Origin of the sequence: Streptococcus plurextorum DSM 22810, from assembly GCF_000423745.1 — a bacterium.
In the GTDB taxonomy this organism is placed as follows: Bacteria; Bacillota; Bacilli; order Lactobacillales; family Streptococcaceae; genus Streptococcus; species Streptococcus plurextorum.
Genome location: NZ_AUIO01000007.1, coordinates 1 through 99,159, shown reverse-complemented (window position 1 = coordinate 99,159; position 99,159 = coordinate 1). Strand labels below are relative to the sequence as shown.

Here is a 99,159-nt window from a genome sequence, read left to right as displayed (position 1 = left end):
CTTTGCCAAGAGTTTAAGTGGCAGTGTGGATGAGGTGGGGGCTTCTATGAATCGCTTGTCCAGCAATACAGATAGGTTTATCGATGATATTATTCGAGATGGCTCTCATTTTGATGATTTCGGTAACTTAAAACCTAATGTTCGTTATCAAACAGGTGAATACGAATACGTCTATCGAACTGATGATGTAGGACGACTAGCGGAATGGGACGCCCCAGAGCTTCAGCGAACAAACAGAGAAAATCGTTTACCACACGACGCAAACACTCCAGGTAAATTGAAGGGAGACCATGCTGGACATTTGGCTGGAGACCGTTTTGGTGGTTCGCCTGAAATTGACAACCTTGTTTCTCAGTTAAGCGAAGTGAATTTAAGTGATTACAAGAAACTAGAAAACCAGTGGGCAAAAGCCCTCGAAGAGGGGAAAAAAGTTTCAGTAAATGTAAAAGTTAACTATGTGGGTGACAGTTTGAGACCAAGTAGTTTTGAGGTTTTTTATAAAATTAACGGAGAGCAAATTTTTAGAAGTATACCAAATAATTAGAGGTTAGTTATGATATTTGAAGATAAATTTTCCAAAAAACAAGAAGATATGATTTTATTGGCACTAGAGTATTTTAGTAGAGTAAAAGTAAAAACGGATTATATATATATATATGCCTCTTATGAAACAATGTATTCTTTTGATGTATTTTGTAAAGTTTCCACAGGAAAGATAGAAAAATTACATGAACTATCAGTGGTAAATTTATCAGAAGAACAATTAGACAATTTAATCTTTTCAGTATTAAAGATTGGCAACCAAGATTTACAAGAAATTCATAAAATTTGTATCGAGTATAATCGTCCCATGCCAACCCAAATCAAACTTATTTATGATAATGTGAATAAGAAGGTTCATGCAGATTACTCTTATGACCTATTTTATTCAAATTCTGATACTTTAACTTCATTTGATATTTTTAATCAATGGTATGAAGAAGTCAAAGCCGAGATTGAGAATAGATAAGTCTAAGTATGTCGGTCAGTTTGGGGATAATGTTTTAAAAGAATTACCAGAATATCAAAAACAGTTTACTCATTTTGTTCAGAATAGTATTGATGAAGCAACTATTAATGCACCAATTGAGAGTTTCTTTGGGCACTTTAAGACGGAGTGCTATGATTTGAAGAAGTATAAGACTTTGAGGAGTTGGTATCAGACATTGATGCTTACATCCATTTTTACAATCACCAACGTTTTCAAGAACGCAACAACGGCCTTGCCCCTCTTGAAATGAGGAACAAGGCCGTTGCCTAATCTTTTATTATTTCATTGTCCACTTGACAGGGAGCAGTTCGGTTTTCTACTGGTGGGGAAGCAAATGGTTTTAATCCCTTTTATTTGCTTTATAATAATGAAAAATGCAGTTAAATCAATACTTTTGGTTTAAATGAGTTTTGTGTATTATTCCCACTCAACGACTAAATAGGCCTTTAGAATCGTTGAAATAACAGTGTTTTTAGCTATTTTGATTTAATTTGGCGACAATTTTGGCGACTTTTTCGATATTACTTGGTTACCATTAAATTGTACCATTGTTTTGTCTGCATGTTTGATTGAAATTAAACCAACCATTTCATCAGCAAGTTCCTTGTCAACGCCTGACCATAAATGAGCGTAGTGCTTTAGAGTGATTTCCGGTGAAGAATGTCCCAAACGTTTAGAGACTATTAGAACAGAAGCGTTCAATTCGTTGATAAGGTAGGAAGCGTGAGAATGCCTAAGTTCCTTGGCTTGTATTTCTGGAACTTTTGCTAATATTGCATATCTCTTAATAATCCTTGATATAGTTGATTTAAGCATAGGATTTCCGTCATAACTTAAAACAAAATTTACTCTTCCTAAACTAGCTTGCCTATTTTTCCATTCTTTGAGAATAGAGATTGTATCATCATCTAACGAGATTGTCCGTAAACCTGAATCTGTCTTAGTATGATTTTGGCGAATCCAGTTCGTTTTACTCTTCATAATCAACATATGATTGACTGTGAGCTGTTTTTTCTCAAAGTCAATGTTATTCCACCATAAAGCTGTACCTTCGTTTACACGCAATCCTGTACAAAAATAGAGCCATAATAAAACGAAGCATAGATGTTCATAGAAATCATCAATATAGATATGACTGATAACTTCTTCAAAATCTCGTTTTGTCCAATATTGTGAATGAGTCCGACCTTTTGGAATTGCTTTGACTTTCATTGAAACATTAGTATCAAGAAATTGCATGCTCACAGCGAAGTCTAATGTTTTACGAAACATTCCAAAAGTTAAACTAGCATATGCTTGTGAATAGTTCCCACCATTTTTTGAGAGTAGCCAAGTTCTAAAATTTTGTACATCTCGAATTGAAATATCCTTTAATTTCTTTCTGCCAAACCTTTTTATGACTAGGTTGATTGCAGGTTGACGTGTGGAATATGTGTGCTCGCTTACTTCAGATTGATAAAATGGTAAGTAGGTAGTATTCATAAATTGCTCATAGGTCATATCATAATTTGAATAACCATTAGATTGTAAGTAGTCGTTTTTGACCCTAATAGCTTCTGTGTATGCTTCTTTAGCAGTAGTAAATTTCTTACCATTTGCATTTTTACGAGCTTTCTTTTTGATACGTTTACCTGTAATATTATCAGTTCCTAAACTCACTTCATAATAGTATTGTCCTTTCTCGTCCATATAGACATCTTGAAAATTCGTTTTTGCCATAAGTTACCTCTTTCTACTCTAGTAACTTAAAGCCAAGAACTTTTTCAACAGCACTAACTGGAACTGTACCCAGCCGTTTATTGCTATAAAGTGTATAACCTTGTTTTACCAAATTATTCTTAGTTTGTCTAATGATTTGTTGAGCAGTGGCTTTTGGAAAACCAAGTTCAACTAAATATGTGTAATCAATTGTTTTAGTGTTCATCTTGCTATCCTCTTGAGATTTATTATAAAATATGAGACAATAGCAACAACAGAAGTAGTTGTTGACTATTTTTGTTGAGTGTTTGGGTTATCGTTGTTAGTTTGGTCGCTGGCATTGATAACCTTTTTTTGCGTGTTCCATTGCATATTTCGAATTGTAGTCTTCACGAGAATATCAATGGCTTCGTTAATTGAATACAATTTTTTTTGTGAAAAATCGTAAGATGCAAAAGGCGGTAACATCCAAGGAATTTTATCCTCATCTAATTTATGTTTAGTTTGTTTCTCTGGAACGGATAATGCAACTTTGTCTCCTAACTCAAGCAAATAATCAATGCGACGAATAAACTGTCCTAAATCTTCTCCAACATTATCTTTTGCAACCTCAAAGAAGTCTATTGGCTTTTTAGTGCTTGTGATGATGATAACCTTAGATGATCCGATTTTGTTATGATACCTTGCCGAAATAGGACTAATCATGTAGGGGTCTAAGAGTTTGAGCCAATCTGAAACAGTCAATGAACTACCTCTTAAATCATCGAGTAATAGAATTTCCTGACCATTTACTTCATCCAGAGCATTAGTAGAAGCAGTTACGCAAAAATCCCAAGTTTGCCCGAATTTCAATGCAACCTTTTGCAATAACGCAATAAATTTCTTACTTAGTCTAGTTTTACCAGCACCGCTTTCGGCTTGAATAAAGATAATTGTCTTTTTGAATTTTCCTGCTTCCATTTCTGCGATTGTTTGATAACTCCTACGTTCTCCTGCGGTATCTAAAGCCTCGTTGATTTTCCGCTTGTGTTGACCATATATAGCATAGTAACTATCTGTAAGCATAATATTGCTTTTTGTCACTTCGCCAGCTAGTATCTTATCAATAAGCCAATCAATGCTGAGGTCAGTTTCTTTAGCTTTTTTGGTTGCTCTGCCTTTAATCCAAGTCTCCATACTACGATGATAGATACTGACATAATCTTCTCCTAGAACGGTTACAACCTCTTCAGGTTGATACTGGTGCTTGTTTTCATCCTTTGCATGCACAAGATAGGCTAGACAGTTCGGATAACCATACCGACCAGATTTTAATCTTTCAAGGTATTGTGGCTCAATACCAACTGCAAATGCAATCTTATTTAATGAAGCTCCTTTTTCAAATTTTAGAAGAGCATGTACATGTTCTTCTTTATTTTTGACTTCATTTTTCAATTCATTAGGATTCCAAATGGTTACTGTGTCTTTATTATGCAGGATGATATACGCTTCTTTTGCAATGATATCATTTTCACGTAGCTTTTTAATAATCAATTCAAGTAGAGGGCGACAATTCCCCTCTTTAGCTTGTTGAAGTGGTTCTTTGTAGTCAGGGGATAACCAATATTCCTCCTCAAGTTGTTGTACAAGCATAATTGCTGTAAGATTAGCATCTTTTTTTACCATAATAAATATACTCCATTTTTAATTATTCGTTTAACTATCCCCTAGATAGAACAAGGACTTGAAATTTGAAAAATTTCCTCAAACCCTTGTCCTGTCTAGTGCTTTTGATAAGCGCGCCACTCGACCAGCCCAGTGCCGCGCAGGCGTTAGGAATAGTTAGAAATAGATTTGCTTCATCTCTTCAAGATGACCGACCTTATGACTCGTCGGCTTCGTCAATAAATCATTTCATGACTGACAGATTTCTCTAGTCAGTACATTCAATGATTTACTAGAATTCCTCAAACCATGGTGTTTCATAGAAATGCGGGCTGTTTTCCCATTTACGACCAGAGCCGACAATACGAGCCAGTCCTTGTCCTTTACCGTAACTTCGCTTAGGCATATCCGCAAAACCGCTCATGAGGTATTTGCGTTCATCAGCTGAATCAGCTGCTCCACCAAGCATTATTACAGCGTCTGAACAGTTAACACGAGCTAGTGAAGGAAGAAAACCCTCTTTCGTTGCAAATTGACTTATAGCTATGATATGAATACCAGCAGAAGCACCAGTGGCTGATAATCGGTTAATTGCAGTAGTCCACCGAGCGGTAACTTTCAGACTCTTATCGACTTTATCCATCGATTCTAAAGAAGCGTTAAGATTTCCTAGTTCATCAAAGAACAGTCCAATATCGGGCATATTATCAATTTCAGAATATTTGTCTTTACCTGCTTTATTGATTTCTGCTAGTCGGTCATCCATAACGGTACACCAATATTCGGCACGTTTAACAATATCGATAGGTTCTGATTGACCATTAAATTCCTTGACGTAACGGTCATATTTTGCTGAATTATATTCTACAATCCAACCTTGTAATAACATTAAACGAGCCATATAACGACCAGCAAGTACAGATTTCCCTGCTCGAGTACGAGCAATGACACTCAAATGTGGTACAATATCCGAATGCCATATTAGGTCTTTTGATAGCTTTATTGCATGTTTATCGTCGTTTACAAATGGCTGTAATGAATATGCATTGTCTTCTACAATCAAGCGCTGTGAAGTAAGTGTATCTTCAAAATAGAAGATGATAAAACTGTCGCCTGCTGTGAGTTCTGAAGTGATAACTGCAAATCTCTGATACTTTCCTGCTAAAATTCCAGATACACGCTGTTCAAATTTTTCACGGTCAGCACGTTCCCAGTTTGCAATATTTTCAATAGCAATATATCCCTCATTCAAATCATCGTTAATCCACACATGTAGTTCTGGCATTTCATCGCCATAGCGTGTTGAGTTTGAAAGATTTAGGACATCTGTTATTTGTTTGTCATTGAATAAGCGCTTCAATTTTAGGGATAATCTATTGGCTTGGTTAGACATGACTGGTATCGAAATAGTTGATATCTCTTCACGTTTTGACCAGAGATATATTAGTAGAATTAAATTTAACAAATCTACTAATGCAAAGAATTGTAGCGGTCTTATTAGATAAGGTACTAAAAACACGACATTGTAGTATATTAAGAATAACAATCCAGTAACTCCCATTGTAACCACAAAGGCTATCAGAGAAAGTTGATAGCCTTGTAGCTTGCAATTAGGGGTAGGTTTGATTCTTCGGTATTTACGCTTAAACATTGTTACGTTGTAAAATTGATACTGATTCAGCAGCAAACCAAACTGTTTTATCCATCAATCCGCCACGAACATTTTTGAAAATTAATGGAGTACCAAACTTAGCCTCAACTTTAGTCGGCGCTGTAACTGTATATTCCAAATCATTTTTGGTGTCAATGATAGAATATCGGTACTTTCCGTTGTGTTCTGCTGGTGCAGTAATTGCGAGAACCTGTAAATTAGGAATATATTCTACTGTGTATTCCGCACCAGATTTCTCACTAATCTTGATAGTCTTCTCGGTTTTTTGTAAAGTAACTTCTTGTAAATTTTTTGTAAATGATTGATATGTAATTTTAGCCATTGTATGTTCTCCTTTATCAAAGTAAGTAGTCAATAAAATCAATCAGCACTTGATACAGTAGAGCTATATCTACTGATTCTTTCAATTGCTTATGAAATGGTAAATTTGAAAGCAATGTTTGCTTTTGCAAATATAAATCAGGCGGTTTTTCAAGTAAAATCTCCATAGACATAATGGTTTTTGTTTCATATCGCTTATCATAAAAATCTAAATTCTTCTCAAGCAAATACTGTTTTAACCACTCATTTATCAGTTTCAAATTATCAGTCATATGTGGACCTCCTTTCGCTATTTTATGAATACATTATAACGAACTAAAACGAACATGTAAAAAAGTTAAAACGATTGAAAAAGCTGTAAAATCAAGGTATAATTTGATTATAAACGAACACTTTTGCCTAAAACGAACAACGAGGAGAAATGAATTTGAGAAAACTTAAAAATCCTATGCTCAAATCATTATATGAGACATATGGAATAGATTACGAAAGATTAGAGCAATCCGTTGATGCAAAAAATCGGATTCGAACAAAAGCAAATCGTACTTTAAAAAAAGAATTTGGTAGTAGAAATTGGAATTCATTGACTTTCAATGAGAAAAATTATTTTATTCTACATCTTATGAAAGATTACATGATGAACGAGATTGCAGAAGTTATTTATCCATGTAATTCATCTAAAGTTAAGGGGATAAGAATTGCAATTGAAAAATTAATAAAGGAGCAATATGTTTCAGTCAATGAATCGATAAAAAAAGCCAATGTGAATATTGAAAATTTATATACTAAAGATGATACTGGTCACAATAAATATGGAGATTTACAGGATAAACTATTAGAACTTTATAAATCAGGTGAAGGTACTGGTGATTCTAAATCTACTGTTAATGATATACGATTTAGCATTTTGGAAACAAAAATTAATGTGTTGCTAGAGGTAATTCAAGAAAAGCTTGGGGTTCAAATAGATACAGAAGCAATTGAAGATTGCTGTAAATATTTAATAAAAAATGACTTGAATAATGATGACATTATCCAGTTAGATATTGATGAGCAATCTTCTGTACCTGTAGAGGTTCAAGAAAAGATTATTGAAGCTAATCAAAGGTATTTTGCTTATATGTTGCAAAAAGAAAATCTAGAATTTTATAAAGATAAGGAGCAAATTTGACAAATTAAAAACGATTCTTACTTTTATTAGTAGGAATCGTTTTTATATCTCTGTAATAAATTCTATTATATCATTCGGTTTACATTCTAAAATGATACACAGTTTTTCTAATGTTAGTAATGTAATATTCTTGTTTTTCTTTAAGCTATCAAGTGTTTTATTATCTATACCTGATTTTAAGAGTCGGTACTGTGAAATATTTTTTTCTTTCATTGTTTGCCACAATGGTTCAAAACTTATAATTGTAATCAACTCCTTTCAATTACAATTATAAAAAGAAGATGTACAATTTAATATTGTGATTATATCCGCAATATGTTAAAATATAGTTGGAAAGTAATATTTCCAATAATAACCTTTAGGAGTCTCATAATGGATAAAAGAAACTTTCTTGTTCTCACTTTCGGAACATTACTTGCTAGCACAATTCTAACTGCTTGTTCTTCCAATCAATCGACCCAAAATAAACTTCAAAATTTAGAAGATGTTACAACAGTAGCTTTTATGCAACTAGCAAATGAATCTAAAGAACATATTTGGTATAATATCGATGACTCAAATGATGATGGTCAAATTTCTAAGGATGATAGTATTGATGCGATTTATATTACTAAAAATGGAAAAATAAATACATATTTTATTCGAGAATTAACATTATCTGATGTTAAGGACAAAAATACTGAGGAAGTAAAAAAGTTAGCAATAGAGCAAGATAAAGCTTATTTCGAAGTAAATAAAGAAGATGCAATACCAAGTTCAGGGGATAAGGAAGCTGAGAAAGCAGAATATTATAATCAACTAATTGCAAGTTGGGAGAGAACAATAGAGCAAATAAAAGCGTACCCGGAAGAATTTAGTGACCCGGATTTGGAATTAAGCCTAGCTTCTGATGAACTTACTAAATTAAAAGAGGAGAAAGATAGAACCTTAAAATCATTGGCAGAACTGAAAAAATTAACCTATGCCGACTTTTCAGCACAACATTTAAACAAACCAGCAAAAGCTACTGTTAAAACAGATTCTACAGGAAATACAGTTGTTGGTGAAGCACCTGAGTTTTGGTTTTATAGGATAAACCAAATGAACGGAGAAGTAGAAGTAGTAAATTACAATTACTATTGTACAACAACAATTTCAGGATTAGTATATAATACCTATTATGTGGGATATGTTAATCCGGATGAAGGTGTAAATAATGATTCGTTTCTAATAACAGCAGTACCTAATGAGTCTGTGCTAATTGCATTTGATAAATTGGATACTAAAAATGTTACAGAAGAGTGAAGCAAATAAGATAAAAGGAAAAAATGATATGAAATTAATAAAAAGTACATTGGAAAGTCTTATTAGTTGGTTTAAGCATTTAACAAAAAAACAACAGTTATTGACAGTTGGAATTATTGTTGTCATTGCTATTTTCTCTGGTAGAGGTCTACTAAAAAATGACCTAGATGGCAAATACTTCGGCGAGGCAGACGGTGTTTCGGTAACAGTTGTCATACATGGTAAAACTGGTGATTTAATATTGAAAAAAGGTGAGGTACAGAAACAAGCTAGATTAACGAATATCGATGTTAGTTCTCAAACATTAATACTAGAAGATTCAGAAAACAACCGAACAAAAGAAATGATATTTCAGAAAGAAGGAGATTCTTTAAGAATTCCTGAACTTAATGATGAGTTGATATTACTTAAATATTAAGTTTTATCAGTAAATAGCTAGCAAAAAAGAAGCCCTAATTTTTACTTAGGACTTCTTTTTTTGGAGACACTTTGGAGACAATCCAAGTGTATTTATCTCATTTTAACACTTCTTATAATAGGCAAAATGCTGTTAAATCAAGGATTCTTAGCCAAAGTTACTCTTATACATTATTCCCACTCCACTGTCGCTGGTGGTTTGCTGGTGATATCGTAGACGATGCGGTTGACGTGAGCCACTTCGTTGACAATGCGGGTTGAGATTTTCTTGAGAACATCCCATGGGAGTTGGGCAAAATCGGCCGTCATGCCATCGATAGATGTGATTGCTCGAATCGCGATAGTGTAGTCGTAAGTACGACCGTCACCCATGACACCTACAGAGCGAACGCCAGTATTAACTGTGAAATATTGCCAAACATCACGATCAAGACCCGCTTTAGCAATCTCCTCGCGGAGAATCGCATCGGATTCACGAACCGTTTCTAGTTTTTCTTCTGTGATTTCCCCCATGACGCGGATAGCAAGTCCTGGACCTGGGAAAGGCTGGCGCCACACGACTTCATCAGGCATGCCTAGAGCGGTACCAAGTGCACGAACTTCATCCTTAAACAAGGTGTTGAGTGGTTCGATGAGCTCAAACTGCATATCTTCAGGTAGGCCGCCAACATTATGGTGTGATTTAATGGTTTCAGCGGTTTCTGTCCCAGATTCGATAATGTCTGTATAGAGGGTTCCTTGCGCTAGGAAATCAACACCTTTGAGTTTGCTCGCCTCATCATCAAAGACATAAACAAACTCATTACCGATAATTTTGCGTTTTTTCTCAGGATCATCGACACCTGCAAGCAGGTCAAGGAAACGCTTGGCAGCATCCACTCGGATAATGTTAAGTCCAAATTTACCACCAAGCATCTCCATCACTTGATCACCTTCATTTTTACGAAGAAGGCCATGATCGACAAAGATACAGGTCAACTGGTCACCTATGGCTTTTTGTAAAAGGACACCAACAACTGATGAATCAACCCCACCAGACAAGCCAAGAAGCACCTTACGATCTCCAACTGTTTCACGAATCTTCTTGATTTCCATGTCAATGAAGTTGTCCATAGACCAATCTTGACGTGCACCGCAGATGTTTACAGCAAAGTTTTTCAAGATGTCATTACCGTAGACAGAGTGGCGTACTTCTGGGTGGAACTGGATACCATAGAAGTTTTTCTCCGTATTTTCCATGGCAGCATAAGGGCAATCAACCGAGTCACCGACCAAATGGAAACCTTGAGGGATTTCAGTAACGGCATCCCCATGACTCATGAGAACCAGTTGCTCTTCAGGTGTTCCTGCAAAAAGTTTTGATTCTGCTCGTAGGCGTAGGGTAGATTGGCCATATTCACGGTTACCAGCTTCCCCAGCTGGAACCACTTTACCACCAAGTTTGTGGGTAATTAGCTGCATGCCGTAGCAAATCCCTAAAATGGGAATGCCTAATTCAAAAATGGCCTCGTCAATGCCAAAAGCGTTGTCAGCATAAACAGAGTTTGGTCCTCCTGATAGGACAATTCCAATAGGATTGATGGCACGGAGCTCATCAGCTGTGATTTTGTGGCTTTTCAGTTCTGAAAAAACACCGAACTCACGAATACGGCGAGCAATCAGCTGATTGTACTGGCTACCGTAATCAAGAACGATGATTTTTTGAACATCTGTCAAGGTTTCAGTCATGTTTTCCCTTTCTATTTGTGGCCCTTATAATGAACCCATTCTTATATATTTTAGCATAAATACCATTTTTTTGCTGATTTTTCCCTTAAAATCTGGTAAACTGATGCTATGATTACGATTACATCTTATCAGTCTAAGTATGAGAAGTCTTGGGTTTATTGCAAGGCTTTGGCTTATCTTTTTTCAGAGTTTTTTGATGATATCAGTCCTAATAAAGACGATTTATCCGATTGGTATGCTGATAGTATAGAGCTTATTGCCCTTAGAGGAGACATGGTGGTTGGCCTTTTAGATATTGGCATTTATTCCTTAGAAAATAGCAGAGCTTACCCCTATTATCCATGTGATAAGGTAGCATACTTTAGCAATCTCGCAGTTCATCCGGATTTCCAAGGCCAAGGTATCGCAGAAAAGCTTTTTAGAGAAGCAGAGAAACTCTTAAAGGAGAAAGAAGTAGAAGCGCTAGCTATTTTCACAAGAGGAGATGACAAAGCAAATCATCTCTATCAAAAATGGGGAGCAGAACTAATCTGCAAGGATTGGCTAGTTGTTGGAAGACCTAAAGCCCTTCAGCAAGACTTTCACTTCAAGGTACTTTTGGACGAAAAACGCCTAACATTTGAGACAAACGACGGGGAGCTTCCTTATTACCTAAGAGAAGGCCATTATATCGTGGCTAAAGAAGAAGATTTAGCACTTTTTGATGAGGACCAAATCTTTGAAGAACGCACTTATCTGAAACGCTATAAGTAGCTAAATCATTTACTACTTAAGAGTCCGATAGGTCGTCCATTTTGTTAAGTGAACAATTAGAAAGAAATTATTATGCAACCAGCTTACCTTCAAATTCGTGATACCATTAAAGAAGATATCGATGACGGCATTTGGGCTATCGGAGATCGTCTGCCCAGCGAACGAGACTTAGCAGATCAATTTAAGGTCAGCCGTATGACCCTACGCCAGGCTGTGACCTTGTTAGTAGAAGAGGGGATCTTAGAGCGGCGCATCGGAAGTGGGACTTATGTGGCGAGTCGGCGAGTCCAGGAAAAAATGCGTGGCACGACCTCCTTTACTGAAATCATTCAATCACAGGGGAAAAAACCATCGACCAAGGTCATCTCCTACCAACGTAAAATGGCTAGTCAAACTGAAATCGAACGCCTTTGTTTACATAAAAATGATTATGTCATCAAAATGGAACGTATTCGATATGCCGATAAACTTCCTGTGGTCTTTGAGGAAACCTACATCCCAGAAAAGTTAATCAAATCCTTTCAACAAAAGGACATCACGGAGCACTTTTTTAAAACATTGATTGAAAATGGTTACGAAATCGGTAAAAGTCAGCAAACTATTTATGCTAAAAATGCCAGTGAACGCGTGGCTACTTACCTTGGTATTCCTAAAAATCATGCTATTCTTGCCTTAACTCAAGTTTCATATTTTACCGACGGAAGACCGTTTGAATATGTCAAAAGTCAGTATGTCGGGGATCGTTTTGAATTTTACCTAGAAAATAATTAAATCTCGGCTTTTTGATTACATAAATATTATTATGCAACCAAAAAGGCTTTTTTCTTTCAACAAAGGATTGCAGAGCTAGCAGATAAAATGCCTATTTTTTCTATTAAATTCCTTGGATTTATGCTAAAATAAAGGTTATGGAAATTGAAAAAACCAACCGTATGAATGCGCTCTTTGAGTTCTATGCTGCGCTGTTAACCGATAAGCAGATGAACTACATTGAACTTTATTATGCTGATGATTATAGTCTAGCAGAGATTGCAGAGGAATTTGGCGTTAGTCGACAGGCTGTTTATGATAATATCAAGCGTACAGAAAAGGTCTTGGAGAGCTATGAAATGAAGCTACACATGTACTCTGACTATATCGTTCGGAGCCAGATTTTTGATGAAATGGCTGAAAAGTATGCTGATGACAGCTTTATCCAAGAAAGATTAGCCATTTTATCTAGCATCGATAACCGTGACTAATACCATTGATTTGAAAGGACATTATTATGGCATTTGAAAGCTTAACCCAACGCTTGCAGGGCGTTTTTAAAAACTTGCGTCGCAAAGGAAAATTATCTGAAAAAGAAGTCCAGGAAGTCACCAAAGAAATCCGTCTTGCACTTTTAGAAGCGGACGTTGCTCTTCCTGTTGTCAAAACCTTTATTAAACGTGTTCGTGATCGTGCTGTTGGCCATGAAATCATCGAAACCCTCGATGCCTCACAGCAAATCATCAAGATTGTCAACGAAGAACTGACAACCATTCTTGGAGCCGAAACTGCTGAGATTATCAAATCTCCTAAAATTCCTACAATCATCATGATGGTAGGTCTTCAAGGTGCTGGTAAAACCACTTTCGCAGGTAAATTAGCCAATAAACTCATAAAGGAAGAAAAAGCAAGACCGCTTATGATTGCGGCAGACATTTACCGTCCTGCGGCCATTGATCAGCTGAAAACTCTCGGTCAGCAAATTGGTGTACCTGTCTTTGATATGGGAACTGGGACGCCGGCTGTAGACATTGTTCGTCAAGGTCTAGAAATCGCTCGCGCTAATCATCACGATTATGTCTTAATTGATACTGCCGGTCGTCTGCAAATTGACGAAACACTCATGAAAGAACTTCGTGATGTCAAAGAGCTGGCGCAACCAAATGAAATTCTCTTAGTTGTTGATGCCATGATTGGTCAAGAAGCGGCTAACGTGGCTCGTGAGTTTAACCAGCAACTGGAAGTAACTGGTGTCATCCTAACGAAAATTGACGGTGATACACGTGGCGGTGCGGCACTCTCTATCCGAGAAATTACTGGTAAGCCAATAAAATTCACTGGTACAGGTGAAAAAATCACTGATATTGAGACTTTCCATCCTAACCGCATGGCTAGCCGTATTCTTGGTATGGGAGATCTGCTGACTCTGATTGAAAAAGCGTCTCAGGAATACGACATGCAAAAATCAGCTGAATTAGCTGAAAAAATGCGTGAAAACACCTTTGATTTCAACGATTTCATTAACCAACTGGATCAAGTGCAAAGCATGGGGCCTATGGAAGACCTTCTCAAGATGCTACCTGGCATGTCTGGAAATCCAGCGCTAGCAAATCTTAAGGTTGATGAAAAAGAAATCGCCAGAAAACGAGCTATTGTCTCATCAATGACGCCAGCTGAACGTGAAAATCCAGACCTTTTGACACCAAACCGTCGCAGACGCATCGCTGCTGGATCTGGTAATAGCTTTGTCGATGTCAATAAGTTTATCAAAGACTTTAATCAAGCTAAAACCATGATGCAGGGAGTCATGTCTGGAGACATGAATGCTATGATGAAACAAATGGGCATCAATCCTAATAACCTTCCCAAAAACATGCCTGCTGGAATGCCTGATTTAGGTGGTATGGACATGTCAGCCCTTGAAGGCATGATGGGAGGATCTGGTATGCCAGACATGTCAGAAATGTTTGGTGGCGGACTAAAAGGAAAACTGGGTTCCTTTGCCATGAAACAGGCTATGAAACGTCAAGCCAATAAAATCAAAAAAGCTAAAAAGAAAAGAAAATAACCTCAAATAACCAAAAGCAAGTCTGATTTTGAGACTTGCTTTTATCATATTATCATCAACAATTTTATAGAATAAGAACTTTGAGCATCCTTATTTGACGTTTGATTGAATAAAGTGCATTTTTAGTAATTTCTTCCTATAAATTTTTTTGGTTATTGCACCTATAAACCCACCGACATTTTTCCGAAAAACTATAATTTTCTTGAAAAATGTTAATTGATATGCTATACTCCTATTATAGAAAAATTGGGAGAATTTCATGAAACGTGAACTTTTACTGGAAAAAATAGAAGAATACAAATCCATCATGCCTTGGTTTGTGCTAGATTATTACCAATCCAAACTATCTGTGCCTTATAGTTTTGCGACTTTGTACGAATACCTCAAAGAATATAAACGCTTTTTTGATTGGCTTATTGAATCGGATATCGCAAAGGTTTCCCAAATATCTGATATTGAGCTGACAGTTTTAGAGCATTTGACTAAAAAAGATATGGAAGCCTTTGTTCGCTATCTTCGTGAGCGCCCTCTCTTGAATGCTAATACGACACAGTACGGCATTTCTCAAACCACCCTAAACCGTACCTTATCCGCACTGTCTAGTCTCTATAAGTATCTTACTGAAGAGGTTGAAAATGAGCAGGGTGAACCTTATTTTTACCGAAATGTTATGAAAAAAATCGCCACCAAGAAAAAACGAGAAACCCTAGCAGCTCGGGCTGAGAACATCAAACAAAAACTGTTCTTAGGAGATGAAACCACTGCATTTTTAGAGTATGTTAATTGTGAATACGAGAACAAACTCTCTAACCGAGCAAAATCCTCTTTTCAGAAAAATAAAGAACGTGATTTGGCGATTTTGTCACTCCTACTTGCTTCGGGTGTTCGTCTATCTGAAGCGGTCAATCTGGACTTAAAGGATATTAACCTAAAGACGATGGTGATTGAAGTAACGCGTAAAGGAGGTAAGCGTGATTCTGTCAATGTCGCAGGCTTTGCTAAACCTTATCTTGAGAATTACTACAATATCCGCCAAAACCGCTACAAACCAGAGAAAAACAATACAGCCTTCTTTTTAACAGAATATAGAGGTCTTGCCAATCGTATCGATGCTTCATCTATTGAAAAAATGGTGGCAAAGTATTCTGCAGACTTTAAAGTTCGTGTAACCCCTCATAAACTCCGTCACACACTAGCTACCAGGTTATACGATGCCACGAAATCACAGGTACTGGTCAGCCATCAACTTGGGCATGCTAACACACAAGTTACAGACCTTTATACCCATATCGTTAACGACGAACAAAAAAATGCTTTAGATAAACTTTAGAAACATAACTATAATTATGTAACAAAATTGAGTTCTTAACCATATAAAAAGAAGACCAAAAGGTCTTCTTTTTTAGTTAACGTCAATGGTAACAGATACATTTTGAACAGGTACATCGTAGAAAGGATCTTCACGACGTCCTAAGAAATCACGAGCCTGTTTAGGGAATGAAGCGTAGCTAAGAACATCTTCTTCACTCTTAGCATATTCAGCGATTTCTTCACGTAAAGTTGGCATTTGTGGTTCAATCAAATCCGCTGGACGAACAGTGATTACTTCCTCGTTACCAATAATTTTTTCTTTAATACCTTCCGCAAGTGGAGCTGGTGATTGACCGTAAAGACCACGGACGTAGTCCTTAATTTCGTTTGGAACAACCTTGTAGCGCTCACCCGAAATAACATTCATCAATGCTTGTGTCCCCACCATCTGAGATAATGGTGTTACCAATGGCGGGTAGCCAAGATCTGCACGCACACGAGGGACTTCTGAGAGGACCTCTTCATACTTATCAGCCAGGCCTTGTTCGCTCAACTGGCTAAGAAGGTTTGAAAGCATTCCACCAGGTACTTGGTAAATGAGTGTTTTTGGCTCGACATCCTTAACTTTAGGGTTTAGGATTCCTTCTTTGCGGTAATGATCACGAACTTTGTTGAAGTGTTCTGCTATTTCTTCAACTTTTTTCAAATCAACACCTGTTTCAAAGCCAAGTTCCTCAAGAGCGATAACCATTGCTTCTGTTGCTGGTTGACTAGTGCCTCCTGCAAAAGAAGATACAGCGGTATCAATAATATCTGCTCCAGCCTCAGCTACTTTAAGGTAAGTCATTTCTGAGATACCTGATGTTGCATGGGTATGAACCTCAAGTGGCAGATTGACAGCTTCTTTGATACGCTTAACCAAATCATAACCTGTTTGAGGGGTTAATACACCTGCCATATCTTTAATACAGATAGAATCAGCTCCAATTTCAGCGTAGCGTTTTGTCAAGTCAACAAAGTAATCTACGGTGTGAACAGGACTTGTTGTATAAGAAATAGCAACTTGAGCATGGCCACCAGCATCTTTAGTAGCTTTTACGGCTGTTTGAAGGTTACGAGGATCATTCAGCGCATCAAAAATACGGACAATATCAATTCCGTTTTCAACGGATTTTTGAATAAAGCTGGTTACCACATCATCAGCATAATTACGATAACCAAGTAAATTTTGCCCTCGAAGGAGCATTTGAAGTTTTGTATTCTTAACTGCTTTGCGGATGGTCCGAAGGCGTTCCCATGGATCTTCATTAAGGAAGCGAAGACAAGAGTCAAAGGTTGCTCCGCCCCACATCTCTAAGGCATAGTACCCCGCTTGATCCAATTGTTCAAGGACCGGCAACATTTCTTCTGTCGTCATGCGAGTCGCAATTTGACTTTGTTGACCGTCGCGCAAAACCGTTTCGGTAATACGGATTTTTGTCATGGATTTCTCTCTTTCCATTAATTTTTTAATAGACTTGCGATAGCTTCTCTTATCTGGCTAAGGTTATGTTTTTGACTTCTACTACATTCCTTAGCATTCGAAGCACAAATATAACAACTACGCGCAGGTAAACCTAACTCAGTGCGACTGATGGGCACAATCTTGTCATCTATTAGACGAACAACATCTAAATCCATCAAGCGTCCCGCTGCTGTTTCTTCTTCTATCGCTATTAACATTGTTTTCAAGTCTAGGGGGTCTAGTTGGGTTACTAGATAATATTCCCCACCTGTTTTAAGTTCGAGTTTCCTGCTGAAAAGAATATTTTCCTTTAGGGAACTCTCAATTTTATAGATGATTTGGTCAAAGACAGCCTCTAACATCTTAGATGTTTTAATCGGCCCTGGTATGTTCATAGTTGCTGAAAGAAGGGAGGCGCCAGCATACTGTCTTAACAGTGACTGCTGACGCAGATTGCGGCCTTCTCTAGCTTCTAACATATCTTCTAAAGTGACTTTAGGACCATCAAAAATCGTGTTAGACATTGCGTACCACGTCAATCAGTGTGCCATCTCGGTACTCAATCAAAGCAACTACCTTATCACCATATTGGATTGGTTCTGGATTACCAACAATAGCATAAGCTTTTTCTTGCAATTCTTTGATGGTATATTGTGGTACTTTAAGATCTTTAAAGTGTTCCACAAGGTCTGGACGGTTAGGATTGATAGCAATACCAATTTCTGTAACCACTACGTCAACAGATGTTCCTGGTGTGATTACCGTGTTCACAGATTCTACGAAGGTAGGAATGCGTCCACGAACCAATGGTGAGATAACCATAGACATTTTAGCAGCAAATGCTGTGTCACAGTGTCCTCCAGAAGCACCACGGATAACCCCGTCAGACCCGGTCATTACATTGACGTTAAAGTTAGTATCCACTTCCAAAGCAGACAAAATGCAGGTATCTAACATATTGATTGCTGAGCCTTTGCTGAGTGGGGAAGCATACATATTGGCATCTATTTCAAGGTGTTTCCCTGCATTACGGTCAAGTGACAGAGCAGATGGGTGGTCAAAGTCTTGAACATCAATGATACGATCAACCAAGCCCTCTTCCAAAAGCTCAACCATAGCATTTGTGATACCACCTAGAGCAAAGCTAGCAGTAATACCATCTTTAAGCATAGCTTCGCGCATGAAGCGTGTCACTGCCAGTGAAGCTCCTCCTGTACCAGTCTGGAATGAGAAGCCTTCTTTATAGTAAGGTGAGTTTGTGATAACTTTAGCTGCATATTCAGCAATAAGAAGCTCTTTTGGATTTTTTGTAAAACGCGTTGCGCCTTTAGCGATACCTTTTGGATCACCAATCGCTTCTACTTCAACGACATAGTCTACATCCGTCTGTGGAATGGAAATTGGTGAGTTTGGATATGGTACTAGTGTGTCTGTAATGATAACAACTTGGTCTGCATATTTAGCATCAACCATAGCATAACCAAGAGAGCCACAAGTTGCTTTACCTTTTACTCCGTTAGCATTTCCATAGGCATCCGAAGAAGGTGCACCAAGGAAGGCAACATCAATGTGAATGTCTCCCTTAGCAATCGCACGTGCACGTCCACCATGTGAACGGATAACAACTGGATTTTCCATGATACCAGATGAAATGGCAGCACCGACCTTATCACGAAGACCTGACGAGGTGATGTTGGTAACGACACCATTTTTGATGTGCTCAATTAGAGGTGCGTGAACATTGGCAATAGAACTTGGTGCGATAGAGAGATTTTTAATGCCCATCTTAGCAATCTCTTCCAAAACCATATTCATCACGAAGTCACCTTCACGGAAATGGTGGTGGAAGGAAATCGTCATTCCATCTTTCAGACCGGTTTTCTCGATAGCTTCACGAATTGAGCCCAATAATTTTTCATCACGTGGTTTAACAGGTTTAATGCGGCGAGTCGACTCGTCATAAGGTTTGACATTTGTCAATTCACTTTCGAATACGCCATATTTTTCTGCATATTCAGTTGGAATCTCGCGACCTAAAGAATTTTTAACCATATTAAATCTCCTCCTCTGAAAGCACACCTGCTGCTTTAGCAAGCATAATCACACGTTCTGCACGTTCAACGATTGGCTTATCAACCATTTTACCGTTAAGGGAAATAACGCCTGAACCTTTGCTTTCTGCTTCACGAATGGCCCAGATAACTTGTTTGGCATGATCGATTTCTTTTTCAGTTGGTGTATAAATCTCATTAACCAATGGAATTTGCCGTGGGTTAATAACAGATTTACCATCAAAGCCAAGTTGTTTGATGTGATTAACCTCTGCTTGGAAGCCTTCAGTATTGTTCACATCTGAATAAACCGTATCAATTGCTGCAATGCCGGCAGCACGAGCCGCATGGAGAATCATGCTACGTGCAAAGAACAATTCTTGACCATCAGGATAACGGCGTGTCTTCATATTTGTGACATAGTCCTCCGCACCAAGTGCAATACCAATAAGACGGTCAGAAGCTTTTGCGATTGCTGGTGCATTAAGGACACCTTCTGCTGATTCGATGGCAGCCATCATACGAGTGCGACCAACTGGAATGCCATACTCACGTTCAACACGTTCAATTTCAGCTTCAACATCAATAATATCTTGAGCAGTTTCTGTCTTTGGTAAGCGAACCACATTAACACCTGCTGTGACAACTGCTTCAATATCTAGCGCACCACAAGTGTCCAAGCCATTGATACGCACAACCGTTTCAACATTGCTATAATCGAATGTTTTTAGGGCAAAATGAACCAAAGCGCGAGAAGTATCTTTTTCCTTCAAAGAAACAGAATCTTCAAGGTCAAACATGATGGAATCTGCTCCGTAAAGTGGGGCATCACGTAACATACCTGCATTAGCACCAGGTACAAACATCATTGTTCTTCTTAAACGTTCCATGCGTCAATCTCCTTCCAGTTCATGCTTTCAACGCCGGCAGCACGGTGCACAGCTGCAAGAGTACGAGCCTGAATCGTACAGTCTAATGCTCCCTTATCAACTGCAGTCACTTCTGCTGCTTCCACACCGAGATTTTGAAGGGTGCTTGTAATCACTTTACGAATTTGATTGCCGAATTGTTTTTCAACATTACTCTCAAGAGAAATCGTAATCCCTTGAGCAGCTGGAGCAACTGTTACTTGGATATCACTTGATTCAAGCGATCCTGCAACAGCAGTTTGTTTAATGTCCATATTTCACCTCTTATTGATAATGATAAATGGCGGCGCGAGCGAGCGGACAGCTCGCAGGGTCGCACGTGTTAAACAGATTTATTTTTTTACTGGGAACAGTTTAAGCAGAACCGCTGCTGAAACATATAAGATTCCCAAGACAAGAAAGACACCAGCCATCCCTAAAACCATCAGTTCAAGAGATTGGTATAAGTGTTCCATATTGAAATTCATTTTTACTATTCCTCCAATTAGCTAAAGAATGCAAGGAGCAAGCCACCAGCAATAACAGAGGCGATTTGTCCAGAAACATTGGCACCGACAGAGTACATCAAGATAAAGTTTTGAGGGTCTTCATCTGTTGCCATTTTTTGGATAACACGACTTGACATTGGGAAAGCAGAGATACCTGCCGCACCAATCATAGGGTTAATTTTGTTGCCTTCTTTACGGAAGATGTTCAACAATTTAGCAAACATAACACCACCGATTGAGTCCATGATGAAGGCCAAAAGACCAAAGAGGATAATCATTAGTGTTTGAACATTCAAGAATTGGTCTGCTTGCATTTTAACTGAAATGGTCAAACCAAGAAGAATAGAAACGATGTTAACCAATTCATTTTGTGCTGTTTGTGACAAACGATCAAGTACACCACACTCACGAAGAAGGTTACCAAACATTAAGAAACCAACCAATGGAAGTGAAATTGGTGAAATAAATCCAGCTACCAAAGTGATAACAATCGGGAAGAGAATTTTTGTCAGTTGAGAAACGTTTTCTGACTTATAAGTCATACGAATACGACGCTCTTTTTTAGTGGTTACCATTTTAATCGCAAATGGTTGGATAATAGGAACCAAGGCCATATATGAGTATGCCGCAACAGTGATTGGTCCTAAGAGCCCTGGCGCCAACTGGTTAGCAACGAAGATTGATGTCGGACCATCAGCTGCACCAATGATACCAATTGAAGCAGCTTCTTTGATGTCAAAGCCAGCAAGAACTGCAACAACTACAACAAAGAAGATACCAAATTGGGCTGCTGCACCAAATAGCATCATGAATGGGTTTTGGAGAAGTGGTCCAAAATCAATCATTGCTCCGATACCGATGAAGATGAGGAGTGGGAAGAGTTCGGTTCCAATACCGAATTTGAACAATTCTTCAAAAACCCCTGTTTGTTCGATGCCGTTTACGGTTTGATTCAATACCCCAGTAGATGGAAAGTTAACAAGGATTGTCCCTAGTCCCATTGGAACAAGGAGAGTTGGTTCGTATTCTTTTTTAATTCCCAAATACATCAACAGTGCACCAATAAGCATCATGATGATTTGTGGGAAAGTAATGGATGTAATTCCTTCGATTAAGATATGCACGCTATTACTTCTTTCTATTTTTAATGATTTTGCTAAGCCTATGTGATCGGTTTAATTAGCCAATAGTAATCAAACCGTCACCTGGGTTAACTGTTTGACCTTGTGATACATGGATTCCTGTTACAGTACCAGCTGATGTTGCAACGATTTCGTTTTCCATTTTCATAGCTTCAAGAATCATCAGTGGTTGGTTTTCAGTCACAGTATCACCTACATTAACCAAGATACGAAGAATGGTTCCTGGCATTGGAGCTGGCATTGCATCTGCTCCTGCTTGTGATGAAGCTGCCGCAACTGGGGCTGGAGCCGCTTCTGCAACAGGTGCAGCTACTGGAGCTGGAGCAGGGGCTGCTGCTACTGGGGCAACCGCAGGAGCAGGTACGCCTCCGATTTCTTCCATCTCAACAAGGTACTCTTTACCGTCGATTGCAATTTTGAATTTACGTAACATGTCATGTTCTCCTTAAATAAAATTATTTTTTAGTATGTATAGATTTGACAGCAAACTGACTGTCTGGATAATCGCCTGCGGCGATGCTGGATGCGATTATTGAAACCTTTAAGGCCTCAGGATTTCGCTGCAACACTCTCTTAACAACAAATTGACTTTCTGGCTTATCTCCTGCCGCAATCGCCGTAGCAATAAGACTAACAAGACTATAGTCTTCTTGATTTGCCGGGATATAAGCAGGGACAGGTTTCCAATCATCGAGGTCTTTTTTTACCTCAGAAACTATTGAAACAGTCTCCTTGTCTTGAGATTTTCCAAATAGGCGTTGAAAGAATCCCATAATGCCTCCTTCCTTTTTTAGAAATAATAGAAATGTGATAACCATAACAAGTGCTATCGACTCTACTTTCTAAAACTATTATATAACATCCTCCTTGAATCTTGTTGGATTTTTTGTGTTTTTTTAGAACGCTTTCATTTTTTATTTTATAAATTTTATCAGCTATATATAGAAGAAAAAATCTATTTTTGATTTGCTTGTCAAGAAATTTGCTTATCTTAGTGTTTTTTTTGTGTTTTTTTCTGAAAAAGGGCTTTTCATTACAAACGCTTTCAATTATACTTATCTCATAAGGTCTAAATAACCTTCATATTTTATTCAAGTTCAATAGACCATATTGAATAAAAAAATAAAGAGGAGAATAACTTATGTTATTGACTGTTCTAGCATACGCTATGATCGTCGTCTTCATGTACGTCGTGATGACGAAAAAGATGTCACCGTTCACGTCACTCGTGTTGGTGCCACTTGTGTTCGCCGCTGTGATCCTGATCACAGGTACAGCAGATTTGACTTCAGATGCTAAATTCGTTGCCTTCGTCGGTGAAGAAGGAAGCCTTAATAATCTAACTGCTATCGGCGATATGGTTCTTTACGGGGTTAACACTACCGCTAAGACTGGTATCATGTTGCTCTTTGCGATTCTCTACTTCTCAACAATGCTTGATGCAGGTCTTTTTGACCCAATCACTGAGAAAATGATTCGTTTCGCAAAAGGCGATCCAATGAAAGTGCTTGTTGCGACTGCTGTTGTAGCTGCTGCTGTTTCACTTAACGGTGACGGAACGACTACTACACTTATCGTTGTATCAGCTTTCTTACCAATCTATAAGAAACTTAACATGAAGATCATGAACCTTGGTGTCTTGATTATCCTTCAAAACACAATCATGAACCTTCTTCCTTGGGGTGGACCAACAGCGCGTGCTATGTCAGTATTGAACGTTGGTGCTGAAATCCTTGGTTACCTTGCTCCTGGTATGGTTCTTTCCCTTCTTTATGTGACTTTCTGGGTTGCTCCTAGCATGGGACGTAAAGAGCGTGCTCGCCTTGGTGTTGTTGAATTTACAGAAGCTGAACTTAAAGAATTGACTGATATCACTGATCCAGATACATTGGCAATTCGCCGTCCTAAGAACTTCTGGTTCAACGCTATCTTGACAATCGTCCTTATCGGTTGGTTGGTTGCTGGTTCATTCATCGAGTCAATCGAATTAGCTCCACTTCTTCTCTTTGCAGTTGGTACAGTTATCGCTCTTATGGTTAACTACCCAGTGATCAAAGATCAATCTAAACGTATCGGTGACAACGCTGGTGATGCTGTTCAAGTAGTTATCTTGGTATTTGCTGCTGGTATCTTTATGGGACTTTTCCAAGGTTCAGGTATGGCTACAGCACTTGCTAATAGCTTTGCAACCATCATTCCTAAACAATTGGCAGGTTTCTGGGGTCTCATTATCGCTTTGATTTCTGCTCCAGGTACATTCTTCATCTCAAATGATGGATTCTACTACGGTATCCTTCCAGTTATGGCTGAAGCTGGTGCTTCATACGGATTCTCTCCTGAATCAATGGCTCTTGCTTCACTTATGGGACAAGCATTCCACTTGCTCAGCCCACTGGTTGCCTTTATCTACCTTCTTCTTCGTTTGACAGGTCTTGATATGGGTGAATGGCAACGTGAATCTGCTAAGTACGCAACTGTTATCTTCATCATCTTTGTAGTAACAATCATTGCGACAGGTCACATGCCACTCTACATTCCGCAATAAAATCGCAAACTTGAATAAAAAATAAAATATGAAGTTACCCTTGGATTTCGCTCCAAGGGTTTTAATATGTGTTTCCATATCGAGTCATTGATGGCTTACTCCTTTGTGGAGAACAGTGCTCATAACTTCTGTTTTAGGTCAGAAAATGAGAATACATTGTTCTCTTAAAAGCCCATCATGCATTCTCTTCATAGATGAAGTTGGTTTTAATGACTAAAAGAGATAGGCATTTTCTAAAAAATTAGGTATAATAATAATGACTCTTTAGAAAGAAGTAAAGTTATGAATAGCATTATCGAGGCTGTTAAGGCCAATCTTGACCTTTCATTAAATATTCCATTAAAACAGGCCTTTTATGAAGCCTTACGAAAAACCATTATTTTAGGGCAAATCCCTGCTGGTAGTCGCATCAATGAAAAAGAATTTTCAACAGCGCTTAATATTAGTCGCACCCCTATTCGTCATGCTATCAGCGTCCTAATCGAAGAAAAACTGGTGGAACATATTCCTAAAAAAGGAATTATCGCGCGTGGTATCAGTGTCAAAGACGCGGTTGAAATCTTTGATATCCGTAAAGCCCTTGATACTCTAGCGACAACTAAGGCCATGTATAAAATGACAGAGGCAGACTTTGACGAAATGAAGGCATTATTGACCTATTGTGAATCAATGATTAACGATGACAATAATCTCGATAAAATCATTGCTAACTTTAATCAGTTCAATAATCTCATCTATGAAAAGAGCCAGATGCTTCGCCTACGCGAGATTGTCACCGAATTGCAAACCTATCTGGTCTATTTCCGAGAAATTTCGATATCCTCGCTGGAACGCCGAACCAGAGCGCTTGAGGAGCATTGGATTATTTATCGTGGCATGAAAAATCAAGATGTTGACCAGGTTACCCTGATCACTCACGAACACCTCAATCGCTCCTTAGAGTTTATTCTCAAGGAAATGGAAGATGCGACACATGGTTGAGACAGCGTTACGCCACTTTAGTCAAAGGGCCACCAAAGCCCTCTTTTATGAAGTCTCTTTAAGCCCAAAACCTGGTCTTGTTGACCGCTGGAACGATGGGTCTCATCATGACATGACCTTTACAACTTTTATTGACAGTAGTTTAGCGCTAGCCCCCTTCTTTCACTCCTACCTCCGAATAGGCTTTGAACATGCCGATGAGGCACCTGAGCACATCTTTAATCGCTTACGTGCTTTGGGAATTGAAGCTGAGAAAGCTATGTTTGCTGCCACTTCTGGTATAAATACCCATAAAGGAATCAATTTCTCGTTTGCGGTGCTTCTTGGAGCTACTGGAGTCCATCTTAAACACCATCCCAAGCTTTTAAAACATCCAGATAACTTTTCTCATCTAGATAGCTGGGCTATTTGCCAACTGGCGATTCCCATGTGCCAACATTTGATTCAGTCAGACCTGCATCAGCTAGACACTAAAAAAGAGTTAACTTATGGCGAAAAGCTCTATTTAGAGCATGGTATCAAAGGACCTCGTGGCGAAGCTAGCCTTGGTTTTCCCAGTCTAACAGATAAAGCTCTACCATTTTTCCGTCAACAGCTTAAAAATGGTGATAAAGAGCTTGCCCAACTTCAGCTTCTTGTCTACTTAATGACATTTGTGGAAGATGGCAATCTTATCCATCGTGGAGGGATTGAAGCGTGGCAAAAAGTGATGTCAGACAGTCAACAACTTCACCATAAAGAACTGTCCAAAAAAGACTTAATCGATGAATTAACCCTTTACAATCAAGAGTTAGTAGACGCTCACCTTAGTCCTGGAGGGACAGCGGATTTACTTGCCTTAGCATTGTTTTTTGCCTTCTTAGAAGGACTACTTTAAACAGCTCTGATTCATTTCAGAGCTGTTTTATCTATAACAATTGCAGAATCAATTTGACCAATAACGGCATGATAATGACCGTATAGAGAGTGCGACTAATTTGAATACTAGCAATTTTTGCTAAATCACCTCCCAAATCCCCTGCTAGTAGTGAGATATCGGTTGCTCCTGCCGGTGAGGAAGCAAATAAAGCTGACTGCAAATCGAAGACCTTTCTCTTGTACATGACATAGCCAAAAAGAATATTGATAATCAGATAACTACTGAGTAGCAAGATAATAGGAAAAATGAGATGCAGCATTCGCAACAGACTCTCCTGCGTAAAGCTGGTCCCTATAATGGAACCAGCAAAAACTTGTGCCGTAAAACGAATGGATTTAGAAAGCTGAGAAGTCTTACAAGTTATTTTTAATAGGGATGAAAAAATGAGGGAGAATATCAAAGTTCCAACCGGAACTCCCAGCCAGTAACCGATGCTGCCACCAATAGCAGAGACGAGGAGAACCACTATATTATTAAAGCCTTGCGATTGTCGCGATAAGGTAGAGCTGCTAGTTGTAGATGGAGTAGAAACAGTATCATCCTTTGATGGTCCTGCTTGCCCCAAACCTGTCACCCAAAAATTGACCCAGATAGGAAGCAGAATCAAAATACCTATTAAACGAGCCGATTGAAGGGTTGCTACCACATCTGCTTGCGCTCCCATATCAATCGCCATCAATGAAACATCCATAATCCCACCAGGGAGACAACTTAGAAGAGCTGTCACAGGATCCATATGAAAAACATAGATGAATATAAGTCCCAAAACAAGCATGTTTAAGGTAAATAATGCCATGAGACCCACGATTGATTTTCCAATCTTAGGCAGATTAAGGAGATCATCTTTACTGATGGTTTGACCAATGTAGCTCCCACTAACCATTTGAGCAAACAGTTTCATCAAGTTACTGCTTTCCATCTTTCCTGTCGTCATGGAGACAATAGCTACAGTTACCATACTTCCAATCATAAAGGGTGCAGGAACCTTCATCTGCCGCGCCAACAATCCCCCTAAAGTCCCAATTCCAATTGTTAGGATAAGGAACAACATGTTATCCCCTTTCAAAGTGTATTTGATACTATTATATCATATATTTTTTAATCTTGATTTAATGACGAGATATCTAAAAAGACTGGGAAGCTTCGCTATGCTATTTTATAATGATTGTCTGTCTTTACGCTGAAATAATGTTATAATACGTATTAGAATATCTCACTATGTCTTCATCCAAGAAATTAACTGGACACATTATGTAACTAGTAGAGCCATCTCGATATCAGATAGTTATTATTTGAAAATCTGGAAATAACTACATGATTAATACGCTTCAAACCGTTCATTGTATTCATTAACTAGAAAGGTCAATTATGTCTCACTATATCGTTTCCAAAGTTTTTAATGCTGATAAAGCTACTATCGCTAAGGTTGATGCCTTGTTATCTGAAGAAGGTATTCGGCGTGATGCTAATCTCGATTATACCTGTGCAATCTATGATGACCAAGGGCAAGTGATTGCTACGGGATCTACTTTTGGGAATACGCTGCGCTGCCTAGCGGTATCAAGCAAGTATCAGGGGGAAGGCTTGATGAATATGATAGTCAGTCATCTGATTGACTATCAGGCTGATCAAGGGCATTTTCACCTCTTTTTATACACTAAAACCTGCACAGCCCCATTCTTTGCTGATTTGGGATTTAAAGAAATCGTCCGCATAGAAAATCTTGTTAGCTTTATGGAAAATAAAGCCTCAGGTTTCCAACATTATCTCAATCACCTTGAAAGACCTGCTCAAAACCCTCCAAGAGTTGCTGCAATTGTGGTCAATGCTAACCCTTTTACTCTTGGGCATCAGTATTTAATTGAAAAAGCTAGTCAAGAGAATGATTTGCTACATCTCTTTATGGTCAGCGAAGATGCTAGTCTAGTCCCTTTTTCCGTCCGTAAAGAACTGGTTTTGAAAGGGACCTCTCACTTAAAAAACATTATTTATCATGACAGTGGAGATTACATTATCAGCCAATCGACATTCCCAGCTTATTTTCAAAAAGATCAGACGTCAGTCATTGAAAGTCAGGCTGAAATTGATCTTGAAATTTTCACGAAAATTGCTCAACAATTAGGGATTAGTCGTCGTTATGTGGGAGACGAGCCAACGAGTCTAGTGACCAATCTGTACAATCAAATCATGAAGGAGAAACTTCCGGAACACGGCATTGATTGCTTCATTATTCCACGTAAAACGTTTGCTGCTGACCGACCGATCAGTGCCTCCACAGCTAGACAAGCTATCAAAGAGGGCGACTGGAATCTTTTAGAACACTTACTGCCTAAGACCTCTTTGGATTATTTTAAATCAGAAGCTGCTCAGGCTATTATCGCACGTATTCGTCAGGAAAAGAATGTCATTCACTATTAATTGAGTCTCTCTTCAATACAAAAAAGCTAGGTAAGACTGTTACGAATCTTATCTAGCTTTTTATCATACGATTTTAAACGGTCATACTCTTTAAGAGGTGTGACCTATCTTCATTTTGTGATGATGATTTATAGACTTTTTTTACGCCCGACTTCAAGGGCTGTTACGATCAATTTATCATCCTCAATGCTGACGATGACCCTGTAATTACCGATACGGTATCGCCATTGGCCAGAACGATTGGCAGTCAAGGCCTTTCCGTATTGTCTGGGGTTGTCGCAACCGTCAATATGCTTGTAAAGATACCGCAAAATCAAACTTGCAGCCGTTTTATCCATCTTTCGAATTTGCTTTTGAGCCTTAGCAGACAAAATAACCTTATAACTCAATGCCCAACTCCTCAGCCATTTGTTCTAATGTTATCGGCTCAATGCCATTCGCCAAGTCTTCTTGGTATTCTGCCCAAGCAAGGTCTGCCACACGCGCATCGTATTCGTCTTCAAGGGCTTCAAGGGTTTTAGTCCGAATGAGTTCTGACAAACTCACACCTTCAAACTTTGCCATAGCCTGCATAAAGAGCTTGTCCTGCTCAGATACTTTCAATGTGATAGCTGCCATTTTTCTCACCTCTTCTAGTATTCCTTTGGTATTACCATTGTAACACCATTTCCCTGAAAATTCAAGAAATCTCGCACAAGGCGAGACTTCTGCTACCGTTCAATAATGCGATAATAGGTTCGGCTGGTCCACTTGTAAATGACAAAGTAAATCAAGGTAACTGCAAGTAATGTAATACCACTAACCGTGTAAATCACGCCAGAAGAAACGTAAATCATGCCAGAAGAAATCACACCAAACATCAGCAGCATCTGCTTGAGCATGACCAGGGCGACGACAAAGTGCAGGGTCGCCATAGCCAGTGGCATAAAGAAGACCAAAAGCGTTTGAGAGTTGATGGTTTTCTTTACAGCCTGCTGGCTCATACCCACTTCCTGTAAAATCTTGTAGGATTTCTTGTCCTCATGCCCTTCCGAATCCTGTTTGTAGTAAATAATCAAGGCAGCACCCAGCAAGAAACTAATGCCCAACAAGAAGCCTGTAAAGAGGAAACCACCTGTGAGGCCCATGATCATATTGGTAAAGTCTGTTTTCTGCATGACGTATCCAAAAGATTCTCCATTGGCATCGCTGATATTATAGGCAGCACCTACCTGTTCACCGACTTTTGCTACTTCTTCATTGGTCAAGTCGGTAAAGACACGGTAGTCCAGACTAACCTGATAGCCTTGCGGATTGTTTGATTCATAGAAGCTACGAATGGTTTCCAGAACACTATCATCACTAACCACCATGACGGCAGCATTGAGCGTATTAGTAATATCAGGGAAAATAGCTGTATCAAGATTTACTACATTCTCGAAAGTACTATCACCCAAAGTGACTTTCTCTAGCGAAGACTTTTCACTCGGACGCATAAAGGCAACTTGATTGGCAGAAAGTTTTGGCAAGTCATTGCCCAACTTCCTGAAATCATCTTGGGTGATGAAGTAGGTAAAGGCCATCTTGCTAAAGTCTGGATTGGCAATAGTTTCTGGGCTAACAACAATCTCACTCCCACCATCATAGACTAGACCAGCTTGATAGGTCAGATAAGATAAGCTGTCATTGGCTTTTTCTGGAAAATGGCTGAGCACCGATTGCTGATAGGCACTTTCACCCTGACTTCTATCCGCAACATGATAGGTAATGGATGTTTCCTTTGGATAAAGTCCACTGGTCATATTTGCCATACCTGTATAGAGGGACGTCGTTGTCGCAATGGTCACAAAGGCCATGACCGCAAGTAGTGTGATATTGGCCAAACCTGTTGCGTGCTGCTTCATCCGAAAAATCATCTGCGAAGTCGTAATGAAATGCTCTGGCGTATAGAAATACCGCTTGTTTTTTCGACGAGCCTTCAAATACCAAGTCATAAAGCTGATGTAGAACAGATAGGTCCCCGCAATAACAAAGAGCACAGCGATAAAGAACCGAAAGATAAGAGCTACACCTTCTGCTTTAGATGAAAGTGATAGGTAGTATCCAATACCCAGTCCCACTACACCAAGAGCAGCTAGAAGAACATTGCCTTTTGGCTCCTTCTCCCCTTTCTCACTAGCTCGGAACAAAATCAGCGGACTGGTCTTACCAATGGTCCGAATGGCTAGCAATTCCAAGAGAAAGAAGATACCAGCAAAGAGAAAGGCGGTCATGACAAAGGCCAAAGGGGCTATTCCAAAATGCAAATCACTATAATGTGTTATATTGACAAAAATCAAGTAGAGAACATTTGAAAACACACCAGCTAAGATAGAACCAAGAACCACAACTAGCAAGAAAATCATCATCAATTCTAGGCTGGCTATCAAGGCTACTTTTTTCTTGTTCATCCCCAGCATGTTATAGAGACCAAATTCCCTCGCCCGTTGTTTCATCAGGAAATTAAAACTATAAATCTCCATAATGACCGAGAAAATGGTCAGAACAACAACACCAAGACCGATAGAAACGGCACCAGAGCCCATGGTCTTCATAACTGGACTCAGCATGAGTAAGAACATGGAACAAATCAGAGTAAATAGCACAAGACTGGCTAAAACGAAGGGAGCAAACACACCCATGGATTTTCGGATATTTTGCCCAGCAAGTTTGAGGTAAAACATCTACTCACCCCCTAAAAGTGCAGACATATTGAGCGAAATTTCCTTGGCAAAGTCTTGATTGCTCTTGCCTGCCTTGTATAGTTGATGGAAAATCCGCCCGTCCTTGATAAAGAGTACTCGCTTAGCATGACTAGCTGCGTTGGCTGAGTGAGTCACCATGAGAATGGTTTGCCCGTCTAAGTTGATGTCTTCAAACAAATTCAGCAAGTCTTCCGAATTGCGGTAATCTAGGGCAGCTGTCGGTTCGTCCGCTAGGACAATCTGTGGCTGGGTAATCAAACTACGAGCAATGGCCACGCGCTGCTTTTGTCCACCAGAAAGTTCAAAGGGACGTTTTTTCAGCAAATCTTGAATGCGTAATTTTGGAGCTAAAGCTTTCAAACGTTTTTCCATTTCCTCATGGCTGGTACGTGCCAATACCAGAGGTAAAAAGATATTGTCTTGGATGGACAGGGTGTCCAAGAGATTAAAATCTTGGAAGACAAAGCCAAGATTACGCAAGCGAAAATCGGCCAGCTCGCTCTCCTTGATTTTGGTAATATCTTGATTGTTCAAAAGAACAGAGCCACGAGTTGGCTTGTCCAAGGTTGCTAGAATATTGAGCAAAGTCGTCTTACCTGAACCACTTTCACCCATGATGGCGATAAACTCGCCCTCTTCTACCTTAAAATCCACATCTTGCAAGGCACGAGTTTCCTCTTTTGAAAAACGCGTGCGGTAAACTTTTTCTAAATGATTGATTTCTAATAACATAGTTACTCCTACTTTTCTTTATTTATTCATCTGCTTGATCAAGTACTTCTTGATAGTTGATACGGTCTGATTTCGCAACGTCCTTCTCAGACCCTATCTTATAATAGCTGTCCTGAACGCCGATAACCCAGTCATGACTAGAAGTCACATAAAGGTTATTCAAGGAAACAGTTTCTTTTACCGATCCATTATCTTTGACCGCTGGCCATTCCATAAACTGAACTTCTGTTCTTTGGATACTATCTTCTGTTACTTCGACCTTACTAATAGCATAGTCTTTTCCTTTGTAATGAAAGGTCTGATAGCCTTCATCAAAGCTAAGACCTGCTGAAGAGGCAGAACAAGCGGTTAGCATTATACTGCCCAAAGCTAGCAAGCCAAATGCTTTCTTTTTCATAGTTTCCTCCCTCTAGTATGCCATAAATCGCATACTTTGCAAATCATGGGCAAGTTCTTCAAAGAATGCAGCTTGTTCCATGAGTTCCATCTTCTCTTTTTCTGAGAACGTTTTTTCTTCAATTTGTTTTGCTTGTAGAAACTTGAATGACATAAGATTTCCTTCTTTCTTTTTCTTATGTGTCCATTATAGTTCATTTCCGGTACTGCTACTCTTACAAGTTTGGTCTCAAAACTTACAAGTTTGTAAGAAAAAAGATACCATTTCTGGCATCTTCTACTGAGTTTATTTCGTTTTACCAATGAAGTCAATCATCTCATCCAAGGTCACTTTGCTATCGGTAACTAGCAGGTAGGCATCGTTTCCTTGCAATTCCGCAAAGGCATCTGGCATACGTTTGACGGTCTTGAGTTGGTCTGCGTAGCGACTGTGAATGTCATCTGCCGTGTGGACATAGTTGGTTGTGTCACGGCGGGTTGCGACCAAGCAATATTGTGGAGCAAATGGGCGGTCAGCCACGTCTTGTCCGACAACGATATTGGCATAATCGCGGAAGAGATCAAGCGAATGAGCGTAGTTATAGGCCTCTACAGTAAAACCACCTGCCATGCGGTTGTTGTACTCAATCGCAATGTAATCATCGCCATCCTTGAAAAACTCGATATGGAAAAAACGCTCCTTCATGCCGAAGGATTTGACAATGGAACGCCCATATTCCACCAACTTGGGATCCAGTTCCTTCTCGATGTAGTAGGCATTGTCCTTCCTAGACAGCATGAGCTCTAGAGGTGTGTGGACATAGGTCAGACCCGTTTCAAAAACCACATTGCCCTTGGCATCAACCAAGCCGTCATAGGTGGTGATAATGCTGGAATCCACAAATTTCTCAAAGAAATAGACAACCTGACGGTCCCAGTTTTGCTTGAAGGTTTCCAAATCTTCTGGGCTAGTCAATTTGAAGGTTCCTGAAGCCCCTACTCCGTTATCAGGCTTGGCAATCATGGGAAAACCGATGTGCTTGACCGCTCGATTGATGTCATTGTCTGTTCGCACCACTTGCCCCGGCACAACAGGCACTCCAGCCTGCTTGAAGTACTTTTTCATCTCGGACTTGAACTTGGTTTTCTTGAGGTGATTTGGCTTGGCACCGAACACATCAAATTGCTTACGGAGACTAGCATCATTTTCCAACCAGTGCTCATTATGGGACTCGATGCGATCGATTGGCCCATGCTTATAAATCAAGAAAGCCGTCGCTCGCTTGACTTCGTCGATATTCTCCAAGTCTTCCACACGGAAGTATTCTGTAAGGGCATGGCGGAGCTCTTCAGGAAGTTGATCGTAGGGCTCTTGTCCAATCCCGAGTACCTTTACTCCCTCTTTCTTAGCCAGTTCAATGGTAAAAGGCTGGAAATTCTCAGGATAAAAGGGTGAAATTACTAAATAATTCATAGAAAACTCTCCTTATAGACCGATTGCGTGTAGGAAGTAAGGCATCTGCTTTCTCCACCAGACCCAATCATGTGCCACATCTGTCCCCCAGGTGTCAAACCAGGCAGGGATATTCTTCTCTTCAAAGGCAGCTTTGAGTTTGTAGAAGGAATCCAGTCCATCCTGCTCCCAGTCGCCCAAACCTGTGCAGACAATAATATCAGCTTGACGGTATTTGTCGATAAACCAGCCGTCGTTCTGATTCCATATGTAGTCCGCTGGTGAATTTTGATAGACAACATCGTCATGTCCGTAGTCTTGATTGTTGTTAAAGAAGCGAGCATCGTAGATACCAGACAAGGCAATCACCTTGTTAAAGACATCAGGGTGCTGGAGGAAGAAGTTGAGGGCATGATAGGCACCCATCGAGCAACCTGTGGTCATCATAGGGTCAAACCATCCTGTCTTATGCTTGATAAAGGGAATTGCTTCTTCAATCACATAACGTTCATAGGCACGGTGAGCCTCAGCCTTATCGTGCACAGATTTCCACTCTGCCAACCAGCTTTCTGTATCAAAACTTGTCAAGGTGAAAAACTGAACATGACCAGCTTCAATCGAGCCACGACAAGCCTCAATCATCCCAAAATCAGCGTATTCATTGTAAGAGCCACCTGATGAAGCAAATACAACCACAGGAATCCCTGCGTGTCCATAACGGTTTAGATTCATTTCGCGGCCAAGATTTCCTGACCAGTGACTTAAAAATTCAACGTGCATATCATTCTCCTCACTATTTTCTAAAAACTACCATTTCTCACTTAAAAAACGCAAGCAATCCGGTAAAAACTGGGCCCAGGCTTCTTCATTGTGAATGGCACCTGAGATGACTTCTAAGGCTAGATTATCCAATTCAACGCCTCCTGCAACCAACTGACGATAGTAGGTCAGGGAAGAGTCGATGTAGGCCTGCTTGATATTGCCTGCCATCAGCGTCTTGTCTGTATCATCTGCTTCTTCTGTTCCAACGTAGATATAAACCCGTTGGTCCTTGTCCAAGTTCTGCCGCTCAATATAGCGGTCAAAGGCATCTTGATGGAGCCAATTGGCTGATGAAAAGACCCCTAGACAGCCAATTTGGTCTTGATAAGCTAGCCCCATAAACTGCGTGATATTGCCTCCCAAGGACGAGCCAATCATGGCGGTGTGAGCCTTGTCAGGCTTGGTGCGATAGGTTTGGTCAATGAAGGGTTTGACCACATCCATGACAAACTCCGCATACTCTGTTCCCTTGCCACCAAATTGGACACCAGGAATGCTTGTTTCGCTGTATTTCCAAGCAGAATACTCGTGCATCCGATTCAGTCCGTCATTGTCAATGGCCACCACAATCATCCGGGCAATGTCAGGGTTACGCTTGATAGCTGGAATGACCTTCCAAGAATGACCCGAAAAGGCTTCCTTGCTATAGAGGACATTTTGCCCATCGTGGAAATAGACCACTGGATAGTGCTGGTCGGTGTCTTCTTCATAATTTTTTGGCAAAAGGACACGAACACGGCGATTTTGCTTGAGATAGGGAACTTGCAACTCATGTGTTCGCATATCGAGGTAAAAATAAGACTTGTTCATAGGCATCTCTTTCTGACAGTATATCTAGTATTATATCATAGTTTCTACGAAATATTCAGAAAATTTAGTTATTTTACTTTATTATTCGTTCTTTCCGAACAAACTAGCTTCCTGTTTGAGCCGTTCCTCGTAGTTCTGTCTGTAGTTTTCCAGTTCTTTCTGTTCATGGCTGGTCAGATTTTCAAAGATAGACACTTCAATCCTGTCCTTATCTCGTCGCCAGGTCGCAACCACTCGTCCCTTGTAGAAAACAACGGGCTTGACAATGCCTGTCAGTGTATAAATCTGGCGGATATGCTTTGGATCAAAGAATGGATTGCCTTTTTTTTCGTAACCTAGCAAAAGTTGGTCAAAACCTGCAATGAAGAGGCAGTCTGGCACTTCTGCTTCTTCTAATTCTCCTAGATAAAAGCGTTCTTCCCCAGCTACTTCTATAGTTTTTAAATCCAACTGCCTCATCCAATCTAGGACCGTCGACTTATTTTCCTTGAAGTAGTAACGGGCATCCGCTAAGCTGACAGGACCAAAACCTGCAAAATACCGACGAGCGATTTCCAGCTCTGCTTTTTCCCGAGAAAGTGGCTGACAGTCTGTCAGGCGATGAAAGCGTTTGGCACCGTACTCCTGATAGACTTCCCCACGCTCGACCATGTAGCGAAAAAGGCCGCCCCAAGCATTGAAAACCTGCTTCTCCTCTTCCTGCGTCATCTTTTCCGCACGACAGAGGATTTTCAGCTCCTCGCGGGTCATAGGGGCTTGTTCCAAGGCTTCTAGGATGAGCCGATGATACTTCTGCTTGGTTTGAGGTGAAAAATCATCGCGACCGACGGTTTGAAGATAGTCGGTACTAGCCATCCGCCCCTCGTGGATATAGAGAGGAATTTCCGACTTGAGATAGGCATGAACCGTTCGTCGAATGGACCACTGGCGTGTCAGTTCTTGCTGCCAGCTCCCCTCATGAAAATCCTCTGCTGTCATACGGTTGCGAAATCCGACATGAACATAGGGTTGAAACTGAGCCTGTAAACCATTGAGATTTTGGCAGATTCTCTGGGCAGACTGGGGAGCTAATAAGCCCTGTTTCTGCAGGATAATCCCCTTCCAAGTATCGTAATTCATTCGTTTCTCCTTCGCTTTTCTAACCCCAGTATAACACAAAAGACACCCGGAGGTGTCTGGATAAGCTAATTAAGGCAACATGTAAAAGACAATAGCCATATATTGCAGAGCTGAAGCCAACATGATAAAAAGATGCCAAATCATATGATCGTAGGGGCGTTTTCGGGCATAAAAAATGGCTCCAAAAGTGTAAGATAGCCCTCCAAATAGCATTAAGAGCCAAAATAATAAACCTGTCTTTGTGACAATAGCAGGTAAAATGAACACAACCAGCCATCCCATAGTCAGATAGAGAGCTAGACTGAATTTTTCATGAATTGTTTTAGCAAATATCTTATATAAAATCCCAAAAATAGTGATTCCCCACTGCAAAATGATAATCAAATAGCTTTGCCATCCTTCCAAAAGCAAAAAAGCAACAGGAGTGTACGAGCCTGCAATGGCAATGTAAATCATACTGTGATCAATGATCCGCAAAATGTACTTGTGGGTTGAACCATAGCTCATGCTATGATATACGGCCGATGATAAAAACATCAAAAAAAGACTGATGACAAAAATTGACATGCCAACGGCTGCTTTGAGATTATAGCTTGTATAAGCATGTACTGCTGTAATGGGAAGCAGAATCAACATGGTTAAAGCCCCTATGGCATGAGTGACACTATTGCCAATCTCTTCTCCAAATGTCAGGCGTTTGCTTAATTTTAAGGTGGTATTCATGACAATTCCTCATAAGTTTTCCAGTAGTTGATGGGTAGCAAAATAGCATTTTAAAGTTTGGCAAGCCGTTTCAATAATGAGAGGCACATCAGCCTGCTCCTCTCTCATGGCAGCAACAAAATAATTATAAAGAGTTTCAGAATCTCCCTGACTGCGTAAATGATCTAAAACGCGGCTAATTTCTTGAATCGAAAACGTATTTTTTAAAAAAGTAATCGCAATTAACCTTGCTAGCTGTTGCTTTTGATACTTTTTCTTAAAAGGCTTTTCGATATAACCATGCTTAACATAATTATTGACCATAGAAGCAGTCAGTCCTTTATCTGTCGCTTGGGGAAATGGCTGTGCTGTTTGATTGACTAAAAGCAATACCTGATCAAGGTAAAGTTCTAAATCCGGTAAGTCTGACCAGTAGGGAATATTGGAGAACATTTTTAAAACTCCTTAATCTAGTTTTGTTAACTAGATAATATCATTTTACAAATATACTTGCAACTAAAAAACCTTTCTAGTCACAGAAAGGTTCATATGGAAGGCCAATACGAAGTCTTAGCTATTCAGGAGCACTTGTTAGGCTAGCCTTCTCTGATAAGCAATAGCCATAAGCCCCGTCACACAAAAGCCTAAGCCAATCCAAATAAAACTAGCGATATGAACGCTAGACGGCAAGATGGTCATAGTCAACGTACCAAGTGGCATAAAGAGAATGGCTACAGTGTAAATGGTAGAGATGACCCGCCCCATGTAAGCCTTTGATACACGAGCTTGTACCCGACTGAAAAAATGAATGTTAAAGACAACCATACTGGCTTCTGCTAAAAAATTTCCCGTAAAGGAAACTAAGTGAGGTAAACCTATCAATGCTGAGAAACCAATGAGGGCATACCCCAAGCCAGAAATCACCAGAAACATCAGCATCTTAGTTGACCCTGCTATAAGACGACTCGCTAGAAAAGCACCAGACAAAGCACCAATAGCAGCAAAACTCATTAGATTAGCATAAGCATTATCACTTGCAAAGAGGCCATTGCTAAAAGGAAGTAAGTACATCAGCATAGCTGCAAAAATATTGACCACAGCAGCTATAATCAGCAAAAAGAAGATTTCCTTCTCTTTCCGAATATAAGAAAAGCCATCCCAAATATCGCTCAAAATCCCTCTTATCGTAAACGGGGTTCTCTTGACATCACTATCCTTAGCCTCATCGACACGGATAAGATAGACTGTTATAAATGAGACAAAAAAGGTGGCACTATCTAACAACAAGGTCAGCCGAATGCCCAAAGCACGTAACAGCCAATAGGCAACTAAAGGAGATGACACCTTAATCAGCTGGACTAAGGTCTCTAGTTTGGCATTATAGGAGACAAGCTCCTCTTTTTCAACCACTTCTGGCACAAATGCCTTGTAGGAAGGGCTTGAAAAAGCTGAGGAAAGCGCCAATACCATGTTGACCAAAATCAAGCCATACAGCATGTGCCTTTCATTTCCCAAGCAGGCAACCACTAAACACATCAGACCGCCTATCGCATCGGTCCATAGTAAAATCTTTCGCCGTTTGAAGCGATCAGAGATTGCCCCACCAAAAGGATTAATCAGGATGGACACCAGCAAATCAGCTATCTGATAAGCGCCTAGATAAGTCTGACCGACAGTTCCTAGTGATGCTATCCAGCTATTGTTACCAAAATCATAGAGACTATCTCCTAGTTTATTGACCACGCGGCTGATTAAGAGTTTTTTAGCATTGGTATTCATAAAAACCACCTTTCTATTTGTAGAGCATTAGTATAACGCAATAGCAGGTGGTTCTTCTATTTTTATTATATATGGGAATTTTTTCCTATCCAACGGTCAAAATGATCCTGATAAGTTTTAGCATGATGCGGACTTTCCAACCAGTCAAAGATTTGTATAGCCTTTTTCATCTCCTCTGCGCCAGCTTTTTCCCCAGAAGCATAGACTAGAAAGCCTTTAAAGTAAAGATAAAGGATGCGATGATAGGCATTTCTCTCATTGTCTAACATAGGGGCTAGCCGTGCCTCATAGCTTTTAGCCAGTGACAGCTCTCCTCTTTCAATCATGATTTGCATGACATTTAGTAAGGTAGCTTCCACTAGATTGCGATGAGTGGCTATTTCTTGATAAAATGGCTTGCGCTTTAACACCTCATCGATAATCTGACAAATAAAAGCTGTCTCATAAAAAGCGATGAGATTGCCGATGAGAATCAGCTCAACAATGGTCCAATTTTCCGTGCAAAACAGATGATCTGACACCGTAGCAAGATCTGAGAGGGACATCTGACGGCTCTGATCTAGATCACATATCATCCCTTTAAACAAGATGCTGTTGAGCAGTGCCTGCTTATTCTCAGGGTCTTCAGTAAACTTTACCACTTCGGCTTCTACCAGTGCCTCAAGCCCACGGATATCGTGCTTGTAGTGAAGACGAGCCATCCGAGACATGAGTGTAATCTGTTCCTCACGCTTGTAATGATGAACCCTATCCATATATTCATCGGCAGTCACATTAATCTTATGCAGTGCGTAGAGAAAGCGGGCCACTGTCAGGTCCGATTCGCCCCGTTCAAAACGTGACAATTGAGACAAAGACAAGTCAGGACCTGTCACTTGAGCTAGTGTCATCTGCCTATCTAACCGAAAGGATTTGACAAATCTAAGGCAGTCTTCGGCCGCCAAGAAACCTTTAAACTGGGCGATAAAGATTGTACACTGGTCTTGATTAAAAACCCAGTTGGTGCTACTCAGGCCATTGAAATGATGAAACTGGCTCCATACGATTTTAGCCTGTCAGTCCTTCTCAATGCCAACTACGCTGACGGTATTGATACCAGCTGGATTTGGGATGCTGACTTTGAGCAGATTACCCAAATGGACATTCCCCAAGTCTTTGCAGGTGGTGTTCGTTCGTCTGAAATCGCCCGTCGCCTCCGTGTGACTGGCTATCCTGAAGACCAGATTACTGAAACACCAAAACTGGAAGACATCATGACCTTGATTGAGCAATCGAGTAGCCAACATGCTTATATTTTAGCTACTTATACAGCTATGCTCGAATTCCGCGACCTGCTGGCTCAACGCCAAGCCGTTGGAAAGGAGATGAAATAATGGTCTATACGTCATTAAAAAGTCCTGAAAAAGACTATCTCTACGATCTCCACGTCGCCCATCTCTACGGTGATTTGATGAACACCTACGGTGACAATGGCAATATCCTCATGCTCAAGTATGTGGCTGAAAAGCTCGGTGCTCGTGTTCAGGTGGACATCGTTTCGCTGACAGATGAATTTGACAAAAATTTCTACGACATCGCCTTTTTCGGTGGTGGTCAGGACTATGAACAATCTATTCTTGCAAAAGATTTACCAACTAAAAAAGACAGCCTAGCAGATTTTATCGAAAATGACGGTGTCATGCTGGCTATCTGCGGTGGCTTCCAGTTGCTCGGTCAATACTACATCGAAGCTGGTGGCCGCAAGATTGACGGACTGGGTATAATGGGCCACTACACCCTCAACCAGACCAACAACCGCTACATCGGTGACATCAAGATTCATAACGATGAGTTCAACGAAACCTACTACGGTTTTGAAAACCACCAAGGCCGTACCTTCCTAGCTGACAACCAAAAACCGCTGGGCAAGGTTGTCTATGGTAATGGCAATAACAAGGAAGACGGCGGCGAAGGCTTACACTATAAAAATACCTTCGGTAGCTACTTCCACGGACCAATCCTGTCCCGCAATGCCAACCTGGCCTACCGCTTGGTCACAACTGCCCTCCGTAAAAAATACGGACAAGACATCCAACTTGCCAGCTACGCTGACATCCTCAGTAAAGAAGTCGCTGAAGAATACGGCGATGTGAAAAGCAAGGCAGAGTTTGAGAAATAAAGCAAAACCGCTTCTGATCATAGAGGCGGTTTTATTTTATATACTTCCAATCAAAAGTAAGCCCTCAACCGTAATCTCGGTCAACTGACTCAAATCCAGCTTGGACTGGTCTACTTGGAAAAAGAGAGGCGTCATGCCTGCCAAGACTTGAGCATGGGCGACAGTTATGGGCAGGGTCCGGCTGACCAGCACTTGCTCCACCTGCCCCACGTAAGACTTGAAATGGTCCACGATATCTTGGTTATCATAGGATTCCTTGCGGAGTTGGTCTTTGGCTAAATGGCGGAGCTCCTTGAGGTGATTGGGTCCTGGGACCAGCTTGAGAATAGCCCCACCAGCTTTCAACACTCTGGCAAACTCCTGATAATTAGCTGGGGAGAAGATGTCCAAGATACCGTCAATCGTCTGGTCTTGAATAGGTAACTTGGTCAAGTCACCGACAAACCATTTGACCGACTTGGTCCTGTCAGATTTGGCTGCTAGGAGAATGGAATCCTTGGAAATATCAAAAGCAAGAATGTCCAAGTCCATTTTCTCGGCTAACTTACGGGAATAAAAGCCCTCCCCACAACCGATGTCTAGGACAGACCGCAAGCCCAGCTCTGCTATTTTCCCCTCCAAAGCCTCGTAGAGATGATCGTAATAGCCCGCCTCTAAAAAGGCCTGGCGGTTTTCAAAGCTAGACTTGTGGTAGTTGGCAGACTGCTTGACCTGGGGTGCTAGGTTGACATAGCCCTGCTTGGCGATGTCAAAAGTGTGGCGGTTGGGGCAGCGAAGACTGCTCTGGTCAAGACCAAGAGCCTGCCCACAATGTGGACAGGCGAAAAATTGGTCGCTATTGGCAAAACGTTGGTGTTTAGTCATCTTACTTGCTTTCTTTTCTAAAACGGTGCAGGGCTAGTCCTGATAGGAGCGTGGCAATGGCTCCTGTAAAGACTAGCAAGTATCCGACTGGGAGCAGGTAGAAGTTTTCGTGTAGAATGCCATTGAAATCGACATATTCAACGGAATTGGCCTTGATAAGAAAACATACAAGGCCTAAAACCATGAGAAAGCTTCCGATAATGGTAATAGTCAGGTGCATCTGGGTACGGCGACCTTCACGACCGTCCTTGACTAGTTTTTCTGTCATGTTGTTCATGTCAGTTCCTCCTAAGATAAGTTGATCTAGGGAGATTGAAAAGACAGAGGACATGAGAATCAAGAGTTCCAAGTCGGGTAGGTTTTTGTCATTTTCCCAGTTGGAAACAGCCTGCCGTGTCACATTGAGCTTGAGGGCAAACTGTTCCTGGGTCAAACCTTCCTTCTTCCGTAAGTCTTTGATTTGTTGTCCAAAGTTCATTTCGTTCTCCTTTCTAGGCCCTGTCTACCAGGTCCTGACTTTATCTTAGCTTGTAGGTCAATATTTGCCAAGAAAGGCTGGCTTGCAAAAGTTATTTTTGACCGCAAGAGAATTTTGCGGCAGACTTTTTTCCTCGCAAGACCTGCTTGCAGGCTTGAACTGATAAGGTTTCTGACAACTACCTGTCAACCTAGCCAAGCTGCTCCGATAAGTCTTCCCATTCTTCCATGAGGCTTTCTTGTTGGCTGGTCAGTTGGTCGATTTCTTTCTGGTAATCGGTCAGCTGGCCGATATCGTTTGTTTCTAGCATGGCTTGGTTGAGTTCGCTCAGGCGGTTTTCGGTGCTATCGATTTCTGCCTCGATTTGCTCGATGCGGCGGGCTAGTTTGCGTTGCTCTTTTTGGTTTTCCTTTTGGGCTTGGTAGTCCATGGCTCCGGCTGATTGGCTGGTACTTTCTAGCTGGTCAGGCTGGGCTTCTGCTTCCTGCTCTGCCTTTTTCTCCAGATAATAGTCATAATCGCCCAAGTAGAGCGTGGAGCCTGTTTCCGAGATTTCCAGAACCTTGGTGGCGACGCGGTTGATGAAATAACGGTCGTGGCTGACAAAGAGCAGGGTTCCGTCAAAGTCGATGAGGGCATTTTCCAGGACTTCCTTGCTGTCGATGTCCAGGTGGTTGGTCGGCTCGTCGAGGATGAGGAAGTTGTTGTTTTCCATGGATAGCTTGGCAAGGAGCAGGCGGGCCTTTTCCCCACCCGATAGCATGGAAACGGACTTTTTGACGTCATCGCCTGAAAAGAGAAAGGCTCCCAGACGGTTGCGGATTTCCACTTCAGGCGTGGTCGGAAAGGCTGACCAGAGTTCCTCCAAGACCGTATTGGAAGGTGTCAGGGCTGACTGGGTCTGGTCATAGTAGCCCACTTCCACATTGGCACCGAGCTTGGCTTCCCCTTTGATAAATGGCAGAGCTCCGATGATTGATTTGAGTAGGGTTGTTTTTCCGATTCCATTGGGACCAACAATGGCAATGGCATCGAGCTTACGTTGGTCAATGGAAATGGGCTGAGAAAGGATATCTCCATCGTAGCCCACCGCAGCATTTTCCACTGTCAAGACGATATTGCCAGAAGTCTTGTCCGACTGGAAGGTCATGTTAGCAGACTTGTTATGGGCAGTTGGCTTGTCCAGTCGATCCATCTTTTCCAATTGCTTGCGCCTAGCCTGAGCACGCTTGGTGGTCGAAGCACGGACGATATTTTTCTGGACAAAGTCTTCTAACTTGGCAATTTCCTTCTGCTGCTTTTCATAGTTTTGCAACTCAGTCTGTAATTTCTGCTCTTTGAGCTCAACAAACTGAGAATAATTGCCCACATAGCGATCCAAGGAATGCTTGGTCAAGTCCAGCGTTATGGTCGCTACCTTGTCCAAGAAATAGCGGTCGTGACTGACGATAATCAAAGCTCCCTTGTAGTTGACCAGATAGTTTTCCAACCAGGCAATGGTTTCAATATCAAGGTGGTTGGTCGGCTCGTCTAGGACCAAGAGTTCTGGGCTTTCAAGCAGCATTTTTGCCAGAGCCAATCGGGTATTTTGACCGCCGGAGAGTTCGGAGATTTTCATGTCCCACATGGTCTGGTCAAACTTAAAGCCGTTCAAAATGGCACGAATATCCGCCTCATAGCTAAAACCACCTGCCAGACGAAATTCCTCTGACAGACTATCGTAGGTTTTCATCAGTTGATCTAGGTCGCTACCAGATAGGCTGCCCATCTGCTCTTCCATGGTCCGCAGGCGTTTCTCCGTCGTCCGCAGGTCGTCAAAGACACGGAGCATTTCATCGTAAATAGTATTTTCCGACTCAAAACGGCTGTCCTGTGCCAGATAAGAAAGGGACAAATCACGCTTGGTGGAAATCTCACCGCTGGTCGCTGCTTCTTCTCCGACAAGGATTTTTAGCAAGGTGGACTTGCCTGCCCCATTTTTTCCGACAAGGGCAATCCGATCCCGCTCGTCCACTTGAATGTTGATATTGTTAAATAAAACCTCGCCCGCAAAAGAGCGTTCAATCTTGTTTCCGCTTAGAATAATCATGAAAATATTATACCACAGACCAGACAAGAGACCAAATCAACACAGTCCTATCCTTACAAGGTTCATATAAGGCTCCGTGATTTTGCCTACCCTTATTTTAAATTTACAGTGTTTTCTAACACTATAATAATCGAACGAATGACAAAAAGAATTCTATAAATAATTGACGCAATACGCATAAAATAGTATATTAAGATTATAAAAATCATCTGACAATTGTTTATCAAAACAAGCATTGGAATTATTCATCACTGAATATTGAAAATACAGAGTTAGCAAACGTTTCTTTATGATCAATTTGACTTTAAACGTTTAAGTTAACCGCATGTTATTATAGCGCATTAATCGCTTCTCATTCTGAAAAGAGTGTGTCATTCCTAACGACTGAGTTTAGCTGATAAATTTTCAAATCCACGATACTATTAAAATAGGTTACTAAGTAACATCAGAAAGCGAGGTGAACAGTGCGTTACTAAATCATATTATTCCCAAGTATAAACCTAGAGTCGTTATTCTAACAATCCATACTCTGTCAGTCTTATTCGTTGATTTCAAAAAGTAGGATAGAGGATTATTACCTCAGTCATCTATTTCTTATAGTTTAGTCTGTCTTTCATGGAATAAATTGACTAATCTATTAACTCGCTATTAGAATGCTAGTTTAGTTGATATATTACATTTCTTCCTACAAGGGAAATCGTCAGCTACTGTCTCGAATTAAAAAGTTTACTCGTTAAGCTATATGATGATTGAATAAGGGGATGAACTTCTAAGTTTTGCTATGGGGAATCTAATATAATGTGAAAGGAGGAATTATATGGAAAAAATCATCATTGCTTGCATTATCGGTCTTATCGTCTATTATACCCGTAATTTTTTCATGGGAAAACGCCAAGATGAATTACTTAGAGTAGGCGCTATTGAATCACGAGATAACATATTTCTATCTCAGGAGCATTGCTTCTTTTCAAATAAGATTGGTTCTGTTGAGGAGATACTGGCTGTATTAGACACGAATAACTTCAAAGACAACCATATACAGATGATCAAGATATCAAATGATAGAGAGGCTGTTTTCAAAATAACCAATAATATTATTGTCAAGGAAAGCTATGTTCTCGTTCTTTTAGAATCCAAAATTAAGAATGGAGAAAGATTATATACTTTATCTATAACTAACACATATAATTGCGACAAGATTAATATAGCGAATTCTTATAATGTTTTATTAACTCAAGTCGAGCGAGCTATCAGAAAACTTGATAACAATGCAATGGTTGAACGTCACGTCATCCAATACCATACAACAAAATAAAATGATTTAGGAGATTTAAAATGAATGCAGAAACACTTTATGTAATTCTTGTTATCGGATTGATTATCGGTGCCAATGTTTTAAAACGTTTTTTGATGAAAACGACAAATCGTCTAGAAGATTCTTATAAAAATAAACGTAATCAAGCTAAGCAAAATGCCACAAATAGTAATAAGCGCGAAAAATTATAATAGCTTTAGAGACTTATATGAAGAAGTTCTTTACTTACTTTCCCTGCTATTCTGCAGATTCGTATTGGCCACATGCCAGCATCAATCATCTTTACTTCAACGGAAAGTGAGATCATATAGAGCAAGGTCACAGAAAGTACTGAATCTTCAGTTGAGGAAGAGAAAATTACAGAAGGTGCCTATATTCCTAGCAAGGTTCGATTCTATGACTCTGAAGAAAAAATAATGAAAGGTAGACTGGGAGAAATCTGACAATATTGATCTGTACGTAGGCACTTATAAAGGGGAAGCAGACAATGAGACGATAACGCCCACTATCACTAGTCTAAAATCATGTCAATTCAACCATAAAACAAGCAATTCTAAATGTGTATGTCACCTCGTAATAAGGAGTTCGGTCTAGAAAACTCTCTTAGACCAAAAAAAATCAGCACAAGGCTGATTCAAAATGTAGACAAACGCCTTTAAACCAGCAAAATTTGGACAGGTTTACGTGAACTGATCATATGTTAAACTCTTAGAAACCTTGATTGTTCAATAGTTCTAAAAGTTTTTAAGTGTTATCACAAAGAAAAAAGATTGAAGAAAATTGACTTTTTCTTCAATCTCAATCAGCACAAGGCTGATTCTCTTTATGATTTTATCACTAAGGAGTGAAGGATTTCCTGATTCTGCCAAACTAGGTAGAGGCCTCCTCCTACAATAAGGAGGAAGAGAATGAATTTTATAACACCTTTGACAAATCGGATAAGGAGAGCTAGGATGAGGGAGATGATTAACCAAGACCAAGCCGATTGCGACATAAAGCTAGACACTTGTTCCAAGCTACTGCCGATAAAATGACTCAACCATTCGGGTAAGTAAGCTGATAAATCAATCCCTGAAAATCCTGTTATTTCTGCTAATTGACGGTTCAACACTTGAAGGTAGGTAAAAATGCCTGTGTTAAAGAGGAAAAGAAAGGCTTGTTCGGGATATTTTCTAATCAATCGTGTCATGATCGTTCCTTTTTGATTTTCTAATTTATTCCAGTATAACAAGCCAAGCTTAAAATTTCCATATAAAAACCTCATTTACTGAAAATAACTTTGATAATTTATGATACAATAGATGGGTAAGTTTTCTTACACATAGTAGATGATTTGCGTTAAGTGTGTGTGAATGGGATGTTGTCACACAACGAAGCCTTAGGCGCGGTAAATCATTGCATCCGCTGTTATCAGGTTTACCTGAACTAACAGCTCCAATTTTAAAAAGGAGCCTTTTATGACACATAAACTACCTAAACTTACCCTACAACGACTAGCAGCTATTGCAGCTGTTCTAGCCTTACTAATCATTGTCGAAAATTATTTCACTCTGAAATTCTCTGATTCTTTACAGTTCCAGTTTACCTTCATTCCTTACGCGATTTTGGGAGCTATTGCTGGTCCAGTCTGGGGGGGCATTGCCTCAATCGGAGCTGACGTGATTGGCAATACCATGAACACCAGCCAATTTTTAATTGGTTTTGTCCTTATCGAAGCTGTTAAAGGACTCATCTACGGTTGGTTTTACTACCAAAAACCTTTGGATAGTCAAGATAAAAAAGACTGGTTTTATGTTGGAGCAGTCGTACTCCTTCTCCAACTTGTTATTTCCTTTGGTCTAACACCAGTAGTCCTGCATACTAGCTGGGGAACTCCTTTGGAGGTCCTATATACTACTCGACTGATAAAAGCACCCTTTGAAATCACTCTCCAAGTGATGGGAACGATGCTAATTATTCCTCAACTTCAACGCATTCCAGAGTTACGCAAACTTATGGGATTATCTAAAAAATAAGAAAACGAGCCTTCATCCCGGGCTCGTTTTATCATTATTTCAATGCTTTAAATTTTCCATCTTTTACTTCAGTGAACTTTCTTGTTAGCAACATCTCTGCAGATTCCTTCATGCCGATGTAATTAATATTATTAGATGTGGTGTCCACACCAATCAAAGGTCCTATTTCTTTTAGGTTTGCCTTAGAATAATCAATGGTTACATGTTCTGTCAGTACCGTTTCACCATAATCAATAGAATGCTCAACACCAGTGACATTTTTATAGGCCTCAGCGAGTGGCTCAACCGTTGCCTTAACTGTCTCTCGATCAGTTCCAGCATCTGCATAGACTATCTTAGTATCTGTGGTTTGTTTGACCACTTTATTGGTATCTTTCTCATAATAATAGACCAAACGAACATCAGTACCAGATGTCTGTAATTGGAAATAACGCTTAGAAATTTCCTTTTTCCCACCACAAGCAACTAATATGAGAGACAAAAGGGCCACCATCATCAGTGCTAAACTAAAACGTTTCTTTTTCATTTATTTTTCCTCCCTATTTATTGTATCATTGTCATCATGAAATAGCAATACTACAAATGGTTCTGCCACCACATAAGAAGCTAATTGACTAAAGTTTCGGCCTCTTTCAATTTAACCGATACAATTTTTGAAACACCAGATTCCTGCATGGTAACTCCATAAATAGAATCCGCTGCCGCCATTGTGCCCTTACGATGAGTGACCACGATAAACTGACTATCCTTGTCAAAACGATTGAGATAATCTCCAAAACGCTTGACATTAGCCTCATCCAAGGCCGCCTCTACCTCGTCCAAAATGACAAAAGGAATGGTCTTGACGCGGATAATGGAAAATAGCAGAGCGAGAGCCGAGAGTGCCTTTTCACCACCTGACATGAGGTTGAGCGATTGGATTTTCTTACCAGGAGGCTGAACCGAAATCTCAACGCCTGCGGTTAAAAGGTCACCCTCTGTCAAGATTAAATCAGCAGAACCGCCACCAAACATCTGAGTAAAAGTTTGTTTGAAAGAATCTCGAATAGCTTCGAAGCTAGCCTTGAAACGCGCCTTAACTTCATCATCCATATCATGAATTGTCTCTAGGAGAAGATTTTTAGCCGTATCTAAATCCGCTTTTTGCCCGCTAAGGAAGGTCAGACGCTCTGACACGTCATCATATTGGGCAATCGCGTCTAGATTAACTGGCCCAAGCGCTTTGATTTGACGGTTCAAATCCGTTAATAGCTGACGTGAATGCTCAATATTATCAAGTAGATGCGCTTGAGCTTTGGCTTCGTCAAAACTGATTTGATAATCTTCTGAGAGACTACGAGCAAAGCTTTGCAATTTTTCCCCAAGATTTTCCAATTCAGCTTCTAAATGTGCCTGCTGACGAATCAGCCCTTCATTTTTGTGACTAGCTTTTTGAAGCTGTTCTTCCAAATCTTCCAGACTACCTTCGCAATCTTCTAACTCAAAGCGTAACCGTACAAGAGCTTGTTCGGTTTCTGTTTGACGACTACTGCTTTCAGCTAGTTGCTCTTCTAAAATTGGCAATTGAGCCACTTCAACCTCAGACAGGTCACTTGATAACCAGTGTGACAGCGAGCGAATTTCCTTTTCGAGATTGGACTGCTCTGTTTTTAGGCGATTAAGGTCCGTCTCTTCAAAGCGAATCTCACTTAATTTTTCCCGCTCGTCTAAACGACAGTGAGACAAGTCTTCTCTTAGCTCTTGGACTTTGGCAGTGATACTGTCCTTATTTTCCTTGATTTTGACTAAGTTATCAGATACCTGTTCCTTGTCCTTTGATAGGGTCAATAGCTGAGCTTCTAAGTGTTCCTTACGCTCAAATAACTCTTTTTGGCCTGTCTGATCTGCTTGTTCCCTAAGGAGTTTGCAGAGCTGTTCAACTTGATCAAAACGCTCCGCCACTTGTTCGTAGGCAAAATGACGTTTTTGCTCGGATAAGCGTGCTTCTTCTCCAGCTTCTTTAATACTATTCAGCCTCACTTCAGTCGCCTTCAAGTCTTTTTGGCTTTGTGCCACTTTTTGCTCTTGTAGACGTAACTGATCATGCAACTCTGAGAGCTCACTAGCCAAGGCATCAAGTTCTGGTTGAATGAAAGTGGTGGTATTTTGTCGCTGAGAACCTCCTGCAAAGGCTCCTCCTGGTCGGATTTCAGAGCCGTCAAGGGTTACCATACGCACCTGAAAATTGACTTGACGTGCCGCTTGGTTTGCCTTATCGATATGCTCAAAAATAGCAATAGTCCCTAGAAGATTGCCAAAGATATGAGCCAATCGCGGATTAGCAATCACCAAATCACTCGCAAAGCCTATAAAACCTGGAGCAGCTTCTAGCTTCATGCGATAGTTGGTTGGCACCTCACGAGACTTAATGGTCGTCAAAGGTAAAAAGGTCGCACGCCCCAGACGGTTAGCCTTCAAGAAGTCAATCCCCCTCTTAGCGGCAGCTTCATCCTCCACAATAATGTGCTGACTAGCACCTCCAAGAGCAATCTCGAGAGCAGTTTGATAAGAGGTATCAAAGGTTAGATGCTCACTAACCGCCCCGATAATACCGCCAACTTGGTCAGCATTTTGCAAAATCGCTTTAACACCTGCAAAAAAGTTGCTATGATTTTTTTGGATGGCCAAAAGGCTATTTTGCCTTGCCTCTTTATTTTTCACCTGATCAAGCAAGTCAAACATAATCCCTTGTTCAGTCTCGTAAGTTTTTTGATCAACCGACAATTGGTCAGAGTATCTCTGGTAATCTACCAATAAATCCTTGACAGCTTTTACCGCCTCTTGATGAGCACTTTTTTCCTTTTTAAGACTGACTTCAAGCGTCTCTTTTTCAGCTAATAACTGCACTAACTCAGCAGAGCGGCTTTCGTTGAGCTGTTGATTGTTATCAATTTCAGCCTGAACCGCTGTCAAATGGTTAGATAAATCGGCCTCTTTCTCCATGAGTTTGACAAAGTCCTCACGGAGGTTTTCGATAATTTGGTCAGGGCTCGTTGAAAATTTTTCCAGCTGTTCTTCTAGATTTGCCATTTGTAATCTAGAAGCCTCTAAGTGCTCAGCAAGTTCCTTGAGCCGTTTTTCTTTTTCTGCCTGAGATAAGGCTAGGCTCTCCTGATCGCTGACCAGCTGAGACAAGCGAGCACTAGCATCAGCTTTTTTTTCTTCCTTTTGGCTGGACTCTAATTTTAGCAGGTCAATTTGACGTTCTAAATCAGCTTGCAAGCGTGTCAAATCCATGAGTTCTGCTTGTTTTTTCGCTTGCTCTTCATTGAGCTGATGGCGTCTCTCTTTGAGCTCTTGGTTTTGCTCCTCTAAGTGCTCCCGCTGTTGGTAGTAGGCTGAGAGCTCCTTCTTAGTCTGCTCTAAAGCAGCCTCTTTGCTCTGCCATTTTTCCTTATAAGAGTGGATGTCTGCCACCAAAATATCCAGATGTAAGCCTCGGCGCTCCTCTTCCAGAACCATAAAGCGTTTAGCAACTTCAGCTTGCTTTTCCAATGGTTTAATCTGGTGGTCTAGCTCATAGATAATATCTTCCAAACGGTCTAGATTATCCTGTGTTTGGCTGAGTTTGGCTTCGGTCTCCTTCTTACGCGACTTATACTTTAAGACACCAGCAGCTTCCTCAAAGATGGCACGTCGCTCCTCAGGCTTTGAATTGAAAATCGATTCTACACGACCTTGGGAAATGATCGAAAAAGAATCTCTTCCCAAACCAGTGTCCATAAAAAGGTCATGAATGTCTTTCATGCGGACCTTTTTACCATCGATTAGGTATTCACTATCACCATTTCGGTAAATCTGACGCTCTACTCTGATTTCTGGACCTTTACCTTCAAGAAATCCATCGCTATTGTCTAAAATAACGGTCACCTGAGCAAAGTTGAGCGGTTTTCGATTTTGAGTACCTGCAAAGATGACATCTGGCATCTTACCGCCACGAAGACTCTTAGCAGAAGACTCTCCCAATGCCCAACGCAGGCTTTCTGTAATATTAGATTTACCAGAGCCATTTGGTCCTACAACTGCTGTAACGCCTCGGTCAAATTCAACCTTGGTCCTATCAGCAAACGACTTAAAGCCCTGCATTTCAATCTGTTTTAGAAACATAACTTCCTCAATAATTCTTTGTTTATAAAATGTATGCCTTTATAAACACTGGTTAGAGCTTTTCAAGCGCAGCCTTTGCTGCTTCTTGCTCTGCAATTTTCTTTGATTTTCCAACCCCTCGGCTAAGGCTCTCCCCATTAACCAAGACTTCCATTTCAAAGGTTTTGTCGTGAGCAGGGCCTACTTCTTTGATAACATGATACGAAATCACCACATCGCCATTAACCTGTAGCAGCTCTTGAAGGGCTGTTTTATAATCTTTGACCCTCTCATAATTCCCCTTCTCCACTTGAGGAATCATGACGGTTTTGAGAAATTCTTCAACAGCACCAATCCCCTTATCCAAGAGCAGAGCGCCTAAAAAAGCCTCGAAAAGATCCCCTAAAATGGCTGGGCGTCGCCTTCCACCGTTCTTTTCCTCACCTTTTCCTAACTTAATGTGCTGATCAAAACCACACTGACGCGAAAAGCCTGCTAAAGACTCCTCACGAACAATCGTTGCGCGCATTTTAGACATGTCCCCTTCTGGCATATCAGGGTATTTTTGATAAAGGTAGCGTGAAATGGTCAATTGCAAGGCAGCATCTCCCAAAAATTCTAACCGTTCGTTATGTGTCGTTTCCAAATCCTTATGTTCGTTGGCATAACTGGTATGGGTGAAAGCTGTCTCTAAGACTGCTTTATTGTCAAAAACAATCGCAAAACGCTCCTGCAATAATAATTCTAGTTTTTCCATAATCTCTTTTCATCATTTTTGGGACAAACTGCGAAGAGCTGAATCATAGGTCTGTTCTAGTAGCATGGTAATGGTCATTGGACCAACACCGCCTGGGACTGGCGTGATATAACTGGCTATTTCTGCTACTTCATCGTAAGCGACATCACCAATCAGCTTTCCATTACTATCACGGTTCATGCCCACATCAATAACAACTGCACCTTCTTTGACAAAATCTTTTGTGACAAAGTGTCCACGACCAATTGCAACCACTAAGATATCTGCTTGCTTAGCCACTCCAGCCAAATCCTTGGTTCGTGAATGCGTCAGTGTAACCGTTGCATTTTTCTCTAACAGGAGATGAGCCATTGGCTTGCCCACAATATTGCTGCGACCAATAACAACTGCTACCTTACCTTCCAATTCAATCTGATAGGCGTCAAACATCTTCATAATGCCTGCTGGTGTACAAGGCACCATGACAGCATTACCAGACCAGAGATTGCCCATATTGGTCGGATGAAAGCCATCCACGTCCTTCTCAGGTGCAATCGCTAAAAGTACCTTTTGCTCATCAATATGTTCAGGCAAGGGAAGCTGAACCAAAATCCCATGATAGTGACTATCTTGATTATAAGTTTCGATGAGGGATAAAAGCTCTGCTTCAGAGGTATCTTCTGGTAAACGAACCGTTTGACTGAGAAAGCCAGCTGCCAAGGCTGCGCGTTCCTTATTACGCACGTAAACTTGGCTAGCAGGATTGTCGCCAACTAAAAGGACAACTAGGCCTGGTACAATACCATGTTTTTCTTTTAATCCCTTAACTTTTTCTGCCAGCTCTGCTTGCATCTGCTGAGCTAAACCTTTCCCATCCATCACTGTCGCCATAAGTCCCTCCTGAGCATATAATGCTTATATTATATCAAAAATGAGAAAGAATTTCATCTGCCAACAAGGATGAAGAGATGACCTAGAAAAAACAGTTTTTCCAACCAAACTGCTACCTTTATCCCTAAATTTTCGATTGTTTTTCGATATAACTCATCTTATAATAAGATTATCAAGGATCCCTGATGAGATTAGTTAAAATAGGAGGCAACTATGCAAACCATTGGAGAAAAAATCAGAAAACTTCGTCTTTCTTGTGGTCTTAATCAAACACAATTGGCTGATAAACTAGGGTTGTCAAATCAAGCAATATCTAAATGGGAGACAAATGCTGCTTTCCCAGATATTAACCTCTTACCTGATTTGGCCACAGTATTTGGCGTCAGCATTGATGAGCTTTTTGACTATACCAAAGACAAGATGTACGATAAAATATCAAATCAACTAGAGTCTGGTTATCCATTATCATATAATGAGTTTCAGAGATTTGAAAGCTTTCTACACGATGAAATTCACCAAAATCCTCTCAATTATCGAGCCATTAGTGAATTGGGATTTTTGTATCACTCTCAAGCCAAACAGTTGCAAGAATTGGCTGTCACTTATGCCAAAAAAGCTCTAGATTTGCAACCAAATTCAAAGTTTGACATCAACATCATCAATAATGCATCACAAGGCGCTATCTACGACTGGGACACCGGTGGCCATCATGAGCTGATTGATTACTATCAAAAAGTGCTTAAAGCAAGTCCTGAAAACAAGCGTATTTACTTATATCTATTGGATAATTTGTTAGCTGACGGAAGGCTTTCTGAGGCTAAAAAGACCCTGGAAGAGGCTATCAAGCACAATCCAGATAATCTTAACCATTTCTACGCCATCTTAATTGAAGAGAAAACAGCTGGTTTTCTTACAGTTCAGGATAAGTACCTCTTGCTAGCTGATCAGTTTCCTAATGATTGGCGTGTCCTTTATGCTGTTGCTAATCAATTTTGTAAAAATGACGCTTACCGCTTAGCTATTCCCCTTTGGCAAAGAGCCTTTGAGGCAAAGGACAAGCCTCGTTACACCGATTTTCATGAGTCAATCGCGATTTGTCATCTCCGACTAGGGGAAAGAAAACAAGCTATAAAAGCCTATCAAAAATGCCTCGACATCATGCGTGATGACTGGAACCTACGCTTTGGCAAGCAAATTGACCGCATCAAAGCAGCCATTGACCAGCTGTCCTGACGATTAAAAAATCCCCTAAAAGCTAATGCTTTTAGGGGATTTTCTTCAGTCATTTTTAGAAGACATTTTGAAATTATTCTTCATCACGGCGACGTTTTGCCGACATACCGAAGGCTGCTGCTACCATTGCCAAACCAAGAGCACTGATAACAGAATGTTCTTCACCAGTATTTGGAAGTTCTTCAGCCTGATGACCTGTTTGCGTCACGGTTCCTCCTTGTTCTCCAGGAACTTTAGGAGTCACAGTACCGGTAACTTTACGGTAAATATGCGTCACATTACCATCTTTATCTGTTATGGTTTTACCAGTAAACTCATAACCTGGGATGGATTTATTCGGTGTGCTTCCCTCTTCTTGTGGCGCAATTGGGTTGCCATTTTCATCGACGTGGTTTGTGACCGTCTTATGATTTGGCGTCACAACTTTACGGTAGATGTGCGTCACATTACCATCTTTATCTGTTATGGTTTTACCAGTAAACTCATAACCTGGGATGGATTTATTCGGTGTGCTTCCCTCTTCTTGTGGCGCAATTGGGTTGCCATTTTCATCGACGTGGTTTGTGACCGTCTTATGATTTGGCGTCACAACTTTACGGTAGACATAGGTCACTTGAGTTGTCTGACCAGATTCAACTGAGCCATTCTCATTACCAATGGTTGCAGATGGAATCAATTCATAAACTGTTCCATCAGCTGTGGTGATGGTGTTTGGCTTGTTATCAGTCGTGTCATAAGACTTACCTGCTGGTACGTTTGTCTCATCATTAACAGGGGTCTTGATGACTGTACCGTCTTCAGTGATGTAGTTGATCACTACATTACCAGCTTCTTCGTAAACATACTGAACAGTCGTTGTACCTTCTACCACCTGCCCAGTCGTTGCCGCAGAAGTGTCTTTGACTGCCTTGTAGTAGTAAACTTTTCCATCTGCTGTTGTAATAGTGCTTGGACGGTTGTCTTCGTCTGTATTGTAGGCTGTGCCTGTTGATGAAAGTGGAGTATCAACTTCTGTAGAGTCAATGACCACTCCTGTTTCAGAAAGACCGCTAATCAGATTACCCTTAGTATCGTAGTACTCAACGACAACATCACCCTTGACTTCTTCATAGACATAGGTCACTTGCTTGTCTTGGCCTGAAGTGATAGTACCATTTTCCTCACCTGTGGTCTTGTTTGGTACAAGGCGGTAAGTCTTACCATCTTCAGTGGTGATGGTGTTTGGCTTGTTATCGGTCGTATCGTATGGTGAACCTGGCTTAGCGTTTTCCTCATCCTTGACAGGAGTCTTGATCACAATACCGTTTGTGGTCACGTAGTTAACCGTTACAGAGCCAGCTTTTTCATAGACATACTGAACAGTTGTCGTTGTTTCTGCTACTTTACCAGTCGTTGATGCAGAAGTATCTTTGACTTCCTTGTAGTAGTAAACCACACCAGCATCTGTCGTGATGGTATCTGGACGGTTGTCTTCATCAGTGTTGTAGACGGTACCTACTGAAGCATCGTCGGTATCAGTCACTGTCTTAGCAATGGTATTTCCTAATGTATCGTAGTATTCCACCACAACATCAGATTTCACTTCTTCGTAGATGTAAGTTACTTCGATCGTCTTACCTGATTCGACATCACCTGTTTCATTTCCAACAGTTGCCGTTGGTACAAGGCGATAAACCTTACCATCAGTAGTGGTAATCGTTTCTGGCTTGTTATCGGTTGTATTGTAGCCATAACCTGGTTTTTGATTGGTCTCATCAAATACAGGATCCTTGATAACTGTGCCATCTGCTAGGGTGTAGTTGACTTTGACATTACCAGCTTTTTGGTAAACATAGGTCACTTCTGTCGTGCCTTCAACAACCTTACCAGTCTCAGCTGCAGAGCCTGCTTGGATTTCAGACCCTGTTGGCAGGATGTAGTAAACATCGCCTGTAGTGTCATTGACAATCTTCTCAGGCTTGTTGTCAGTCGTATTGTAGTCTGTCCCTGTTTCGATAACTGTCTGGTCTGTTACCGTGTCTGCAATGGTGTTACCATCAGTATCAACATAATGAACAATGACATCACCTTTAACCAATTGGTAGACATAAGTCACTTCCTTGGTCTCACCTGAAACAACTGTTCCAGTCTCATCACCTTTAGTAGCCGCAGGAACAAGACGATAAATCTTGCCATCTGCTGTAGTAATCGTATTTGGTTTCAGATCTTTAGTATCATAGGTAGATCCTGCTTGGCCATTGTCTGTATCTGTAACCGTACTTGCAGTTGTCGCACCAGCATCCGTGATACCTTCAAGTGGATTGCCGTCTTGGTCTACGTAGTGAACGATGACGCTACCAGCTTTTTCGTAGACGTAGGTTATTTGCTTAACGGTATCCGTAGCAATTTTTCCTGTTTCTGCTTCAATTTTTTCGTTTGCACGATAGTCAGTATCAGTTGTATCGTTCACAACTGGGTGAAGGTTGGCAGTCGTCGTATCAATTGCTTTATACCAGTAGACTGTTCCATCCGCAGCAGTGATTTTCTCATAGCGAACAGTTGTCGTATCGTAGGCTGAATCAGTATCTCCGTGACCCACAAGAGTAACTTTATCTGTAACTGTAGTGTTATCAGGAGCTGTGAAATTGGTGAACACATTTCCATCAGTATCAATGTAGTAGACTTCTACGCCACCTTTTTCGACATACCAATAGCGAGCGTGTTGTTCATTCTTAGCGTTGGTATTACGCATACCAAGCTCTGTACCACCAAGATCCCAACGAGAATCTGTTTCTCCATCCTTCAAACGAGTTTCTGTTGAAGAAGTTTTATAGTTATATCCAAAGTACCAAATAGCTTCCGGATAAGTAGTTGCTGTTAGAGGACCTGTAGAAATTGTAACAGTATCTGTACCTGAAACGCTTGGTCCATATATACCTGGAACAAATGGATTGCTTGGCGTTGCCACATCCCAAATAATTGGAGTAAGGACGTTACCATTAGCATCTACATAGTTACCCGCAGAATCTGTTTTATAAATCTTATGATAATTAATCAGGTAAATAGTACCATCAGCTCCTGTAACCATACTGTCAGTTGTGCTAGCAACAGGAAGAGTTGCACCATGTTTGGTTGTAATCGTTGACTTGTCATCGCTCAATGTACCAAGAACATCACCGTTGACATCCATAACTTGTACAACTGTGCTTTCAAGAACTAACTTACTTGCCTCATAAAACTTCTCTGAGAAAGTGCCTTCCTTGGTGTTATATGCACCTGGCACAAGTACCTCAGATGTGAACATTAGTTTGAAATAATCTTTCAAATCTGAAAGTGTCGCATTATTAATGTTTGCCTTATAGAATTTTGCCCAGTCTGGATTATTTGGATCCAACATATAAATTTGTTGTTGAACCGATCCGTCCAAATCAGTAATGGTTATTAAACGTGCTTCATTTCCGTTAGGTCGTAATTGAAGCGTTTGAGTACCTACGACATAGTCAGACTTAAGAGTCCCTGATGTAACACTTGGCAATTCAGTTGCGAGAAGCTCATAGTTATTAAAATCTAGAGCGCCAGCAATATGGAAATTATCACCAATCAATCCATCCGTTTGAGTATATTTAGCTAGCATCTCACGCGGACGTTCGGTCGCTTCATTTTCTTTAACGTAATGGGTAGTCGTTTGCGTTGTTGAGCCTGTTACATTTGCAGTTGCAATTGTGAATTCTTCACCAACACGATTCGGCTCTAATTTATTATACAGGAAGGTATTTTTATTATTTCCGTTAGTGTTATTAATAGTAAGTGTTCGAGTAGTCCCACCATTTACAGTTTGAACATTATAAGTGAAACCATAAGTTGTGTTGCGTGTTGCATTTCCCTCAAGGACTCTTAACTCAGTAAATGTATTTGACACACCTGGTGTTAACGTAATTGTATTAACAACGGTACTACCAGTAGTTGTTTTTTCTACTAACTTAGCATAGACAACATCATTAGCTTCACGTTCAGAAGCTATCGTTGATACAGAGAAAACAACGTAGTAATTTTTTCCTACCCAGTCATTGAAGTTGTTACCATCACCATAACCATCCTTGGTATCAAGATTCAAAATTAAGAATGTATCACGGTTGGCATCTTGATCTCCGATATAACCATCTGGTAAAGTTTTTACAGCTTCCGTAATCGTTGCAGGCTGATCTCCTACAGGAAGACCTGAATTGGCAGCTTTAACTGGGTCTGGAATATACCACTCACCATGTTGAGCGTAGTATATTGAGTTAGGGTTATTAACATCAAGTGATGATGTTGCTGTAGTTGATGTAGAAGTGTTTAGTAAAGCAACAATATCACCATTTGGGTAAAACTTACGCAATTCCAATGCAAGTGCTGCCACATTTGTGCGGATTGCATCAATCTGTGCGTTGACCTGTCCAAGTGTTGCCACGGCATCATTTAGCGTCGCTGTAGCGTCTGTTACAGCAAGTTTTGTAGACACAGCAGCCACTGTCAAACTCGGATTTTCTGCATTATCAAGCGCCTCTAAACGCTCTGCTTCGTTTGCTAACACCTCTGCTTCAGAGATAACTTGTTCAAGAACTGTTTTAGCTTCTTCAACCGTTTCTGGTGCGCTTGCGACAGTTGTCTCTGCTGTAGCTGATGGTGTAGAAACTTCTGATGTGACAGCTTCTGTACTTGCTACTGCAACTTCAGCTTTCTTAGCAACCTTAATGGTGACAATATTTTCAGCATTTTCAGTCACTTCTTGCGTAAGCGTAGCTTCTTGACCAGCTGCTAACTCATACCCTTCTGGCAGGTCAGCGGTAACCGTAACCGTTGTCTTTGCGACAGCATCCTGTGTCGTGACCGTCACATTTGCAAGGGAAGCATTGACCAAAGTCCCATCTTCTAAGACATACTGTACAATGTAGTTGATGGTGGCACTACGCTCTAGAGCAGATGAAGCCACTTCAGGAGAAGCTTCTGAAAGCGTGCTGTCAGCTTTAGCGACAGCGCCATTTCCAAGCAACATAAAAGCCGCAATCGCAACGGATGCAACGCCTACGTTAAACTTACGAATAGAGTAGCGAAAACGTTTTTCTGAAAACATGCTTCGCTGACGACTAAGTTTGATTTTTGATTTATCTAGCATTTTAAATACTCCTCAATTTATCACATACATAAAAAATGTACAACGTTTTAATTATAGCATTTTTCCGCCATTTCTCAACTAATTAAATCGAATTAGTAGCATTATTTTACAGGTCAAATGATTTTAGAAAAAGTGATGAATATCTGCTTCCCTCACCAGATATTTTTGAGAAAACGAAAAGACACCTCAAGGTGTCTGGGAGGAAATTCTCTCATTTCAACTTCTTATAAATATTGGAGCGATGTCCGACATGGAGATTGAGCAAGACCAGTTCTCCTTCGTCAACGACAGCAATGATACGATAGTTTCCGACACGAAAGCGGACATAGCCAGCTAAATCGCCCGTCAGATACTTTCCAGGAGAACGTGGAAAATCCACATCCACCAGATGCTTATCAATCCACCTGGCAATTTGCCGACTGGTTCCCTTGTCGAGCTTATCCATATCTTCAAAAAAACTTGGGGCATAGTCCACGCGATACTTAGCCATAGCGCTTCATCATTTCTTCGTGACTATAGGTTTTCTTACCGCTGTCAACCCACTCTTTGTAGGTTTTTTCTGCCTTGGCAAGATCGTACATATCTTCTAATTTCTCTAAAACAGCTTCTCGAATAAAGTCCGTCTTGGTCATGTGCTGACCAGCAGACACTTCTTCAATCAACTGGACCAAATCTTCATCAAATCGCACTGCAATAGGTTTTGAAAGAGTATGCATATTGACACCTCCGAATGTTTACTCTGTAAACAGTATAACCTGAACTCCCCAAAATGTCAATATTAGCAAAAAGACACCCGAAGGTGTCTGATGATAGTCTAAATATCTTAGTAAGCCAAAAACTCCTCCAAGTCCTTGAGGGAACGCTCTGCTATTGCTTCATAACGCTCCTTCTTGTCACGGATCCGCGGTCCGTCCAGCTCCTTAATGATGCCAAAGTTGACATTCATAGGCTGGAAGTGCTTGCTTTCGGTGTGGGTGATGTAGAATGGCAGAGCACCGATGGCTGTGGTCTGTGGGAAGATGACTGGGGCTTCGCCACGGAAACGGCGAACAGCATTGATACCGGCCACTAAACCAGAGGCGGCAGACTCGACATAGCCTTCCACTCCTGTCATTTGACCTGCAAAGAACAGATTTGGATTTTTCTTGGTGGCAAAGGTCTGTTCCAATAAGTTTGGCGAATCCATGTAGGAATTGCGGTGCATAACACCATAACGAACAAACTCAGCATTTTCAAGTCCTGGAATCATCTGGAAGACCCGCTTCTGCTCACCCCACTTGAGATGGGTTTGGAAGCCTACGATGTTGTAGAGGCTGCCAGCTGCATTATCCTGACGGAGCTGGACAACAGCATAGGGTGTCTTGTATTCGCCGTCACGAGGTCCCTTGTAATCTTCTGGATATTCCAGACCAACTGGCTTCATCGGGCCATATAACATGGTTTTAATGCCACGTTTTGCCATGACTTCAATGGGCATACAGCCTTCAAAGTATTTTTCTTTTTCAAAGGAATTAAGCGGTGCTTCCTCGGCTGAAATCAAAGCTTCATAGAAAGCGGTAAACTGCTCCTTGTTCATCGGAGCATTGAGATAGGCAGCCTCTCCCTTATCATAACGGGACTTGAGATAGACCAAATCCATGTTAATGGTCGAGCTGTCCACAATCGGTGCTGCCGCATCGTAGAAATAAAAACCGTCGCCACCATTCAGTGCGTGAATCTTCTCCGCCAAGGCGTCAGACGTCAAAGGCCCCGTCGCAATAACTGTAATAGCATCTTCAGGAATGTCCGTAATCTCACCACGGATGACCTCAATCAGTGGGTGGTTGTGGATTTCATCTGTGACCGCTTGGGAGAAATTCTCACGGTCCATGGCCATAGCACCACCAGCAGGAACACGGTGAGCCTCACCAGCCCGCATGATAATGGAATCCAAGCGACGCATTTCTTCCTTGAGAAGACCGACAGCGTTGGTCAAACTATCGCCACGGAAAGAGTTAGAACAAACCAACTCCGCAAACTTATCGGTCTTGTGCTGTGGCGTTGGCTTGACACCACGCATCTCGTAGAGTTTGACAGGAATGCCACGCTTGGCAATTTGATAAGCAGCTTCTGAGCCAGCCAAACCAGCTCCGATAACATTAATATGGGTTTGAGACATGAAACTAATACCTCTAGCCAGACTATCTGACTACTGTTTGGGAATGACCCAAAACAAAACCTTTCTAAATTTAATACTCATCCAGTATATCAGAAAATGGCTGTAAAAGACAAAAACTACTCTCATGGAGATGAAAGTAGTCCTATCGTTTTATATAAGATAATTTACGTAAACTATCAATGACTGATTTTTAATGGATGGCTAGCATGCTGGTGCTTGATTTTCCAGCCGTTCTCGTAAATAAAGCCCAGTGTGAATCGATCTGTGACAGATTGCTCAAAACCGATTTTTGAAAATCGAGCATCAAAATAGGCAAAGGCACAGGTTGGGGATTCATGGATTTCTAGATTTGAAAAATCCACAGCTACCCTATCTGTCCCAATCTCTTGAAACCAAGCTGTAACCATTTTTGCCAAGTCTTGCTTGCCAGACAGAGACCATTGCCCAGCTACATCGTAAATCAAGACATCGTCGCAATACAAGGAGAGCATCAAGTCCTGGTCCTTGTCCAAGACGGCTTTCCTGTATAAGTCTAAAACTGCCTCAATGGTTTCTGCCATTCTTTCCTCCTAGATGTGTCTAAATAGCTTTAACGAAAGATGTTCTTAGCGCATTAACAACATCTTTCTGCATACACAGACAATAATGTCGTGTGACGACTAAAGTTTCCTTGGCCACCCTAGTTTTGCCATCCTTATGTCAAAGGCAAGCGTAGCTCCGCTAGTTGCGGCATAGGGATTGTCGACGAATCTACTTCTGCTCACGAAAACAATAGGGGACCTCTAAAAATTAATTTTCTAAAATTTAAAATGTTGATTTAACAAGGCTTTCATAACTCCAAATTCGCAATTTTGGGAGTTTATAGAGATGCCCAATACTAAATCACAATTCCCTCTAGGTGATCCAACTCATGTTGGACAATTTGAGCAGGAAAATCTTTCAAGGTCAAGGTTTTTTCTAGCCATTTTTCATCACGGTAGCTAACAGTAATCTCCTGATAGCGCGTGGTTGGTCGGCTTCCTTGTAAGGACAGGCAAGATTCCTCTGTCTGGTAAGCACCAGATTTTTGCAAAAGCACAGGATTGAACATGACAAGATCAACAAAGCCCATACTAATGATAATAACACGCTTTTTAACGCCAATCATATTGGCAGCCATGCCCACACAGGCTTCACGGTGGTAAGCTAGGGTATCACGCAAATCTTGTGCCAAATAAAGATCGTCTTTAGTGGCTTTGAGTGAAAACTGAGATAAGAAAAAAGTATCTGTTACAATAGTTTTAATCATATAGTCATTATAACATATCTAAATTTATGATAGAATAAGAATGTTACTAGAAAGAGGATATTCTATGAAATTAACGGTTCTCATCACCTTCTTAAACGAAGAAAAAATGATCACAAACACACACACAGCCGTCAAAACTGTCCTTGAGAAAATGGTTCCTGACCAGTTGAGTGACTACGAGCTGCTGTACATCGATGATGGTTCAACCGATACGACCCTTTCCTTGATAGAAAGGATAGCAGTGCAAGATCCGCATGTTCGCTACATCAGTTTTAGCAGGAATTTTGGCCGTGAAGGAGGGATTTTAGCAGGTTTTCGCTATGCCAGTGGTGATGCTGTCTTGGTTATGGATGGAGACTTACAGCACCCACCAAGTTTGATTCCTGATTTTCTTTCTGCCTACAAAGAAGGCTATGACATTGTCAGCGGGCAGCGTGATCGAACAGGGGAAAAAGCTAGCTCCACCTTTTTTGCCCGCGCTTTTTATGCCTTGTCCAATCGTTTTATGGATGTCAAACTCCAAGATGGAAAATCAGAATTTCGCCTTCTGAGCCGAAAAGCTGTTGACACCTTTATTTCCCTTCCAGAGTACAATCGCTTTAACAAAGGTCTCTACGAATGGATTGGTTTCAAGGAGAAGGTCATTCCTTATCAAAATCAGGTTCGTCAAGCTGGACAAAGCAAGTTTTCCTTTGGAAAGTCGCTCAACTATGCCATGCAAGGGATTATCTCTTTTAACGATAAACCGCTTCGTTTCTGTCTTCAATTAGGAACTGTAGCAACCTTGCTTGCTCTAGCTTACCTCTTTGTCGAGCTATTAAAGTATGTGACATCTCCAGAAGCTAGTGTCAGTGGCTATTTCACGACCATTGCGGCCATTATTCTCTTTGGTGGTGTGCAATTGATTTCAATTGGTATTTTAGGCGAGTATATCGGGAAAATCTATTATGAAGTGAAAAAGCGACCACACTATATTATCAACAGCTCAAATATTGATAAGGCTAATAAGGAAGGATTAGGTTAATGGACACAATGGGACAAAAACAGCAGAAAAGGCTGATTTATCTAGCGGGTTTTAGTTTACCCATCATTATCATGCTTTTGGTTTGGATAGCTAACGGAGCCTTTCCATTTGGGAACAAGAGTTTGATGGCGGTAGATTTTGGACAACAATACATTGGCTTTTACGCTTATTTAAAAGAAACTGTACTGACAGGGGATTGGTCTGCTCTGCTTTACTCTTTTGAGAAATCAATAGGGGGAGAGATGATTGGGGTCTTGGGCTACTACCTGCTTAGCCCTTTCAACATTTTTTATATCCTCTTTCCTCTTAGCCAATTCAAATGGGCAGTTGTCCTTTCGATTGCCTTACGCTATGGCTTTATGGGACTGACCTTTAGCCACCTTTTAGTGAAACGGTATCAGGGACTCGAAAAAGGTAAACTGCTTGTTCCACTGATGGCTACGGCTTACGCCTTATCTGGCATGTTGGTTTCCTATCAAATGAATCCAATCTTCTACGATGCCATGATTATGCTGCCTCTTGTCATCCTCTACTTAGAAGAAACATTAGATGGAGGCAAACCCTTTAAGTACATTATAACCTTGGCATTGACAGTCTTTTTACAATTTTATATGGGCTATATGATCAGTCTTTTTGTAGCTCTTTATGCCATTGCTTATATGCTCCCAAAATGGTCTCTAAAACAGCAACTAAAAGACAATGTCAGCTCTTTTCTAGTGCCTTTGGTGAGAGTGGTTGCCTATTCCTTTTTAGCTGTTACCACTACTTTTGTCACCCTCTACCCAATCATCCTAAACCTATTGCGCAGTAAAGGAGCCTACAATGCTCCATTACGCTTTGATTGGAAGCTTCAAATCAATCCCTTAGACATCTTGGCCAAACTAACTGTCGGAGCTTTTGATAACGAATCTTGGCCGGCAGGTCCTAATTTGCCAAATATTTATATTGGGGCTTTGGCACTCTTTGGTTTCTTTTATTTTTTCCGATACGCCAAAGTCGACCGCAGGCGCAAAATTGGATTCCTGCTCATCACCTTTATTTTTCTCCTCTCTTTTAGCCATGAATTCTCAAGCAAGATCTGGCACATGGGGCAAAATCCTGCTGGTTTCTTCTATCGTTTTTCTTGGATTTTCTCCTTTTTTATGGTGCTTTTGGCCTTCCAAGCCCTTCAAAATCATCGTAACATAAAATGGCGTGATACCGCCATCGCCTTTACTTTTAGTGGGTTAGCTCTTGCCTATCTAGGAAGTCAGTCATTCACTTTCCTTGAGAAAGAACAGCTACCTGCTCTGACTGATTGGGCAAATCATAACCCATTCCCTGTTTTTATCTTATTTATTCTACTTTATGCCACTATCTCTTATGCCTATTGGCTTAACAGTCAGGCTAAGAAACGGCAAAAGCGCATCTTAATTTTTAGCGCTGCAATCATTACTGCCATCTGTATCTTCTTGCTGTTCAAAGGTTATTTGATGACTCAACTGACCTTTACCGCCTTTACTTGGCTAGCTGCTCTGCTATTTTTCAGCTATAAACCTAAAGAATTAGGGGCTTTTATCATGGCGTGTGTCACTATTTTTGAGTTGGGACTCAATGCCTATATTTCTCAAGCACGTATCGGCTATACCGATGCTTACAAATTCAGCGACTTAGCGGTCAAGCTTGATAAGATGGGAAATACCGTGGAGGAACTCTCCGATCAGCCTTTCTACCGCATCGGAACTGACTTTTTCTATTCTAAAAATGACCCTCTGATTGGCTCTTACAATAGCCTTAGCAATTTCAGCTCAAGTCTAGAAAAATCGACCCTTAATCTTATGGCTTCTATGGGAGACATGGGGGGAAATGCTTCGACCTTCTATACAAACGGAACGCTATTGACAGATACTATTTTTGGGGTGCGTTATCATGTGGCACGAAAACCTTATAGCAATGAGGATACCCAAAATAATCCTAAAGAGCATTTCTTTGCTAAGACTTCTAGTCGTAAAGACATCACCGATTATTATACCCTCATCGGTGAAGATGACACGTTCTTCTATTACGAAAACCCCAATATTATTCCTCTTGCCTACGGTACTAATAGCAGTGTCCGTAATATTAAATTTGGAACAAATAACCCTGTTTCTAATCAAAATATCATTCTTAATTCCATGTCCGGACAAAAGCAGGATTTCTTCCTTCATGCTGCCTTTAATGAGATTACCTTAGACAATTTTGAGCTCGATGATAGCAATGGACAGAAAATTTACCGTAGAATTGACCAAACACAGCCCGCAACCATTACCTTTAGTTTTGTTCCTCAAACAGACTTGACCTACTATTTCCAAGCGCCTTATGAACTGCGTAAATCCATGGGAATCATGAATATCAAATTAAATGGTCAGTGGTATAACTACACCCAGATGTTTGATCAAGTGCAACTCTGGCAAATTGCCCATCATCAAAAAGGACAGCCAATTACTTTTGAAATTTCCACTTCTACTGAGGAGAAAATCAATTTAACCAATTTCTCTCTAGTTCGTGCAGACACACCTGCTATCCAAAAAGTACTTGATGACCGCTTAAAACAGAGCATGACTGTTACTTCAGCTAGCAACACCAAGATTACCGGAACAGTTAACATTACAGATGATAGCAGTCTGATGATGACTAGCATCCCTTACAATCCAGGATGGACCGTTTTGGTGGATGGAAAAGCTGTCGAGACCACTGAAGCCTGGGGAAGCCTACTTTCTTTCCCAATATCAGCTGGTCAACACCAAATTGAACTGGTCTTTAACGCTCCAGGTCTTTTGACAGGAAGCCTCATCTCACTTCTTTCGATTGTCAGCCTAGCAACCCTTTACTTCCTAGACAAACAAAAATCACAAAAAGCCAGTGCATAAAACAAAATCCCCTACATCTCAAAGACGTAGGGGATTTTAGCCTGAAGAAAAAGTCCTTTCGTCCCTTTTCTTGTGTGGTAGAGACGGAAATAACCACCTCCGAAAGGCCATAGCTCATTTTTGAGCCTGGGATTTCAAAAATTTCTGACAGCGTAAATACAAGTGGTTTCACCACTTCTACCAAGACAAAGAGTCGCTGTTGGTGCTCGCTTTCGCTCGCAAAATCGATAACCCTATCTAAAATTAAGAGCGTTTTTCAGCCTATTTATGAAGCACCTAGCCTTTGTCTTATATCATCTGATTAAAGTCCCACACCTCTGTCCAACCGTCATAAAAATCAGGCTCGTGACAGACCATGAGGATGGTGCCCTTATAAGCTTTCAGAGCACGTTTGAGTTCGTCTTTTGCATCAACATCCAAGTGGTTGGTCGGCTCATCAAGGACTAAGACGTTATTTTCACGATTCATCAACAAACAGAAGCGAACCTTGGCTTGCTCACCACCTGACAAGACCTGAATTTGACTCTCAATGTGCTTAGAAGTTAAGCCACAACGAGCTAGCGCTGCACGAACTTCTGCTTGATTAAGAGCTGGAAAGGCGTCCCAGACAGCTTCTAGTGGTGTCTGACGAGAACCTGCTGTCTCCTGTTCAAAATAGCCAATTTCCAAGAAATCACCACGTTCTACCTGACCAGAAAGTGCCTTGATTTCCCCAAGTAAGCTTTTCAAAAGAGTGGTTTTTCCGATACCATTAGCTCCGACAATGGCAATTTTTTGGTTGCGTTCCAAGGTCAGATTTAATGGCGCTTTTGTCAACGGACGGTCGTAACCAATAACCAGATCTTTTGTCTGGAAAATGAAACGTCCAGGCGTCCGTGACTCTTTAAAGTCAAAAGATGGTTTTGGCTTTTCAGCTTGCAGTTCAATGATTTCCATCTTGTCCAATTTCTTCTGACGCGACATGGCCATATTTCGTGTTGCTACACGAGCCTTGTTCCGGTTAACAAAGTCTTGAAGATCTGCAATTTCTTTCTGCTGGCGCTCATAAGCAGCTTCTAGCTGCGCTTTTTTCATGGCATGTACAGACTGGAAGTTATCATAATCCCCAGCATAACGCACCAAATCAAGATTTTCCACGTGATAGACAATGTTAATGACATCATTTAAGAATGGAATATCATGGGAAATGAGTACAAAAGCATTTTCATACTCTTGTAAGTAGCGCTTCAACCAAGCGATATGCTCGGCATCCAAGTGGTTGGTCGGCTCGTCCAAAAGCAAAATATCAGGTTTTTCGAGAAGGAGCTTGGCCAATAAGACCTTGGTGCGTTGACCGCCCGAGAGTTCTGTCACATCTGATTCCATACCAAAGTCCATGACACCTAAAGCACGAGCCACCTCATCTATCTTAGCATCTAGGACATAGAAATCACGTGACTCGAGACGATCTTGAAGTTCACCCACTTCTTCCATGAGGGCATCAACGTCTGCTCCTTCTTCTGCCATAGACATGTAAATATCATTGATACGAGCTTCTGTCTTGAAGAGCTCATCAAAAGCGGTGCGAAGCACATCACGAACCGTCATGCCTTTCTCAAGGACAGCATGCTGGTCAAGGTAGCCAACGGTCACGTATTTTGACCACTCTACCTTCCCCTCATCAGGTTGAAGAGAGCCTGTGACAATGGACATAAAAGTTGATTTTCCTTCACCGTTAGCACCGACAAGGCCAATATGCTCACCCTTTAGTAAACGAAACGAGACATTTTCAAAAATCGCGCGGTCACCAAAACCGTGACTCAAGTTTTTAACTTCTAAAATTGACATGATTAAGTTACAAGAGAGGGACTCTCTCTATTCATTTCCTTTCAAACATAGAGAAAAGCCGTTGTAACGGCTTTTCGATTGATTCTATTATGGCAAAAAATAGGGGGAAAGTCAATCAAGAAAGAACCTGATAGGTTAATCCTAAAGCCCCTGTAGACATGGCTTCTGACTCCAAAAGTTCTAGGTCAGCTCTAACACCTTCAAAAAGGTTAAGTCCAGCACCAAGAATGACTGGAGAAACAGTCAGTTTCAACTGATCCACAAGACCAGCAGATAAGAGGAACTTGGCTAAACGCGGGCTTCCTAAAACTAAAATATCTCTCCCATCGCCTAATTTCAAATCTCTCAGTTGAGAAATGATATCTCCTTTCATTAGTCTAGCCTTATTCCAAGTCACTTCAGTCAGACTTTCTGAACACACTACCTTTTCAACTGAGTCGATCCACTTGGCGTGACGAGCTTCGTGATCACTAGCATCTGGTTTATCCAATATCGTCGGCCAGTAAGCGTGCATCATCTGATAGGTGTTTTTCCCCCACAAGATGGTGTCTGCTTCTGCGGTCACGCGATTGGCAAAGTTCTCCAATTCTTCATTATAGGCGATATAGCCAATATCCATAGAACCATTTGGCCCTTCTACCATCCCATCAAGCGAGGTATGTAAAAACACAACTAATTTTCTCATTTTTCCACTTTCTAGTCTCTTTGTTCAGCCTATTGTATCCAAAGTCTAGGAAAAAGTCCATGATTCTGATTGCCTAATAGGCTTCTACTTCAAGGCATCAAACTTTGCTTTCATGGTCGGATTTTTACGCGTCAATTTTTTAACCGATACATCTTCTAATTTGTTGTTGGCCAGACGAAGCTGATTTTCAGAAGTGGTCAAAGCTTTTTTGACTGCTTCCATGCGAGCAATTGATTTGTCAATTTCCTCAATCGCTTTTTTAAAATGATTATTGGCAGAATGGTAATTCTTAGCAAAAGCTGTCTTGAAAGCTTCTAAGTCCTCTTCAAAGTGCGTAATGTCTAGATTTTGCTCTCTGACTACAGCCAGCTCCTGCTTGTATTCTAGGCTATTTAGGGCAGCATTTCTTAAAAGGGTAATGATAGGGATAAAAAACTGTGGACGAATCACATACATTTTGGGATAGTGGTACGAAACATCCACGATACCATTATTGTAGAGTTCGTTGTCATTCTCCAATAAGGAGACAAGAATTGCGTATTCACAGGCTTTTTCACGACGATCCTTATCTAATTCCTTCAAAAATTGTTCATTTTTCTTTTTCGTCGCAGTCTCATCGCTTTCATTTTTCATTTCAAACATGATGGAAATAATTTCTATCCCATTATCATCGTACTCCCGATAGATATAATCTCCTTTAGATCCTGACTTAGCATCATTATCCTTGCCGAACTGGGCACGAGGAAAAGCTGTCATCCGCAAACGATTAAACTCATACTCACAGTGCTGCTCCAAGCTCTCTCCAACCATCTTAGTAGACTGCTTAGCCTTAAAATCCTTGTAGTAAGCAATCAGCTCATCTTTTTGCGCCAATTCTTGTTGATACTGAGTTGTCAAAGCTTGCTGAGCCAAACTGTCTTTTTGCTCTTGCAAGACCAACTGATGTTTGATAGCATCTCTCTCTTTTTCAACTGTCAAAAGGGCCTGTAGCTTTTCCTGCTCTTTAATCACTTCGACTTGTTCCAGACGTGCCTTCAAGGCTGCTATTTCGTGATCTTTTGGAATCATAGCAGAGCGGATTTCCAATTCCTTCTGACTTGCCTGATTCGCCAGTTGATTTTTTAGCTCTGCGACTTCTAAATCCTTCTGAGCTAGAGCTGCTTGTAATTGATTTTTGGATTGCTCTGCCAATAAAGCGGTCTCTCGTTCTAAGCGGTCATGAATTTCTCGGTCAAATTCACTTCCTCTAACTTGTTCCAAAAGCTGAGCGTATTGACTTTCATTAATGGTAAAGGCAGTTTGGCAATGTGGGCATTTTATTTCATTCATCTTTTAACGTCGTTTCAGTTAACCGCGTAACTCAAACTTTCCTTTCATCGGTTGCTGTTAAAAATTATAACATAAAGGGAGCAAGAAATTGGACCTTAAGTCGAAAAAGCCTTCAACCACACTCTTAGCTCAGATTTTCAAGTTAAACTGCTCGATATTCAACCCCTTTTGGTGAACCTTAGAGACTTAGCTAGTTCGAGTAAAACAAGCCTCCCAAGCTCTCCTTAGAAAACACGAGAACTGGATAGATGCCTACCCAGTCTCTAATGGTCTTGATACAGGTTGTAAAAATCAACTTTAAATTGGATAAATCGCTCCAAATCATTGAGCAACTGAAAAAGGACTGCTCTGGTTTCAAACTCATCTCTTGTTTTTGGAAGTGGCCGTTGCCTAAAAAGCTCTCTAAAGTCGGCAATGTCTTCCAGTAAGGTTTTGGCTGGATTTTCTTGAGATAATTGCTGAGCTGTCTCGTGAAAAAGATGGGCCAGTATAACACTCTCCCTGCTACCTAAGTGACAAGAATTCACATTTAAAGCCATTTGACGTAGCAACTTAGATTGTTCCTGCCTCATGTCAAAATAATGAACTTGATAATTGGTCTGTTGAAACAGTTGATTATTATGATCCAAGTAAACAAGCCTTTTAGCTTCTGTCAATAAATCATCTAGCTGACCAATCAATACGGCTTCATTGCTCCCATCACCACTCAATAAAAACCCTTCAAAACGATGTAAAATAGCCTTTAATTTTTCTTCCACCTGAATGTGATAAGAGGCAATCTCACTCTCCTTAGAAGGCATGTAAAGGTTAAGTAATAAGGCTACGCTAGCACCCACCATAAAAAGCAAGAGTTCATTGACAAGCCAACTAGGAGCTATGCTCTGCTCCATATAAAGATGGAGAACAAGAACAGTTATAGGAGCTATCCCAGCTTCTAGCTGAAAACGATAAGCCAAAGGAACGTAGCAAGCTAGATAGAGAGCTATTACAGGTAGATGAAATCCCAGAAGGGCAAAGAGGCTAGAAGCGATTCCAAGCGCTAGCAAAGCTGATAAAAAACGTTGCTTAGCTATTTTGATAGAGCTTCTCCTCGTATCAAGTACACTCAAAATAGCAATGATTCCTGCCGAACTCGTGTAAGCAAGACCAAAAACATCAGCCAACCAAATGGCTAGAACCGTCGCGACTGTTAACTTAATCGTTCGCTGAAAAAGTGACATGCCTTCCCCCAATCCTTCATCTGTATTTTATCAAACGTGAATAGCTTTTCCAAAGCCTAAACATGAAAAGCCTCAAATGCTAAACATTTAAGGCTTTTTATCCTGACAATCAATCTGACCAGATGGTCATGGCCGATAAAAAATCATCAGATACTGTGATGTTTTCTGGAGCCATTCTTTCTCTCTCCAAGCGACGCTCTTCAACTTGACGAAGCGTCACAATGCCCTCTTTACGCCAATTTCTCAGAATAGCCTGAATATATTTCCAATTGGTTTTATTGTTAAAAACAGCTTCACGAAGTGCTTCACGAATAAGATCTGGTGAGGTCTTATCTTCATAAACCAATTTTTGAACATCTTCTAAAATCATCGGATTGAGAAGCCCCATGGCTTGCTCTAAATCACTGACTAATTCTTTAATGGCCTGTCCTTGTCCAGTGTATTCTTGATTTTCAGGACTAGTTTCCCTTCCACTAAGAAGCTCATCTAACTGAGATAGTGCAGGACTGGCATCAAAAATCACTTCAGCTTCACCCGCTAATTCGATGGTCTTAATGTCTAGCAAACCCTTTTTAGATAAGTTTGAAATGATACGATTGACATCGGTGACCGTTTTTCCAATAGCTGTAGCAATTTGACTAGGGGCTAGTTCATCTAGTTGGGTCGTATTTTGCAAAAAGAAAAATTGCCATACAAGAAATTCATCTGAAGTGTCAAAGAGGTCATTCATATGAAATAGCAGAGCTGAAGGCACTATCAAATGCCCCATTTGGAAATGTTTGAAGTAACTCATTTAGCCTCTTTTCCTTTCTTATAAACGCCACAGCAAAGTCATCAGCCAATCTCCGACCTAAATCAACTGTCTTTCTGAATGATTTTGTCGCTTTCTCTCGTCGTTTAACCAGGAAAATTCATCAACACTTTGACATCATAATCTCCGATTGCCTGACGGCCATTTAATCCATCCAGTTCAATAATGAAGGCACATCCAGCGACAATACCACCAAGCTTCTCAATCAATTCAATGGTGGCTTTGACTGTTCCACCAGTCGCTAAGAGGTCATCAACAATGAGAACACGTTGTCCAGGTTTGATGGCATCCGCATGCATGGTTAGAGTATCAAGACCATACTCTTTTTCGTAATCCGCAGAGATAACCTCACGTGGTAACTTACCTGGCTTACGTACTGGAGCAAATCCAATCCCGAGTTCAACGGCAACAGGACATCCAATGATAAAGCCACGTGCTTCTGGACCGACAATCATGTCAATATCATGATCACAAGCATATTGAGCAATTTCGCGAATAGCATAACTATAAGCTTTTCCATCAGCCATTAAAGGAGAAATATCTCGAAAAATAATACCTTCTTGAGGATAGTTTTCAATTGATGCAATATATTTTGTTAAATCCATTTTACTTTAGCGGTAGTCCGCATATCCTTTCTCAATATAGACCTTAAGTCAAAAAATTGTTACAACATATTATATCAAAAAAAAGCAAGCAGGTCTAATACCAGTTCCACATTTTGACTGACAAAAGTTGCCCCATCAGCCATCTCCTAAAAGCATGTTGTGTCACAGTAGCAAAGCAGCATTCGTGGAGCACAAAAGCCCTTGCCGCCATTTTTTCATCAGATCTCGATCACCTATAAGATAAGCCAGAGCCTTTAACTCTATCAGTCTAATTCTGATAGAAAAGGGCTCTCTATAAATAGCAAAACCACCAATCATGGTGGTTTTAAGACTATTTTTCTGATGACACAGCCTATTTAAGCGCTCTTATCCGCCTAGATAGGCTTTTCTAACGTCATCTGAAGCGAGTAGTTCTTTCCCTGTTCCTGAAAGAACAATTTTACCCGTTTCAAGTACGTAACCACGATCCGCAATTGAGAGTGCCTTATTAGCATTTTGCTCAATCAATAGTACCGTCGTTCCTTGCTTTTGAATATCTTGAATAATATCAAAGATTTCTTGAATAAAGATCGGAGCAAGCCCCATAGATGGTTCATCCAATAACAACAATTTAGGTTGACTCATCAAAGCTCGTCCCATGGCAAGCATCTGTTGCTCTCCACCCGATAAGGTCGCAGCATCTTGGTTTTTCCGCTCTTCCAAACGTGGAAAACGTGCAAAGACTTTTTTCAGGTTAGCCAAATTCTGATCTTTATCGGTCTTCAAAAAAGCTCCCATTTCCAAGTTTTCCATCACCGTCAAGCCTGGAAAAACATGTCTGCCTTCTGGAACCTGAGCCAAACCAGCTGCCACAATTTTTCGAGCAGGTGTTTTCACAATGTCATTACCAAAATAAAGAATTTCACCTTGGCTTGCTTTTTCAAGACCAGAAATGGTACGAAGAATAGATGTCTTACCAGCACCATTCGCACCGATGAGGGTTACGACCTCACCTTCATTAACTTCAAAACTAATATCTTTGACAGCCTCAATAGCTCCGTAGCTGACTGAAAGATTTTTGACTTCTAACATTGCCATTAAACTTCACCTCCAAGATAGGCCTCAATAACTCGCTTATTCGATTTGATTTCATCTGGAGTACCATGAGCGATCAAGCGACCATATTCAAGCACATAAATGCGTTCAGTAACTTCCATAACCAAACTCATATCATGCTCAATTAGAATAATCGTAATCCCAAATTCCTTTTGAATACGACGAATGAGAGCTGTTAAATCAGCAGTTTCTTGTGGGTTCATACCTGCAGCAGGCTCATCCAAGAAGAGGATCTTAGGTTCTGTTGCTAAGGCACGAACAATCTCCAAACGGCGTTGTTGTCCATAAGGAAGGTTTTTAGCAAGGGTATCTGCCTCACCATCTAAATCAAAAATGGCTAATAAATCAAGTGCCTTTTTTGTCAACTCCTTCTCGCTCTTATAAAATTTAGGAAGACGCAAGAAAGAAGCAAAGAGATGGGGCTTGTGATGATTACCGAAACCAACCAAAACATTTTCCAAGACCGTCATATTTTTAAACAAGCGAATATTTTGGAAGGTACGAGATAATCCTAGACTAGCGATGGTATATGGTGTTTTCCCATTTAACAAAGTGCCATCAAGGGATATCGTTCCTTCTGATGGTTCATAAACACCTGTCAAAAGGTTGAAAAGTGTTGTTTTACCAGCACCATTGGGTCCAATAAGCCCTACCAATTCGCCCTCATGGAGCTCCATGGTCACATCACCAACAGCTGTTAAACCACCAAAGTTTTTCGTTAGATGTTTTACTTCAAGAAGTGCCATTAATTCTCGCCCTCCTTAGATTTTTGTGAGAAAAAGCGTGTGAAACTGAGTTCTTTCGTGCCAAGTAAGCCTCCAGGTCGGAAAACCATAACTAAAATCAAAGCCAAAGAGTAAATAATCATACGTAGCTCTGAAACGTTTTGAAGGAACATATTGAGAATACCAAGCACTACTGCAGCGACAATTGTCCCTGTCATAGAGCCAAGACCTCCCAGAACTGCAATGATCAAGTAATCAATAGAGCGCATGATGGTAAAGTCCTTCGGAGCAACCGTACCAATATAGCCGACATAAAGCGAACCCGCAAGACTGGCAGTCATCGCTGCAATCGCAAAAGTCATCACTTTAATTTTGGTGGTATTAACCCCCATAGACTCAGCAGCAATTTCATCTTCGCGGATAGCAATCATCTGACGCCCAGTCGCACTACGAATATAATTCATAACAATGACAGCAATTAAAACAACAAAGATAAAGACAATTTCCCAACTCGTATAGTTTAGGACTCCTGAAATCCCTGCTGCTCCATTCGTGAAATCACCACCATTAATAATCGCAATGCGGATAATTTCGGAAACCCCAAGAGTTGCAATAGCTAAATAATCACCTTTCAAACGAAGGGTCGGAAATCCGACAAGAACAGCTAATAGTCCCGCCAATAGCATACCAATAATCATCGAAAGGTAAAATCCACCATATGTCGGATTGCTACGTGTCAAAATGGCAGTAGCGTAGGCACCAATAGCCATAAATCCAGCTTGTCCAAGCGGAAATTGTCCAGAATACCCAAGAACAAGGTTGGTTCCTATTGCCATAATCATAGAGATACCAATCCCCATGAGAATTTGCATGTGGTAAGCACGAATAATCCCTGCACTAATGAGAAGAGAGATCACCAAAAAAGATAGGATAATGGTCACTAACCAAGACAAGATTGGTTTTAAATTCTTTTTCATCTTACACCTTCTCTTTCACATTTTTACCAAGAATACCCGCAGGGCGTACCAAAAGAATGACAATGAGGATTGCATAAACAACCGCGTCCTTGTAAGTAGAAAGACCGATAGCTACCGAAAGGGTCTCTAGTAGACCGATAATAAAGCCTCCGATTGCAGCCCCTGGAATAATACCAATCCCACCAAGAACCGCTGCTACAAATGCTTTCAGACCTGGAGCCATCCCCATCAAAGGGTCAATTTGTGTATAGTACAATCCAATTAACACCCCTGCAGCTCCTGCTAGAGCAGATCCAAGTGCAAAGGTAAAACTAATAGTTGAATTCACATCAATTCCCATTAGCTGTGCGGCATCACTATCCACAGACACTGCACGCATGGCTTTCCCCATTTTTGTCTTTTTGACGATAAATTGTAAGGCAACCATAAGGAAGAGTGAAACCGCCAAAATCATTAATTGGACATTAGACACACTAATTGGTCCTAATTGATACATGACCGTTTGGATTGCTGTTGGGAAAATTTTAATATTAGCCCCCACCAAATAAACCATTCCGTACTCTAAAAAGAAGGAGACACCAATAGCTGTAATCAAAGCAGCAATACGTGTGGAATGTCGCAAAGGACGATAAGCTAAGAATTCGATGATGACCCCTAGACAAGCAGTTAATACCATGGTCAAAATGAGAGCAACAAAAAAATTCATCCGGTAAACACTAATCAAATAGTAACCGATATAAGCACCCATCATGTAAAGATCACCGTGGGCAAAGTTGATGAGCTTGATTATGCCATAAACCATAGTGTAACCAAGGGCTAAAAGTGCATAGACACTTCCTAATATCAAGCCATTTACAAGTTGTTGGAGCATTTTTTTACCAAACTTTCTATAACATAATAATAGGACTGGGAAGTAATATGCCCCCCAGACCTTTAAACCTTATTTAATTTCTACGGCAGTCGCAGATTTCTGTTTACCATCTTCCAACTCAACCATGATTGCTGATTTAACTGGGTTATGGTTCTCATCAATTGTCATTTTACCTGTAACACCATCAAAATCTTTGAGGGCTGCAAGGTTCGCTGCAAGTTCTTTAGAATCTTTAGCACCTTTAGCTGCTTCTGCTGCCATGTAGATAGAGTCATAAGCAAGAGCCGCAAACATGTTTGGCTCTTCACCAAATTTCTCAGTGTATGCTTTGATAAAGTTATCTGATTTAGCTTCTGAAAGTTTTACAGAAGTTGAGTAACCTGCTACATAGAAGACATTCTTAGTATTTGCCGCACCAGCACCTTCGATGAATTTTTCATCAGAGAATCCGTCAGGACCAAGGATTGGCTGATCAATACCCATTTCACGAGCTTGTTTTGTAATCAAACCTGCTTCAGTATAGTAACCAAGAAGAACAACTGTATCGAAATCTTGGTCTTTAACTTTTGTCAAGGCTGCTTGGAAATCTTTATCTCCTGATTGGTAAGCCTCTTCAATGATTTCACCTTTGTAAGCTTCTTTGAAGGCTTTGTAAAGTCCTTTAGCATAGTCACTTGAACCATCGTAGTAGACAAAAGCTTTTTTAGAGCTGAGGTTATCAGTCGCATATTGTGAGATAACTTGACCTTGGAAGCTATCTTGGAAAGTTGTACGGAAGACAAATTCTTCAACTTTTCCATTTTTAACCGTTAAGTCATCTTGAGTTCCTGAAGCTGTCAAGAGTGGAACACCTGCTGAAGTTGCATTTGGAGACGCTGCTGCAGTAGCTCCTGAAGTCGCTGGTCCAAAAATCAAGTTAACTTTAGATTCTGTAGCAAGACTTGTTGAAAGCGTTGCCGCCTCAGAATTATCTGATTTATTGTCTTTTGAGATGACTTCAATTTTCTTGCCGTCAACACCGCCTGCAGCATTGATTTCTTCAACCGCAAGATCAGCTCCGTTTTTCTCTTGTTGACCATAAGCAGCTACAGCCCCTGATAATTCAAGGTTATAACCAATCTTGATGGTATCACCAATTGGGTTTCCTGCACTACTTGAACTTGAGCTTGGCGCAGCACCACAAGCTGCCAACACTGCTGAACTTGTTAGAGCAAGAGCTGCCAAAGCAAATTTTTTCTTCATTTTTCTCTCCTTCTTGTTGTGTAAAAAATAATACTTTACAAGAATACTGAATTATCAGAAAATTGTCAACACATTTACTCAAATTTTCTAAAAAATTTATTCAAAACTCGTATTGTAAAGGTTTCCAACGAAATTTTGATCAATTTCATCCAGCTGAGAGGGCAAAACTTTTTTAATAAATTTTAAATGTTGTAAGCTATCGACCTTTTCTTGAAGCGTATTTGCATTGACATAGAGGATGACATAGCGTAATTTTTTTGAGTGGTAAAGAATGTCACCAAATTTGGTTAATTTATGCACATCTCGGTTGTAATAAAGATATACTGCTAACCCAACACGCCCTTGTATTTCTAACATGTAAACTCCTTATAAAATCTCTAAAACTCTTGCTATTATATCACAAAATAGCAAAAAAAGCAGGACCAGCCTGCTCTGTCTATGAAATCAGATTACTTCAAGGCGTTATTAGACATGATTTCATCAATAAAGCCATACTTCAACGTTTCTTCGGCACTCATCCAATAATCGCGCTCGGCATCTTTATGGATTTGTTTGACTGTCTTACCAGAATTTTTAGCCAAAATTTGCTCAAGATTATTACGTGTTTTCAACAAATGCTCTGCTGCAATCGCCATATCCGTTTGTTGTGTACCGCCTCCAGTACCGCCCATTGGTTGGTGAATCATATACTCTGCGTTTGGCAACATGAAACGTTTGCCTTTGGCACCTGATGAGGCGATGATTGTTCCCATAGAAGCCGCAACCCCCATTACAATCGTCTGGACATCAGATTTAATAAAATTCATGGTATCAACAATAGCAAGGCCCGCAGATACAGATCCACCAGGCGTGTTGACATAAAGGTAGATGTCTTTAGTGCTATCTTGAGCATCAAGGAATAATAGCTGTGCGATGATGGAATTAGCCATATTATCCTCAACTGGACCTGTCAGCATGATGATGCGATCCTTCAAAAGACGTGAATAAATATCGTAAGAACGTTCTCCACGTGATGTTTGTTCAATAACTACAGGAATCATAGTTCTCTCCTTTTCTTCTAAGTATCTATTGCTATTATATGTTTTTAGTCAAAAAAGGTCAAATGAAAAACACAAAAATTAGCACTCATAAATATCGAGTGCTAATTTTTAATACTATTTGCTAAGGACGCTGTTAGCCACGAATCAAGCTTTGTCGTTCTGTGATTTATAAGCGGTAATCCTATTTAGTTCCAAACAATCGGTCACCTGCATCGCCAAGCCCAGGTACAATGTAGCCATGTTCATTCAGTTTTTCATCGAGTGCTGCAGTGTAGATATCAATATCAGGGTGTGCTGCTTGCAATTTTGCAAGACCTTCTGGTGCTGCTACTAGGCAGACAAATTTGATATTGGTTGCTCCACGGCTCTTTAAGGAGTCAACCGCAAGGATTGCTGAACCACCTGTCGCCAACATTGGATCTACTAAGAAAATTTGACGTTGATCAATATCATCTGGTAGTTTAACCAAGTATTCTACTGGCTCTAAAGTCTCCTCATCGCGATACATACCGATATGACCAACTTTGGCAGCTGGAACTAGGCCAAGTAAGCCATCAACCATTCCAATACCGGCACGCAAAATCGGTACAATGGCTAGTTTTTTACCAGCCAACTGCTTTTGAACCGTTTTCGTGATTGGAGTCTCGATTTCAACATCTTCAAGAGGGAGGTCACGCCACACCTCATAACCCATTAACATAGCAATTTCATCTACCAACTCACGAAAATGCTTGGTAGAGGTGTCCGTACGACGTAAAATAGATAATTTATGCTGAATTAAAGGGTGAGAAATCACTTGGAATTTGCCCATGAGGTTACCTCTTTCTATATTTTTATCCTTTCTATTATATCAAAAAAAATAAATTTCGACGATATTTTAACGCAGTTTATGTCAAAAAATCAGAGCTTTTTAAACTCTGATTTTTCTCATTTCTATTCACTGATAAGAGAGGTGGAATGCACTGGTCTATTGTCTTTGTCAGGGTAAGCGTATTTGATGGCTTCATTGACCGCAATTGGGGCTTCACCAAATCCTGTCGCGATTAACTCAACCTTGCCTTCATAGTCAGCGGCATCACCAATGGCAAAAACACCTTCTAGGCTTGTTTGCATGGTTTGTGACACATGGATTGAGCTGCGTTTATAATCCAGATTCCAATTTTTGAGATTTTTGTTATTGGTTGAAAAGCCAAAGCTCACAATCAAAGCATCTAGTGGCACATCCAGTGTCTCATCAGATTTGACCTTCTGAAGTGTCAGACCTGTCGCTCTGCCATTTTCCCCTGAAATAGCCACAGGAACATAGGGCGTCAACACGCGAACCGAAGAAGCTTCCATGACCTCTACACTATGCTCATGGGCACGGAAAGAATCCCGTCGATGAACGACCGTCACGCTCTCTGCAATGGGCTCAAGTGCGTTTGCCCAATCAACTGCTGAGTCTCCTCCACCACAGATGACAACTTTTTTCCCAGAAAACTGATCCAACTTGTGGACATTATAGAAAAGATTGGTATCTGCATAGGCTTCTTCTCCGTCAAGCCCTAAAGGACGAGGTGCAAAGGCACCATTTCCGCAGGCAATAATAATCGCACGAGAGAGATGCTTAGCCTTGTTTGTTTGAATGTGAAAAACACCATCAATTTTTTCAAATGTTTGCACTTCTTCTTTGAGGCAAATAGCGGTGCGATCTTTGAAGCGTTCCAGCTGCTCTATCAAATGTGCCGTCAATTCTGCGCCGGTAGTAACTGGATAAGCAGGGATATCATAAATCTTTTTCTCTGGATAGAGAACAGCAGGCTGCCCCCCTAGTTCAGATAAACTCTCAATGATTTTAACGTCCATACCGCGAAGCCCTACATAAAAGGCCGCCCAAAGGCCGACTGGCCCTCCTCCGATGATGGTGATGTCATAAATGTTTTCTGTCATACTTCCTCTATTTCTAATTACAACTGCCGTCGCAGATAGAGTGAGCGTGGCCCACCTTCTATCGCCTTATTAGCTTTAGCATATTGGAAGACAAAGCCCTGTTTTTCATAAAAAGCTTGCCCAACATGATTGCCTTCTGTAAGCGCACTAATCCATTGTTCCTTTATCCCATAAACTTCTTTTTGATAGGCCGTAAATCCATCTAGCAAGGCTGTGCCAACTCCTTGTCTTTTAAGCTCTGGAGCCATATAAAACACATAGATGTGACCTGCTTTTTGCTCATCAATGCCACCACCGATACAGCCAATGACCTGATGATCCTTTTCTGCTACCCAGTAGCCGTGAAAATAAGGGGTATTTTCCCTAATCTCCTTAGTCACACGTTCCTCGTGATAGTAGTCGGCAATCACCCTGTCAATGTAACTCTGTGGATATAGTTCTTTATAGGTTGACTGCCAAGCAGCACTACAAATGTCTATGATTGCAGAAACATCGCTTTCTTCTGCACGTCTGATTAACAATACTGCCATAAGCTTTCTCCTTTACCTAGAGCCTATCTCCTGCAAAAATGAAGCAATGGTTTGTGCTAGTCCCTCTGGATTTTCTTTATTACTCTCATGCCCTGTACGGGGGAGAATCGCCAGCCTAGCATGTGGCATAAGAGCCAACAACTCTTTTGACGTTTTAAGATTGATCTTATCTCTATCACCACAAATTAGCTGACAGGGAACTTGAGACATTTTCAAGGTTTCAGTCAAATCAAAGTTAGCCATCCCCTGATAAAAGGATAGGATATTGACCTTATCCATCCCATGCCTGTTAAAAAAAGATTTGGGAAATAGCCTAAATAAGCCAACTTGAAACCGATAAGCTTTATTATGTTTGAAACGGTATTGCCCCGCACAAGCAACAATCCCCTTGAGATAAGGACTAGGATTTTCAAGCAAGGACAAGGCTAACATGGCTCCTAGAGACAAGCCAATGACCACAGTGTCTTCCTCAAAATCTTCAATCATTTCATATAAGCGATGACTTAAACTATCTAGATTTTTAGGTAAGCGCCCCTTGTCAAAAAGTTCCAGACACGAAACGTTATCCTCTGGAAAAGTTTGTATCACTTGCTCCCAGCTATCTGGACCTTGCCCTAATCCATGTAAAAATATCAGGCGCATCTAAGCCACCATCTTTAAAGACACTGGGTGCACCAAGCTGATTATCTGTCCCGTCAACACCACAGCTACCAGTGTTCCGATTCCAATGCCTAGCAACCCCTGATTGGTCAATAAACCAAGAAGAAGAGCTGATAACACACAAATGGTATCCAATACATTTTTCCCTACGCCAAAATCTTTCTTTAAAACTTGACCAATAGCATTAGCTAGCCCGTCAGGAGCAGTTGGAACAAGGGCTGAGGCAATCATCATGGAAGCTCCTACAGCAGTCAAAGCAATACCCGCAAGAAGATAAAGAATTTTTCCAAAAAGGGAGTCAGGGATTTGAATCATGCCATCCACAATCTGTAGCAAAAAACTCGATATAAAACTGGATAAGATTTGCAACCATTGTGACACAGGGAAGGAGCGTCTTAGTATCACTAATTGAATCAAGACCATTATAATATAAATAATGAAACTTGTTACCCCGATAGACAATCCTGTCATATCTGTTAAACCATAAGGAATCAGCATTATAGCTGAAGTTCCTAAGTTTCCTTTGGCGTTCAAGCAAATCCCTACCGCTAGGATAATATTGCCTAATGCAAAAGCAAGTAGGCGTCTGTGTAACGATGATAAGGTCATTCGTTTCCTCCTTTAAGCTTAGTCAATAATTTTAGTTCCTCCTCAGAGAAGTCATAATTTTCCAATAAATCTGGCCGACGTTCTAAGGTTTTTTTCAAACTTTGTTCCAATCGCCACAGGCGGATATTTTCATGGTGCCCTGACATAAGAACATCTGGAACTGTCATGCCACGAAAGTCATAAGGCCTGGTGTACTGAGGATACTCTAAAAGCCCAGATGAGAATGAGTCGTCTTGATGACTCGCTTCTTTTCCAATCACTTCTGGAATGAGGCGCACAGTAGCATCAACCATTGTCATCGCAGCCAGTTCTCCCCCAGTCAAGATAAAATCTCCCAGAGAAATCTCATCTGTCACCAAGTGTTTAATGCGCTCATCGTAGCCCTCGTAGTGCCCGCAGATAAAAATCAGCTCCTCCTCTTTGGCTAACTCCTCTGCGTAGCTTTGATCAAAAGTACGACCAGCGGGATCAAGCAAGATCACACGTGGATTTTTAGCTTCAATCTTCTCAATGGTGTCAAAAATCGGCTGCGCACGTAACAACATACCCTGCCCACCACCATAAGGCTCATCATCGACGTGGCGAGCTTTTTCGGCATTATCTCTAAAATTATGATAAGTAATGTCTAACAAGCCTTTTTCTTTAGCCTTACCAACAATGGAATGTTCAAGTGGCGCAAACATCTCTGGGAAAAGCGTTAGAATATCAATTTTCATCATCTAACCCTTCCATGATTTCCACATCGACACGACCGCCAGCCACATCGACATTGAGCACAACAGGAGGAATATAAGGAAGAAGCAAATCCTTTTTCCCCTGACGCTTCACGACCCAAACATCATTAGCACCTGGTTGCAAGATTTCTTTGATTTGACCGATAAGAAGGTCATTCTCGTACACATCAAGACCGATAATCTCATGGTAGTAAAAATCGCCATCCTCAAGCTCTGACAAATTCTCTTCTGCCACTTTAAGAGAAAAACCTTTGTATTTTTCGACCTCATTGATATGATAAAGCCCTTTAAATTTGACGATGTCAAAGTTTTTCTGCTTGCGATGACTAGCCACTTCGACTTCCATCACAAATTGATCCTTGTCATCAAAAAGGGAGAGTTTGCTCCCCTTTTTAAACCGTTCTTCTGTAAAATCTGTCACACTCATGACGCGTAGCTCTCCTTGCAGGCCTTGTGTATTAACAATTTTTCCAACATTAAAGTAATTCATCTTCCTCAAGTCTTCTTTCTCAAAAATCATTATTATTTTACCATGAGAGGAGCAAAAAAGCCAACTTTCGTTAGCTTCTTTTTATTCCCAGTTAAGGGCCACGTGGGCATTCATCTCCTCGTAGGCAAAATCAACTTTCTCCTGAATAGCTACTGGAATCTGATTCCTATACTTTCCACCTGCGATAAAGTCTTCAAGGATCAAGATACGATAGTCAAAATACTGATATCCTGAGACATCATATGTCCCTTTTCCCCATGCCCAAACCATGGTCGGATGCGCTTGGACAGTTTTTATGAGCGTTTTATCACCTGACTTCTCAAAGGTCACATCCATCAACAAGCCGCGTTCTGTCCAATAATTACCTAACATTTCATAGGTTTGATTTGAAATGAAATTCCCCATAGAATAAATAATGAGTTTTTTCTCACCGTCATGCTCAAGAATCTCTGAAGGCTCAACAACGTGTGGGTGTCCTCCAAAGACAACATCCGCTCCCCAGCTTATCATCTTATGATAAAGACTTCTTTGCTCTTCTGTAGGCTGTAAGGCATACTCTACTCCCATTTGAGGCATGATAATAGTCACATCTGCTAGCTGTTCAGCTTTTCTGATCTCTGCTTCCATCTTTGCCTCATCCAAATCAGACAAGTGATTAGCATACTCGGTTTCAGTTAGATTGGCCTCCATCCCATTGTAGCCATAAGCATAAGCCAGAATTGCTATTCTAATACCATTTACTTCCTTAATCAGAAAGTCTTCTTGGCTACGATTTTCCTTATAAATACCGACAGTATCTAACCCAAGATTTTCAAAAACATTAACCGTATTTAAAGCACCTGATAGCTGAGAATCCAGAATATGGTTGTGTGCCAAATCAATGACATCATAGCCAGTATCATGTAGGGTTTGAGCAATATCAATAGGAGCATTAAACAGCGGATAGCCTGCTAGCGGAAAGTCTGAACTAATTGTCCCTTCGTAATCTCCAATAGCTAAATCAGCAGCAGAAATCCACTCTTTGACATAGGTAAAATAGGGATCAAAATCATAGCTACCATCAGCTTGACGGGCACTCGTATAGAGAATATCATGAATGAGAATATCACCATTAGCAAGGACGCGAGCAGTCTTAACAGCTGTTTCTGAGTGTTTTGCTGTCTCACTCCTTGTCGATGGGTCATCCCCTGTTGTAATAGAAATATTGGTGCTAAAAGACCGTTTTCCCATCAAATAAAATAGTCCCATTAAACTAAGGACCAGAATCACTAAGGCCACCAAAAGAGCCTGTCTACGACGTCGTCGTTGCCGTTGTCGTCTGATATTCCTACTCACCATAGATGTCCCCCTTTCAGTACCGCACTACCACCAAACGACGTATCAAAAACAAAAAACCTTCCTGTAAACAACAAGAAGGCCAACTAAAAGATTTCGCCTACTTGCGAAAAGCGTTTAAAATTGTTTTAAATTCTTCATTATTGAGGGTGATGCCTTTACCCATTTTGGTATGGTCCGGGCTCCAAGTGCGGATATCCCACTTCGCCTCAGCGCCGTTAAAGCTGACACGGTTTAATTCCTTTGTCCAACCATTTTTATCCGTTGATAGGACCAACAGTTTTTCTTCAATTTTAAATGTAAATTCTGACATTATCGTTTCTTTCCTCCTAACTAACTATTCGCAAATAAAACAGTTTTTTTGAAAATGTTTTGAACTATTTTTGTTATAATCTAATTGTAACAGTTTTTTGAGGGAAATGCTATGAAGAATCTGATAAAAAAAGCTATTTTTCAAATGAAGGAATTTATCGAACCGACAAGCAAGCTTTCAGCTATTAACTTACGTCAAAATCAGATAGTACAACTCATTACTAAGGCCCAGGAAGAAAAGGCAGCTCTACACGCTATCTACGGAAATAAAAGCTTTACTGGTCACATCAGTAAGTATGATCCTGCTAAGGGAAAACTGGTCTTAAAAAATATGAGAAGCACTGTCACGACTATTATTGACATTTCAGATATTGAAAAACTCACTATTGTACCGTCTAACATCACGAAAGCCCAAAAACAACCCTGAGAGGCTCTCAGGGTTGTTTTTTATCTGCTGTACTTCATACGAAGAATTTTTTCTTGCTTCTTTGATAATCTCAGTAATATGACCACTTTATCGATAGACATGTTACTTTCAAGTAAGCGTTCTGCTGCCATCATAAGACCATTATTGATTCCCATCTCAAGGATTGGATTTTTCTTATCGTTGATGTCAAAAATAAATTTATTATCAGGTAAATCAAACAAGACCTTGACCGCTCCAAATAACTGTTCAAAGTTATCAATAGCCACGTCATATACTGGTTTGATGCCTGGTTTCAAGGTTCTACCACGATGATTAAACCACATGGCATGCCAACCACCATTATGAGCACCAAGGACATCATTGTCATAGGAATCACCAACATAGAGTGTTGTCTTAGGATCCATGTCAAATTGCTGTGCCGCTAAATTAAAAATCTCTTTTTCAGGTTTTTGAAAACCTGTAGCTTGACTGACAATGACACGCTTTGGATCAACATAGTCGTATAAGCCTAATTTTTTGACTTTTTTCAGCTGATGCTCTGTGGGACCATTGGTAATAATGCCAATGGGAACTCCTTTTGACTTGAGAAAATCTAGAGTCATTCGCATCTCATCTAACATCGTGATGTTTTCTAACTCATGCTCATAAATGTCTTGGAAGCTTTTCCCTTCTGCTTCTGTGATTTCACGGTAACCAAATTCCAGCAGAGTTTCTCTACAACGCCAAAAACGGAAGTAATCCGTTGACCATTGGTTTGCCATTACCCTTGGGAAACCAACATCCGAATAATGTCTAAAGCGGATATAAGCCTGATTGATATGAGTCATATCAAAATCTGAAAAAGCCTTCTCCATGGCAATGCGATAGGGTGCTTGTTGGTCATAGATAGTATCATCAACGTCAAAAACAATAGATGTAATCATGGTCTCTTCTTCCAAAATATCATTTTAAGTTATTATACAATTTTTGAAAGAACTTTTCAAACCGCATCAGAAAACTCCACTAACCTCAGTGGAGTTTTTCTTACTCTAAACAAATAGCACAATCACAATCTGATAACCCTTCTCAGCTAATCGCTAAGAAACTCGAAAGCGATTGGTATTTCCTGGTGACAGCAATACTAGAAGGTTGCTGTTCCTTACTTCATAGTCGGGAGTGAAAAGGTCTGGGAGACCTTTTCAGCCAATCGCCAAGAAACTGGAAAGCGAATGGAACATGCTAGTGGAAACAATGCTAACAAGTTACTGTAGCTTATTTCATAGTCGGGAGTGAAAAGGTCTAGTAGACCTTTTCAGCCAATCGCCAAGAAACTTGAAAGCGATTGGTACATTCTAGTGAAAACAATGCTAGCAAGCTACTCTTGCTTACTTCATCGTCGGAAATAGGAGCACATCCCGAATAGTAGTAGTATCTGTCAAAAGCATGCAGAGGCGGTCAATACCGATTCCGAGTCCACCTGTTGGTGGCATACCGTATTCGAGGGCTTCGATGTAGTCGTAGTCCACGCCTGTTGCTTCGTCATCACCCAATTCTTTGGCTTTAGCTTGGGCTTCAAAGCGTTCCAATTGGTCGATTGGATCGTTCAATTCTGTAAAGGCATTTCCGTATTCCTTGGTCATGATGAAGAGCTCAAAGCGGTCTGTGAAGCGTGGGTCTTCATCGTTTTTCTTAGCCAGTGGTGACACGGCTACTGGGTGACCATAGACAAATGTTGGTTGGATAAGAGTTGCTTCAACGTACTCTTCAAAGAAGCTATTGATGATTTGGCCAACTTCTGTATGGTGTTTTTCCACAGGGACCTTGTGCTGAGCTGCAAGGGCTTTTGCTTCCTCGAAGCTCATCTCTTGCCAGAAGTCCACGCCAGTTTGTTCCTTAATGGCATCGACCATGTGGATACGCTTGAATGGCTCATGGATAGCAATTTCAGTTCCCTGATAAGTTACAGGGCCGTCGCCGACAACCGCCTTGGCAGTATGCTGGATAATGCCTTCGGTCAAGTCCATGATGTCCAAGTAATCCGCATAGGCTTGGTAGACCTCAATCGACGTGAACTCAGGGTTGTGGGTCGCATCCATGCCTTCGTTGCGGAAGATACGGCCGATTTCATAAACGCGTTCCATACCGCCGACAATCAGGCGCTTGAGGTGGAGTTCGGTCGCGATACGAAGCACCATGTCAATGTTTTGGGCATTGTGGTGGGTGATGAATGGACGAGCCGCAGCACCACCAGCTTCGTTGTGAAGGACTGGTGTTTCCACCTCCAAGAAACCAAGTCCGTCAAGGTAACGGCGGATTTCTGAGATGATTTTTGAGCGGGTCACAAAACGGTCAAAGCTCTCACGGTTAGTAATCAAGTCCAAATAACGCTTGCGGTAGCGGGTTTCAATATCTGTCAAACCGTGGAATTTTTCAGGTAGTGGACGAAGGGCTTTTGATAGATGCGTGATACGAGTAGCTTTAATGGAAAGCTCTCCCATATCTGTACGCATAACCTCTCCCTCAACACCTAGAAAATCCCCTAAGTCAGCCTTAGTGAAAATCTCATAATTGTCATCACCGACAGCATCTTTACGCACATAAATCTGAATTTGACCTTCACGATCTTGAATATGTGCAAAACCAGCTTTTCCTTTACCGCGTTTTGTCATAATACGACCAGCAATAACGGCTGTTTCCGCCAAATCATGCAAAGCTTCCTTATCTTTATCGGCATATTTTTCTTTTAATTCTGCAGAATTATGGGTACGCTCAAAGCGTCTTCCAAAAGGATCAATCCCTTGCTCTGCAAGAGCTGCCATTTTTTCACGGCGGACCAACTGCTGGTCATTAAGTTCTTCTAAATGTTCGTGTGACATGTTTTCCTCCAATTGCTATTCCTATCTATTTTACCATAAAAGCTCTTATTTGACATCAAAAAGCAGATTATTTTCGACTGAAAAAGGCTAGGACACGAGCCCTAACCTGCAAAACTTTCAAAAGATGCCTTTAGCCATTAGTAAACCAACTTAACACAGAAAGCATCCCATGGTTTAAGCGTATGGTTTTCTAAAGATAGTGGTACTACCGCTTCATTTGAAATAATGAGTTCATCCACGGCAAGGTCAGCCTGAAAGGTTTGTTCTTGACTGGAGAAATTGACAACCACTAAGTAACGGGCATCAGCTGTTTTTCTGACATAGGCAAAGACCAAATCATCTGTATCTAAGAACTCAAAATCAGCATCAATAAGCCAGTCAGATGTCTTGCGAAGTGCAATCAATTGCTGATAGGTATAAAAGATGGAGTTTTTGTCAGCCAAGGCTTTTTCCACGTTAATAGTGATGTGATTGTGATTGACTGGCAACCACGTTTCTTCTGCACTTGAAAACCCTGCATGTTTTCCTGCATTCCACTGCATAGGGGTTCGTGCATTGTCTCGACCAATCATGCGGATGCTATCCATTATTTTCTCTATCGGCTGGCCTGCTTCAAGGGCTTCCTTGGCGTAGTTGAGAGATTCAATATCCTTAACTTCTGACAAGTCCTTGAAAGGATAATTGGTCATTCCGATTTCTTCACCTTGATAAATATACGGCGTTCCACGCATACAGTGAAGTAAAATAGCTAGCGCTTTAGCTGATTTTTCACGATAGACTCCCGTATCTCCCCAGATAGATAAAATGCGTGGCAAATCGTGGTTATTCCAGAAAAGTGAATTCCATCCCTGTCCAGGCAAAAGCTCCTTTTGCCATTTGGTAAAAATAGCTTTGAGTGCCTTAGCGTCTAACTCCTTGATGTAGTCCCACTTAGGCGCATTGGGCGCGTGTTGCAAACCAACATGTTCAAATTGGAAAACCATTGATAATTCCTGATTATCTGGATTTGAGTATTGCTTAGCAATTTCTGGAGTGGCTCCCCAAGTTTCCCCAACCGTTAAGAGATCGTGTTTCCCAAAACTAGCTTTATTCATTTCCTTGAGGTAATCATGGAGCTTTGGACCATTTTCCTTAATCATCTGATCAGGTAGTTTTCCTATCAAGTCAATAACATCCATACGGAAGCCACCGACACCTTTATCAATCCAAAAATTCATCATCTGATAAATTTCCTGACGCATAGCCTCATTTTCCCAATTCAGGTCTGGCTGACGCTTACTGAAAATGTGGAGATAGTATTGCCCCGACAACTCATCGTACTGCCAAGCTGATCCTGAAAAAGTCGATACTAAATCATTGGGTTCATCTCTCCAGATGTAATAGTCACGTTTGTCACTCTGTGGGTTTTCACGAGCTTCGATAAACCAGGCATGCTCATCTGAAGTGTGATTGACCACCAAGTCCATGATGATTTTGATGCCACGCTTATTAGCCTGCGCTAGCAATTCATCCATATCATCCATATCACCAAAAATATCAGCGATGTTTTGATAATCTGAAATATCATAGCCATTATCATCCATCGGAGATTGGTAAACTGGAGACAGCCAAATAGCTGTAATCCCCAATTTTTGCAGGTAATCTAGTTGACTAATAATACCTGGCAAATCGCCAATGCCATCACCGTTTGAATCCATAAAAGAACGCGGGTAAATTTGATAGATCGTAGCTGTGTGCCACCAGTGTTTTTTCATAATTTTCTCCTCATTTTTGACTTACAAAGACAGTATAACATTATGCAAGCGCTTGTCAAGACTTTCTGTAATATCTTTGACCCTATCAAGGATTTTTTCCGTTGCTAACAGGTCTTGACTCGTGTTAAAATATAAGACAAGACTAAAGAAAGAGACCTTCTGTCATGAAAAAATACCATATCTACCTGATATCTGCCCTTATTCTTATTGCCTTCGGTGTTTTAAGTCGTAAACTTATTTTTGTAGGACTTGGGTCAACCTTTGTCTTAATGGCAATAGCTGAGTTTCTCAAAAAGCAGGGTTAATGGTGATATCAGTTATTTTTAAGAAAATGTGCTATAATACTACCTATTATAAAAGACCAGTATGAGGTACCTGATGAAAAAATATATCCTAATTCACCTATTTTTTGCGATAATTTCCGCAGGCATTATTAAATACAATCTAGAAGGACCAAATCTTATCTGGAACATGTTTCTTGCCTTAGTAGCACTAGATTTTGCTATACTATCTTACCTGAGCAAACAAAGAGCTATTAAACTAATAGCTACTCTTCTTTGGCTCTTTTTTTACCCGAATACCTTTTATATGATCACTGATATTATCCATATGCACTTTGCCAGTACTGTCCTTTGGCAACGTGACAGCATGATTCTCTTCATGCTTTATGTCCCGAGCATCTTTTTCGGTGTCATGGCTGGTGTTGATAGTTTGAGGCTCATTTTTAAAAGTCTTACAGTCAATTCTTATTGGATTCGACTCATTTGCATTGGTATCCTCTCCTTTATCTCAAGCTTTGCTATCCACATCGGACGTTATGCACGGCTCAATTCTTGGGACATCTTTACAAGACCTTTCCTTGTCTTTAACGAAATTTTAGAGGTCATCTCGTGGCAAGCTCTGCCATTTATCCTTGGCTTTACCTTTATCCAGATCATGGTTCTGGTCTTTGCTGAAAATGACCAACTTTTTAATCCGAAAATAAAAGCAGACACCAATTTATGATAATAAAAACGGCTTGAAATGTTAGTTTCAAGCTGTTTTGCTGTTGTTTGTTATCCTATTTTATACAACCCTATCTGTCTACAAGCCAAATTTTCTAAAAAAACTCTGTGACTTTTTTACCTTTCGACCAAATGCTTTTGATTCTTTCTTCACTAGAGAAGAACAGGAACGGTAACCATTGCCATAAGGCTTAAGGAAACTACGATACTCGTTCAATGTCGGTGCACGATAAGGAACTAGAACCTCTTTCCTAAAAATAGGATCGTGAATAGCAATCGGGGTGACATCTAGCTGCCAGTGCCTATTGTTATTTTTCTTAGCGTAGTTAAAACTAGCACCATTGACAATTCCTGCTTCTCTTTGCCCTTCCGCGTCCACTTCATTTAAAAAATTGCCTTGATTATCTAGGATAAATTCTGTGTGGAAATACTGAAGCACTTTAATATTGTATGACTGTTTTCCCTCTAGATAGCGAGCTTTCCCATTTTGATAGGCGATTTTATTATGCAAACGAGCACTCTCTAAGCTAAAGGGGCGATTGCTAAGATAAAGTGCTAAAGCATCCGCATCTGTCATACCATCTCTCCGGTAATGATCTCTGACATATTGTGCTTGATGACAGGAAATGACATAACGCAACTGATGGATCTGTCTAGCAAAAGACGTCTTTATTGACAAGGCATCCTCTGGGAAAGTCCTATCGACCAGCTCTGCTATTTCCCGCCAAAATGGCGAGTCTGGAGCAAGCTGTGGCCAAATACCAGCCATTAGAGCTTGGGTTTGCTGTAAGGTGCCCACCAATTCTGGCAACTGCAAAAGGTCAAGAACTAACTGTAACAATTCCTGTGAGCTCTTCTTCTTTTTTTCAATGGCCCACAGTTTTAAAAAGCTCGGTGAGCCTAGTCGTGGATCAACGTCTGGCATCTTTTGCAGTAAGAGCCTTGATTTTTCAGACCATTCTAGTTGATGATAGACTTTTAATTGCAAATACCTTTGCCAGGCCTTCTCCATTTTCTCTCCTTATTTCTACTAGAAGAAAAGAGCAGATTCAATTATCTACTCATCGTTCAAAGCTAATAAATCGACTCCCGCGAAAGGTTAAGGTCCCTTTATCACCTTCAGCAAGAAGACCGTAGTCCTTGGCAGGTAATCTAAATTCCCGACGCTCCCCAAGTCCAAACTCAAAAGTGACATAATAGCTTGTACTACTCTGTTGGTTCCCCATAGGTGACACATGGCTGCGCTTTGAGACAATTTCAGTAAGTTCTCTTTCAATAGGTGATTGCTGATTGCGATACCAAATCCACAAAGCCTTCAGAAGTTGAAAACTAATAATCCCAATAATAATAGAAAAAATAATGACATGAAAAATTGGAAAAAATCCCCACGGTGTTTCAAACATAGGATGCCTCACTTATAGATTTATTCAGATTTATTATATCATATTATCTTTTAGTGATTAAAATGTTGCCAATAAAAATCATAAAAAACCTGAGAAATCTCAGGTTTTGACGAGATATTGACAAATTATTTGCGTTTGCGACCTGATTTGGCTTGTCCGTAATCCCCATAATTTCCATAGGAACCATAGGCACCATAGCGATCAAGCTGGTTGTCAACCTTATTAAGAATAACCCCTAGAAAAGCAGCTCCGCTTTGCTCCATCTGATCTTTGGCTTTTTGGATAAATTTACGCTTGATGGCACCTGCTTCTGTCACCAAGACAACACCGTCACAACGTTGAGCTACAATTGCAGCATCAATGACTAAACCGATAGGAGCAGTATCAACAATAATGTAATCATAGTGCTCGCGAAGGGCGTCAAACATGTTAGCGAAATTTTCATTTTGAAGCAATGTTGTCGGGTTTGGAGCAAATTTACCCGCTGGAATGACAAATAAATTTTGAACATTTGTCTCACAAATCGCTTCTGAGAGATAGGCATTCCCCGATAAAAAGTTAGTCAGACCAACAACCTTTGACTGAGCTTTGAAGGTTCCTGTTAAAACCGAATTACGAATATCGGCATCCACTAAAAGGGTCTTAAAGCCTGCTCGTGCAAAAGAGATAGCCAAGTTGGTCGAAGTGGTTGATTTGCCTTCCCCTGGTTGTACCGAAGTTAACGCGATAGCACGGATATTTTGACCACTGAACTGAATATTAGTACGAATACTGTTACAATATTCTTCAACATCTTGATAAAGTTTTTGCTTGCTTTTTACTAATTCTAAGATAGCCATGGTAACTCCTACTTCAATTTATTAACATCTGGAATAAGGCCAAGAAGTGTCATCTGTAAAACTTCTTCGACATCTTCTGCACGACGAACGCGGTCATCTAATACCTCTTTAATGAGAAGTCCTGTAACTGCAACAAATCCTCCAAAAAGAATACCTAGCGCCGCATTTTTCTTCAGATTTGGTGATGAAGGCTGATTAGCTGGCTCTGCTTCCTCAAAGGCATTGACATCTTTCACATCCATAACTTCTTTGATTTTATCCGAAGCAACTTGACGTAAGCTATTAGCAAGGTCACTAGCCACTTGTGGATCTTCATCCATCACTGAAATGGTAATGACACGAGTATCTGTCGGAATAGTAACAGCTACTTTCTTTTTCAATTCAGTAGCGGTCAGTGAAAGTCCTTCTTTCTCAATCACTCCTGACAATACACTCGATGATAAAATGATTTCTTTATAGTCATTAACCAAGTAACTACCTGCTTGTAGCTCTTGCGTTGAAATTTCTTGTTCAGAATCTTTCTTGCTGACAACGTATATTTTTGTTGACGATTCGTATTCAGGGGTCAACAGAAAAATGCTGACAAGCATTGCCATCAGTCCAAAGACCAAGGACGTGAAAATGATTTTAAACTTGTTCAACCATAGTTTTTTGACCAAGTACAGAACATCTACCTCTAGTTGAGAGTCTTTTTGATTTTGCATGGTATCTCCTAAATAAATTGATTTGATAGTAAGGTTTGTTGATTATTTTTAAAAAGCTGCTGCGCCTTAGCACGACCAAACTGCTTTTCAATAAGAGCATAGGCTTCTTTTATATGAGGTCTGCGAGTATCTAAATTATGCATATCACTCGCAATAACATGTACCAAGTCTTCTTTCAAAAAGTAAGCTGCTCGTTTTTTATAGGTTTTTTGCCCATCACCAAATAACTTAGCTTTCAAAACGTGAGCACTATTGACTTGTGTGTAACACCCCATGTCAATCAGTTCTTGAACCCGTTTCTTGTTAAATTCTAAGGCGCGATAACGCTCGATGTGTGCAACAACAGGCGTGATCCCTAAAGCTAATACTTCCATCAAAGCCTCATGAATCGTCTTCCAAGAGGTTTCACCACTAAATTCAATCAGAGCAAAGCGAGTGCCATTTAAGGTCGGAAAAGTCTGATTTTCCAGCTTTTTAAGGACATCGCTCGTAAAGTAAATTTCCCCACCATAAAGCAAGGTCAAATCTGGCAATAAATCAGCGACCTGCTTTTTTAAAGCAACAAAATGCGTTAATATGGTAGCTTCTGGCGTCTCAAACATCCCCTTACGGCGATGCGATGTTGCAACAACCACACGAACCCCTTGGGCATAACTTTCCTTTAGAAGCTCTATACTGTCTTCTATGCGCTTTGGTCCATCATCGACACCAAAAACAATGTGCGAATGAATATCAATCATCTTAATTCCCCTCTAGCGTCGCTTGAATTGATTGTTTTGCCGCTTCTAAGCTAGCAGGATCAATACTCAACATATAAAGGCTTGAAGTTGGCATCGCGTAAGAAACCAATTCACCTGTTGAGCCAGTGCCTGTCACAGCCTGTGACGTCACTTGGAAACTTCTACCTGAAGCTAGCTGACCATTTGCCAAAGTCATCATCGTCTCAAATGGCATGTTTGTCTGAATCGAATCTCCAAGGCTATTGATGATATTGCTGTAATTAGCAATCGAATCAAGGCTGGCTAACTTATTGATAATAGCGGCAATTACTTTTTCTTGATTCCTACCGCGATCATGGTCACCATTTGCTAAAGAATAACGCTCACGAACAAAGCCTAAAGCCTTTTCAGAATCTAAATGAACCGTACCGACAGGGAAATGGAAATTGCCATGTAGGCTTGTGAACTCTTGATCATTGGTAACATCTACACCACCAATCAAATCTATCAATGTCAAGAAACTCGTAAAATTAAGTCGGGCATAATAATCAATCTTGATACCGTATAGATTTTCCAATGTATGAATTGATGTATCAACCCCATAAATCCCTGCATGAGTCAATTTGTCATACTGGTTATTTCCACCATCTGGGATTTGAACATAGGAATCACGAGGGGTGGTGGTCAATAAAATTTTATGGGTATCGCGATTAACCGTCATGATGATGTTAACATCTGAACGTGACACCGATGAGATTGTTCCGTAAGTATCAATACCACTGATGTAGATATTAAAACTACCAGATGCCTGGTCTGAGGTTGTGGCTTGACTATTTTCAACCGTCTTCTCAATCGTATAGGTGTAAATAATCCTAATCTTATCTGAATAATCACTGTGCTCACTAGATAGAAGTTCGGCATAAGCTGAGTTAAAAACCATCGCCTTTTCTTTACCTGATAACAACTCCTCATAAGCCGACAAATAAGTTGAACTTGATACAGTGGTTAAATGAAGCCCTTTATCTGTATCGAGATGATTAAGAAGAGCCTCAATATTGCTACCATCCTTTTCTACAGGAGCTAGAAGAGATGTCAGCTGAGAAACATCTGTAATCTCACTATCTACAGGAACTGCAATGGCCATTTCCACCTGAGATACCTTAGCAGAGGTATTCATCTTCGTTGAGAGATCAAGTACCGATTTGACACCATAGAGACCAATGGAGAGGCCAATAGTAAAGAGAATCAAAAGGCTAGATAACCAAGTCTTAGCTTTCTTTTTTAATAACCAAATCAAAAAAATTAGACCAAATAGAGCCAAAACCGCTGGAATGATAAGCTCCAAATGGTTAAAAGCTAGTATTTTATAGCTTACCATCGCTATAATCATTGTTACCGCACAAAGGACATAGAGAAGCCAAAGTATGGTATTGATCACTTGATGACGCCCACCTTTAGGGCTAGATTTTCGAGCACGACGGCTATGATGCGAAGCCATAAGTATCTCCATTAACATTTAAGTATTTCCTTTCTATTATATCTTATCTCTGAATTTTTGACAATTATTTACCCAAAATCGCCCCACTTATCCCAACATAAATCCTCAATTAAGCCCCGCTTCTATACGCTATCCTCTCTCACTGCACATAAAAAATCCCCAACTCTAATGAGTTGGGGATTTTGCTTAGATTAGAATCTCCTAGAGATCAGCACTCAATGGCTTATTCTTCGTCTTCGCGTTTTTTCTTCAGACCAAGCACTGCCGCACCTGTCAAGCTTGCAAGAGCTGCTACCATAAGAGCTGCGCTATCAGCCTCACCTGTGTTAGGAAGTTGTTTGCTTGTATCTGTTGAACCAGAACCAGCTGCATTGCGTGAATCATTCAACGCTTGTGCTTTAGCAAGGATTTCTTTAACCGCTTCTGCTGAAGTTGCACCATTGATAGCATCAATGAAGTCTTTCTTCTCTGCATCAGTCAAGTTAGGAAGTTTGTTAATCGCATCAATCGCATCTTTCTTCACATCAACTAAGCTATCTGTAGCACCTGTTCCAGGTTTAGTATCAGTTCCTGGAGTTGCTGGTGCAAATGGTCCAGTAATCTTAGCTGTTCCTGGTGTTGTATCAACAATGACAAATGTTCCGCTTGGATCAGTTACAATCACATTTCCTGTAGTTGGATCTACAGTAACTGTCGTTCCGTTTGGAAGAGTAGTTGAACCTGATTCAGTTGGTTTTGTAGTTGTTGCTCCTGTGCTTGGATCAATTACAGTTGTTGTTCCAGTTCCTCGATCAATAATCGTAATCACACCACTTGGATCTACAATTGTTGTGATACCTGTATCTGGATCTACAGATACTTTAGTTCCTCCTGGAAGAGTCTCTGATGGATCTGTATCGCCTGGGTTGATAGTTGGATTATCACCAGGTGTCACGATAGTAGTCTTACCAGTCTCTGGATCGATGATCAAGATTGGCGCTTTAGGATCTTCTGGAACTACCACGATTGGATCTGTTGGATCTGTTGGGATAATCGCACCAGGTTGAGCTGGTTTAACTTCACCTGTCTTAGGATCTACAACTTTAACTGGGTTGTTTGGATCTGTTGGATCAATAACCACAATTGGATCATTTGGATTAGTTGGGATAATCACGATTGGTCCTGATGGATCTGACGGTGTAATCACAGTACCTGG

At 40.7% G+C, this 99,159-nt stretch carries 101 protein-coding genes, 3 pseudogenes and 1 riboswitch; of the genes and pseudogenes, 26 read left to right on the top strand and 78 right to left on the bottom strand.

The genetic code is table 11. The features are described from left to right. From G575_RS0106710 to G575_RS12680, 3 genes and pseudogenes are all read left to right on the top strand, one after another. On the top strand, positions 1-544 hold a 544-nt coding region (locus G575_RS0106710; protein ID WP_211218385.1), incomplete at its 5' end, for a DNA/RNA non-specific endonuclease. Between the two features lie 9 nt (positions 545-553). Beyond that, a complete protein-coding gene (locus tag G575_RS0106705; RefSeq protein ID WP_027972058.1) occupies positions 554-1,009 on the top strand; it encodes a hypothetical protein in 456 nt (151 codons plus the stop codon). A 106-nt stretch (positions 1,010-1,115) separates the two neighbouring features. Beyond that, positions 1,116-1,300, top strand: a pseudogene (locus G575_RS12680) (IS3 family transposase); the annotation flags it as partial. 216 nt (positions 1,301-1,516) lie between these two features. On the opposite strand, the gene G575_RS0106695 reads toward G575_RS12680, so the two are convergent. The 6 genes from G575_RS0106695 to G575_RS0106670 all read right to left on the bottom strand — a co-directional run bounded on the left by G575_RS0106695 (position 1,517) and on the right by G575_RS0106670 (position 6,637). Continuing rightward, positions 1,517-2,749 (bottom strand): tyrosine-type recombinase/integrase, encoded by a 1,233-nt coding sequence (locus tag G575_RS0106695; protein ID WP_027972056.1) that lies wholly within the window; start codon positions 2,747-2,749, stop codon positions 1,517-1,519. Positions 2,750-2,762: 13 nt separating this feature from the next. Beyond that, positions 2,763-2,954 (bottom strand): DUF3173 domain-containing protein, encoded by a 192-nt coding sequence (locus tag G575_RS0106690; RefSeq protein ID WP_027972055.1) that lies wholly within the window; start codon positions 2,952-2,954, stop codon positions 2,763-2,765. A 65-nt stretch (positions 2,955-3,019) separates the two neighbouring features. Then, positions 3,020-4,393 carry a Rep family protein gene (locus G575_RS0106685; RefSeq protein WP_027972054.1) on the bottom strand — a complete coding sequence of 458 codons (1,374 nt, stop codon included), beginning with the start codon at positions 4,391-4,393 and terminating at the stop codon, positions 3,020-3,022. A gap of 271 nt (positions 4,394-4,664) precedes the next feature. Next, on the bottom strand, positions 4,665-6,023 hold the full coding sequence (locus tag G575_RS0106680) for a hypothetical protein (RefSeq protein ID WP_027972053.1): 1,359 nt from the start codon (positions 6,021-6,023) through the stop codon (positions 4,665-4,667). Continuing rightward, positions 6,016-6,366 (bottom strand): hypothetical protein, encoded by a 351-nt coding sequence (locus G575_RS0106675; protein WP_027972052.1) that lies wholly within the window; start codon positions 6,364-6,366, stop codon positions 6,016-6,018. Before G575_RS0106675 ends, G575_RS0106680 begins: the two co-directional genes overlap by 8 nt. A 16-nt stretch (positions 6,367-6,382) precedes the next feature. Continuing rightward, positions 6,383-6,637, bottom strand: a complete 255-nt coding sequence (locus G575_RS0106670) for a hypothetical protein (protein WP_027972051.1) — start codon at positions 6,635-6,637, stop codon at positions 6,383-6,385. A gap of 155 nt (positions 6,638-6,792) precedes the next feature. Between G575_RS0106670 and G575_RS0106665 the strand changes: the two genes are divergently transcribed. Further along, a complete protein-coding gene (locus G575_RS0106665; protein WP_156874728.1) occupies positions 6,793-7,536 on the top strand; it encodes a hypothetical protein in 744 nt (247 codons plus the stop codon). A 42-nt stretch (positions 7,537-7,578) separates the two neighbouring features. Here G575_RS0106665 and G575_RS0106660 read toward each other — a convergent pair whose 3' ends face one another. Next, the gene (locus G575_RS0106660; RefSeq protein ID WP_211218384.1) at positions 7,579-7,749 is read right to left on the bottom strand and encodes a helix-turn-helix domain-containing protein; all 171 of its coding nucleotides are present in this window, start codon (positions 7,747-7,749) and stop codon (positions 7,579-7,581) included. A gap of 159 nt (positions 7,750-7,908) precedes the next feature. On the opposite strand from G575_RS0106660, the gene G575_RS0106655 reads away from it, so the two are divergent. Beyond that, on the top strand, positions 7,909-8,820 hold the full coding sequence (locus G575_RS0106655) for a hypothetical protein (RefSeq protein WP_027972048.1): 912 nt from the start codon (positions 7,909-7,911) through the stop codon (positions 8,818-8,820). Next, complete coding sequence (locus tag G575_RS0106650; RefSeq protein ID WP_027972047.1) at positions 8,804-9,238, top strand: hypothetical protein; 435 nt, start codon at positions 8,804-8,806, stop codon at positions 9,236-9,238. Before G575_RS0106655 ends, G575_RS0106650 begins: the two co-directional genes overlap by 17 nt. Before the next feature lie 170 nt (positions 9,239-9,408). On the opposite strand, the gene guaA is transcribed toward G575_RS0106650, so the two are convergent. Next, on the bottom strand, positions 9,409-10,965 hold the full coding sequence (guaA, locus tag G575_RS0106645) for a glutamine-hydrolyzing GMP synthase (RefSeq protein ID WP_027972046.1): 1,557 nt from the start codon (positions 10,963-10,965) through the stop codon (positions 9,409-9,411). A 111-nt stretch (positions 10,966-11,076) separates the two neighbouring features. Here guaA and G575_RS0106640 point away from each other — a divergent pair, with 111 nt between their 5' ends. The 5 genes from G575_RS0106640 to xerS all read left to right on the top strand — a co-directional run bounded on the left by G575_RS0106640 (position 11,077) and on the right by xerS (position 15,866). Beyond that, positions 11,077-11,718: a GNAT family N-acetyltransferase gene (locus G575_RS0106640; RefSeq protein ID WP_027972045.1), complete on the top strand. Its 642-nt coding sequence runs from the start codon at positions 11,077-11,079 to the stop codon at positions 11,716-11,718. A gap of 72 nt (positions 11,719-11,790) precedes the next feature. After that, complete coding sequence (locus G575_RS0106635; RefSeq protein ID WP_027972044.1) at positions 11,791-12,489, top strand: GntR family transcriptional regulator; 699 nt, start codon at positions 11,791-11,793, stop codon at positions 12,487-12,489. Positions 12,490-12,626: 137 nt separating this feature from the next. Beyond that, positions 12,627-12,959, top strand: a complete 333-nt coding sequence (locus G575_RS0106630; RefSeq protein WP_027972043.1) for a putative DNA-binding protein — start codon at positions 12,627-12,629, stop codon at positions 12,957-12,959. A gap of 26 nt (positions 12,960-12,985) precedes the next feature. Then, complete coding sequence (ffh, locus tag G575_RS0106625) at positions 12,986-14,536, top strand: signal recognition particle protein (RefSeq protein ID WP_027972042.1); 1,551 nt, start codon at positions 12,986-12,988, stop codon at positions 14,534-14,536. Positions 14,537-14,795: 259 nt separating this feature from the next. Further along, positions 14,796-15,866 (top strand): tyrosine recombinase XerS, encoded by a 1,071-nt coding sequence (gene xerS / locus G575_RS0106615; protein ID WP_027972041.1) that lies wholly within the window; start codon positions 14,796-14,798, stop codon positions 15,864-15,866. A 72-nt stretch (positions 15,867-15,938) separates the two neighbouring features. On the opposite strand, the gene G575_RS0106610 is transcribed toward xerS, so the two are convergent. From G575_RS0106610 to G575_RS0106570, 9 genes are all read right to left on the bottom strand, one after another. Continuing rightward, a complete protein-coding gene (locus G575_RS0106610) occupies positions 15,939-17,330 on the bottom strand; it encodes an oxaloacetate decarboxylase subunit alpha (RefSeq protein WP_027972040.1) in 1,392 nt (463 codons plus the stop codon). 17 nt (positions 17,331-17,347) lie between these two features. Continuing rightward, on the bottom strand, positions 17,348-17,875 hold the full coding sequence (gene citX / locus G575_RS0106605) for a citrate lyase holo-[acyl-carrier protein] synthase (protein ID WP_027972039.1): 528 nt from the start codon (positions 17,873-17,875) through the stop codon (positions 17,348-17,350). After that, positions 17,868-19,403: a citrate lyase subunit alpha gene (gene citF, locus G575_RS0106600; RefSeq protein WP_027972038.1), complete on the bottom strand. Its 1,536-nt coding sequence runs from the start codon at positions 19,401-19,403 to the stop codon at positions 17,868-17,870. Before citF ends, citX begins: the two co-directional genes overlap by 8 nt. A gap of 1 nt (position 19,404) precedes the next feature. After that, positions 19,405-20,292: a citrate (pro-3S)-lyase subunit beta gene (gene citE, locus G575_RS0106595; RefSeq protein ID WP_027972037.1), complete on the bottom strand. Its 888-nt coding sequence runs from the start codon at positions 20,290-20,292 to the stop codon at positions 19,405-19,407. Further along, entirely contained in the window at positions 20,280-20,585 is a 306-nt protein-coding gene (citD, locus tag G575_RS0106590) for a citrate lyase acyl carrier protein (RefSeq protein ID WP_027972036.1), read from the bottom strand. Before citD ends, citE begins: the two co-directional genes overlap by 13 nt. A 78-nt stretch (positions 20,586-20,663) precedes the next feature. Beyond that, a complete protein-coding gene (locus tag G575_RS12585) occupies positions 20,664-20,798 on the bottom strand; it encodes an OadG-related small transporter subunit (protein ID WP_027972035.1) in 135 nt (44 codons plus the stop codon). A gap of 17 nt (positions 20,799-20,815) precedes the next feature. Then, positions 20,816-21,943 (bottom strand): sodium ion-translocating decarboxylase subunit beta, encoded by a 1,128-nt coding sequence (locus G575_RS0106580; protein WP_027972034.1) that lies wholly within the window; start codon positions 21,941-21,943, stop codon positions 20,816-20,818. Between the two features lie 55 nt (positions 21,944-21,998). Further along, positions 21,999-22,394, bottom strand: coding sequence for an acetyl-CoA carboxylase biotin carboxyl carrier protein subunit (locus G575_RS0106575; RefSeq protein WP_027972033.1), 396 nt, complete (start codon positions 22,392-22,394; stop codon positions 21,999-22,001). A gap of 22 nt (positions 22,395-22,416) precedes the next feature. After that, positions 22,417-22,734, bottom strand: a complete 318-nt coding sequence (locus G575_RS0106570) for a hypothetical protein (RefSeq protein WP_027972032.1) — start codon at positions 22,732-22,734, stop codon at positions 22,417-22,419. Between the two features lie 368 nt (positions 22,735-23,102). Between G575_RS0106570 and G575_RS0106565 the strand changes: the two genes are divergently transcribed. From G575_RS0106565 to citG, 3 genes are all read left to right on the top strand, one after another. Further along, entirely contained in the window at positions 23,103-24,506 is a 1,404-nt protein-coding gene (locus G575_RS0106565; RefSeq protein ID WP_027972031.1) for a CitMHS family transporter, read from the top strand. A gap of 282 nt (positions 24,507-24,788) precedes the next feature. Further along, entirely contained in the window at positions 24,789-25,487 is a 699-nt protein-coding gene (locus tag G575_RS0106560) for a GntR family transcriptional regulator (protein WP_027972030.1), read from the top strand. After that, positions 25,480-26,364: a triphosphoribosyl-dephospho-CoA synthase CitG gene (citG, locus tag G575_RS0106555; protein WP_027972029.1), complete on the top strand. Its 885-nt coding sequence runs from the start codon at positions 25,480-25,482 to the stop codon at positions 26,362-26,364. Before G575_RS0106560 ends, citG begins: the two co-directional genes overlap by 8 nt. A 31-nt stretch (positions 26,365-26,395) precedes the next feature. On the opposite strand, the gene G575_RS0106550 is transcribed toward citG, so the two are convergent. Further along, entirely contained in the window at positions 26,396-27,457 is a 1,062-nt protein-coding gene (locus G575_RS0106550) for an AbrB family transcriptional regulator (protein ID WP_027972028.1), read from the bottom strand. 317 nt (positions 27,458-27,774) lie between these two features. On the opposite strand from G575_RS0106550, the gene citC reads away from it, so the two are divergent. Then, positions 27,775-28,824, top strand: a complete 1,050-nt coding sequence (citC, locus tag G575_RS0106545) for a [citrate (pro-3S)-lyase] ligase (RefSeq protein ID WP_037622789.1) — start codon at positions 27,775-27,777, stop codon at positions 28,822-28,824. Between the two features lie 128 nt (positions 28,825-28,952). On the opposite strand, the gene G575_RS0106540 is transcribed toward citC, so the two are convergent. From G575_RS0106540 to G575_RS0106475, 14 genes are all read right to left on the bottom strand, one after another. Next, positions 28,953-29,213: a type II toxin-antitoxin system RelE family toxin gene (locus tag G575_RS0106540; protein WP_027972026.1), complete on the bottom strand. Its 261-nt coding sequence runs from the start codon at positions 29,211-29,213 to the stop codon at positions 28,953-28,955. Beyond that, on the bottom strand, positions 29,203-29,442 hold the full coding sequence (relB, locus tag G575_RS0106535; RefSeq protein ID WP_024411326.1) for a type II toxin-antitoxin system RelB family antitoxin: 240 nt from the start codon (positions 29,440-29,442) through the stop codon (positions 29,203-29,205). Before relB (G575_RS0106535) ends, G575_RS0106540 begins: the two co-directional genes overlap by 11 nt. Positions 29,443-29,534: 92 nt before the next feature. Beyond that, positions 29,535-31,526: an FtsX-like permease family protein gene (locus G575_RS0106530; protein WP_027972025.1), complete on the bottom strand. Its 1,992-nt coding sequence runs from the start codon at positions 31,524-31,526 to the stop codon at positions 29,535-29,537. After that, positions 31,527-32,279 carry an ABC transporter ATP-binding protein gene (locus G575_RS0106525; RefSeq protein WP_024410062.1) on the bottom strand — a complete coding sequence of 251 codons (753 nt, stop codon included), beginning with the start codon at positions 32,277-32,279 and terminating at the stop codon, positions 31,527-31,529. A gap of 22 nt (positions 32,280-32,301) precedes the next feature. Next, positions 32,302-32,676 carry a NisI/SpaI family lantibiotic immunity lipoprotein gene (locus tag G575_RS0106520; RefSeq protein WP_027972024.1) on the bottom strand — a complete coding sequence of 125 codons (375 nt, stop codon included), beginning with the start codon at positions 32,674-32,676 and terminating at the stop codon, positions 32,302-32,304. Positions 32,677-32,688: 12 nt separating this feature from the next. Beyond that, on the bottom strand, positions 32,689-32,829 hold the full coding sequence (locus tag G575_RS12165; RefSeq protein ID WP_156874727.1) for a hypothetical protein: 141 nt from the start codon (positions 32,827-32,829) through the stop codon (positions 32,689-32,691). 132 nt (positions 32,830-32,961) lie between these two features. Continuing rightward, positions 32,962-34,128, bottom strand: coding sequence for an ATP-grasp domain-containing protein (locus G575_RS0106510; protein ID WP_027972023.1), 1,167 nt, complete (start codon positions 34,126-34,128; stop codon positions 32,962-32,964). A 12-nt stretch (positions 34,129-34,140) separates the two neighbouring features. Beyond that, complete coding sequence (locus G575_RS0106505; protein ID WP_027972022.1) at positions 34,141-34,887, bottom strand: esterase family protein; 747 nt, start codon at positions 34,885-34,887, stop codon at positions 34,141-34,143. A 27-nt stretch (positions 34,888-34,914) separates the two neighbouring features. Then, positions 34,915-35,739 (bottom strand): alpha/beta hydrolase, encoded by an 825-nt coding sequence (locus G575_RS0106500; RefSeq protein WP_027972021.1) that lies wholly within the window; start codon positions 35,737-35,739, stop codon positions 34,915-34,917. An 81-nt stretch (positions 35,740-35,820) separates the two neighbouring features. Beyond that, complete coding sequence (locus tag G575_RS11255) at positions 35,821-36,858, bottom strand: DNA glycosylase AlkZ-like family protein (RefSeq protein WP_051176964.1); 1,038 nt, start codon at positions 36,856-36,858, stop codon at positions 35,821-35,823. A gap of 69 nt (positions 36,859-36,927) precedes the next feature. Then, a complete protein-coding gene (gene trhA, locus G575_RS0106490) occupies positions 36,928-37,581 on the bottom strand; it encodes a PAQR family membrane homeostasis protein TrhA (protein WP_027972020.1) in 654 nt (217 codons plus the stop codon). 9 nt (positions 37,582-37,590) lie between these two features. Then, a complete protein-coding gene (locus G575_RS0106485) occupies positions 37,591-38,013 on the bottom strand; it encodes a DUF1836 domain-containing protein (protein WP_027972019.1) in 423 nt (140 codons plus the stop codon). Between the two features lie 138 nt (positions 38,014-38,151). Beyond that, positions 38,152-39,339: an MFS transporter gene (locus tag G575_RS0106480; RefSeq protein ID WP_027972018.1), complete on the bottom strand. Its 1,188-nt coding sequence runs from the start codon at positions 39,337-39,339 to the stop codon at positions 38,152-38,154. 65 nt (positions 39,340-39,404) lie between these two features. Next, positions 39,405-40,229, bottom strand: a complete 825-nt coding sequence (locus tag G575_RS0106475) for an Rgg family transcriptional regulator (RefSeq protein ID WP_051176962.1) — start codon at positions 40,227-40,229, stop codon at positions 39,405-39,407. 15 nt (positions 40,230-40,244) lie between these two features. Between G575_RS0106475 and G575_RS0106470 the strand changes: the two are divergent. Both G575_RS0106470 and gatD read left to right on the top strand, forming a co-directional pair. After that, positions 40,245-40,712 (top strand): annotated as a pseudogene (locus G575_RS0106470) (DUF1727 domain-containing protein); the annotation flags it as partial. Continuing rightward, complete coding sequence (gatD, locus tag G575_RS0106465; protein ID WP_027972015.1) at positions 40,712-41,497, top strand: lipid II isoglutaminyl synthase subunit GatD; 786 nt, start codon at positions 40,712-40,714, stop codon at positions 41,495-41,497. The pseudogene G575_RS0106470 and the gene gatD, both read left to right, overlap by 1 nt. Positions 41,498-41,533: 36 nt before the next feature. On the opposite strand, the gene G575_RS0106460 is transcribed toward gatD, so the two are convergent. The 3 genes from G575_RS0106460 to G575_RS0106450 all read right to left on the bottom strand — a co-directional run bounded on the left by G575_RS0106460 (position 41,534) and on the right by G575_RS0106450 (position 44,928). Continuing rightward, the gene (locus G575_RS0106460; RefSeq protein ID WP_027972014.1) at positions 41,534-42,361 is read right to left on the bottom strand and encodes a putative RNA methyltransferase; all 828 of its coding nucleotides are present in this window, start codon (positions 42,359-42,361) and stop codon (positions 41,534-41,536) included. A gap of 1 nt (position 42,362) precedes the next feature. Beyond that, positions 42,363-42,839, bottom strand: coding sequence for a helix-turn-helix domain-containing protein (locus tag G575_RS0106455; protein WP_027972013.1), 477 nt, complete (start codon positions 42,837-42,839; stop codon positions 42,363-42,365). Positions 42,840-43,029: 190 nt separating this feature from the next. Continuing rightward, positions 43,030-44,928: an ABC-F family ATP-binding cassette domain-containing protein gene (locus G575_RS0106450; RefSeq protein WP_027972012.1), complete on the bottom strand. Its 1,899-nt coding sequence runs from the start codon at positions 44,926-44,928 to the stop codon at positions 43,030-43,032. An 817-nt stretch (positions 44,929-45,745) separates the two neighbouring features. Here G575_RS0106450 and G575_RS0106445 point away from each other — a divergent pair. Then, a complete protein-coding gene (locus G575_RS0106445) occupies positions 45,746-46,243 on the top strand; it encodes an FHA domain-containing protein (protein ID WP_027972011.1) in 498 nt (165 codons plus the stop codon). Between the two features lie 20 nt (positions 46,244-46,263). After that, the gene (locus G575_RS12160) at positions 46,264-46,434 is read left to right on the top strand and encodes a hypothetical protein (protein WP_156874726.1); all 171 of its coding nucleotides are present in this window, start codon (positions 46,264-46,266) and stop codon (positions 46,432-46,434) included. Positions 46,435-47,066: 632 nt separating this feature from the next. On the opposite strand, the gene G575_RS0106435 is transcribed toward G575_RS12160, so the two are convergent. Next, positions 47,067-47,432, bottom strand: a complete 366-nt coding sequence (locus G575_RS0106435) for a hypothetical protein (RefSeq protein WP_037622783.1) — start codon at positions 47,430-47,432, stop codon at positions 47,067-47,069. A 129-nt stretch (positions 47,433-47,561) separates the two neighbouring features. Then, a riboswitch (THF riboswitch) is annotated at positions 47,562-47,652 on the top strand. Between the two features lie 48 nt (positions 47,653-47,700). Between G575_RS0106435 and G575_RS0106430 the strand changes: the two genes are divergently transcribed. Further along, entirely contained in the window at positions 47,701-48,258 is a 558-nt protein-coding gene (locus G575_RS0106430; RefSeq protein ID WP_027972009.1) for a folate family ECF transporter S component, read from the top strand. Positions 48,259-48,292: 34 nt separating this feature from the next. Here the strand turns inward: G575_RS0106430 and G575_RS0106425 are convergent, their stop codons facing one another. The 4 genes from G575_RS0106425 to G575_RS0106410 all read right to left on the bottom strand — a co-directional run bounded on the left by G575_RS0106425 (position 48,293) and on the right by G575_RS0106410 (position 54,010). Next, positions 48,293-48,784 carry a DUF1307 domain-containing protein gene (locus G575_RS0106425; RefSeq protein ID WP_027972008.1) on the bottom strand — a complete coding sequence of 164 codons (492 nt, stop codon included), beginning with the start codon at positions 48,782-48,784 and terminating at the stop codon, positions 48,293-48,295. 80 nt (positions 48,785-48,864) lie between these two features. Continuing rightward, the gene (gene smc, locus G575_RS0106420; protein ID WP_027972007.1) at positions 48,865-52,404 is read right to left on the bottom strand and encodes a chromosome segregation protein SMC; all 3,540 of its coding nucleotides are present in this window, start codon (positions 52,402-52,404) and stop codon (positions 48,865-48,867) included. Between the two features lie 52 nt (positions 52,405-52,456). Further along, positions 52,457-53,140, bottom strand: a complete 684-nt coding sequence (rnc, locus tag G575_RS0106415; protein WP_027972006.1) for a ribonuclease III — start codon at positions 53,138-53,140, stop codon at positions 52,457-52,459. Between the two features lie 12 nt (positions 53,141-53,152). Then, on the bottom strand, positions 53,153-54,010 hold the full coding sequence (locus G575_RS0106410; protein ID WP_027972005.1) for a bifunctional methylenetetrahydrofolate dehydrogenase/methenyltetrahydrofolate cyclohydrolase: 858 nt from the start codon (positions 54,008-54,010) through the stop codon (positions 53,153-53,155). 213 nt (positions 54,011-54,223) lie between these two features. Here G575_RS0106410 and G575_RS0106405 point away from each other — a divergent pair, with 213 nt between their 5' ends. After that, positions 54,224-55,243 carry a helix-turn-helix domain-containing protein gene (locus G575_RS0106405; RefSeq protein ID WP_027972004.1) on the top strand — a complete coding sequence of 340 codons (1,020 nt, stop codon included), beginning with the start codon at positions 54,224-54,226 and terminating at the stop codon, positions 55,241-55,243. A 73-nt stretch (positions 55,244-55,316) separates the two neighbouring features. Here the strand turns inward: G575_RS0106405 and G575_RS11655 are convergent, their stop codons facing one another. The 6 genes from G575_RS11655 to G575_RS0106375 form a co-directional block, all read right to left on the bottom strand. After that, complete coding sequence (locus G575_RS11655; protein ID WP_051176960.1) at positions 55,317-60,377, bottom strand: MucBP domain-containing protein; 5,061 nt, start codon at positions 60,375-60,377, stop codon at positions 55,317-55,319. Positions 60,378-60,588: 211 nt separating this feature from the next. Beyond that, a complete protein-coding gene (locus G575_RS0106395; RefSeq protein WP_027972003.1) occupies positions 60,589-60,867 on the bottom strand; it encodes a type II toxin-antitoxin system RelE family toxin in 279 nt (92 codons plus the stop codon). Then, on the bottom strand, positions 60,860-61,093 hold the full coding sequence (relB, locus tag G575_RS0106390; protein ID WP_027972002.1) for a type II toxin-antitoxin system RelB family antitoxin: 234 nt from the start codon (positions 61,091-61,093) through the stop codon (positions 60,860-60,862). Before relB (G575_RS0106390) ends, G575_RS0106395 begins: the two co-directional genes overlap by 8 nt. A 107-nt stretch (positions 61,094-61,200) precedes the next feature. Further along, entirely contained in the window at positions 61,201-62,535 is a 1,335-nt protein-coding gene (trmFO, locus tag G575_RS0106385; RefSeq protein WP_027972001.1) for a methylenetetrahydrofolate--tRNA-(uracil(54)-C(5))-methyltransferase (FADH(2)-oxidizing) TrmFO, read from the bottom strand. 176 nt (positions 62,536-62,711) lie between these two features. Continuing rightward, the gene (locus tag G575_RS0106380; protein ID WP_027972000.1) at positions 62,712-63,095 is read right to left on the bottom strand and encodes a YybH family protein; all 384 of its coding nucleotides are present in this window, start codon (positions 63,093-63,095) and stop codon (positions 62,712-62,714) included. A gap of 317 nt (positions 63,096-63,412) precedes the next feature. Further along, complete coding sequence (locus tag G575_RS0106375; protein WP_027971999.1) at positions 63,413-63,823, bottom strand: peptide deformylase; 411 nt, start codon at positions 63,821-63,823, stop codon at positions 63,413-63,415. Positions 63,824-63,887: 64 nt separating this feature from the next. Between G575_RS0106375 and pgfS the strand changes: the two genes are divergently transcribed. Both pgfS and pgfM1 read left to right on the top strand, forming a co-directional pair. Further along, positions 63,888-64,847 (top strand): glycosyltransferase PgfS, encoded by a 960-nt coding sequence (gene pgfS / locus G575_RS0106370; protein WP_027971998.1) that lies wholly within the window; start codon positions 63,888-63,890, stop codon positions 64,845-64,847. Continuing rightward, positions 64,847-67,735: a glycosyltransferase PgfM1 gene (gene pgfM1 / locus G575_RS0106365; RefSeq protein ID WP_027971997.1), complete on the top strand. Its 2,889-nt coding sequence runs from the start codon at positions 64,847-64,849 to the stop codon at positions 67,733-67,735. The genes pgfS and pgfM1 overlap by 1 nt, the downstream gene beginning before the upstream one ends. A 288-nt stretch (positions 67,736-68,023) precedes the next feature. On the opposite strand, the gene G575_RS0106360 is transcribed toward pgfM1, so the two are convergent. The 22 genes and pseudogenes from G575_RS0106360 to G575_RS0106255 form a co-directional block, all read right to left on the bottom strand. Beyond that, the gene (locus tag G575_RS0106360) at positions 68,024-69,562 is read right to left on the bottom strand and encodes an ABC-F family ATP-binding cassette domain-containing protein (RefSeq protein ID WP_027971996.1); all 1,539 of its coding nucleotides are present in this window, start codon (positions 69,560-69,562) and stop codon (positions 68,024-68,026) included. A 115-nt stretch (positions 69,563-69,677) separates the two neighbouring features. Further along, positions 69,678-70,247 carry a dihydrofolate reductase family protein gene (locus tag G575_RS0106355; protein WP_027971995.1) on the bottom strand — a complete coding sequence of 190 codons (570 nt, stop codon included), beginning with the start codon at positions 70,245-70,247 and terminating at the stop codon, positions 69,678-69,680. Between the two features lie 84 nt (positions 70,248-70,331). Then, positions 70,332-71,576 carry a DUF2130 domain-containing protein gene (locus tag G575_RS0106350; protein WP_027971994.1) on the bottom strand — a complete coding sequence of 415 codons (1,245 nt, stop codon included), beginning with the start codon at positions 71,574-71,576 and terminating at the stop codon, positions 70,332-70,334. A gap of 263 nt (positions 71,577-71,839) precedes the next feature. Continuing rightward, complete coding sequence (locus G575_RS0106345) at positions 71,840-72,796, bottom strand: aromatic acid exporter family protein (RefSeq protein WP_027971993.1); 957 nt, start codon at positions 72,794-72,796, stop codon at positions 71,840-71,842. A 109-nt stretch (positions 72,797-72,905) separates the two neighbouring features. Then, entirely contained in the window at positions 72,906-73,589 is a 684-nt protein-coding gene (locus G575_RS0106340) for a DnaD domain-containing protein (RefSeq protein ID WP_027971992.1), read from the bottom strand. Between the two features lie 104 nt (positions 73,590-73,693). Continuing rightward, complete coding sequence (locus G575_RS0106335; RefSeq protein WP_027971991.1) at positions 73,694-74,212, bottom strand: adenine phosphoribosyltransferase; 519 nt, start codon at positions 74,210-74,212, stop codon at positions 73,694-73,696. A 366-nt stretch (positions 74,213-74,578) separates the two neighbouring features. Then, on the bottom strand, positions 74,579-75,289 hold the full coding sequence (locus G575_RS0106330; RefSeq protein WP_027971990.1) for an ABC transporter ATP-binding protein: 711 nt from the start codon (positions 75,287-75,289) through the stop codon (positions 74,579-74,581). Next, positions 75,289-76,053, bottom strand: a complete 765-nt coding sequence (locus tag G575_RS0106325; protein ID WP_027971989.1) for an ABC transporter ATP-binding protein — start codon at positions 76,051-76,053, stop codon at positions 75,289-75,291. Before G575_RS0106325 ends, G575_RS0106330 begins: the two co-directional genes overlap by 1 nt. Continuing rightward, positions 76,053-77,009: a branched-chain amino acid ABC transporter permease gene (locus G575_RS0106320; RefSeq protein ID WP_027971988.1), complete on the bottom strand. Its 957-nt coding sequence runs from the start codon at positions 77,007-77,009 to the stop codon at positions 76,053-76,055. The genes G575_RS0106325 and G575_RS0106320 overlap by 1 nt, the downstream gene beginning before the upstream one ends. Before the next feature lies 1 nt (position 77,010). Further along, the gene (locus G575_RS0106315) at positions 77,011-77,880 is read right to left on the bottom strand and encodes a branched-chain amino acid ABC transporter permease (protein ID WP_027971987.1); all 870 of its coding nucleotides are present in this window, start codon (positions 77,878-77,880) and stop codon (positions 77,011-77,013) included. A 69-nt stretch (positions 77,881-77,949) separates the two neighbouring features. Continuing rightward, complete coding sequence (locus G575_RS0106310; RefSeq protein ID WP_027971986.1) at positions 77,950-79,122, bottom strand: ABC transporter substrate-binding protein; 1,173 nt, start codon at positions 79,120-79,122, stop codon at positions 77,950-77,952. A gap of 96 nt (positions 79,123-79,218) precedes the next feature. Next, entirely contained in the window at positions 79,219-79,479 is a 261-nt protein-coding gene (locus G575_RS0106305) for a DUF2129 domain-containing protein (protein WP_027971985.1), read from the bottom strand. A gap of 92 nt (positions 79,480-79,571) precedes the next feature. After that, positions 79,572-80,171: pseudogene (locus G575_RS0106300) on the bottom strand (ATP-dependent Clp protease proteolytic subunit); the annotation flags it as partial. A gap of 172 nt (positions 80,172-80,343) precedes the next feature. Further along, entirely contained in the window at positions 80,344-80,973 is a 630-nt protein-coding gene (upp, locus tag G575_RS0106295) for a uracil phosphoribosyltransferase (protein WP_027971983.1), read from the bottom strand. Between the two features lie 122 nt (positions 80,974-81,095). Continuing rightward, positions 81,096-82,091: an NAD(P)/FAD-dependent oxidoreductase gene (locus G575_RS0106290; protein WP_027971982.1), complete on the bottom strand. Its 996-nt coding sequence runs from the start codon at positions 82,089-82,091 to the stop codon at positions 81,096-81,098. A 17-nt stretch (positions 82,092-82,108) separates the two neighbouring features. Then, positions 82,109-82,621 (bottom strand): GNAT family N-acetyltransferase, encoded by a 513-nt coding sequence (locus tag G575_RS11245; protein WP_051176958.1) that lies wholly within the window; start codon positions 82,619-82,621, stop codon positions 82,109-82,111. Between the two features lie 12 nt (positions 82,622-82,633). Beyond that, on the bottom strand, positions 82,634-83,263 hold the full coding sequence (locus G575_RS11240; RefSeq protein WP_037622778.1) for an alpha/beta fold hydrolase: 630 nt from the start codon (positions 83,261-83,263) through the stop codon (positions 82,634-82,636). Continuing rightward, complete coding sequence (locus G575_RS11235; protein WP_051176955.1) at positions 83,264-83,890, bottom strand: YczE/YyaS/YitT family protein; 627 nt, start codon at positions 83,888-83,890, stop codon at positions 83,264-83,266. It abuts the gene before it with no gap. After that, positions 83,887-84,606, bottom strand: coding sequence for a tRNA (guanosine(37)-N1)-methyltransferase TrmD (trmD, locus tag G575_RS0106270; protein ID WP_027971981.1), 720 nt, complete (start codon positions 84,604-84,606; stop codon positions 83,887-83,889). The genes G575_RS11235 and trmD overlap by 4 nt, the downstream gene beginning before the upstream one ends. After that, a complete protein-coding gene (gene rimM, locus G575_RS0106265) occupies positions 84,596-85,114 on the bottom strand; it encodes a ribosome maturation factor RimM (protein WP_027971980.1) in 519 nt (172 codons plus the stop codon). The genes trmD and rimM overlap by 11 nt, the downstream gene beginning before the upstream one ends. Before the next feature lie 81 nt (positions 85,115-85,195). Then, positions 85,196-86,344, bottom strand: coding sequence for a CapA family protein (locus G575_RS0106260; RefSeq protein ID WP_245562381.1), 1,149 nt, complete (start codon positions 86,342-86,344; stop codon positions 85,196-85,198). A gap of 205 nt (positions 86,345-86,549) precedes the next feature. Further along, positions 86,550-86,762 (bottom strand): YdbC family protein, encoded by a 213-nt coding sequence (locus G575_RS0106255; RefSeq protein WP_027971978.1) that lies wholly within the window; start codon positions 86,760-86,762, stop codon positions 86,550-86,552. 111 nt (positions 86,763-86,873) lie between these two features. Here G575_RS0106255 and G575_RS0106250 point away from each other — a divergent pair, with 111 nt between their 5' ends. After that, entirely contained in the window at positions 86,874-87,188 is a 315-nt protein-coding gene (locus tag G575_RS0106250) for a hypothetical protein (RefSeq protein WP_027971977.1), read from the top strand. A 20-nt stretch (positions 87,189-87,208) separates the two neighbouring features. On the opposite strand, the gene G575_RS0106245 is transcribed toward G575_RS0106250, so the two are convergent. From G575_RS0106245 to dexB, 3 genes are all read right to left on the bottom strand, one after another. Then, positions 87,209-88,111 carry an HAD family hydrolase gene (locus G575_RS0106245; RefSeq protein ID WP_027971976.1) on the bottom strand — a complete coding sequence of 301 codons (903 nt, stop codon included), beginning with the start codon at positions 88,109-88,111 and terminating at the stop codon, positions 87,209-87,211. Positions 88,112-88,552: 441 nt separating this feature from the next. Continuing rightward, on the bottom strand, positions 88,553-90,043 hold the full coding sequence (gene lysS, locus G575_RS0106240) for a lysine--tRNA ligase (protein ID WP_027971975.1): 1,491 nt from the start codon (positions 90,041-90,043) through the stop codon (positions 88,553-88,555). 137 nt (positions 90,044-90,180) lie between these two features. Beyond that, positions 90,181-91,797 carry a glucan 1,6-alpha-glucosidase DexB gene (dexB, locus tag G575_RS0106235; RefSeq protein ID WP_027971974.1) on the bottom strand — a complete coding sequence of 539 codons (1,617 nt, stop codon included), beginning with the start codon at positions 91,795-91,797 and terminating at the stop codon, positions 90,181-90,183. 164 nt (positions 91,798-91,961) lie between these two features. On the opposite strand from dexB, the gene G575_RS12155 reads away from it, so the two are divergent. Both G575_RS12155 and G575_RS0106225 read left to right on the top strand, forming a co-directional pair. Beyond that, the gene (locus tag G575_RS12155; protein ID WP_156874725.1) at positions 91,962-92,102 is read left to right on the top strand and encodes a hypothetical protein; all 141 of its coding nucleotides are present in this window, start codon (positions 91,962-91,964) and stop codon (positions 92,100-92,102) included. Between the two features lie 73 nt (positions 92,103-92,175). Then, the gene (locus G575_RS0106225; RefSeq protein ID WP_245562378.1) at positions 92,176-92,802 is read left to right on the top strand and encodes a DUF1361 domain-containing protein; all 627 of its coding nucleotides are present in this window, start codon (positions 92,176-92,178) and stop codon (positions 92,800-92,802) included. Positions 92,803-92,880: 78 nt separating this feature from the next. Here the strand turns inward: G575_RS0106225 and G575_RS0106220 are convergent, their stop codons facing one another. The 7 genes from G575_RS0106220 to G575_RS11230 all read right to left on the bottom strand — a co-directional run. Next, the gene (locus tag G575_RS0106220) at positions 92,881-93,813 is read right to left on the bottom strand and encodes a DUF3114 domain-containing protein (protein WP_027971972.1); all 933 of its coding nucleotides are present in this window, start codon (positions 93,811-93,813) and stop codon (positions 92,881-92,883) included. 49 nt (positions 93,814-93,862) lie between these two features. Beyond that, on the bottom strand, positions 93,863-94,204 hold the full coding sequence (locus G575_RS0106215) for a DUF2500 domain-containing protein (protein WP_027971971.1): 342 nt from the start codon (positions 94,202-94,204) through the stop codon (positions 93,863-93,865). Positions 94,205-94,329: 125 nt separating this feature from the next. Further along, positions 94,330-95,043: a tyrosine-protein kinase gene (locus G575_RS0106210; protein ID WP_027971970.1), complete on the bottom strand. Its 714-nt coding sequence runs from the start codon at positions 95,041-95,043 to the stop codon at positions 94,330-94,332. An 8-nt stretch (positions 95,044-95,051) separates the two neighbouring features. After that, the gene (locus G575_RS0106205; protein ID WP_027971969.1) at positions 95,052-95,747 is read right to left on the bottom strand and encodes a Wzz/FepE/Etk N-terminal domain-containing protein; all 696 of its coding nucleotides are present in this window, start codon (positions 95,745-95,747) and stop codon (positions 95,052-95,054) included. Positions 95,748-95,755: 8 nt separating this feature from the next. After that, positions 95,756-96,487 (bottom strand): capsular polysaccharide biosynthesis protein Cps4B, encoded by a 732-nt coding sequence (gene cps4B, locus G575_RS0106200; protein WP_027971968.1) that lies wholly within the window; start codon positions 96,485-96,487, stop codon positions 95,756-95,758. A 1-nt stretch (position 96,488) separates the two neighbouring features. Next, entirely contained in the window at positions 96,489-97,964 is a 1,476-nt protein-coding gene (gene cpsA / locus G575_RS0106195) for an LCP family glycopolymer transferase CpsA (protein ID WP_027971967.1), read from the bottom strand. A 223-nt stretch (positions 97,965-98,187) separates the two neighbouring features. Further along, positions 98,188-99,159 (bottom strand): LPXTG cell wall anchor domain-containing protein (locus G575_RS11230; protein WP_037622776.1); only part of this gene is annotated, 972 nt, incomplete at its 5' end.

Bases quoted from the DNA above. Each gene is read 5' to 3' on its own strand.
- G575_RS0106360 (WP_027971996.1), bottom strand. From the start codon at position 69,562: ATGTCAATTTTAGAAGTTAAAAACTTGAGTCACGGTTTTGGTGACCGC.
- G575_RS0106395 (WP_027972003.1), bottom strand. From the start codon at position 60,867: ATGGCTAAGTATCGCGTGGACTATGCCCCAAGTTTTTTTGAAGATATG.
- G575_RS0106315 (WP_027971987.1), bottom strand. From the start codon at position 77,880: ATGCTCCAACAACTTGTAAATGGCTTGATATTAGGAAGTGTCTATGCA.
- G575_RS0106405 (WP_027972004.1), top strand. From the start codon at position 54,224: ATGCAAACCATTGGAGAAAAAATCAGAAAACTTCGTCTTTCTTGTGGT.
- G575_RS0106205 (WP_027971969.1), bottom strand. From the start codon at position 95,747: ATGCAAAATCAAAAAGACTCTCAACTAGAGGTAGATGTTCTGTACTTG.
- G575_RS0106220 (WP_027971972.1), bottom strand. From the start codon at position 93,813: ATGGAGAAGGCCTGGCAAAGGTATTTGCAATTAAAAGTCTATCATCAA.
- G575_RS0106320 (WP_027971988.1), bottom strand. From the start codon at position 77,009: ATGAAAAAGAATTTAAAACCAATCTTGTCTTGGTTAGTGACCATTATC.
- G575_RS0106565 (WP_027972031.1), top strand. From the start codon at position 23,103: ATGTTATTGACTGTTCTAGCATACGCTATGATCGTCGTCTTCATGTAC.
- relB (WP_027972002.1), bottom strand. From the start codon at position 61,093: ATGCATACTCTTTCAAAACCTATTGCAGTGCGATTTGATGAAGATTTG.
- G575_RS11235 (WP_051176955.1), bottom strand. From the start codon at position 83,890: ATGACCTTATCATCGTTACACAGACGCCTACTTGCTTTTGCATTAGGC.
- G575_RS0106650 (WP_027972047.1), top strand. From the start codon at position 8,804: ATGTTACAGAAGAGTGAAGCAAATAAGATAAAAGGAAAAAATGATATG.
- G575_RS0106255 (WP_027971978.1), bottom strand. From the start codon at position 86,762: ATGTCAGAATTTACATTTAAAATTGAAGAAAAACTGTTGGTCCTATCA.
- G575_RS0106575 (WP_027972033.1), bottom strand. From the start codon at position 22,394: ATGTTACGTAAATTCAAAATTGCAATCGACGGTAAAGAGTACCTTGTT.
- G575_RS0106215 (WP_027971971.1), bottom strand. From the start codon at position 94,204: ATGTTTGAAACACCGTGGGGATTTTTTCCAATTTTTCATGTCATTATT.
- trmFO (WP_027972001.1), bottom strand. From the start codon at position 62,535: ATGTCTCAAACCCATATTAATGTTATCGGAGCTGGTTTGGCTGGCTCA.
- G575_RS12155 (WP_156874725.1), top strand. From the start codon at position 91,962: ATGAAAAAATACCATATCTACCTGATATCTGCCCTTATTCTTATTGCC.
- G575_RS12165 (WP_156874727.1), bottom strand. From the start codon at position 32,829: ATGTCATTCAAGTTTCTACAAGCAAAACAAATTGAAGAAAAAACGTTC.
- G575_RS0106500 (WP_027972021.1), bottom strand. From the start codon at position 35,739: ATGAACAAGTCTTATTTTTACCTCGATATGCGAACACATGAGTTGCAA.
- G575_RS11255 (WP_051176964.1), bottom strand. From the start codon at position 36,858: ATGAATTACGATACTTGGAAGGGGATTATCCTGCAGAAACAGGGCTTA.
- citG (WP_027972029.1), top strand. From the start codon at position 25,480: ATGGTTGAGACAGCGTTACGCCACTTTAGTCAAAGGGCCACCAAAGCC.
- G575_RS0106430 (WP_027972009.1), top strand. From the start codon at position 47,701: ATGACACATAAACTACCTAAACTTACCCTACAACGACTAGCAGCTATT.
- G575_RS11240 (WP_037622778.1), bottom strand. From the start codon at position 83,263: ATGCGCCTGATATTTTTACATGGATTAGGGCAAGGTCCAGATAGCTGG.
- G575_RS0106375 (WP_027971999.1), bottom strand. From the start codon at position 63,823: ATGATTAAAACTATTGTAACAGATACTTTTTTCTTATCTCAGTTTTCA.
- G575_RS0106560 (WP_027972030.1), top strand. From the start codon at position 24,789: ATGAATAGCATTATCGAGGCTGTTAAGGCCAATCTTGACCTTTCATTA.
- G575_RS0106345 (WP_027971993.1), bottom strand. From the start codon at position 72,796: ATGTCACTTTTTCAGCGAACGATTAAGTTAACAGTCGCGACGGTTCTA.
- citF (WP_027972038.1), bottom strand. From the start codon at position 19,403: ATGGTTAAAAATTCTTTAGGTCGCGAGATTCCAACTGAATATGCAGAA.
- G575_RS0106570 (WP_027972032.1), bottom strand. From the start codon at position 22,734: ATGGGATTCTTTCAACGCCTATTTGGAAAATCTCAAGACAAGGAGACT.
- G575_RS12585 (WP_027972035.1), bottom strand. From the start codon at position 20,798: ATGAATTTCAATATGGAACACTTATACCAATCTCTTGAACTGATGGTT.
- ffh (WP_027972042.1), top strand. From the start codon at position 12,986: ATGGCATTTGAAAGCTTAACCCAACGCTTGCAGGGCGTTTTTAAAAAC.
- G575_RS0106260 (WP_245562381.1), bottom strand. From the start codon at position 86,344: ATGGGAAAACGGTCTTTTAGCACCAATATTTCTATTACAACAGGGGAT.
- G575_RS0106705 (WP_027972058.1), top strand. From the start codon at position 554: ATGATATTTGAAGATAAATTTTCCAAAAAACAAGAAGATATGATTTTA.
- upp (WP_027971983.1), bottom strand. From the start codon at position 80,973: ATGGGCAAATTCCAAGTGATTTCTCACCCTTTAATTCAGCATAAATTA.
- G575_RS12160 (WP_156874726.1), top strand. From the start codon at position 46,264: ATGAATGCAGAAACACTTTATGTAATTCTTGTTATCGGATTGATTATC.
- G575_RS0106455 (WP_027972013.1), bottom strand. From the start codon at position 42,839: ATGAACTTTGGACAACAAATCAAAGACTTACGGAAGAAGGAAGGTTTG.
- G575_RS0106655 (WP_027972048.1), top strand. From the start codon at position 7,909: ATGGATAAAAGAAACTTTCTTGTTCTCACTTTCGGAACATTACTTGCT.
- G575_RS0106520 (WP_027972024.1), bottom strand. From the start codon at position 32,676: ATGAAAAAGAAAGCATTTGGCTTGCTAGCTTTGGGCAGTATAATGCTA.
- G575_RS0106460 (WP_027972014.1), bottom strand. From the start codon at position 42,361: ATGACTAAACACCAACGTTTTGCCAATAGCGACCAATTTTTCGCCTGT.
- G575_RS0106610 (WP_027972040.1), bottom strand. From the start codon at position 17,330: ATGACAAAAATCCGTATTACCGAAACGGTTTTGCGCGACGGTCAACAA.
- G575_RS0106685 (WP_027972054.1), bottom strand. From the start codon at position 4,393: ATGGTAAAAAAAGATGCTAATCTTACAGCAATTATGCTTGTACAACAA.
- G575_RS0106355 (WP_027971995.1), bottom strand. From the start codon at position 70,247: ATGAGAAAATTAGTTGTGTTTTTACATACCTCGCTTGATGGGATGGTA.
- G575_RS0106335 (WP_027971991.1), bottom strand. From the start codon at position 74,212: ATGGATTTAACAAAATATATTGCATCAATTGAAAACTATCCTCAAGAA.
- G575_RS0106510 (WP_027972023.1), bottom strand. From the start codon at position 34,128: ATGAATTATTTAGTAATTTCACCCTTTTATCCTGAGAATTTCCAGCCT.
- G575_RS0106695 (WP_027972056.1), bottom strand. From the start codon at position 2,749: ATGGCAAAAACGAATTTTCAAGATGTCTATATGGACGAGAAAGGACAA.
- pgfS (WP_027971998.1), top strand. From the start codon at position 63,888: ATGAAATTAACGGTTCTCATCACCTTCTTAAACGAAGAAAAAATGATC.
- G575_RS0106525 (WP_024410062.1), bottom strand. From the start codon at position 32,279: ATGTTATTAGAAATCAATCATTTAGAAAAAGTTTACCGCACGCGTTTT.
- cps4B (WP_027971968.1), bottom strand. From the start codon at position 96,487: ATGATTGATATTCATTCGCACATTGTTTTTGGTGTCGATGATGGACCA.
- citE (WP_027972037.1), bottom strand. From the start codon at position 20,292: ATGGAACGTTTAAGAAGAACAATGATGTTTGTACCTGGTGCTAATGCA.
- smc (WP_027972007.1), bottom strand. From the start codon at position 52,404: ATGTTTCTAAAACAGATTGAAATGCAGGGCTTTAAGTCGTTTGCTGAT.
- G575_RS0106330 (WP_027971990.1), bottom strand. From the start codon at position 75,289: ATGGCAATGTTAGAAGTCAAAAATCTTTCAGTCAGCTACGGAGCTATT.
- G575_RS0106210 (WP_027971970.1), bottom strand. From the start codon at position 95,043: ATGGCTATCTTAGAATTAGTAAAAAGCAAGCAAAAACTTTATCAAGAT.
- G575_RS0106245 (WP_027971976.1), bottom strand. From the start codon at position 88,111: ATGATTACATCTATTGTTTTTGACGTTGATGATACTATCTATGACCAA.
- trhA (WP_027972020.1), bottom strand. From the start codon at position 37,581: ATGAATACCACCTTAAAATTAAGCAAACGCCTGACATTTGGAGAAGAG.
- rimM (WP_027971980.1), bottom strand. From the start codon at position 85,114: ATGAATTACTTTAATGTTGGAAAAATTGTTAATACACAAGGCCTGCAA.
- G575_RS0106530 (WP_027972025.1), bottom strand. From the start codon at position 31,526: ATGTTTTACCTCAAACTTGCTGGGCAAAATATCCGAAAATCCATGGGT.
- G575_RS0106445 (WP_027972011.1), top strand. From the start codon at position 45,746: ATGGAAAAAATCATCATTGCTTGCATTATCGGTCTTATCGTCTATTAT.
- G575_RS11655 (WP_051176960.1), bottom strand. From the start codon at position 60,377: ATGCTAGATAAATCAAAAATCAAACTTAGTCGTCAGCGAAGCATGTTT.
- cpsA (WP_027971967.1), bottom strand. From the start codon at position 97,964: ATGGCTTCGCATCATAGCCGTCGTGCTCGAAAATCTAGCCCTAAAGGT.
- G575_RS11245 (WP_051176958.1), bottom strand. From the start codon at position 82,621: ATGGCAGTATTGTTAATCAGACGTGCAGAAGAAAGCGATGTTTCTGCA.
- G575_RS0106690 (WP_027972055.1), bottom strand. From the start codon at position 2,954: ATGAACACTAAAACAATTGATTACACATATTTAGTTGAACTTGGTTTT.
- G575_RS0106485 (WP_027972019.1), bottom strand. From the start codon at position 38,013: ATGTTCTCCAATATTCCCTACTGGTCAGACTTACCGGATTTAGAACTT.
- G575_RS0106435 (WP_037622783.1), bottom strand. From the start codon at position 47,432: ATGACACGATTGATTAGAAAATATCCCGAACAAGCCTTTCTTTTCCTC.
- citX (WP_027972039.1), bottom strand. From the start codon at position 17,875: ATGTCTAACACGATTTTTGATGGTCCTAAAGTCACTTTAGAAGATATG.
- G575_RS0106350 (WP_027971994.1), bottom strand. From the start codon at position 71,576: ATGAATGAAATAAAATGCCCACATTGCCAAACTGCCTTTACCATTAAT.
- citC (WP_037622789.1), top strand. From the start codon at position 27,775: ATGTCTCACTATATCGTTTCCAAAGTTTTTAATGCTGATAAAGCTACT.
- G575_RS0106290 (WP_027971982.1), bottom strand. From the start codon at position 82,091: ATGACAGAAAACATTTATGACATCACCATCATCGGAGGAGGGCCAGTC.
- xerS (WP_027972041.1), top strand. From the start codon at position 14,796: ATGAAACGTGAACTTTTACTGGAAAAAATAGAAGAATACAAATCCATC.
- G575_RS0106475 (WP_051176962.1), bottom strand. From the start codon at position 40,229: ATGACACTAGCTCAAGTGACAGGTCCTGACTTGTCTTTGTCTCAATTG.
- G575_RS0106325 (WP_027971989.1), bottom strand. From the start codon at position 76,053: ATGGCACTTCTTGAAGTAAAACATCTAACGAAAAACTTTGGTGGTTTA.
- G575_RS0106380 (WP_027972000.1), bottom strand. From the start codon at position 63,095: ATGGCAGAAACCATTGAGGCAGTTTTAGACTTATACAGGAAAGCCGTC.
- G575_RS0106425 (WP_027972008.1), bottom strand. From the start codon at position 48,784: ATGAAAAAGAAACGTTTTAGTTTAGCACTGATGATGGTGGCCCTTTTG.
- citD (WP_027972036.1), bottom strand. From the start codon at position 20,585: ATGGACATTAAACAAACTGCTGTTGCAGGATCGCTTGAATCAAGTGAT.
- G575_RS0106680 (WP_027972053.1), bottom strand. From the start codon at position 6,023: ATGTTTAAGCGTAAATACCGAAGAATCAAACCTACCCCTAATTGCAAG.
- G575_RS0106250 (WP_027971977.1), top strand. From the start codon at position 86,874: ATGAAGAATCTGATAAAAAAAGCTATTTTTCAAATGAAGGAATTTATC.
- G575_RS0106505 (WP_027972022.1), bottom strand. From the start codon at position 34,887: ATGCACGTTGAATTTTTAAGTCACTGGTCAGGAAATCTTGGCCGCGAA.
- G575_RS0106410 (WP_027972005.1), bottom strand. From the start codon at position 54,010: ATGGCGACAGTGATGGATGGGAAAGGTTTAGCTCAGCAGATGCAAGCA.
- G575_RS0106660 (WP_211218384.1), bottom strand. From the start codon at position 7,749: ATGAAAGAAAAAAATATTTCACAGTACCGACTCTTAAAATCAGGTATA.
- trmD (WP_027971981.1), bottom strand. From the start codon at position 84,606: ATGAAAATTGATATTCTAACGCTTTTCCCAGAGATGTTTGCGCCACTT.
- G575_RS0106675 (WP_027972052.1), bottom strand. From the start codon at position 6,366: ATGGCTAAAATTACATATCAATCATTTACAAAAAATTTACAAGAAGTT.
- G575_RS0106225 (WP_245562378.1), top strand. From the start codon at position 92,176: ATGAAAAAATATATCCTAATTCACCTATTTTTTGCGATAATTTCCGCA.
- relB (WP_024411326.1), bottom strand. From the start codon at position 29,442: ATGGCAGCTATCACATTGAAAGTATCTGAGCAGGACAAGCTCTTTATG.
- G575_RS0106635 (WP_027972044.1), top strand. From the start codon at position 11,791: ATGCAACCAGCTTACCTTCAAATTCGTGATACCATTAAAGAAGATATC.
- lysS (WP_027971975.1), bottom strand. From the start codon at position 90,043: ATGTCACACGAACATTTAGAAGAACTTAATGACCAGCAGTTGGTCCGC.
- dexB (WP_027971974.1), bottom strand. From the start codon at position 91,797: ATGAAAAAACACTGGTGGCACACAGCTACGATCTATCAAATTTACCCG.
- G575_RS0106310 (WP_027971986.1), bottom strand. From the start codon at position 79,122: ATGAAGAAAAAATTTGCTTTGGCAGCTCTTGCTCTAACAAGTTCAGCA.
- G575_RS0106670 (WP_027972051.1), bottom strand. From the start codon at position 6,637: ATGACTGATAATTTGAAACTGATAAATGAGTGGTTAAAACAGTATTTG.
- G575_RS0106480 (WP_027972018.1), bottom strand. From the start codon at position 39,339: ATGAATACCAATGCTAAAAAACTCTTAATCAGCCGCGTGGTCAATAAA.
- G575_RS0106340 (WP_027971992.1), bottom strand. From the start codon at position 73,589: ATGAGTTACTTCAAACATTTCCAAATGGGGCATTTGATAGTGCCTTCA.
- G575_RS0106305 (WP_027971985.1), bottom strand. From the start codon at position 79,479: ATGTTAGAAATACAAGGGCGTGTTGGGTTAGCAGTATATCTTTATTAC.
- G575_RS0106630 (WP_027972043.1), top strand. From the start codon at position 12,627: ATGGAAATTGAAAAAACCAACCGTATGAATGCGCTCTTTGAGTTCTAT.
- pgfM1 (WP_027971997.1), top strand. From the start codon at position 64,847: ATGGACACAATGGGACAAAAACAGCAGAAAAGGCTGATTTATCTAGCG.
- G575_RS0106450 (WP_027972012.1), bottom strand. From the start codon at position 44,928: ATGATTATTCTAAGCGGAAACAAGATTGAACGCTCTTTTGCGGGCGAG.
- G575_RS0106550 (WP_027972028.1), bottom strand. From the start codon at position 27,457: ATGTTGTTCCTTATCCTAACAATTGGAATTGGGACTTTAGGGGGATTG.
- rnc (WP_027972006.1), bottom strand. From the start codon at position 53,140: ATGGAAAAACTAGAATTATTATTGCAGGAGCGTTTTGCGATTGTTTTT.
- guaA (WP_027972046.1), bottom strand. From the start codon at position 10,965: ATGACTGAAACCTTGACAGATGTTCAAAAAATCATCGTTCTTGATTAC.
- gatD (WP_027972015.1), top strand. From the start codon at position 40,712: ATGGTCTATACGTCATTAAAAAGTCCTGAAAAAGACTATCTCTACGAT.